The sequence below is a fragment of the Citrobacter sp. H12-3-2 genome, assembly GCF_009649895.1.
Taxonomy (GTDB): domain Bacteria; phylum Pseudomonadota; class Gammaproteobacteria; order Enterobacterales; family Enterobacteriaceae; genus Citrobacter; species Citrobacter portucalensis.
The window spans coordinates 4492079-4607421 of record NZ_CP045837.1 but is presented as its reverse complement, the minus strand read 5'-3'; the positions used below and the strand labels follow the sequence as shown (position 1 = coordinate 4607421).

General features: G+C 53.4%; 105 protein-coding genes (1 of these 105 cut by a window edge). 50 read left to right on the top strand and 55 right to left on the bottom strand.

The annotated features are described in order from the left end of the window. Positions 1-485: the 5' portion of a ketopantoate/pantoate/pantothenate transporter PanS gene (gene panS / locus GHC22_RS21895; protein ID WP_032942083.1), read on the bottom strand. It extends 454 nt beyond the left edge of the window; the window shows 485 of its 939 coding nt (coding positions 1-485); the start codon lies at positions 483-485; the stop codon falls past the left edge of the window. 87 nt (positions 486-572) lie between these two features. Further along, on the bottom strand, positions 573-1922 hold the full coding sequence (lysC, locus tag GHC22_RS21890) for a lysine-sensitive aspartokinase 3 (RefSeq protein WP_032942084.1): 1350 nt from the start codon (positions 1920-1922) through the stop codon (positions 573-575). Between the two features lie 314 nt (positions 1923-2236). Here lysC and pgi point away from each other — a divergent pair, with 314 nt between their 5' ends. From pgi to GHC22_RS21865, 5 genes are all read left to right on the top strand, one after another. Then, entirely contained in the window at positions 2237-3886 is a 1650-nt protein-coding gene (pgi, locus tag GHC22_RS21885) for a glucose-6-phosphate isomerase (protein WP_003826559.1), read from the top strand. Between the two features lie 391 nt (positions 3887-4277). Beyond that, the gene (yjbE, locus tag GHC22_RS21880; RefSeq protein ID WP_003826562.1) at positions 4278-4520 is read left to right on the top strand and encodes an exopolysaccharide production protein YjbE; all 243 of its coding nucleotides are present in this window, start codon (positions 4278-4280) and stop codon (positions 4518-4520) included. 118 nt (positions 4521-4638) lie between these two features. Beyond that, positions 4639-5277, top strand: a complete 639-nt coding sequence (locus GHC22_RS21875) for a YjbF family lipoprotein (protein ID WP_057068678.1) — start codon at positions 4639-4641, stop codon at positions 5275-5277. Then, positions 5274-6011: a capsule biosynthesis GfcC D2 domain-containing protein gene (locus GHC22_RS21870; protein ID WP_057068680.1), complete on the top strand. Its 738-nt coding sequence runs from the start codon at positions 5274-5276 to the stop codon at positions 6009-6011. Before GHC22_RS21875 ends, GHC22_RS21870 begins: the two co-directional genes overlap by 4 nt. Further along, positions 6011-8107, top strand: a complete 2097-nt coding sequence (locus GHC22_RS21865) for a YjbH domain-containing protein (RefSeq protein WP_153753895.1) — start codon at positions 6011-6013, stop codon at positions 8105-8107. Before GHC22_RS21870 ends, GHC22_RS21865 begins: the two co-directional genes overlap by 1 nt. A gap of 97 nt (positions 8108-8204) precedes the next feature. On the opposite strand, the gene GHC22_RS21860 is transcribed toward GHC22_RS21865, so the two are convergent. Continuing rightward, the gene (locus GHC22_RS21860) at positions 8205-8657 is read right to left on the bottom strand and encodes an acyltransferase (RefSeq protein WP_057068684.1); all 453 of its coding nucleotides are present in this window, start codon (positions 8655-8657) and stop codon (positions 8205-8207) included. 138 nt (positions 8658-8795) lie between these two features. Here GHC22_RS21860 and psiE point away from each other — a divergent pair, with 138 nt between their 5' ends. After that, positions 8796-9206 carry a phosphate-starvation-inducible protein PsiE gene (psiE, locus tag GHC22_RS21855; protein ID WP_003031674.1) on the top strand — a complete coding sequence of 137 codons (411 nt, stop codon included), beginning with the start codon at positions 8796-8798 and terminating at the stop codon, positions 9204-9206. A gap of 45 nt (positions 9207-9251) precedes the next feature. Here the strand turns inward: psiE and xylE are convergent, their stop codons facing one another. The 4 genes from xylE to malE all read right to left on the bottom strand — a co-directional run bounded on the left by xylE (position 9252) and on the right by malE (position 14822). After that, positions 9252-10727 carry a D-xylose transporter XylE gene (gene xylE, locus GHC22_RS21850; protein WP_032942091.1) on the bottom strand — a complete coding sequence of 492 codons (1476 nt, stop codon included), beginning with the start codon at positions 10725-10727 and terminating at the stop codon, positions 9252-9254. A 324-nt stretch (positions 10728-11051) separates the two neighbouring features. Next, positions 11052-11942 carry a maltose ABC transporter permease MalG gene (gene malG, locus GHC22_RS21845; RefSeq protein ID WP_003826575.1) on the bottom strand — a complete coding sequence of 297 codons (891 nt, stop codon included), beginning with the start codon at positions 11940-11942 and terminating at the stop codon, positions 11052-11054. 14 nt (positions 11943-11956) lie between these two features. Further along, positions 11957-13501 (bottom strand): maltose ABC transporter permease MalF, encoded by a 1545-nt coding sequence (gene malF, locus GHC22_RS21840; protein WP_003826577.1) that lies wholly within the window; start codon positions 13499-13501, stop codon positions 11957-11959. A gap of 130 nt (positions 13502-13631) precedes the next feature. Then, complete coding sequence (malE, locus tag GHC22_RS21835) at positions 13632-14822, bottom strand: maltose/maltodextrin ABC transporter substrate-binding protein MalE (protein ID WP_153753894.1); 1191 nt, start codon at positions 14820-14822, stop codon at positions 13632-13634. A gap of 360 nt (positions 14823-15182) precedes the next feature. Between malE and malK the strand changes: the two genes are divergently transcribed. From malK to ubiA, 5 genes are all read left to right on the top strand, one after another. Continuing rightward, positions 15183-16292 (top strand): maltose/maltodextrin ABC transporter ATP-binding protein MalK, encoded by a 1110-nt coding sequence (gene malK, locus GHC22_RS21830; protein WP_008786916.1) that lies wholly within the window; start codon positions 15183-15185, stop codon positions 16290-16292. Between the two features lie 91 nt (positions 16293-16383). Next, positions 16384-17724 (top strand): maltoporin, encoded by a 1341-nt coding sequence (locus tag GHC22_RS21825; RefSeq protein ID WP_020996090.1) that lies wholly within the window; start codon positions 16384-16386, stop codon positions 17722-17724. A 113-nt stretch (positions 17725-17837) separates the two neighbouring features. After that, a complete protein-coding gene (gene malM / locus GHC22_RS21820; protein WP_008786918.1) occupies positions 17838-18785 on the top strand; it encodes a maltose operon protein MalM in 948 nt (315 codons plus the stop codon). A 180-nt stretch (positions 18786-18965) separates the two neighbouring features. After that, on the top strand, positions 18966-19463 hold the full coding sequence (gene ubiC / locus GHC22_RS21815; protein ID WP_003826587.1) for a chorismate lyase: 498 nt from the start codon (positions 18966-18968) through the stop codon (positions 19461-19463). A gap of 13 nt (positions 19464-19476) precedes the next feature. Further along, entirely contained in the window at positions 19477-20349 is an 873-nt protein-coding gene (ubiA, locus tag GHC22_RS21810; protein WP_003826589.1) for a 4-hydroxybenzoate octaprenyltransferase, read from the top strand. Positions 20350-20404: 55 nt separating this feature from the next. On the opposite strand, the gene plsB is transcribed toward ubiA, so the two are convergent. Then, positions 20405-22825 (bottom strand): glycerol-3-phosphate 1-O-acyltransferase PlsB, encoded by a 2421-nt coding sequence (gene plsB, locus GHC22_RS21805; RefSeq protein ID WP_008786919.1) that lies wholly within the window; start codon positions 22823-22825, stop codon positions 20405-20407. Between the two features lie 170 nt (positions 22826-22995). Here plsB and GHC22_RS21800 point away from each other — a divergent pair, with 170 nt between their 5' ends. The 4 genes from GHC22_RS21800 to GHC22_RS21785 all read left to right on the top strand — a co-directional run bounded on the left by GHC22_RS21800 (position 22996) and on the right by GHC22_RS21785 (position 25879). Then, the gene (locus GHC22_RS21800; RefSeq protein ID WP_003826594.1) at positions 22996-23364 is read left to right on the top strand and encodes a diacylglycerol kinase; all 369 of its coding nucleotides are present in this window, start codon (positions 22996-22998) and stop codon (positions 23362-23364) included. Between the two features lie 109 nt (positions 23365-23473). Further along, complete coding sequence (lexA, locus tag GHC22_RS21795; RefSeq protein WP_003826596.1) at positions 23474-24082, top strand: transcriptional repressor LexA; 609 nt, start codon at positions 23474-23476, stop codon at positions 24080-24082. Between the two features lie 131 nt (positions 24083-24213). Beyond that, positions 24214-25533 carry an MATE family efflux transporter DinF gene (dinF, locus tag GHC22_RS21790; RefSeq protein ID WP_079935026.1) on the top strand — a complete coding sequence of 440 codons (1320 nt, stop codon included), beginning with the start codon at positions 24214-24216 and terminating at the stop codon, positions 25531-25533. A gap of 136 nt (positions 25534-25669) precedes the next feature. After that, complete coding sequence (locus GHC22_RS21785) at positions 25670-25879, top strand: CsbD family protein (protein WP_003031706.1); 210 nt, start codon at positions 25670-25672, stop codon at positions 25877-25879. Between the two features lie 48 nt (positions 25880-25927). On the opposite strand, the gene zur is transcribed toward GHC22_RS21785, so the two are convergent. Beyond that, complete coding sequence (gene zur, locus GHC22_RS21780; RefSeq protein WP_003031709.1) at positions 25928-26446, bottom strand: zinc uptake transcriptional repressor Zur; 519 nt, start codon at positions 26444-26446, stop codon at positions 25928-25930. Between the two features lie 115 nt (positions 26447-26561). Here zur and GHC22_RS21775 point away from each other — a divergent pair, with 115 nt between their 5' ends. The 3 genes from GHC22_RS21775 (at position 26562) to pspG (ending at position 28532) form a co-directional block, all read left to right on the top strand. Then, a complete protein-coding gene (locus GHC22_RS21775; RefSeq protein WP_003031710.1) occupies positions 26562-27050 on the top strand; it encodes a cupin domain-containing protein in 489 nt (162 codons plus the stop codon). A gap of 107 nt (positions 27051-27157) precedes the next feature. Further along, positions 27158-28156, top strand: coding sequence for a tRNA dihydrouridine(20/20a) synthase DusA (gene dusA, locus GHC22_RS21770; RefSeq protein WP_048236349.1), 999 nt, complete (start codon positions 27158-27160; stop codon positions 28154-28156). 133 nt (positions 28157-28289) lie between these two features. Next, complete coding sequence (pspG, locus tag GHC22_RS21765; protein ID WP_003031713.1) at positions 28290-28532, top strand: envelope stress response protein PspG; 243 nt, start codon at positions 28290-28292, stop codon at positions 28530-28532. Between the two features lie 179 nt (positions 28533-28711). Here pspG and GHC22_RS21760 read toward each other — a convergent pair whose 3' ends face one another. Beyond that, positions 28712-29695, bottom strand: coding sequence for a quinone oxidoreductase (locus GHC22_RS21760; RefSeq protein ID WP_008786924.1), 984 nt, complete (start codon positions 29693-29695; stop codon positions 28712-28714). Positions 29696-29759: 64 nt separating this feature from the next. On the opposite strand from GHC22_RS21760, the gene dnaB reads away from it, so the two are divergent. The 5 genes from dnaB to GHC22_RS21735 all read left to right on the top strand — a co-directional run bounded on the left by dnaB (position 29760) and on the right by GHC22_RS21735 (position 35173). Further along, complete coding sequence (dnaB, locus tag GHC22_RS21755; RefSeq protein ID WP_153753893.1) at positions 29760-31175, top strand: replicative DNA helicase; 1416 nt, start codon at positions 29760-29762, stop codon at positions 31173-31175. Positions 31176-31389: 214 nt separating this feature from the next. Beyond that, complete coding sequence (alr, locus tag GHC22_RS21750) at positions 31390-32469, top strand: alanine racemase (RefSeq protein WP_153753892.1); 1080 nt, start codon at positions 31390-31392, stop codon at positions 32467-32469. A 128-nt stretch (positions 32470-32597) separates the two neighbouring features. Beyond that, complete coding sequence (gene tyrB / locus GHC22_RS21745) at positions 32598-33791, top strand: aromatic amino acid transaminase (RefSeq protein WP_153753891.1); 1194 nt, start codon at positions 32598-32600, stop codon at positions 33789-33791. Between the two features lie 184 nt (positions 33792-33975). Beyond that, positions 33976-34689: an acid phosphatase AphA gene (gene aphA, locus GHC22_RS21740; protein ID WP_003826615.1), complete on the top strand. Its 714-nt coding sequence runs from the start codon at positions 33976-33978 to the stop codon at positions 34687-34689. 127 nt (positions 34690-34816) lie between these two features. Next, on the top strand, positions 34817-35173 hold the full coding sequence (locus tag GHC22_RS21735; protein ID WP_008786927.1) for an MmcQ/YjbR family DNA-binding protein: 357 nt from the start codon (positions 34817-34819) through the stop codon (positions 35171-35173). Positions 35174-35220: 47 nt separating this feature from the next. On the opposite strand, the gene GHC22_RS21730 is transcribed toward GHC22_RS21735, so the two are convergent. Further along, the gene (locus GHC22_RS21730) at positions 35221-35364 is read right to left on the bottom strand and encodes a hypothetical protein (RefSeq protein ID WP_153753890.1); all 144 of its coding nucleotides are present in this window, start codon (positions 35362-35364) and stop codon (positions 35221-35223) included. A 486-nt stretch (positions 35365-35850) separates the two neighbouring features. Beyond that, on the bottom strand, positions 35851-38673 hold the full coding sequence (gene uvrA / locus GHC22_RS21725) for an excinuclease ABC subunit UvrA (RefSeq protein WP_153753889.1): 2823 nt from the start codon (positions 38671-38673) through the stop codon (positions 35851-35853). 251 nt (positions 38674-38924) lie between these two features. Here uvrA and ssb1 point away from each other — a divergent pair, with 251 nt between their 5' ends. Next, positions 38925-39449: a single-stranded DNA-binding protein SSB1 gene (ssb1, locus tag GHC22_RS21720; RefSeq protein ID WP_153753888.1), complete on the top strand. Its 525-nt coding sequence runs from the start codon at positions 38925-38927 to the stop codon at positions 39447-39449. 66 nt (positions 39450-39515) lie between these two features. Here ssb1 and GHC22_RS21715 read toward each other — a convergent pair whose 3' ends face one another. Beyond that, a complete protein-coding gene (locus GHC22_RS21715) occupies positions 39516-39797 on the bottom strand; it encodes a YjcB family protein (RefSeq protein ID WP_003826625.1) in 282 nt (93 codons plus the stop codon). A gap of 551 nt (positions 39798-40348) precedes the next feature. On the opposite strand from GHC22_RS21715, the gene GHC22_RS21710 reads away from it, so the two are divergent. Continuing rightward, the gene (locus GHC22_RS21710) at positions 40349-41935 is read left to right on the top strand and encodes an EAL domain-containing protein (protein ID WP_048236344.1); all 1587 of its coding nucleotides are present in this window, start codon (positions 40349-40351) and stop codon (positions 41933-41935) included. A 2-nt stretch (positions 41936-41937) separates the two neighbouring features. Here GHC22_RS21710 and soxS read toward each other — a convergent pair whose 3' ends face one another. Then, positions 41938-42261 carry a superoxide response transcriptional regulator SoxS gene (soxS, locus tag GHC22_RS21705; protein WP_003031731.1) on the bottom strand — a complete coding sequence of 108 codons (324 nt, stop codon included), beginning with the start codon at positions 42259-42261 and terminating at the stop codon, positions 41938-41940. 86 nt (positions 42262-42347) lie between these two features. Between soxS and soxR the strand changes: the two genes are divergently transcribed. From soxR to GHC22_RS21685, 4 genes are all read left to right on the top strand, one after another. Next, positions 42348-42806, top strand: coding sequence for a redox-sensitive transcriptional activator SoxR (soxR, locus tag GHC22_RS21700; protein WP_153753887.1), 459 nt, complete (start codon positions 42348-42350; stop codon positions 42804-42806). 608 nt (positions 42807-43414) lie between these two features. Then, positions 43415-44764, top strand: a complete 1350-nt coding sequence (gene ghxP / locus GHC22_RS21695; protein WP_003826632.1) for a guanine/hypoxanthine transporter GhxP — start codon at positions 43415-43417, stop codon at positions 44762-44764. Positions 44765-44921: 157 nt separating this feature from the next. Further along, positions 44922-46568, top strand: a complete 1647-nt coding sequence (locus GHC22_RS21690) for a Na+/H+ antiporter (RefSeq protein WP_003826634.1) — start codon at positions 44922-44924, stop codon at positions 46566-46568. A gap of 222 nt (positions 46569-46790) precedes the next feature. Beyond that, the gene (locus tag GHC22_RS21685; RefSeq protein ID WP_111466242.1) at positions 46791-47282 is read left to right on the top strand and encodes a transposase; all 492 of its coding nucleotides are present in this window, start codon (positions 46791-46793) and stop codon (positions 47280-47282) included. 76 nt (positions 47283-47358) lie between these two features. On the opposite strand, the gene GHC22_RS21680 is transcribed toward GHC22_RS21685, so the two are convergent. After that, positions 47359-48249, bottom strand: coding sequence for a LysR family transcriptional regulator (locus GHC22_RS21680; RefSeq protein ID WP_003826636.1), 891 nt, complete (start codon positions 48247-48249; stop codon positions 47359-47361). A gap of 101 nt (positions 48250-48350) precedes the next feature. Between GHC22_RS21680 and GHC22_RS21675 the strand changes: the two genes are divergently transcribed. Further along, entirely contained in the window at positions 48351-48761 is a 411-nt protein-coding gene (locus GHC22_RS21675; RefSeq protein WP_003826638.1) for a CidA/LrgA family protein, read from the top strand. Then, a complete protein-coding gene (locus GHC22_RS21670) occupies positions 48754-49443 on the top strand; it encodes an LrgB family protein (RefSeq protein ID WP_003031745.1) in 690 nt (229 codons plus the stop codon). The genes GHC22_RS21675 and GHC22_RS21670 overlap by 8 nt, the downstream gene beginning before the upstream one ends. 45 nt (positions 49444-49488) lie before the next feature. On the opposite strand, the gene actP is transcribed toward GHC22_RS21670, so the two are convergent. The 3 genes from actP to acs all read right to left on the bottom strand — a co-directional run bounded on the left by actP (position 49489) and on the right by acs (position 53650). Further along, complete coding sequence (gene actP, locus GHC22_RS21665; protein ID WP_008786931.1) at positions 49489-51138, bottom strand: cation/acetate symporter ActP; 1650 nt, start codon at positions 51136-51138, stop codon at positions 49489-49491. Further along, positions 51135-51449, bottom strand: coding sequence for a DUF485 domain-containing protein (locus GHC22_RS21660; RefSeq protein ID WP_003031750.1), 315 nt, complete (start codon positions 51447-51449; stop codon positions 51135-51137). Before GHC22_RS21660 ends, actP begins: the two co-directional genes overlap by 4 nt. 242 nt (positions 51450-51691) lie before the next feature. Next, positions 51692-53650, bottom strand: coding sequence for an acetate--CoA ligase (acs, locus tag GHC22_RS21655; RefSeq protein WP_003826645.1), 1959 nt, complete (start codon positions 53648-53650; stop codon positions 51692-51694). A 434-nt stretch (positions 53651-54084) separates the two neighbouring features. Here acs and nrfA point away from each other — a divergent pair, with 434 nt between their 5' ends. From nrfA to gltP, 7 genes are all read left to right on the top strand, one after another. Next, positions 54085-55521 (top strand): ammonia-forming nitrite reductase cytochrome c552 subunit, encoded by a 1437-nt coding sequence (gene nrfA, locus GHC22_RS21650; protein ID WP_003826647.1) that lies wholly within the window; start codon positions 54085-54087, stop codon positions 55519-55521. Positions 55522-55565: 44 nt separating this feature from the next. Beyond that, entirely contained in the window at positions 55566-56132 is a 567-nt protein-coding gene (gene nrfB / locus GHC22_RS21645) for a cytochrome c nitrite reductase pentaheme subunit (protein ID WP_003826649.1), read from the top strand. Next, complete coding sequence (gene nrfC, locus GHC22_RS21640) at positions 56129-56800, top strand: cytochrome c nitrite reductase Fe-S protein (RefSeq protein ID WP_003031761.1); 672 nt, start codon at positions 56129-56131, stop codon at positions 56798-56800. The genes nrfB and nrfC overlap by 4 nt, the downstream gene beginning before the upstream one ends. Continuing rightward, a complete protein-coding gene (nrfD, locus tag GHC22_RS21635) occupies positions 56797-57753 on the top strand; it encodes a cytochrome c nitrite reductase subunit NrfD (protein WP_032942109.1) in 957 nt (318 codons plus the stop codon). The genes nrfC and nrfD overlap by 4 nt, the downstream gene beginning before the upstream one ends. An 8-nt stretch (positions 57754-57761) precedes the next feature. Further along, the gene (nrfF, locus tag GHC22_RS21630) at positions 57762-59975 is read left to right on the top strand and encodes a heme lyase NrfEFG subunit NrfF (RefSeq protein WP_008786936.1); all 2214 of its coding nucleotides are present in this window, start codon (positions 57762-57764) and stop codon (positions 59973-59975) included. Then, on the top strand, positions 59972-60583 hold the full coding sequence (gene nrfG, locus GHC22_RS21625) for a heme lyase NrfEFG subunit NrfG (protein ID WP_057068918.1): 612 nt from the start codon (positions 59972-59974) through the stop codon (positions 60581-60583). Before nrfF ends, nrfG begins: the two co-directional genes overlap by 4 nt. A gap of 344 nt (positions 60584-60927) precedes the next feature. Then, on the top strand, positions 60928-62238 hold the full coding sequence (gltP, locus tag GHC22_RS21620; RefSeq protein WP_020996087.1) for a glutamate/aspartate:proton symporter GltP: 1311 nt from the start codon (positions 60928-60930) through the stop codon (positions 62236-62238). Between the two features lie 78 nt (positions 62239-62316). Here the strand turns inward: gltP and yjcO are convergent, their stop codons facing one another. Next, entirely contained in the window at positions 62317-63000 is a 684-nt protein-coding gene (yjcO, locus tag GHC22_RS21615) for a Sel1 family TPR-like repeat protein YjcO (RefSeq protein WP_048215118.1), read from the bottom strand. 91 nt (positions 63001-63091) lie between these two features. Continuing rightward, positions 63092-65239 (bottom strand): formate dehydrogenase subunit alpha, encoded by a 2148-nt coding sequence (gene fdhF, locus GHC22_RS21610; protein ID WP_081003612.1) that lies wholly within the window; start codon positions 65237-65239, stop codon positions 63092-63094. Positions 65240-65527: 288 nt separating this feature from the next. On the opposite strand from fdhF, the gene GHC22_RS21605 reads away from it, so the two are divergent. Further along, on the top strand, positions 65528-66259 hold the full coding sequence (locus GHC22_RS21605) for a response regulator (RefSeq protein WP_048236333.1): 732 nt from the start codon (positions 65528-65530) through the stop codon (positions 66257-66259). Between the two features lie 104 nt (positions 66260-66363). On the opposite strand, the gene GHC22_RS21600 is transcribed toward GHC22_RS21605, so the two are convergent. The 6 genes from GHC22_RS21600 to GHC22_RS21575 all read right to left on the bottom strand — a co-directional run bounded on the left by GHC22_RS21600 (position 66364) and on the right by GHC22_RS21575 (position 72584). Beyond that, positions 66364-67368 carry a carbohydrate kinase family protein gene (locus GHC22_RS21600; protein WP_100247236.1) on the bottom strand — a complete coding sequence of 335 codons (1005 nt, stop codon included), beginning with the start codon at positions 67366-67368 and terminating at the stop codon, positions 66364-66366. Next, a complete protein-coding gene (locus tag GHC22_RS21595) occupies positions 67365-68225 on the bottom strand; it encodes a ketose 1,6-bisphosphate aldolase (RefSeq protein WP_153753886.1) in 861 nt (286 codons plus the stop codon). Before GHC22_RS21595 ends, GHC22_RS21600 begins: the two co-directional genes overlap by 4 nt. A 14-nt stretch (positions 68226-68239) precedes the next feature. Further along, entirely contained in the window at positions 68240-68923 is a 684-nt protein-coding gene (locus GHC22_RS21590; RefSeq protein WP_008786945.1) for a D-lyxose/D-mannose family sugar isomerase, read from the bottom strand. A gap of 119 nt (positions 68924-69042) precedes the next feature. Beyond that, a complete protein-coding gene (locus GHC22_RS21585; protein WP_003826688.1) occupies positions 69043-69984 on the bottom strand; it encodes an ABC transporter substrate-binding protein in 942 nt (313 codons plus the stop codon). An 88-nt stretch (positions 69985-70072) separates the two neighbouring features. Then, positions 70073-71068 (bottom strand): ribose ABC transporter permease, encoded by a 996-nt coding sequence (locus GHC22_RS21580; RefSeq protein ID WP_032948335.1) that lies wholly within the window; start codon positions 71066-71068, stop codon positions 70073-70075. After that, positions 71061-72584: a sugar ABC transporter ATP-binding protein gene (locus GHC22_RS21575; RefSeq protein ID WP_153753885.1), complete on the bottom strand. Its 1524-nt coding sequence runs from the start codon at positions 72582-72584 to the stop codon at positions 71061-71063. Before GHC22_RS21575 ends, GHC22_RS21580 begins: the two co-directional genes overlap by 8 nt. Before the next feature lie 114 nt (positions 72585-72698). On the opposite strand from GHC22_RS21575, the gene GHC22_RS21570 reads away from it, so the two are divergent. From GHC22_RS21570 to GHC22_RS21555, 4 genes are all read left to right on the top strand, one after another. Further along, positions 72699-74963 carry a hybrid sensor histidine kinase/response regulator gene (locus GHC22_RS21570; RefSeq protein WP_153753884.1) on the top strand — a complete coding sequence of 755 codons (2265 nt, stop codon included), beginning with the start codon at positions 72699-72701 and terminating at the stop codon, positions 74961-74963. Positions 74964-75032: 69 nt separating this feature from the next. Further along, on the top strand, positions 75033-75362 hold the full coding sequence (yjdP, locus tag GHC22_RS21565) for a DDRRRQL repeat protein YjdP (protein ID WP_153753883.1): 330 nt from the start codon (positions 75033-75035) through the stop codon (positions 75360-75362). A gap of 156 nt (positions 75363-75518) precedes the next feature. Beyond that, positions 75519-75821, top strand: a complete 303-nt coding sequence (locus GHC22_RS21560; RefSeq protein WP_032942116.1) for a type II toxin-antitoxin system RelE/ParE family toxin — start codon at positions 75519-75521, stop codon at positions 75819-75821. A 20-nt stretch (positions 75822-75841) separates the two neighbouring features. After that, positions 75842-76183 (top strand): HigA family addiction module antitoxin, encoded by a 342-nt coding sequence (locus GHC22_RS21555; protein WP_008786950.1) that lies wholly within the window; start codon positions 75842-75844, stop codon positions 76181-76183. Positions 76184-76235: 52 nt separating this feature from the next. On the opposite strand, the gene phnP is transcribed toward GHC22_RS21555, so the two are convergent. The 16 genes from phnP to GHC22_RS21475 all read right to left on the bottom strand — a co-directional run bounded on the left by phnP (position 76236) and on the right by GHC22_RS21475 (position 88172). Beyond that, complete coding sequence (phnP, locus tag GHC22_RS21550; protein WP_153753882.1) at positions 76236-76994, bottom strand: phosphonate metabolism protein PhnP; 759 nt, start codon at positions 76992-76994, stop codon at positions 76236-76238. An 8-nt stretch (positions 76995-77002) separates the two neighbouring features. Further along, positions 77003-77437 carry an aminoalkylphosphonate N-acetyltransferase gene (phnO, locus tag GHC22_RS21545; RefSeq protein WP_008786952.1) on the bottom strand — a complete coding sequence of 145 codons (435 nt, stop codon included), beginning with the start codon at positions 77435-77437 and terminating at the stop codon, positions 77003-77005. Further along, positions 77424-77978, bottom strand: coding sequence for a ribose 1,5-bisphosphokinase (gene phnN / locus GHC22_RS21540; RefSeq protein WP_008786953.1), 555 nt, complete (start codon positions 77976-77978; stop codon positions 77424-77426). The genes phnO and phnN overlap by 14 nt, the downstream gene beginning before the upstream one ends. A 2-nt stretch (positions 77979-77980) precedes the next feature. After that, positions 77981-79117, bottom strand: coding sequence for an alpha-D-ribose 1-methylphosphonate 5-triphosphate diphosphatase (gene phnM / locus GHC22_RS21535; protein WP_103015272.1), 1137 nt, complete (start codon positions 79115-79117; stop codon positions 77981-77983). After that, entirely contained in the window at positions 79114-79800 is a 687-nt protein-coding gene (phnL, locus tag GHC22_RS21530; protein ID WP_003826708.1) for a phosphonate C-P lyase system protein PhnL, read from the bottom strand. Before phnL ends, phnM begins: the two co-directional genes overlap by 4 nt. Positions 79801-79921: 121 nt before the next feature. Continuing rightward, positions 79922-80680 (bottom strand): phosphonate C-P lyase system protein PhnK, encoded by a 759-nt coding sequence (phnK, locus tag GHC22_RS21525; protein ID WP_003844769.1) that lies wholly within the window; start codon positions 80678-80680, stop codon positions 79922-79924. After that, positions 80677-81468, bottom strand: a complete 792-nt coding sequence (gene phnJ, locus GHC22_RS21520; protein WP_049259807.1) for an alpha-D-ribose 1-methylphosphonate 5-phosphate C-P-lyase PhnJ — start codon at positions 81466-81468, stop codon at positions 80677-80679. Before phnJ ends, phnK begins: the two co-directional genes overlap by 4 nt. Before the next feature lie 46 nt (positions 81469-81514). Continuing rightward, positions 81515-82582, bottom strand: a complete 1068-nt coding sequence (locus GHC22_RS21515; protein ID WP_003844770.1) for a carbon-phosphorus lyase complex subunit PhnI — start codon at positions 82580-82582, stop codon at positions 81515-81517. Further along, a complete protein-coding gene (phnH, locus tag GHC22_RS21510) occupies positions 82582-83178 on the bottom strand; it encodes a phosphonate C-P lyase system protein PhnH (RefSeq protein ID WP_008786957.1) in 597 nt (198 codons plus the stop codon). The genes GHC22_RS21515 and phnH overlap by 1 nt, the downstream gene beginning before the upstream one ends. Continuing rightward, positions 83175-83627: a phosphonate C-P lyase system protein PhnG gene (gene phnG, locus GHC22_RS21505; RefSeq protein WP_048227460.1), complete on the bottom strand. Its 453-nt coding sequence runs from the start codon at positions 83625-83627 to the stop codon at positions 83175-83177. Before phnG ends, phnH begins: the two co-directional genes overlap by 4 nt. Continuing rightward, the gene (gene phnF, locus GHC22_RS21500; RefSeq protein WP_020996086.1) at positions 83628-84353 is read right to left on the bottom strand and encodes a phosphonate metabolism transcriptional regulator PhnF; all 726 of its coding nucleotides are present in this window, start codon (positions 84351-84353) and stop codon (positions 83628-83630) included. It lies immediately after the preceding gene. Between the two features lie 20 nt (positions 84354-84373). Then, positions 84374-85153: a phosphonate ABC transporter, permease protein PhnE gene (gene phnE / locus GHC22_RS21495; protein ID WP_016155398.1), complete on the bottom strand. Its 780-nt coding sequence runs from the start codon at positions 85151-85153 to the stop codon at positions 84374-84376. Between the two features lie 133 nt (positions 85154-85286). Next, positions 85287-86303 (bottom strand): phosphonate ABC transporter substrate-binding protein, encoded by a 1017-nt coding sequence (phnD, locus tag GHC22_RS21490; protein ID WP_060683108.1) that lies wholly within the window; start codon positions 86301-86303, stop codon positions 85287-85289. A gap of 23 nt (positions 86304-86326) precedes the next feature. Beyond that, positions 86327-87115: a phosphonate ABC transporter ATP-binding protein gene (phnC, locus tag GHC22_RS21485; protein ID WP_003826726.1), complete on the bottom strand. Its 789-nt coding sequence runs from the start codon at positions 87113-87115 to the stop codon at positions 86327-86329. 132 nt (positions 87116-87247) lie between these two features. After that, entirely contained in the window at positions 87248-87697 is a 450-nt protein-coding gene (yjdN, locus tag GHC22_RS21480) for a VOC family metalloprotein YjdN (protein ID WP_003031832.1), read from the bottom strand. A 139-nt stretch (positions 87698-87836) separates the two neighbouring features. Beyond that, positions 87837-88172, bottom strand: a complete 336-nt coding sequence (locus GHC22_RS21475; RefSeq protein WP_003031835.1) for a zinc ribbon domain-containing protein YjdM — start codon at positions 88170-88172, stop codon at positions 87837-87839. Between the two features lie 541 nt (positions 88173-88713). Here GHC22_RS21475 and crfC point away from each other — a divergent pair. Beyond that, positions 88714-91071 (top strand): clamp-binding protein CrfC, encoded by a 2358-nt coding sequence (gene crfC, locus GHC22_RS21470; RefSeq protein WP_048236322.1) that lies wholly within the window; start codon positions 88714-88716, stop codon positions 91069-91071. Continuing rightward, on the top strand, positions 91068-91961 hold the full coding sequence (locus tag GHC22_RS21465; protein ID WP_153753881.1) for a diguanylate cyclase regulator RdcB family protein: 894 nt from the start codon (positions 91068-91070) through the stop codon (positions 91959-91961). The genes crfC and GHC22_RS21465 overlap by 4 nt, the downstream gene beginning before the upstream one ends. Before the next feature lie 30 nt (positions 91962-91991). Here the strand turns inward: GHC22_RS21465 and kdgT are convergent, their stop codons facing one another. After that, on the bottom strand, positions 91992-92990 hold the full coding sequence (gene kdgT / locus GHC22_RS21460) for a 2-keto-3-deoxygluconate transporter (protein WP_003826735.1): 999 nt from the start codon (positions 92988-92990) through the stop codon (positions 91992-91994). Positions 92991-93689: 699 nt separating this feature from the next. Here kdgT and proP point away from each other — a divergent pair. Continuing rightward, the gene (gene proP, locus GHC22_RS21455; protein WP_003826737.1) at positions 93690-95192 is read left to right on the top strand and encodes a glycine betaine/L-proline transporter ProP; all 1503 of its coding nucleotides are present in this window, start codon (positions 93690-93692) and stop codon (positions 95190-95192) included. A 149-nt stretch (positions 95193-95341) separates the two neighbouring features. Next, a complete protein-coding gene (gene pmrR, locus GHC22_RS21450) occupies positions 95342-95431 on the top strand; it encodes an LpxT activity modulator PmrR (RefSeq protein ID WP_003826741.1) in 90 nt (29 codons plus the stop codon). Here pmrR and pmrB read toward each other — a convergent pair. From pmrB to melR, 7 genes are all read right to left on the bottom strand, one after another. Then, positions 95425-96507 (bottom strand): two-component system sensor histidine kinase PmrB, encoded by a 1083-nt coding sequence (gene pmrB, locus GHC22_RS21445; RefSeq protein WP_153753880.1) that lies wholly within the window; start codon positions 96505-96507, stop codon positions 95425-95427. The two genes, pmrR and pmrB, sit on opposite strands and share 7 nt — an antisense overlap. Further along, complete coding sequence (gene pmrA, locus GHC22_RS21440; RefSeq protein WP_008786966.1) at positions 96508-97176, bottom strand: two-component system response regulator PmrA; 669 nt, start codon at positions 97174-97176, stop codon at positions 96508-96510. Between the two features lie 4 nt (positions 97177-97180). After that, positions 97181-98818 (bottom strand): phosphoethanolamine transferase EptA, encoded by a 1638-nt coding sequence (gene eptA, locus GHC22_RS21435; RefSeq protein WP_153753879.1) that lies wholly within the window; start codon positions 98816-98818, stop codon positions 97181-97183. 146 nt (positions 98819-98964) lie between these two features. Further along, positions 98965-100302 (bottom strand): arginine/agmatine antiporter, encoded by a 1338-nt coding sequence (adiC, locus tag GHC22_RS21430; RefSeq protein WP_003031853.1) that lies wholly within the window; start codon positions 100300-100302, stop codon positions 98965-98967. 127 nt (positions 100303-100429) lie between these two features. After that, the gene (locus GHC22_RS21425; protein ID WP_153753878.1) at positions 100430-101191 is read right to left on the bottom strand and encodes an AraC family transcriptional regulator; all 762 of its coding nucleotides are present in this window, start codon (positions 101189-101191) and stop codon (positions 100430-100432) included. A 314-nt stretch (positions 101192-101505) separates the two neighbouring features. Beyond that, entirely contained in the window at positions 101506-103773 is a 2268-nt protein-coding gene (adiA, locus tag GHC22_RS21420; RefSeq protein ID WP_003826754.1) for an arginine decarboxylase, read from the bottom strand. Between the two features lie 237 nt (positions 103774-104010). Continuing rightward, positions 104011-104943, bottom strand: coding sequence for a transcriptional regulator MelR (gene melR, locus GHC22_RS21415; RefSeq protein ID WP_153753877.1), 933 nt, complete (start codon positions 104941-104943; stop codon positions 104011-104013). Positions 104944-105212: 269 nt separating this feature from the next. Between melR and melA the strand changes: the two genes are divergently transcribed. The 3 genes from melA to GHC22_RS21400 all read left to right on the top strand — a co-directional run bounded on the left by melA (position 105213) and on the right by GHC22_RS21400 (position 108348). Then, positions 105213-106568 (top strand): alpha-galactosidase, encoded by a 1356-nt coding sequence (melA, locus tag GHC22_RS21410; RefSeq protein ID WP_153753876.1) that lies wholly within the window; start codon positions 105213-105215, stop codon positions 106566-106568. Positions 106569-106660: 92 nt separating this feature from the next. After that, entirely contained in the window at positions 106661-108091 is a 1431-nt protein-coding gene (melB, locus tag GHC22_RS21405) for a melibiose:sodium transporter MelB (RefSeq protein ID WP_032942138.1), read from the top strand. A 2-nt stretch (positions 108092-108093) separates the two neighbouring features. Then, a complete protein-coding gene (locus tag GHC22_RS21400; RefSeq protein ID WP_032942140.1) occupies positions 108094-108348 on the top strand; it encodes a SemiSWEET transporter in 255 nt (84 codons plus the stop codon). A gap of 20 nt (positions 108349-108368) precedes the next feature. Here GHC22_RS21400 and GHC22_RS21395 read toward each other — a convergent pair whose 3' ends face one another. The 5 genes from GHC22_RS21395 to GHC22_RS21375 all read right to left on the bottom strand — a co-directional run bounded on the left by GHC22_RS21395 (position 108369) and on the right by GHC22_RS21375 (position 115288). Next, entirely contained in the window at positions 108369-108992 is a 624-nt protein-coding gene (locus tag GHC22_RS21395) for a DUF2238 domain-containing protein (protein ID WP_100271623.1), read from the bottom strand. 147 nt (positions 108993-109139) lie between these two features. Continuing rightward, positions 109140-110786: a class I fumarate hydratase FumA gene (gene fumA, locus GHC22_RS21390; RefSeq protein ID WP_008786974.1), complete on the bottom strand. Its 1647-nt coding sequence runs from the start codon at positions 110784-110786 to the stop codon at positions 109140-109142. A 96-nt stretch (positions 110787-110882) separates the two neighbouring features. Beyond that, positions 110883-112223, bottom strand: a complete 1341-nt coding sequence (gene dcuB / locus GHC22_RS21385; RefSeq protein ID WP_003031873.1) for an anaerobic C4-dicarboxylate transporter DcuB — start codon at positions 112221-112223, stop codon at positions 110883-110885. 717 nt (positions 112224-112940) lie between these two features. Beyond that, positions 112941-113660, bottom strand: coding sequence for a two-component system response regulator DcuR (dcuR, locus tag GHC22_RS21380; protein WP_008786975.1), 720 nt, complete (start codon positions 113658-113660; stop codon positions 112941-112943). Then, positions 113657-115288: a sensor histidine kinase gene (locus GHC22_RS21375; RefSeq protein WP_003826772.1), complete on the bottom strand. Its 1632-nt coding sequence runs from the start codon at positions 115286-115288 to the stop codon at positions 113657-113659. Before GHC22_RS21375 ends, dcuR begins: the two co-directional genes overlap by 4 nt. Between the last annotated feature and the right edge of the window lie 55 nt (positions 115289-115343).

Sequence of the window (115343 nt, the reverse complement as noted above, 5' to 3'; positions counted from 1 at the left end):
TGCAGGATACTCAGCAGCATACCCATCACATCCACCTGGATATGCGCGTCGACATACAGCCGTGTCAGCAGCGGTGTGGCGACAACGCCGACCAACGTTGAAACCGATGAAATAGTCACAGAGAGCGCCACATCGCCTTTTGCCAGATAGATCATTACGTTTGATGCTGTTCCGCTGGCGACGCTACCGACCAGCACCATCCCTGCGGACAATTCCGGCGGCATATTAAATGCCAGCGCTAAAATCCATGCGGCGAGCGGCATCACCAGATAGTGCAGGAAAATACCCGCCGCGACTGGTGCAGGACGTGAGAGTACGCGTTTAAAGTCGTCTACCTTCAGGTGAACGCCCATACCGAACATGATCAGCATCAGTAACGACGGCACGAATGGCCCGACAGGCGTAAAGGTGGTGGGCGTGTAATACGCAACAACAGAGAGCAGCAGTGCCCATAACGGGAACAGCCGCGTGAGAGTAGCGAGCATGTTATATTCCTTGCGATTGAAATGTGTTGTTATAAAAAAGCCGGGTTCGAGCCCGGCTATAGTTATTGTTTATTGCGTGATGAAATTTTATTCAAACAAATTATGATGCAGCTTCTGTACCACCTGTTCGGCTTCAGTACCGGGCACCAGGAAGCACAGGTTATGACTGGACGCGCCGTAGCAAATCATGCGGATGTTGAATGGCTCCAGTACGCCGAACACCTCTTTACCCACTCCACAGGCTTTGGACAGGTCGTTACCAATCAGCGCCACCAGCGCCAGGCCTTCTTCCACTTCAACCCGACACAGGGCAGACAGTTCCATCAGCAGAGACTGTGTTAACAGTGTATCGCCGGTGGAGGTCGAACCGGTGGTATCCAGCGTCAGCGCCACGCTGACTTCGGATGTGGTAATTAAATCGACCGAAATGTTATGGCGTGCGAGGATGCCGAACACTTCCGCCAAAAAGCCGCGAGAGTGCAGCATATTCAGGCTATGCAGCGTCAGCAGCGTTTGCTTACGACGCAGTGCCAGCGCCCGGAACAGCGGTGGATTCGCGGTTTTATTGCATACCAGCGTACCGCCTGCTTTTGGATCCTTACTCGAGCCAACAAACACCGGGATATCGCTACGTACGGCAGGTAACAACGTTGCCGGGTGTAGCACTTTCGCGCCAAAGGTCGCCATTTCTGCGGCCTCTTCAAAGGCGATTTCATCAATACGCTGCGCCGCCGGAACAACGCGCGGATCGGTCGTGTAAATGCCAGGAACATCGGTCCAGATATCGACGCGCGTGGCGTGCAGCGCTTCGGCCAGCAGGGCAGCCGTATAATCGCTCCCGCCGCGCCCCAACGTGGTGGTGCGGCCTTTACCTTCACTGCCGATAAAGCCCTGAGTAATCACCAGACCTTCGCTCAGACGCGGGGCCAACTGGAGCGTTGCCAGTTCGGCCAGCGCCGCGACGTCAGGTTCTGCGCGGCCAAAACGATCGTTGGTGCGCATCACTTTACGTACGTCAAACCACTGCGCCTGCACGTTGCGCTCACGCAGGATCTCGACGAACAGCAAGGTAGACATCAGTTCGCCGTGGCTGACCAGTTCGTCGGTCAGCGCAGTTGAGGTCGCCAGTGACGCCGCTTCAGCCAGCGTGGTGATGTTTTCCAGCAGACGGTCGATCTCTTCACGGATCACGTTTGGATAACGCAGGCGTTCCAGAATATTGAACTGAATTTGACGAATGGCATCGAGTTTTTCGAAGCGCGCGGTTGGCTCCAGCCCTTCAGCCAGTGCGACCAGCAGGTTGGTGATTCCCGCAGAAGCGGAAAGTACCACTACACGGACGTTAGCATCAGAAAGTACTACATCAGCGCTGCGATTCATGGCATCAAAATCCGCCACGCTGGTACCGCCAAATTTGGAGACAACTACATCAGTCATAACTACCTCGTGTCAGGGAATGAATAGAGCGACCATGGCACATAAGGCAGAACAGAAACCGGTGCAGGCGCAAATGCAAATACCGTATTTATAAATAAAATGTGTAGCTTGCACTGTCAACGCTGGGATTATGCGGATTTTTCATGCTGCAACTGCGTTGAGTAACGGTACTAATAACAACGCTAATAACCGCTATACTTTTTAGCCACGTTTGGCGGATGCCCTGGCAATGGCATTAAAACAATCACACTTTTCTGTGACTGGCGTTACAATCGATCTCAGTCACAATTCTCAAAATCAGAAGAGTATTGCTAATGAAAAACATCAATCCAACGCAGACCTCAGCCTGGCAGGCACTACAAAAACACTTTGAAGAAATGAAAGACGTTACTATCGCGGATCTTTTCGCGAAAGATAGCGATCGTTTCACTAAGTTTTCCGCGACGTTTGACGATTTGATGCTGGTGGATTTCTCCAAAAACCGCATCACTGAAGAGACGCTGGCTAAACTGCAGGATCTGGCGAAAGAAACCGATTTGGCGGGTGCCATCAAGTCCATGTTCTCCGGTGAGAAAATCAACCGCACTGAAGACCGTGCCGTGCTGCACGTGGCGCTACGCAACCGTAGCAATACGCCTATCATCGTTGACGGCAAAGATGTCATGCCGGAAGTGAATGCTGTGCTGGAGAAGATGAAATCCTTCTCTGAAGCGATCATCTCCGGAAGCTGGAAAGGCTATACCGGTAAAGCCATCACTGATGTAGTAAACATCGGTATCGGCGGTTCTGACCTCGGCCCGTTCATGGTGACCGAAGCGCTGCGTCCGTACAAAAATCACCTGAACATGCACTTTGTGTCTAACGTCGATGGTACGCACATTGCTGAAGTGCTGAAGAAAGTGAACCCGGAAACCACGCTGTTCCTGGTCGCTTCCAAAACCTTCACCACCCAGGAAACCATGACCAACGCCCACAGCGCGCGCGACTGGTTCCTGGCGACCGCAGGCGACAACAAGCACGTTGCCAAACACTTCGCAGCGCTCTCCACTAACGGTAAAGCGGTTGGCGAGTTTGGTATTGATACTGCCAATATGTTCGAGTTCTGGGACTGGGTTGGCGGTCGTTACTCCCTGTGGTCTGCAATCGGTCTGTCCATCATCCTGTCCGTAGGCTTCGACAACTTTGTTGAGCTGCTCTCCGGCGCGCATGCGATGGACAAACACTTCTCCACCACTCCGGCTGAGAAAAACCTGCCGGTGCTGCTGGCGCTGATCGGTATCTGGTACAACAACTTCTTCGGTGCCGAAACCGAAGCGATTCTGCCGTATGACCAGTATATGCACCGTTTCGCGGCTTACTTCCAGCAGGGCAACATGGAATCCAACGGTAAATACGTTGACCGTAACGGCAATGCGGTGGATTACCAGACTGGCCCAATCATCTGGGGTGAGCCGGGTACTAACGGCCAGCATGCGTTCTACCAGCTGATCCACCAGGGCACCAAAATGGTTCCATGCGATTTCATCGCGCCGGCCATCACCCACAACCCGCTGTCGGATCACCATCCGAAACTGCTGTCTAACTTCTTCGCGCAAACCGAAGCGCTGGCATTCGGTAAATCTCGTGAAGTGGTTGAGCAGGAATACCGCGACCAGGGTAAAGATCCGGCAACGTTGGACCACGTTGTACCGTTCAAAGTGTTCGAAGGTAACCGCCCAACGAACTCCATCCTGCTGCGCGAAATCACGCCGTTCAGCCTGGGTGCGCTGATTGCACTGTACGAACACAAAATCTTCACTCAGGGCGCTATCCTGAACATCTTCACCTTTGACCAGTGGGGCGTTGAGCTGGGCAAACAGCTGGCGAACCGCATTCTGCCAGAGCTGAAAGATGGTTCCGAAGTGAGCAGCCACGACAGTTCTACCAACGGTTTGATTAACCGTTATAAGTCCTGGCGTGCTTGATAGCACACACTTGTAGGCCGGATAAGGCGTTTAGCCGCCTCCGGCATTAATGAAATAAAAAGCCGATATTAATATCGGCTTTTTTATAAGAATGCTCCAGGATATCTACGTTCTAACTTCATACCTTAATTGAGCTTAATCCTAAAATAATTTTATTAATGTTATTCAATTTCTGATGTTTTCGGATTTACCGGATATTGCATTTTAATTTTTATATTTTAATTTATTGATTCATTTGTCTTTGTTGTATTTTTTAATCATTTTTCCTTTCGTTATCTAATTATCCTAAATTCCCGCGTGGCGTAATTTGCACACTTTGGCTTGTGTATACTCGATCTCGCCCGAAATTCTTTTGGGTAAATCTCCATTCATACAATGAAGGGAATTTGTGATGAAAAAAGTTCTGTATGGCCTGTGGGCTATATCTGCGCTTGCGGCGACTTCTGTCTATGCCGCCCCCGTTCAGGTGGGTGAGGCAGCAGGGTCGGCTGCCGCGTCGGTTTCGGCAGGAAGTTCCTCCGCAACCAGCGTGAGCACCGTAAGTTCTGCAGTGGGAGTCGCCCTGGCGGCGACCGGTGGCGGCGATGGTTCTAATACCGGAACTACAACCACCACAACCACCAGTACCCAGTAATAGAGGTACGTTTAATTCTAACCACACTTCGGTGTGGTTATTTTGAATTGCCAAATGTATGTGGGATTTGTAGGCCGGATAAGCGTTGCGCCACCCGGCAATAATGCGGAGAAACGTCGTGAAGCGACCAGCGCTCATAATGGTTTGCCTGTTACTGCAGGCGTGCTCAGCCACCACCGAAGGGTTGGGGCATTCGCTGTGGGATAGCGTGTTTGGTACTCCCGGCGTACAGATGACGGACGATGAAATCCAAAATATGCCCTACGCCAGCCAGTATATGCAGCTAAACGGCGGTCCCCAGTTGTTTGTGGTACTCGCGTTTGCGGAAAACGGACAGCAGAAATGGGTGACTCAGGATCGGGCTATTCTCGTCACGCAGCATGGGCGCATTGTGAAAACGCATCTCGGCGGGGACAACCTAATTGAGGTGAATAATCTGGCGGCAGACCCACTCATCAAACCCAATCAGATAGTCGATGGCGCAACGTGGACCCGCACAATGGGCTGGACTGAACATCAGCAGGTACGCTATGCCACCGCGCGATCGGTTTTCAAATGGGATGGCGCAGACACCATCAAGGTCGGCAGCGATGACACCCCGGTACGGATCCTCGATGAAGAGATAACTACCGATCAAACGCGCTGGCATAACCGCTACTGGATCGACAGTGAAGGGCAGATTCGCCAGTCGGAACAGTATCTTGGCGCGCATTACTTCCCGGTGAAAACCACGCTGATTAAGGCGGCAAAATCATGATCAAACGAGTCGTTATGGCGCTGCTGTTGAGCCTGAGCGCAGCGTCTGTTTTTGCTGCGGGCAGCGTCAAGGTCTTTACCTCCGCCAGCGAAGAGCCAAAAACGCTGACCGGGGCCGAACATCTGCTCGACCTGGTTGGACAGCCGCGGTTGAGTAATAGCTGGTGGCCCGGAGTGGTCATCAGCGAAGAGCGGGCAACGGCGGCGGCAGAACGCCAACAGCAGACATTACTGGCTCGTCTGGCAGCGCTGAGTGCTGAAGAAAGCGGTGACGATGCCGAGGCTATCAACACATTACGCCAGCGGATTCAGGCGCTGAAGGTGACCGGCAGGCAGATGATTAATCTTGACCCGGATGTTGTGCGCGTCAGCGAGCGAGGCAACCCGCCGTTGCAGGGCAATTACACGCTGTGGGTCGGAGCGCAGCCAACGCATATCACGCTGTTTGGCATGCTAAGCCGTCCGGGTAAACAACCGTTTATGCCCGGGCGTGATGTTGCCAGTTATCTCGATGGGCAAAGTCGGCTCAGCGGCGCGGATCGTAGCTTCGCCTGGGTTATCTATCCTGACGGGCGCACGCAAAAAGTACCGGTCGCTTACTGGAACAAACGTCACGTTGAGCCGATGCCCGGCAGCATCATTTATGTCGGACTCTCTGATGCTGTCTGGAGCAGCACCCCGGATGAAATTAATGCCGACATTCTTCGCACCCTGACCCAGCGGATACCCGAATAATGAGAAAAACTTATCTGCTCAGCTTACTGGCGCTGGGCGTAAGCGTTGCCTGCCACGGTGAAACCTGGCCCGCGCCCATTGGACCTTCGCAGTCCGATTTTGGCGGCGTGGGGCTGCTGCAAACCCCAACCGCACGCATGGCGCGCGAGGGCGAAATGAGCCTCAATTACCGCGATAACGATCAGTACCGCTACTACTCTGCGTCGGTGCAGCTCTTCCCGTGGCTGGAAACCACGCTGCGTTATACCGATGTGCGTACCAAAAAATACAGTAGCGTGGAGTCGTTTTCTGGCGATCAGACTTACAAGGATAAAGCTTTTGATCTCAAACTACGGCTATGGGAAGAGAGCTACTGGATGCCGCAGGTGGCGGTTGGCGCGCGAGATATTGGCGGAACTGGCTTGTTCGATGCGGAGTATATTGTGGCGAATAAAGCCTGGGGGCCGTTTGATTTCTCGCTTGGCCTGGGCTGGGGATATCTCGGGACCAGCGGTAACGTCAGCAATCCGTTTTGCTCATACAGCGATAAATTCTGCTATCGCGATAACAGCTACAAGCAGGCCGGTTCTATTGACGGCAGCCAGATGTTCCACGGCCCGGCATCGCTGTTTGGCGGCGTCGAGTATCAGACGCCCTGGCAGCCGTTGCGTCTGAAACTGGAGTATGAGGGAAACAATTACCAGCAGGATTTTGCGGGCAAGTTGGATCAGAAGAGCAAGTTTAACGTCGGCGCTATTTATCGCGTCACCGATTGGGCCGACGTTAACCTCAGCTATGAGCGCGGGAACACCTTTATGTTTGGGGTCACGCTGCGGACTAACTTCAACGATCTGCGGCCAAACTATAACGACAACGCCCGCCCGAAATATCAGCCACAGCCGCAGGATGCCATCCTGCAACACTCGGTGGTGGCGAATCAGCTAACGCTGCTGAAATATAACGCCGGACTGGCCGATCCTAAAATTCAGGTGCAGGGCGATACGCTGTATGTGACCGGTGAACAGGTGAAATACCGTGATTCGCGCGAAGGGATCGAACGTGCCAACCGGATCGTGATGAACGATCTTCCCGATGGGATCCGCACGATCCGTATTACGGAAAATCGTCTTAACTTGCCGCAGGTGACGACCGAAACGGAGGTTTCCAGCCTCAAGCGTCATCTGGAAGGCGAACCGTTGGGCCATGAAACCCAGCTGGCGCAAAAACGCGTTGAGCCCGTGGTGCCGAAAACGACCGAGCAGGGCTGGTATATCGATAAGTCACGCTTCGATTTCCACATCGATCCGGTGCTTAACCAGTCGGTGGGCGGCCCGGAAAACTTCTATATGTATCAGTTGGGCGTGATGGGAACGGCGGATTGGTGGGTTACCGATCACCTGCTGACCACCGGGAGTTTGTTCGCCAACCTCGCCAATAACTATGACAAATTTAACTACACCAACCCGCCGCAGGATTCGCATTTGCCACGAGTGCGTACCCATGTGCGCGAGTATGTGCAAAACGATGTCTACGTGAATAACCTACAGGCCAACTACTTCCAGTCACTCGGAAACGGGTTCTACGGACAGGTTTACGGTGGCTATCTGGAAACCATGTACGGCGGAGCGGGGGCAGAAGTGCTGTATCGTCCGCTGGACAGCAACTGGGCGTTTGGTGTTGATGCCAACTACGTGAAACAGCGTGACTGGCGTAGCGCGCAGGACATGATGAAATTCACCGACTACAGCGTGAAGACCGGGCATTTGACGGCGTACTGGAATCCGTCATTCGCTCAGGATGTACTGGTGAAAGCCAGCATGGGTCAGTATCTGGCGGGAGATAAGGGCGGAACGCTGGAAGTGGCGAAGCGCTTTGACAGTGGCGTTGTGGTAGGCGGCTATGCGACCATCACCGACGCCTCGCCGGATGAGTACGGAGAGGGTGATTTTACCAAAGGGGTGTACGTATCCGTGCCGCTGGATCTGTTCTCGTCAGGCCCGACCCGCAGCCGTGCGGCGATTGGCTGGACGCCGTTAACGCGTGATGGCGGCCAGCAGCTTGGACGTAAGTTTGGTCTGTACGACATGACCAGCGACAGAAGTGAGAACTTCCGGTAATCGAGCCGTTTGCCAGCCGGATGGCGCTACGCTTATCCGGCCTACAAACTGCCTGTACTGCAGGCCGGATAAGGCATTTGCGCCGTCAGCAGGCAAGTTACAGGCGACGCAATAATTTTGCCGGGTTTCCTGCATACACGCCTTTCTCGGTGATCGATTTGGTCACCACGCTCCCCGCACCGATGACCGCGCCATCGCAGATTGTGACCGCCAGAATGGTCGCTCCACTGCCGATTGAGACATCGTTGCCAATCGAAATTCTTCCCCAACTGTTGCGGTCGGCGTTGGGTTTTCCTTCACGAAACATATCGTTGGCGAACATCACGCCATGACCGATAAAACAGCGGGCGCCCAGGGTGACATATTCGCAGATGAAGCTGTGCGACTGAATTTTGCTGCCTGCGCCAATTTGCGTATTACCCTGGATTTCAACAAATGGCCCGACAAAAACGTTGTCACCCAATGTGCAATTGTAGAGATTTGCGGGTTCATAAATTACCACGTTCTCACCGCAGGTAACGTTGCGGACAGCGGATTGTCTTAGCTGCATACTTCATCCTGTGAAATGTGTCGTGACATTCATCATTCCCCGCTGACCTTTCTTGCACAAAACATAAACAAAAAATGTAGATCTCTGTCACATTTTTGCGTTATACATGAACCTCGCCACTGAGTAAGAGGTGCTGTTATGACGTCGCTATCTCGTCCGCGAGTGGAGTTTATCTCCACCATCTTACAGACCGTGTTGAATCTGGGACTGCTGAGTCTGGGCCTGATCCTGGTTGTATTCCTCGGGAAAGAAACGCTGCATCTGGCGGATGTGCTGTTCGCGCCGGAACAAACCAGCAAGTATGAGCTGGTGGAAGGGCTGGTGGTTTACTTCCTCTATTTTGAATTTATCGCGCTGATTGTGAAGTACTTTCAGTCGGGGTTTCACTTTCCGTTGCGCTATTTTGTTTATATCGGGATCACCGCGATTGTGCGGTTGATCATTGTCGATCATAAAGCACCGATGGATGTGCTGATCTATTCCGCGGCGATCCTGCTGCTGGTGATCACCCTGTGGCTGTGTAATTCAAAACGGCTGAAGCGAGAGTAAAAGACAACACGCCGCAATCGGGCTGCGGCGTGTTGCAGGTCAGGATTACTGCGCAGAGGCAGGCTGGGTTTTCTCTGCGGCGGGTTCCCACAGTTCTTCAAGTTCTTCCAGCGTTTTGCCTTTGGTTTCCGGTACAAACTTCCACATAAACAGCGCCGCCAGAATACCCATACAACCGTAAATCCAGTAGGAGAAACCGTTGTGAAAATGGGAAACCAGCCACGAATTTTTGTCCATCATCGGGAAGGTCCAGGAGACGAAATAGTTCGCCAGCCATTGTGCGGCCACCGCAATGGCGAGCGCTTTGCCGCGAATCGCATTGGGGAAGATTTCTGCCAGCAGCACCCAGCAAACCGGTCCCCAGGACATGGCGAATGCGGCGACGTAAAACAGCATCGACAGCAGAGCAACCAGCCCGGAAGCCTGGGTATAAAACGCGGTACCGAGGCTGAACATACCAATGGCCATGCCCAGAGCGCCAATAATCTGCAGCGGTTTGCGACCAAATTTATCCACCGTCATGATCGCCAGCACGGTAAAGCTCAGGTTGATCACGCCAACAATGATGGTCTGTAACAGCGCTACATCGGTGCTGGCTCCCAGCGTTTTAAACACCTCTGGGGCGTAGTAGAGCACGACGTTAATACCGACGAATTGCTGGAAGATAGACAGCATTACGCCGATGACGATAACGCCTGCGCCAAACATCAGCAGGCGACCACCGGTTTTACGACCATGGTCCAGAGACTGATTGATCTCCTGCATGGCCTGGGTGGCGAGGGTGCTGCCCATAATTTTGCGCAGAATACCTTCCGCCTGCTCGTGTCTGCCACGCGCCATCAGCCAGCGCGGGCTTTCTGGTACGGTGTACAGCAGCAGTAAAAACAGCAGGGCGGGAATACTTTCGGACGCAAACATATAGCGCCAGCCATCGGTATTCAACCAGTTAGCGTCGCCAGAACGGGCGATAAAATAGTTAACGCAATACACCAACAATTGACCAAAAATAATGGCGAATTGGTTAAATGACACCAGTTTTCCACGAATATGTGCGGGTGCCAGTTCAGCAATATACATTGGTGAGAGCATTGAGGCTAAACCTACGCCAATACCACCAATGATACGATAAATAACAAATTCGGGAACGTATCCGGCCAAATAAACAGGTACGGAATTATCAGGATTAATCGTCGTAAAGCCTAATTCCGGCCAGGCGGAACCAATACCGGAAATAAAGAACAGCAGAGCCGCGATTTTCAGCGAGTCCCGGCGGCCAAACCGGTTACTGCAATAGCCGCCCAGTGCACCGCCGATGATGCAGCCTATCAACGCACTGGCGACGCAAAAGCCCAACAGCGAGTTGGCGGCGGATTCACTTAAATGTTGTGGCGCGACAAACACGGTATTCAGGGATTCTACCGTTCCGGATATGACCGCAGTGTCGTAGCCGAATAATAGCCCTCCTAACGTTGCCACTAATGTAATCGAAAAAATATAACTGGAATTATATTGAGAGTTCATTCAGACCTGCCTTAGAGGATACAGCTCTTTTGATCAGTGCCGTGATGTTGAATTTAACAGGCAGGGAAGACAATTATCATTTTTTACATTGCAATTACGTTTTGTCTTTTCTGTGATCTTAATTCTGTTTAATTTATCTATATTCAGACGGAAAATAGAATTGCAGTGATGGAGAGCACGAAAGGAAATAATCGTAACAGTGATGCAAAATAACATAAAAAAAGGGCGCTCCGTAGAGCGCCGAATAACAGTCACAGGTTGGGATAACATAAGTTGAGGGTTGCAGTGGCATTGCCCGTTGCCGGGCAGGTACTTCGGTAAAACTTAACCTTTCACACCACCCGCGGTCAGACCGTTGACTAGCCAGCGCTGTGCCAGCAAGAACACCAGAGTGATCGGAATGGCTGAAAGTACAGCCGCGGCGGCAAAGTCGCCCCACAAATAGTTCTGTGGGTTGAGGTACTGCTGCATACCTACCGCAAGGGTATAGCTGTTCACATCACGCAGCAGCAGTGACGCGACCGGTACTTCGGTAATAGCGGCAATGAAAGACAGAATAAACACGACCGCCAGAATCGGAACGGAAAGCGGCAGCAGCACCAGGCGGAATGCCTGCCACGGCGTAGCGCCATCCAGCGCGGCCGCTTCTTCCAGTGAACCGTCGATAGTTTCGAAATAGCCCTTAATCGTCCATACATGCAGCGCAATACCGCCGAGGTAGGCGAAGATCACGCCGCCGTGCGTGTTCAGGCCGATAAACGGAATGTACTGGCCCAGGCGATCAAACAAAGCATACAACGCGACCAGAGACAGCACCGCCGGGAACATCTGGAAAATCAGCATCCCTTTCAGCAGGGTTGCTTTGCCCGGGAAACGCATACGGGCAAAGGCGTAAGCACAGGTAGTGGAAAGCGTCACGATACCGATCGCGGTAATGCTGGCCACTTTCACCGAGTTCCACAGCCATAACAGTACCGGGAACGGCGGTGGTGTCACACGGCCGTCCGCGTGTTCAACGCTAAAGCCCAGCGCCAGTTTCCAGTGTTCCCAGGAGATGTTTTCCGGGATCAGGCTGCCGGTGGCAAAGTTACCTTCGCGCAGCGAGATAGCGATAACCATCAGCAGCGGGAACATGATCGCCGCGATAAAAATCAGCAGCCCTAAGTGCGTTGCGAATAAACGTAACTTTTGTGATTTCGGTTGGACCATAGCCATTGTCGTTATCTCCCTTAATCAAACTTCATACGTGTGGCTTTCAGGTTCACAATCGCCAGCGCACCAACCAGCAGGAAGATCAGCGTGGCAATCGCCGCCGCCAGACCGAAGTCCTGACCACCGCCGCCTTCAAAGGCGATACGGTAGGTGTAGCTTACGAGCAGGTCGGTATAACCGGCTGGTGTGGTGGTACCAAGACGGTCCGGGCCACCGTTGGTCAACAACTGAATCAGCACGAAGTTGTTAAAGTTAAAGGCGAAGCTGGCGATCATCAGCGGCGTCAGCGGCTTAATCAACAGCGGTAGCGTTATCTTAAAGAAGTTCTGGAACGGACCTGCGCCATCCATCGCCGAGGCTTCATACAGGTCGTCAGGAATCGCTTTCAGCAGACCCATGCACAGGATCATCATGTATGGATAACCGAGCCAGGTGTTGACGATAATAATCATCGAACGCGCGGTGGTTGGGTCGCTGAACCAGGCCGGTTTGATGCCAAACAGCGCGCTCAGCATCATGTTGATTTCACCAAAGCTCTGGTTGAATAAGCCCTTGAAAATCAGAATCGAGATAAACGACGGTACGGCATACGGAAGAATCAGCAGGACGCGGTAAATCGCTTTGCCTTTGAGAGACTCCCACTGTACGAGACAGGCCAGCACCATGCCCACGGCAACGGTCAAAATAACGGTCAGTACCGAGAAGACCACCGTCCAGACGAAGATGGCGAAGAACGGTTTCTGGATGCCTTCGTCGGTAAACACGCGGGTGAAGTTATCCCAGCCGATGGCAACGGTGTAGCCCGGGCTGAGTTTTTCGCTACCCCAGCTACCGTCAGCGTTAATCGCCTGATAATAACCAATATCGTTGTTGGCGCGGTATTTTACGCCGCTCTGGCTGTTGGTGAGCGTACCGTCTTCAGCGAGCGTATAGAGTGGCTGCGTGCCGGAAAACTGGCGCAGCGAACTCATGGTAACTTTGCTTTCATCCGGCAGGATGGCGGTCAATTGGGTAAGCGCCTGGCGATTCTGCGTGATGATACGCAGCGTTGCACGTTCGCCTGCCGGCAGCGCCTCGGCTTCTTTCAGTTGCAGTTTCTGCTCGCCGCCAAATTTAAAGGCGTCAGAAAGGTAATTCTTGCCGGTTTCACCGTCGGTGAGGGCCAGTTGCCACTCATCACCCGCCGGATACAGGCCAAAGTTGTAGGTTTTCCCAGCCTGGTACGAACGATCCATCAGGACTTCCTGAGCACGTTCAAATGTCAGCTGGTTGGTACTGCTGTAGTTGGTAAAAGCAATGGCGATTGTACAAATCAGTGGAAACAGGACAAACAGCCCCATACCGGCAACGCCCGGGTAAACATAGCGCCAGGCATAGGCTTTACGGTTAGCGAAAATATACAGGCCAGCAGAGCTTAAAATCAGCGTCATGATGGCAAACAGGTACTCCCCCTGAGCGTACATCAAAACAACAAGGTAACCGACCAGCAGCCCAAGCAGACCCATCACTGACCATTTCAGCGTGTCGCTTTGCCACCAGTGTTTCTTTTTAATGACATCCATGGGGTTCAATCCTCAACAACAATGAAAACCTGTTGGTCAGCGTGCCTGATGGCGCTGCGCTTATCCGGCCTACATACCCTGTAGGCCGGATAAGGCATTTATGCCGCCATCCGGCACGTTCACAACTGCATTACTTGGTGATACGACCCTGCGCGTCTTTCAGTGCGGCATCGACGGTCTGACGGCCGCTGGCTGCGTTGATCACTGCGGTACGAACGGCATACCAGAATGCGGACATCTGTGGGATGTTCGGCATGATTTCGCCTTTCTGGGCGTTATCCATGGTGGCGGCGATACGTGGGTCTTTCGCTAACTGATCCTGGAAGGATTTCAGCGCAACGGCGCCCAGCGGTTTGTCCTTGTTCACTTCATCCAGACCCTGATCGGTCAGCAGGTAGTTTTCGAGGAACTCTTTCGCCAGTTCTTTGTTCGGGCTGGCGGCGTTGATACCGGCGCTCAGAACGCCAACAAACGGTTTAGACGCTTTACCTTTGAAGGTTGGCAGCAGCGTGACGCCGTAGTTGATTTTGCTCTTATCGATGTTGGACCACGCCCACGGACCGTTGATGGTCATCGCGGTATCGCCTTTGTTAAAGGCCGCTTCGGCGATGGAGTAATCGGTATCCGCGTTCATGTGTTTGTTCTTGATCAGATCAACCAGGAAGGTCAGACCCGCTTTCGCGCCAGCGTTATCCACGCCAACATCTTTCACATCGTACTTACCGTTCTCAAACTTGAACGCGTAACCGCCGTCGGCGGCAATCAGCGGCCAGGTGAAGTACGGTTCTTGCAGGTTGAACATCAGCGCGGATTTACCTTTCGCCTTCTGCTCTTTATCCAGTGCAGGAATTTCTTCCCAGGTTTTCGGTGGATTTGGAACGAGGTCTTTGTTGTAAATCAGCGACAGCGCTTCAACCGCGATCGGGTAGGCAATCAGTTTGCCGTTATAGCGTACTGCATCCCAGGTGAACGGATAGAGCTTGTCCTGGAACGCTTTGTCAGGCGTGATTTCAGCCAGCAGGCCAGACTGAGCGTAGCCGCCAAAACGGTCATGTGCCCAGAAGATGATGTCCGGGCCGTCGCCGGTCGCGGCAACCTGCGGGAATTTCTCTTCCAGTTTGTCAGGGTGCTCAATAGTGACTTTGATCCCGGTGTCTTTCTCGAATTTTTTGCCCACTTCAGCGAGGCCGTTATAGCCTTTGTCGCCGTTAATCCAGATAACCAGCTTACCTTCTTCAATCTTGGCGAGAGCCGAGGCGGAAAACATCATCGTCGTTAATGCAGACAATGCGAGGATGCGTGCGCCAGTTTTGATTTTCATAGTTCCCATCCTGTTTGGTGATTTTGCAGAGGTGGCTTAACGGTTACTAGTTTCTTTATACGACAACCTCTTTCCATCCTCCTTACCCCTACGCCCCACCCGCTCTTTATGTGATCTGTGTTACATAAATGTGAGTATTGCGTACTGGCGCACATAAAAACCCACCGATTTTTGCAGGCTGCATCACGAAATTCCTCTGAGGCTGGTGGCCCGGGTCTCAGACGCTGCTCTCTCATCCTCCCGCCTCCTCCCCCATAAAAAAGCCGGGGGGTGGAGGATTCACGCAGTTAAGGGATCGCGCATAGTCAGCCCATCATGAATGTTGCTGTCGATGACAGGTTGTAACGAAGGGAGAAGGGCATGGCGAGCGTACAGCTACGAAATGTAACGAAAGCCTGGGGTGACGTGGTGGTATCGAAAGATATCAATCTCGACATTCACGAAGGGGAATTCGTGGTGTTTGTCGGACCGTCAGGCTGCGGTAAGTCGACCTTGCTGCGTATGATCGCCGGACTTGAAACCATCACCAGTGGTGACCTGTTTATCGGGGAGACCCGGATGAACGACATTCCGCCCGCCGAACGCGGAGTGGGCATGGTCTTTCAGTCCTACGCGTTGTATCCCCATTTGTCTGTCGCGGAGAACATGTCGTTCGGCCTCAAACTGGCCGGAGCGAAAAAAGAGGTGATGAACCAGCGCGTGAATCAGGTTGCGGAAGTTCTGCAACTGGCACACCTGCTGGAGCGTAAACCGAAAGCGCTTTCCGGTGGACAACGTCAGCGTGTGGCGATTGGCCGTACGCTGGTCGCCGAACCGCGCGTATTCCTGCTGGACGAACCACTGTCGAACCTCGACGCCGCTCTGCGCGTGCAGATGCGTATTGAAATCTCCCGCCTGCATAAACGTCTTGGCCGCACGATGATTTACGTCACCCACGATCAGGTCGAAGCGATGACGCTGGCCGACAAAATTGTGGTGCTGGATGCCGGTCGCGTAGCGCAGGTTGGTAAGCCTCTGGAACTGTATCACTACCCGGCTGACCGCTTTGTGGCGGGCTTCATTGGTTCGCCAAAAATGAACTTCCTGCCGGTGAAAGTTACCGCAACGGCGATTGATCAGGTGCAGGTTGAATTACCAAACCGCCAGCAAGTCTGGCTCCCGGTAGACAGCCATGCGGTACAGGTTGGCGCCAACATGTCTTTAGGTATCCGCCCGGAACATCTGCTGCCCAGCGATATCGCCGATGTCACCCTCGAAGGTGAAGTGCAGGTGGTCGAGCAGCTTGGTCACGAAACACAAATTCATATCCAGATCCCCGCCATCCGTCAAAACCTGGTTTACCGCCAGAACGACGTGGTGTTGGTAGAAGAGGGTGCCACATTCGCTATCGGCCTGCCGCCAGAGCGTTGCCATCTGTTCCGTGAGGATGGCACTGCATGTCGTCGGTTGCACCAAGAGCCGGGCGTTTAAGGTCCCCATAAAAAAACGAAACGCAAAACCATTCGCAGTTTTAGAAGGTGGCAGCGTTTAAAGAAAAGCAATGATCTCAGGAGATAGAACGATGATTACTCTGCGCAAACTCCCTCTGGCGGTTGCTGTAGCAGCAGGCATTATGTCTGTTCAGGCAATGGCTGTGGATTTCCATGGTTATGCTCGTTCCGGCATTGGCTGGACAGGTAGCGGCGGTGAACAACAATGTTTCCAGGCAACAGGTGCACAAAGTAAATACCGTCTTGGTAACGAATGTGAAACCTATGCGGAAATTAAATTAGGTCAGGAAGTGTGGAAAGAGGGCGATAAGAGCTTCTACTTCGACACCAACGTCGCTTACTCCGTAGCACAGCAGAATGACTGGGAAGGGACTGACCCAGCCTTCCGTGAAGCCAACGTGCAGGGTAAAAACCTGATTGAATGGCTGCCAGGCTCTACTATCTGGGCCGGTAAGCGCTTCTACCAACGTCATGACGTCCACATGATCGACTTCTACTACTGGGATATTTCAGGTCCTGGTGCTGGTATTGAAAACATCGATCTGGGCTTCGGTAAACTATCTCTGGCAGCAACCCGTTCTCAGGAAGCGGGCGGTTCATACGCGTTCAGCAGCCAGAATATCTATGACCGTACCAAAGACACCGCGAACGATGTATTTGACGTTCGTTTAGCGCAGATGGCTACTAACCCGGATGGTATGTTGGAGCTGGGCGTCGACTACGGTCGTGCTAACACCACCGACGACTACAGCCTGGCAGACGGCGCATCTAAAGACGGTTGGATGTTCACCGCTGAACATACCCAGAGCATGCTGAAGGGCTACAACAAGTTTGTGGTTCAGTACGCGACAGATTCTATGACCACTCAGGGCAAAGGCCTGTCTCAAGGTTCCTACGGCTCATCTAGCATTACTATTGATGGCGTGAACTATGCCAACAATGTTGTGAATAACAACGGTAGCCTGGTGCGCGTACTTGACCACGGTGCTATCTCTCTGGGCGACAAGTGGGACCTGATGTACGTCGGTATGTATCAGAATATCGATATGGATAACGACCTGGGGACCGAATGGTACACCGTCGGTATTCGTCCGATGTACAAATGGACGCCGATCATGAGCACCCTGATGGAAGTCGGCTACGACAACGTCAAATCTCAACAGACTGGCGATCGCAACAGCCAATACAAAATCACCCTGGCGCAACAGTGGCAGGCAGGCGACAGCATCTGGTCTCGTCCGGCAATCCGCGTCTTTGCAACCTATGCAAAATGGGATGAAGAGTGGGGCTACGTTAAAAATGGTAACAACGTATCTAAATACGCAGCTGCAACAAACTCTGGTATCAGCACCACCAGCCGTGGCGACAGCGATGAGTGGTCCTTCGGTGCTCAGATGGAAATCTGGTGGTAATTCAGCACTAACCTGACGTAAAGACCGAAAGAGGGGCGCAAGCCCCTCTTGATTACGGTTTAGCGCGCTATTGCCTGGCCACCGCTGAACCCATGCTATCTGAGGTGATAACAATGAAAATGAAGAAAAGTCTCGTTGCCCTTTGTTTATCTGCAGGGTTATTTGCCAGTGCGCCTGGCATCAGCCTGGCCGATGTAAATATTGTTCCGCAGAACACCACCGCGGCCCCAACAATCCCCACTGCTGCGCTGCAACAGTTAACCTGGACGCCGGTTGATCAATCTAAAACTCAGTCCACACAGCTTGCCAATGCAGGTCAGCGTTTAGATGTTGCTGGTATTACTGGCCCTGTAGCGGCCTATAGCGTACCGGCGAACATTGGCGAACTGACCCTGACGCTGTCCAGTGAAGTCAACAAACAAACCAGCGTATTTGCGCCAAACGTCTTAATTCTTGACCAAAACATGACGCCATCTGCGTTCTTCCCCAGCAGCTATTTCACCTACCAGGAGCCCGGCGTGATGAGTGCCGATCGTCTGGAAGGCGTAATGCGTCTGACGCCAGCGCTGGGCCAGCAAAAACTGTATGTTCTGGTCTTTACCACAGATAAAGATCTCCAGCAGACCACGACCCTGCTCGACCCGGCAAAAGCCTATGCCAAGGGGGTAGGTAACGCTGTTCCTGATATCCCTGACCCGATCGCGCGTCATACCACCGATGGTCTGCTGAAACTGAAAGTTAAAACCAGCTCCTCCTCCAGCGTGCTGGTCGGGCCGCTGTTTGGTTCTTCCGGCCCTGGCCCTGTTACGGTTGGTAATACCGCCGCGCCTGCAGTGGCTTACGCGGCTCCGGCGGCAGCCGTTGCTGCTCCGGCACCACAACCCGTGAAGAAAAGCGAGCCAATGCTGAACGACACGGAAAGCTATTTTAATCAGGCGATTAAGGATGCCGTGGCGAAAGGCGATGTTGATAAAGCGCTGAAGCTGCTTGATGAAGCGGAACGTCTGGGATCCAAATCTGCCCGATCCACCTTTATCAGCAGTGTAAAAGGCAAGGGGTAAACATCTCCCCACATTGTTGATTTTGCAACAACTGGTGCGTCTCCTGGCGCACCTTTTTTTATCCTTCGGTGCTAATTGTTACACTTATGTTGCCCTACCGATCACTTAATCGTGTTTGCTCACCCCGTAATGCCTTTTCTGCGATACAATGCCTTCAGGTTATAAATCGGAGAGTAAGGCATGCCACACCCTGCGTTAACGCAACTGCGTGCGCTGCGTTATTTTGATGCGATCCCGGCGCTGGACGCCCAACTGCTCGACTGGTTGTTATTGGAAGATTCTATGACCAAACGTTTTGAGCAGCAGGGGAAAAAGGTCACCGTAACGTTGATTCGCGAAGAATTCGTTGGGCAAAATGAGGTGGCTGAAGAACTGACGCTGCTGCCTAAAGAGTCTCGTTATTGGTTACGTGAAATCCTGTTATGCGCGGATGGTGAACCCTGGCTTGCCGGACGGACTGTGGTGCCTGAATCAACCTTGTGCGGCCCTGAACTGGCCTTACAGAACCTGGGGAAAACCCCGCTCGGACGCTACCTGTTTACGTCATCGACATTGACCCGAGATTTTATTGAGATTGGCCGCGATGCAGCGCTGTGGGGGCGTCGTTCCCGCCTGCGGCTGAGCGGTAAGCCACTGATGCTTACCGAGCTTTTTCTGCCTGCGTCGCCGTTGTACTGAGAGGAAGATAAAGATGGAGTGGAGTCTGACGCAGAATAAGCTGCTGGCGTTTCACCGCTTGATGCGTACGGATAAGCCAATCGGCGCCTTACTGCTGCTCTGGCCTACGCTGTGGGCTCTGTGGGTGGCGACCCCAGGCATGCCGCAACTGTGGATCCTGGCGGTTTTTGTCGCTGGCGTTTGGTTAATGCGCGCCGCCGGATGCGTGGTGAATGATTATGCCGACAGGAAATTTGACGGGCACGTCAAACGCACCGCGAATCGACCGCTGCCGAGCGGGGCTGTCACCGAGAAAGAAGCCCGAACGCTGTTTGTGGTACTGGTGCTGCTGGCCTTCCTGCTGGTTTTGACCCTCAACACGATGACCATTTTGTTGTCCGTTGCGGCATTAGCATTAGCGTGGGTTTACCCGTTTATGAAGCGCTATACGCATCTGCCGCAGGTGGTGCTGGGGGCGGCGTTTGGCTGGTCGATCCCGATGGCGTTCGCCGCCGTGAGTGAATCCGTACCGCTGAGTTGCTGGCTGATGTTCCTTGCGAATATTCTCTGGGCGGTGGCCTATGATACGCAGTACGCCATGGTTGACCGGGATGATGACCTGAAGATCGGCATTAAATCGACCGCGATCCTGTTCGGTCAGAACGACAAGCTGATTATTGGTATTTTGCAGGTAGGCGTGCTGGTGCTGATGGCGCTGGTGGGCTGGTTAAACGGGTTGGGACTGGGCTATTACTGGTCTCTGTTGGTGGCGGGCGCGCTGTTTGTCTATCAGCAGAAACTGATCGTCAACCGTGAACGTGATGCCTGCTTTAAAGCGTTTATGAACAATAACTACGTCGGTCTGGTGCTGTTCTTAGGTCTGGCAATGAGCTACTGGCATTTTTGATTTTGGCATAGCCTGCAAAATAAAAAACCGGTCATTCCGACCGGTTTTTTTATGCTTACTCGCCCTGAGTGGCGCTCTCGATGGTCAGACGCACATCTGACGTGACCAGTTCGGCCAGCATCTGATAGATCTTCATCGTCTCTTCCGGTTCGGCATCTCCGGTATCGCTGATGAATCCCTCGTCACGCAGCGTCAGCACCAGAGAGCTGAACACGGCTTTATCGAAGAATTCCGGCGCGTTAATGCCGTGCAGCACTGAGAGGCGTTGCGCCACGGTGCGGCTTTCTTTCTCCAGCGTGCCACGGTTGATGGACGGGTTCGCGCTCAGCAACCAGAAGGTAATGGCGTAGCGCTGCAACGTCTCGCGAGCACCTGCCGCCAGCAGCTGTAGCGTGCGGGAGCGGGCTGGATTGATATGCAGTTCGTCATCGGTCAGGGTGATGAGTCCCTGGCGCTGCATTTCGCTGGCCAGTTCGTCAATCACCCCGGCAAGCTCATCACGCTCCCAGCGTAAGAACAGCTCCGCTTTTAACATCGGGTACAGCGCATCAATATGCTGCTGCAACGCGGCGCGTGAAATACGACGATGCTGAGTCACAATGGCTGCCATCAACGAAGGCAGAACCAGCATATGCGCAATGTTATTGCGGTAGTAGGTCATCAATACCGCCTGCTCGCGCGGCAGAATAATGATGTCACCGATAGTGTCTTTCTCGACCTCAAACTTGTTCATCTGCAAGGCGTGGTCGATCAGTTCACTGGCGCTCTGTGCCGGCACCGTCGAATCCGCAGCATACGGCACGTTGCGCAGCAGGCTCAGGTAGCAGTCGAGTTGTTCGGTCAGCTGTTCACGGGTCAGAGAGCGCTGGCGAGATGCCAGTAAAGCAGTACAGCACAGGTTCATGGCGTTGGCCGCGCCTGCGTTGTTAATGCGCACCATCAAATCGGCGGCAATGTTATTCACCGTCGGCGTCAGCCAGGCCGGGCGGATAGACTCGATAGGGTCAATAGATTCACGCCACTCCGGCACATGCTGGTTGAGGTAAGTCATCAATGGCATTGGTTCACCAAAGTTGACGTAGCCCTGACCCAGATTACGCAGCTTGCTTAAGCCACGCAGCATTTGCGGCAGACTTTCTTTCTCTTTCGTCGCGCCACGCAGCTCTTTTGCGTAGGTGCCCACTTCCATTACGTGCTCATAGCCGATGTAGATCGGAACGAGAGTAATCGGACGTGTACCGCCGCGCAGCATCGCCTGAATAGTCATCGACAGCGTGCCGGTTTTCGGGTCGAGCAGACGACCGGTACGTGAACGGCCCCCTTCGACAAAGTACTCAACCGAGTAACCGCGGCTGAACAGCTCGCCCAGGTATTCACGGAATACGGTGGAATAGAGCTTGTTGCCCTTGAAGGTACGACGAATAAAGAACGCGCCCAGACGGCGGAAAATCGGACCCGCGGGCCAGAAGTTCAGGTTGATACCGGCTGCGATGTGCGGCGGCACCAGACCCTGATGGTACAGAACGTACGACAGCAGCATATAGTCCATATGGCTGCGGTGGCACGGAACGTACACGATTTCATGCCCATCGTGCGCCAACTGGCGTACACGTTCAGCATTATGAACGTTAATCCCCTGATACAGACGGTTCCAGGTAAAGCCCAGAATACGGTCCGTCAGACGAATCATTTCGTAGGAGAAGTTGGCGGCAATCTCTTCCATCAGCGCAATGGCATTTTGCTGCGCTTTTTCGTGGGAGATTTTTTTACTGCGCGCTTCATCTTCTACCGCACGAGCGATCGCTTTTGAAGCTAACAGCTTATTAAACAGATCCTGGCGGGCAGGGAGGCGCGGGCCGACAGCGGCCAGGCGCTGGCGAGCAAAGTGCATACGCGCCACGCGTGCCAGCTTCTGAGCGATGATCTTATCCGTACCGTGTTCATCCGCCATACGGCGCAGAGAGACCGACGGGGAGAAGCGGACAAAACTGTCGCGACCCAACCAGGACACCGCAAAGAATTTCTGTACGCCGTTTAGCATACGTAACGGCGGATTGACCTCGCCTTTTTCACGCCCTGGCGCACGGCCAAACATCACCGAAACTGGCACCATCTGCACATCCAGATCCGGATTGCTGCGATGCAAGTCGAGATAGTTGTGGAACAGCTTGATGGACTCTTCTTTCGGCGTGTAATAGGTGAATACACGCGGACCGCCGTGAATAAACACGTAGCGCGGTAACAGCGTTCCGTCTATCTCTAGTGGTTCCAGGGGATCGGGGAGGTCGTGCACCAGACATTGGGCACGCAGCGTCAGCAAGTCTGCTTTCGAATTGTACGGTAGGACGTACATAATGGGACGCGAAGTATCGAGTCCCAATTCCGGAGCAGGTTCTGCTGGAATAGACTTGCTTTTTACCAGGACGCTTAATGGTAAATTCAGTAATTTGTAGTAAATTCGTGGCCAGCCGGACATAAACGATGTAAAGCCTCTGGTTAATAATGCAAATGCGCTGCAAGGATATCAGAAAGTTTAGTGAATTTCTGTGGTATCCGGTCATACTTCGCGCTGCTTTGCCACACCCTGAACAAACGGGGTAACGTTACAATGACATTGACGCTAATAATGTAAAAAGGTTCTTTTTGATGGCCAATAATACCACTGGATTCACCCGAATTATCAAAGCTGCAGGTTATTCCTGGAAAGGTTTTCGCGCCGCATGGATTAATGAGGCGGCATTCCGTCAGGAAAGTGTTGCCGTCCTGCTGGGCGTCGCCATCGCCTGCTGGCTGGATGTTGATGCAATTACCCGCGTGTTGTTGATTGGTTCTGTGATGCTGGTGATGATCGTTGAAATCCTCAACAGTGCGATTGAAGCGGTGGTTGATCGTATTGGTTCTGAGTACCACGAACTTTCCGGTCGGGCGAAAGATATGGGGTCGGCGGCGGTATTGCTGTCTATTTTTGTCGCTCTAATCACCTGGGGCATCCTGTTGTGGTCGCATTTGCGATAAGGCTTCCACAACTGCATAAATCTCCTGTTTTTTGTGCAGTTTGCGGTTCCAAATTCGCCTTTAGCTGTATATACTCACAGCATAACTGTATATACACCCAGGGGGCGGAATGAAAGCGTTAACGGCCAGGCAACAAGAGGTGTTTGATCTCATTAGAGATCACATCAGCCAGACAGGTATGCCACCGACGCGTGCGGAGATCGCGCAGCGTTTGGGGTTCCGTTCCCCAAACGCAGCTGAAGAACACCTGAAAGCGCTGGCGCGTAAAGGTGTGCTGGAAATTGTATCCGGTGCATCGCGCGGTATTCGACTGTTGCAGGAAGAAGAAGAAGGGTTACCGCTTGTTGGTCGCGTGGCAGCCGGTGAGCCACTTCTGGCGCAGCAGCACATTGAAGGCCACTATCAGGTCGATCCTTCACTGTTCAAACCGAACGCCGATTTTCTGCTGCGCGTTAGCGGTATGTCGATGAAAGATATCGGGATTATGGACGGTGACTTACTCGCTGTGCATAAAACCCAGGACGTGCGTAACGGCCAGGTTGTTGTTGCCCGTATTGATGATGAAGTTACGGTTAAGCGTCTGAAAAAGCAGGGAAACAAGGTTGAACTCCTGCCAGAAAACAGCGAATTCAAACCTATCGTTGTCGACCTGCGCGAACAAAACTTCACTATTGAAGGGCTGGCAGTAGGCGTCATCCGTAACGGTGAATGGCTGTAATTTTCTGTTGAATCCCTGTAGGCCGGATAAGACGATGACGTCGCCATCCGGCAACGTGCCCGGTAGCGCTGCGCTTGCCGGGCCTGCATCACATTATCCAGTACGTCTAACTTCTTCTCAGGCCCTCCTGTATGCCTTTCTTTACCTCTTCTGATAAAGCACTCTGGCACCTCGCCTTACCCATGATCTTTTCCAATATCACCGTTCCCCTGCTGGGACTGGTGGATACCGCGGTGATTGGTCATCTGGATAGTCCGGTCTATCTTGGCGGTGTTGCGGTTGGTGCTACGGCAACCAGTTTTCTTTTTATGCTGCTGCTTTTTTTGCGCATGAGCACCACCGGTCTTACCGCCCAGGCATTTGGTGCGAAAAATCCGCAGGCGCTGGCGCGCGCACTGGTGCAGCCGCTCATGCTGGCGCTGGGAGCAGGGTTGCTTATCGCACTTTTTCGTACGCCGATTATCGATCTGGCTCTGCACATTGTTGGCGGAAGTGAAGCGGTACTGGAGCAGGCCCGACGTTTCCTCGAAATTCGCTGGTTAAGCGCACCCGCCTCGCTGGCGAATCTGGTGCTGCTCGGCTGGCTGCTTGGCGTTCAGTATGCGCGTGCGCCGGTTATCTTGTTGATTGTCGGTAATATTCTCAACATTGTGCTCGATATATGGCTGGTGATGGGCCTGCATATGAACGTGCAAGGTGCGGCACTGGCAACGGTGATTGCTGAATATGCCACCTTGCTGATCGGCCTGATGATGGTGCGCAAAGTCCTGCATATGCGCGGAATTTCGCTGGCAATGCTGAAGCAGGCGTGGCGTGGCAACTTCCGCCGTTTGCTGGCGCTTAACCGTGACATCATGTTGCGCTCGCTACTGCTGCAGCTCTGTTTTGGCGCAATCACGGTGCTGGGTGCGCGTCTGGGAGGCGATATCATTGCGGTTAATGCCGTTCTGATGACCCTGTTAACCTTTACCGCCTACGCGCTGGATGGATTTGCCTATGCCGTGGAAGCGCATTCGGGCCAGGCCTATGGGGCGCGAGACGGTAGCCAGTTGCTGGACGTCTGGCGGGCGGCCTGCCGACAGTCCGGTATTGTGGCTATTTTGTTTTCGCTGGTTTATGCCCTGTTTGGCGAGCAGATTGTTGCGCTGCTGACCTCGCTGCCGCAGATCCAACAGCTGGCCGATCGCTATCTTTTCTGGCAGGTGGTGTTACCGCTGGTGGGTGTCTGGTGTTATCTGCTCGACGGAATGTTTATTGGCGCGACGCGCGCGGCAGAAATGCGCAACAGTATGGCCGTTGCTGCCACAGGATTCGCATTAACGCTGCTGACTTTGCCGTGGCTGGGAAACCATGGCTTGTGGTTGGCGTTAACCGTTTTCCTGGCGTTGCGCGGGCTTTCACTGGCCTTTATCTGGCGACGTCACTGGCGTAATGGAACCTGGTTTGCCTGAGCGGGATGGTTAAAAATTCCGAATAGTAAATAAAACCCAGAATCACTGACTACACTTATTCTCACGTCCAGCAAAAACAGCATGTGTCTGGACATGGCACTCTCGCTATTCACAACCTAACGATGAGGACTTGATGATGAATAAAGACGAAGTCGGCGGCAACTGGAAGCAGTTTAAAGGTAAAGTGAAAGAGCAATGGGGCAAACTGACCGATGATGATATGACGGTCATTGAAGGTAAACGTGACCAACTGGTCGGTAAAGTCCAGGAGCGTTACGGTTACGCGAAAGATCAGGCGGAGAAAGAAGTTAACGATTGGGAAAAACGTAATGATTACCGCTGGTAATTAACCCTTCCCTCCTGAGAGTACAAGGATGTACGCTCTCCCGCTTACCTAGCGCCCAACTTTCTTCTTCACCTGAATCGTATGGTCATGCTGGCACTCGCCAGGATGGCGGCAAGATTCAACTTCCACACAGGCCGGGCACAGCCCGTGGGCTTCAATAACGTTATGCCGCAGTGCAAAGCCCATTTTTGCTGCTAGTGTATGCATGATGTCTTCCACGCCTTCCGCACACTCTTCTTTTACCACGCCACAGCGGTCGCAAATGAACATTGCTGAACTGTGGGTTGGCTGATCGAACAGATGACAAAGCACATAGCTGTTGGTGGATTCCACCTTGTGCACGAAACCTTGTTCCAGCAGAAAATCGAGCGCACGATATACGGTAGGTGGTTTAGCCTGTGGCTCAGTTTCCCGCAACAGGTCGAGCAGGTCATAGGCGCTGATCGCACCTTCCTGCAGGCTCATCAGGCGCAGTACTTCGAGGCGTTGTGGCGTAAGCCGCACGTTGCGTTGCGCGCAGAGTTTTTCAGCTTGAGCCAATAACTCTTGCGTAGTGGTTTTGTCCATTTGGCGCCTCGATTTGCGTGGAAGGTTAATCCCTTACTTTAACATGTTCTGCTTAAAACGCCGAGATCCACCGTGGTGTGCTATACCTGACGCATCGCAATACTGGAAAATAACCATGAAAAGACCCGATTGTATTCGCCACTGGCGTGAGGTTGAGGGGGCTGATGACTCCACTTATCCTGACAGCGATGAGCTATTTGCTATTGGCGCGCCGCTTGCCCGCAAGTTGGGGTTAGGACGACTCGGCATTCATCATGAACGCCTGCCGCCGGGTCGGCGCACGTCGTACCCGCACGCCGAAAGCGATGAGGAAGAATTTATCTACGTGCTGGAAGGTTATCCTGAGGCCTGGATTAACGGGTATTTATGGAAGCTGGAACCGGGCGACAGCGTCGGTTTCCCGGCAGGTACAGGCGTGTGCCATACCTTTATCAATAACACCAGTGAAGAGGTGCGCCTGTTAGTCGTGGGTGAGGCGAACAAAAAATACAACCGCATTTATTATCCGCTTAACCCGGTCTATGCCGCTACACGTGAGGATCGCTGGGTCGACCATCCGCCGCAGTTTTTTGGATCTCACGACGGAAAACCGGGGCGTAAATAGCGTTTGTTTAGGGTCAGGGGGAGTGAGCCGTGAGGATGTGGCTCACTATCGTAACGGTCTATGCTATAGTAGCGCCCCTTTTTTAACCGGATGCTTGAATATTCGCCATGCTGCCTGAATCTCAGTCTACCGCTTTTCCCGCTCATCGTTTTTCTATCGCGCCGATGCTCGACTGGACGGACAGACACTGCCGCTACTTTTTGCGCTTACTGTCCAGCCAGACGCTGCTCTATACGGAGATGGTAACCACTGGGGCAATCATTCATGGTAAAGGCGATTATCTGGCGTATAGCGAAGAAGAACATCCGGTCGCATTGCAACTGGGCGGGAGCGATCCTGCGGCGCTGGCGCAGTGCGCAAAGCTCGCTGAACAGCGGGGCTACGACGAAATTAACCTCAACGTGGGTTGTCCTTCCGACCGCGTACAGAATGGTATGTTTGGCGCCTGCCTGATGGGGAATGCGCAACTGGTCGCCGATTGCATCAAAGCAATGCGCGACGTGGTGTCGATTCCGGTAACGGTGAAAACTCGTATCGGCATTGATGACCAGGACAGCTACGAATTCCTCTGCGATTTCATCAACACGGTATCTGGCAAAGGCGAATGTGAGATGTTTATCATTCACGCCCGCAAGGCCTGGCTGTCCGGGTTAAGCCCGAAAGAAAACCGCGAAATTCCACCGCTGGATTATGACCGTGTTTATCAGTTAAAGCGTGATTTTCCGCATCTGACGATGTCGATCAACGGCGGCATTAAATCGTTGGAAGAAGCGAAAATTCATCTGCAACATATGGATGGCGTGATGGTGGGGCGTGAGGCGTATCAAAACCCAGGCATTCTGGCGTCCGTTGACCGCGAGATTTTTGCAGCTACCACCGAAGATACCGATCCAGTCGCCGTGGTGCGTGCCATGTACCCGTATATTGAGCGTGAACTGAGTAAGGGAACCTATTTGGGACATGTGACACGCCATATGTTGGGGCTGTTTCAGGGCATCCCTGGTGCCCGTCAGTGGCGTCGCTATCTGAGCGAGAATGCACATAAAGCCGGGGCAGATATTAACGTTCTGGAGCATGCGCTGAAGCTGGTGGCAGACAAGCGTTAAGTTTTCACCAAAAGTTAGTTAATTTCACCACGCCCTGCGCTTTGTCGCGGGGCGTTTTCTTTATAAATCAACGCATTATTTTTGGCATGTTTCTTGTAAAGCAATGGAGAGAATTTCATTTCGGGAGAGAGCCATGCTGGAACTACTTTTTGTGATTGGATTTTTTATCATGCTGATGGTCACCGGCGTATCTTTGCTGGGCGTTCTGGCCGCATTGGTCGTAGCCACCGCCGTGATGTTTCTGGGCGGACTATTTGCCTTGATGATTAAACTGTTGCCCTGGCTGCTACTGGCTGTTGCTGTGGTGTGGGTGATCAAGGCGATAAAAGCGCCAAAAGTCCCACAGTATCAGCGCAATAACCGCCGGTTTTACTAAGGTATTGAGCGGTACGTCACAACCTGCAACATTGCCTTTAGAACCAAATAGGAATTGATTATCAAATCTGTCACTATTGCCAGGTTAACGAATTCATCGAGCTGTACCCTACATACAGCCGAACTAAAAAAAGAAAGGGCTTCCTGCGGGAAGCCCTAATTCTTTCTTTCCCCGTCATCTTAAGGAATTAGCAAACTCGATCCCTGCGTGGCGCGGCTTTCCAGTACTTCATGAGCACGCTGTGCATCGTGCAGTGCGAACGTTTGACCAGGCGCGACATCCACTTTGATCACTCCGCTGGCAATCAGCGAGAAAAGCTCATTGCTGGCTTCGGTTAATTCGCGGTGATTGGTGATGTAACCCTGTAGAGAAGGACGGGTCACGTATAGCGAACCTTTCTGGTTCAGAATGCCTAAGTTCACGCCAGTAACCGGCCCGGAAGCATTACCAAAGCTGACCATTAATCCCCGGCGCTGTAAACAATCCAGCGAGGCTTCCCAGGTATCTTTCCCCACCGAGTCATACACCACCCGCACTTTTTTACCGCCAGTTACCTCTTTCACTCGCTCAACAATGCTCTCTTCACGATAGTTAATGACCTGCCATGCGCCAGCCTGCAGCGCAATTTGCGCTTTTTGCGCACTGCCGACGGTACCTATCAGCTTCGCACCCAATGCTTTTGCCCACTGGCAGGCAATCATGCCGACGCCGCCCGCAGCCGCATGGAACAAAAACGGCTCATCAGGTTGAATTTCATAGGTTTTACGTAACAGATAAAAAACGGTTAGCCCTTTAAGAAACGAGGCGGCAGCTTGTTCAAACGAGATAGCGTTAGGCAGGATGGCGGCTTTATCGGCCGGAACGTTATGCACTGAGCTGTAGGCGCCAAGAGCAGACTGGGCGTACACCACGCGATCGCCAGCTTTAATGTGTGTCACTTTGCTGCCAACTTTGCTGACTACGCCGGCGGCTTCGGTACCCAGCCCGCTGGGCAGGGAAGGCGGTGGATAAAGACCACTGCGGATGTAGGTGTCGATATAGTTGATCCCAATCGCTTTGTTCTCGACCTGGATTTCGTTTTCCGCCGGGTCTACGGGCGTAAACTCCACCGCCTTGAGTACATCAGGGCCACCATGCTTGTGAAATTCAATACGTGTTGCCATGCTTCCTCCAAAAGAAATGTGGTAATCTTTCGACCCAATCATTATCTCGGTAACTCCATTCACTATGGCAGGAAATAAACCCTTCAACAAACAACAGACTGATGCTCGTGAGAGCGATCCCCAGGTCGCCGGGCTGAAAGTACCGCCGCACTCGATTGAAGCGGAACAGTCGGTGTTGGGCGGTTTAATGCTGGATAACGAACGCTGGGACGATGTCGCCGAGCGTGTGGTGGCGGAAGATTTTTATACCCGTCCGCACCGGCATATCTTCACGGAAATGCATCGCCTGCAGGAGATGGGAAAACCCATCGATCTGATCACACTGGCAGAGTCGCTGGAAGTTCAGGGACAACTGGACAGCGTCGGCGGTTTTGCTTACTTGGCTGAGTTGTCTAAAAACACGCCAAGTGCGGCGAATATTAGCGCTTATGCGGATATCGTCCGCGAACGCGCCGTTGTTCGTGACATGATTTCAGTTGCAAACGAAATCGCGGAAGCCGGTTTTGATCCGCAAGGACGCTCCAGTGAAGATCTGTTGGACCTTGCAGAATCCCGTGTCTTTAAAATCGCGGAAAGCCGCGCTAATAAAGACGAAGGCCCGAAAAATATTACTGACGTGCTCGACGCCACCGTCGCGCGTATCGAGCAGCTGTTCCAGCAACCGCACGACGGCGTCACCGGGGTGAACACCGGTTATGACGACCTCAATAAAAAGACTGCTGGTTTGCAGCCGTCAGACTTAATTATTGTCGCCGCGCGTCCGTCGATGGGTAAAACGACATTTGCAATGAACCTCGTCGAAAACGCGGCGATGTTGCAGGATAAGCCGGTTCTTATCTTTAGTCTTGAAATGCCCTCAGAACAGATCATGATGCGTTCCCTGGCCTCGCTCTCACGCGTAGACCAAACTAAAATCCGTACCGGTCAACTGGATGATGAGGACTGGGCGCGAATTTCCGGAACAATGGGTATTTTGCTGGAGAAACGAAACATCTATATTGATGACTCTTCCGGCCTGACGCCAACGGAAGTGCGTTCGCGTGCCCGTCGTATCGCCCGTGAACACGGCGGTATCGGACTTATCATGATCGACTACCTGCAGCTGATGCGCGTGCCGTCGCTTTCCGACAACCGTACGCTGGAAATTGCTGAAATTTCCCGCTCGCTGAAAGCGTTAGCGAAAGAACTGCATGTACCGGTGGTGGCGCTGTCGCAGCTTAACCGCTCTCTGGAACAACGTGCCGACAAGCGTCCGGTCAACTCGGATCTGCGTGAGTCTGGCTCCATCGAGCAGGATGCCGACTTAATCATGTTTATCTATCGTGATGAGGTTTATCACGAAAACAGCGACCTGAAAGGGATCGCAGAAATCATTATTGGTAAGCAACGTAACGGCCCGATCGGTACGGTGCGCCTGACGTTTAACGGTCAGTGGTCGCGCTTCGATAACTATGCGGGCCCACAATACGACGACGAATAAATCTCCGTCATCCTTCATGCTGCAGATGCGTTGACTACGCCCGTTCACCCCGGTCACTTAGTTTACTAAGCTCCCGGGGATTCTCTGGCTTGTCGCGTGACTCGGACTGCGTCCTCGCCCCTTCGGGGCCAGCGCAGGCGCTGTTCAAAAACGCCAAAGCGTTTTTGTCCTGCAACACGAATGATTTAGGAAATTCTTTTATTAAGGAATACAAATGCAAGCGGCAACTGTAGTCATTAACCGCCGCGCTCTGCGACACAACCTGCAACGTCTGCGTGAACTGGCTCCAGCCAGCAAACTGGTTGCGGTCGTGAAAGCGAACGCCTACGGCCATGGTCTGTTAGAGACCGCGCGAACGCTCCCCGATGCGGACGCTTTTGGTGTCGCTCGTCTTGAAGAAGCCCTGCGCTTGCGAGCGGGAGGGATCACGCAGCCCATCCTGCTGCTGGAGGGATTTTTTGATGCCTCCGATCTGCCGACTATTTCCGCGCAGCGCCTGCATACTGCCGTCCACAACCAGGAGCAGCTCGAAGCCCTGGAAGCCGCTAAACTGGCTGAACCCGTTACCGTCTGGATGAAGCTCGATACCGGTATGCATCGCCTGGGCGTACGCCCTGAGCAGGCCGAGGCGTTTTATCAGCGCTTAACACAGTGTGAAAACGTGCGTCAGCCGGTCAATATCGTCAGCCACTTTGCTCGTGCGGACGAGCCTGAGTGTGGCGCGACCGAAAAACAGCTCGATATCTTCAACAGTTTTTGTGAAGGCAAACCGGGGCAGCGTTCGATTGCCGCGTCGGGTGGTATTTTGCTGTGGCCGCAGTCTCACTTCGACTGGGCGCGTCCGGGGCTGATTCTGTATGGCGTATCGCCACTGGAAAATCACTCCATCGGTACTGATTTTGGCTGCCAGCCGGTAATGTCGCTGACCTCAAGCCTGATTGCGGTGCGTGAGCACAAAGCGGGCGAGCCGGTTGGTTATGGGGGAACCTGGCTGAGTGAGCGTGACACGCGTCTTGGCGTGGTAGCGATGGGCTATGGCGATGGTTACCCGCGCGCAGCGCCTTCGGGGACGCCGGTACTGGTCAATGGCCGTGAAGTGCCGATCGTCGGTCGCGTCGCGATGGATATGATTTGCGTCGATTTAGGCCCCGAAGCGCAGGATAAAGCCGGTGATTCGGTGATTCTGTGGGGCGAGGGCTTGCCCGTTGAACGCATTGCTGAAATGACGAAAGTAAGTGCTTACGAACTTATTACGCGCCTGACCTCAAGGGTAGCGATGAAGTATATCGATTAGCAGCATGATGTGCCGGACAGGTGGTTACGCCGCCTTCCGGCAATATTCCTCTCAACATCCTCTCGATCTTCTCCCACTTCCGGTTTATTGTGTTCGTAACCCCTGCCTGTAAACCCGGAGAACCACACGTGTTTCAAAAAGTTGACGCCTACGCCGGCGACCCGATCTTATCGCTCATGGAGCGCTTCAAAGAAGATTCACGTAGCGACAAAGTGAATCTCAGCATCGGCCTGTATTACAACGAAGACGGCATTATTCCTCAGCTTAAAGCTGTGGCGGAAGCGGAAGCCCGCCTCAATGCCAAACCGCATGGCGCTTCGCTGTATCTGCCGATGGAAGGTCTGAACACGTATCGTCATACTATTGCGCCGCTGCTATTTGGCGCAGAACATCCGGTTCTCCAGCAGCAGCGCGTCGCAACCATTCAGACGCTGGGCGGCTCTGGTGCGTTAAAGGTTGGCGCAGACTTCCTGAAACGTTATTTCCCTGATTCTGGCGTGTGGGTCAGCGATCCGACCTGGGAAAACCATATCGCGATTTTTGAAGGTGCCGGATTCGAAGTAAGCACTTACCCATGGTATGACGACACGACCAACGGTGTGCGTTTCAACGACCTGCTGGCAACGCTGAATACCCTACCGGCGCGCAGCATCGTGCTGCTACATCCGTGCTGCCATAACCCGACAGGGGCGGATTTAACGCCTGCGCAGTGGGATAGCGTTATTGAGATCCTGAAAGCACGCGATCTGATCCCGTTCCTGGATATTGCTTACCAGGGCTTTGGTGGTGGAATGGAAGACGACGCCTATGCGATTCGCGCCATTGCCAGCGCCGGATTGCCCGCTCTGGTCAGTAACTCATTCTCGAAGATTTTCTCCTTATACGGCGAGCGTGTCGGCGGACTGTCAGTGGTATGTGAAGACGCTGAAGCCGCTAGCCGCGTGCTGGGGCAGCTAAAAGCGACGGTGCGTCGAAACTACTCCAGCCCGCCAAACTTTGGTGCGCAGGTAGTTGCCGCGGTACTGGGTGATGACGCGCTGAAAGCCAATTGGCTGGCGGAAGTTGAAGAGATGCGTACCCGCATTCTGGCGATGCGCCAGGAGTTGGTTAACGTATTGAATACGGAGATCCCAGGCCGTAACTTTGACTACCTGCTGCAACAGCGCGGGATGTTCAGCTATACCGGGCTTAGCGCAGCCCAGGTTGATCGTCTGCGCGATGAGTTCGGTGTATACCTGATCGCCAGTGGTCGCATGTGCGTGGCCGGGTTGAATCACGGTAACGTGCAGCGCGTGGCGAAGGCACTTGCCGCCGTCATGTAACCGACTTTGCAGGCCTGATAAGCGTCGCGCCATCAGGCCTGTTTTCCAATGTGATCGTGCTCCTTTTCCAGGACAAAACCAGAGAAAATCCTTCCTTTCCCTCCCCCTAAGGGGTAAGGTCAGATAGTTTTTTGACCAGTTGTTAATAAAAAAATGATAACTAACTGACTACTTAGGGAAAAATATGCGCAAGTTTACGTTGGCACTGAGTGCCGTTTGTTTATTGTTCACGCTTAATCAGCCAGCCCAGGCACTCGTTTCTTCTCCCTCTCAGCTCAATCCAGGCACTAACGTTGCAAAGCTCGCTGAGCAGGCTCCCATTCACTGGGTCTCCGTGGCACAAATTGAAAACAGCCTGACCGGACGTCCGCCGATGGCCGTCGGGTTTGATATCGATGACACTGTCCTCTTTTCCAGCCCAGGCTTCTGGCGCGGTAAAAAAACGTATTCTCCGGACAGTGAGGATTACCTGAAGAATCCGGCCTTCTGGGAAAAAATGAACAATGGCTGGGACGAGTTCAGTATTCCAAAAGAAGTCGCGCGCCAACTGATTGATATGCACGTGCGTCGCGGTGACAGCATCTTTTTCGTGACCGGGCGTAGCCAGACGAAGACTGAAACGGTGTCGAAAACGTTGTCTGATAACTTTCACATCCCAGCTGGAAATATGAATCCGGTCATTTTTGCCGGCGACAAGCCGGGTCAGAACACCAAAACGCAGTGGCTGCAGGATAAAAATATCCGCATGTTCTACGGTGACTCCGATAATGACATTACTGCCGCTCGCGACGTGGGTATTCGCGGTATTCGCATTTTGCGCGCCTCTAACTCCACTTATAAGCCGCTGCCACAGGCCGGTGCGTTTGGTGAAGAGGTGATCGTCAACTCGGAATATTGAGGACGCTGGCTGCGGATTGCTGTTTTTTTAAACAAATTTACATTGCTGGCTTTTACCTTTTGCGGACTTGCTGCACACTGAATAAAAGATGTTCTCATGAGGCAATATGCTGGTAAGGGGAATAAAGATGACGAATTCGGAGTTGCTGCAATACTGCATGGCAAAAACGGGCGCAGAGCAGAGCGTTCACAGTGACTGGAAGGCCACGCAAATCAAAGTCGAAGATGTGCTTTTTGCCATGGTAAAAGAGGTGGAAGAACGCCCGGCGGTGTCTCTGAAAACCAGCCCTGAACTGGCAGAACTATTGCGCCAGCAGCATAGCGATGTTCGGCCCAGCAGGCATCTCAATAAGGCGCACTGGAGTACGGTGTATCTGGACGGCTCGCTGCCGGATTCACAGATTTATTATCTGGTCGACGCCTCTTATCAGCAGGCTGTGAACACGTTGCCGGAAGATAAACGCCGGATACTGACGCAGCCCTGATCCGTTTCGCCGGATGCGGCGCAAGCGCCTTATCCGGCCTACAGGCTTTATGCCTGGTCTGTAGTTTCGTAGGCGCTGATAAGCGCAGCGCCATCAGGCACAACCGTTGCCGGATGCGGTGTAAGCGCCTTATCCGGCCTACAAGCTTTAAACTGGTCTGTAGTTTCGTAGGCCTGATAAGGTAGCGCCATCAGGCACAACCGTAGCCGGATGCGGCGCAAGCGCCTTATCCGGCCTACAGGCTTTATGCCCGGTCTGTAGTTTCGTAGGCCTGATAAGCGTAGCGCCATCAGGCACAACGCTTGCCGGATGCGGCGCAAGCACCTTATCCGGCCTACAGGCTTTATACCTGATCTTTAGTTTCGTAGGACTGATAAGCGCAGCGCCATCAGGCACAACGGTTGCCGGATGCGGCGCAAGCGCCTTATCCGGCCTACAAGCTTTATACCTGGTCTGTAGTTTCGTAGGCCTGATAAGCGTAGCGCCATCAGGCACAACGCTTGCCGGATGCGGCGCAAGCGCCTTATCCGGCCTACAGGCTTTATACCTGATCTGTAGTTTCGTAGGCCTGATAAGCGCAGCGCCATCAGGCACAACGGTTGCCGGATGCGGCGCAAGTGCCTTATCCGCCCTACAGGCTTTATGCGTATTCTGTAGGCCAGACAAGTGTTGCGTAATTACAACAGCGGTTTGAGGAAGCGGGCCGTGTGTGAGGCTTCACACTCAGCGACAGTTTCTGGTGTGCCGGAGACAAGGATTTCGCCGCCGCCGCTACCGCCTTCCGGACCGAGATCGACAATCCAGTCTGCGGTCTTAATCACGTCCAGATTGTGCTCAATCACCACGATGGTGTTGCCCTGATCCCGGAGTTGATGCAGCACGTCCAACAGTTGCTGAATATCCGCAAAATGCAGACCGGTGGTCGGCTCATCGAGAATATACAGCGTTTGCCCGGTACCGCGTTTGGACAGTTCGCGCGCCAGCTTCACGCGCTGTGCTTCACCGCCCGAGAGCGTGGTAGCGGACTGACCCAGTCGAATGTACGTCAGGCCAACGTCCATCAGCGTTTGCAGCTTACGTGCCAGCGCCGGAACGGCATCGAAGAACTCACGTGCTTCTTCAATCGTCATATCCAGCACTTCGTGGATAGTCTTGCCTTTGTACTTAATTTCTAACGTTTCGCGGTTATAGCGCTTGCCTTTGCACTGATCGCACGGCACGTAGATATCCGGCAGGAAGTGCATTTCGACTTTGATCACGCCGTCGCCCTGACAGGCTTCACAGCGTCCGCCACGGACGTTAAAGCTGAAACGCCCCGGCGTGTAACCGCGTGCTCGTGACTCCGGTACACCGGCAAACAGTTCGCGCACGGGCGTAAACACCCCGGTGTAGGTTGCCGGGTTAGAGCGCGGCGTACGGCCAATCGGGCTTTGGTCAATGTCGATCACTTTGTCGAAATGCTCCAGGCCTTGAACGTCGCGATACGGCGCAGGTTCAGCCAGCGTCGCACCGTTTAGCGCCGTCTGTGCAATCGGGAACAGTGTGTCGTTAATCAGCGTCGATTTACCCGAACCGGAAACACCGGTAATGCAGGTAAATAAACCTACCGGCAGCGTCAGGGTGACATCTTTCAGGTTGTTACCGCGTGCGCCGGTGAGCTTCAGCACTTTCTCTGGGTCAGCCGCAACGCGCTGTTTAGGCACTTCAATCTTGCGTTTACCGCTCATGTACTGGCCGGTCAGCGACCCAGGCACTGCCATGATGTCGTCGAGCGTCCCTTCGGCGACGACCTGACCGCCGTGAACACCCGCGCCCGGGCCGATATCGATAACGTGGTCAGCGGCGCGAATCGCATCTTCATCGTGCTCGACCACAATGACGGTATTTCCCAGATTACGCAGGTGGATAAGCGTACCCAGCAGACGCTCGTTATCGCGTTGATGCAAACCGATAGACGGTTCATCCAGTACGTACATTACACCGACCAGACCCGCGCCGATCTGGCTTGCCAGGCGAATACGCTGGGCCTCACCACCGGAGAGTGTTTCTGCTGAACGCGATAGCGTCAGGTAGTTGAGGCCGACGTTGACCAGGAACTTCAGACGATCGCCAATCTCTTTAAGAATTTTCTCGGCAATCTTCGCCCGCTGACCCGCAAGCTTCAGATTGTTGAAGAAATCCATTGCATGACCGATGCTCATGTCAGAAATCGCAGGCAGCGGCGTATTTTCAACAAATACGTGACGGGCTTCCCGGCGTAAACGCGTCCCTTCACAGCTAGCGCAAGGACGGTTACTGATGAACTTGGCTAATTCTTCACGTACTGCGCTGGATTCCGTCTCTTTATAGCGGCGCTCCATATTGTGCAATACGCCTTCGAACGGATGGCGGCGTACGGACGTATCACCGCGATCGTTCATGTATTTAAATTCGATATTCTCTTTACCGGAACCGTACAGTACCACTTTATGCACGGTAGGGTTCAGGCTGGCCCACGGGGCTTCAACGTCGAACTTATAGTGTTCCGCCAGAGACTTAAGCATCTGGAAGTAATAGAAGTTACGGCGATCCCAACCGCGGATAGCACCACCGGCCAGCGACAGTTCCGGGTTTTGGATCACCCGATCAGGATCGAAATATTGCTGCACGCCGAGACCGTCACAGGTTGGACACGCGCCCGCCGGGTTGTTAAACGAGAACAGTCGCGGTTCCAGTTCGCGCATGCTATAGCCGCAGATAGGGCAGGCGAAGTTGGCGGAGAACAGCAGCTCTTCCGCTTTCGGATCGTCCATATCGGCAACGACCGCCGTGCCGCCGGACAGTTCCAGCGCGGTTTCAAAGGATTCCGCCAGTCGTTGGGTGAGATCGTCACGGACTTTAAAGCGGTCAATCACCACTTCAATGGTGTGTTTCTTTTGCAGCTCAAGCTTGGGCGGATCGGAAAGGTCACAGACTTCACCGTCGATACGGGCGCGGATATAGCCCTGGCCTGCCAGGTTTTCCAGCGTTTTGGTGTGCTCGCCTTTACGCTCTTTGATCACCGGCGCCAGCAGCATCAGCCGCTTACCTTCCGGCTGCGACAGGACGTTATCCACCATCTGGCTTACGGTCTGCGCTGCCAGGGGAACGTCGTGATCCGGACAGCGCGGCTCGCCAACGCGGGCAAACAGCAGACGCAGATAGTCGTGAATTTCGGTAATTGTACCTACCGTGGATCGCGGGTTATGGGACGTCGATTTTTGTTCAATTGAGATGGCAGGAGAGAGCCCCTCAATGTGGTCGACGTCCGGTTTTTCCATCAGCGACAGAAATTGACGCGCGTACGCGGAAAGGGATTCAACGTAACGACGCTGCCCTTCGGCATATAAGGTGTCGAAAGCGAGCGAAGATTTGCCTGAGCCCGAAAGCCCGGTGACGACAATCAGCTTGTCGCGCGGGATGACGAGGTTGATGTTTTTGAGATTATGGGTGCGGGCGCCCCGAACTTCGATCTTATCCATTCATCTTTCCCGGATTAAACGCTTTTTTGCCTGGCTGCACGGTGCTACCGGCGATCACAAACGGTTAATTATGACACAACCTGACCTGAATGGATATACAGTATTGGAATGCAAAACGCAGACGTCTGTGCAACAATGTCTGGCTGGAGTTGTTTACTGGAATCAACTTCGCAACGTAGTAAAAGCGCTATTGGAAATGCTACAATCCCGCGCTTACACTTATTCAGTAACGTTTTTCAGGAGACACGATCATGGCCAGCAGAGGCGTAAACAAGGTGATTCTCGTCGGTAATCTGGGCCAGGACCCGGAAGTACGCTATATGCCGAATGGTGGCGCAGTTGCCAACATTACGCTGGCTACTTCCGAATCCTGGCGTGATAAAGCGACCGGTGAAATGAAAGAGCAGACTGAATGGCACCGTGTTGTGCTGTTTGGCAAACTGGCGGAAGTGGCCAGCGAATATCTGCGTAAAGGTTCTCAGGTCTATATCGAAGGTCAGCTGCGTACCCGCAAATGGACCGATCAGTCCGGCGTAGAAAAGTACACCACAGAAGTTGTGGTTAACGTTGGCGGCACCATGCAAATGCTGGGTGGTCGTCAGGGTGGTGGTGCTCCGGCAGGTGGCGGTCAGCAGCAGGGCGGTTGGGGTCAACCTCTGCAGCCGCAGGGTGGCAACCAGTTCAGCGGCGGCGCGCAGTCTCGTCCGCAACAGTCAGCTCCGGCAGCACCGTCTAATGAGCCGCCGATGGATTTCGACGACGATATTCCGTTCTAATCCCACTGCGTTACGCTGAAAATAATGGCTACCTCAAGACTGGGGTAGCCATATGCAATTTTGTTATCAGTTCAACACCATCGGCCAATCTGGCGGTGTGTGGCTCATCACGTCAACCATCACGGTTTCAATGTTCTTCCAGATAGCGGACATATCCACCAGGGTTATGCCGAGCAATCCAGTCGCAAACCAGCAGGCAAAAACCAGCCCCAAACCGCTGCTAATGACGGCCAGGCCAATATAATCTGATTTACGAAAACGGATATTGAGCGTACTGGCTAAAAACATCAGCACCGCGCTGAGTAGTTGCCACCGCAGAAGAACCACGCCAGTTGTTATTGTCGCCATGAAAAACGTCCTCAGAAAGTCTGGATGCCCAGGACAGCGCGGGGGTGTTCACCGAGGGTGTGATACTCTGGCTATCGACGGGCAATAACATGAATGAAACATTGTTTCTGTTACATGATTTTTGTGAACTATATCACATCTGGTCGTTTGTTCACCAGTATTGGCCGTTATTTTTGTAGGCTTATAACCACTATAAATGTGTGGTTTTGTTTAATGAAGGATTGATAATAAATAACCATTTTTAAACATACATTTAATCTACTTGTTATATTTATCTTAAATTAAACGTTAAAAAAATTTAATGAATTTCTTAAACACAGCCAGGATTATGCTCATAAAAAATTACTCCGTGGGGATAATAACGTTATGAAATAAGCATGACTTTAAGTTTGCCTTACGGAAAAATAATATCATCATCAACTATTATCAGACTTTTACATAGAGAAGTCTGTTGCTAATACTGATAGATTCATGCAACTTAATCAGTCGGTGTTTATAGCATCCTGCCTTGATGGGTTCTGGCATATACGAAACAGGGAAATAGGGCTGACATGAATCACAGTGCGCGACGCAAGATGCTGAAGTTCCTGGGAACATTCATGGTGGTATTGTTCCCCGTGGTGCTGGCGATATGGTTTGCGCACATCCGGGCGATGACCGAAACCCATAGCCAACTCCGCTCTTTTGCTCAACTGGTGTTAAATAAAACAGAATTGGTGATCCTACAAGCTGATTTGGCGCGTGATATGGCCCAGTTGTATCAGGGTAAGATGTGTACCCCGGCACATCAGAAAAGTATGCTAAATATTATTCGCGGTCGTTTATATATCAGTGAGCTAATTTATGCGCAGGGCGATCACTTTTTGTGCTCTACGTCGATGGCGCCGCCTGTTACTTATATTATGCCGACAGCCGATTATAAACGTACGCCGGATATCGCCATCTATTACTACCGCGATACCCCTTTTTTCGCTGGCTACAGAATGACGTACATGCAACGCGGAAACTACGTCGCAGTCATCAATCCATTGTCCTACAGCGAAGTCATGTCAGATGATCCGGATCTCTCCTGGGGCGTGTATGACACAGTAACAGATACGTTTTTCTCTGCTAGTGAAGCGGCAAATATTGCGCAATTCGCGCCGCTCATACGCGGTGAAGCATCGACCTTTCAACAAGACGATCGCTTCTACACCATCGTGCATTCAGAAAAACGTCCAATTGCGATTATTGTGTCGACCTCAGACAACCGCGTAAGTCAGATTTTCTATCACGAGGCGGCATTAACCATTCCCTTCGGGATTATCTGCAGCATCCTGATACTGCTAATGTGGTGGCGCACGCGCCAGGAATACTTATCCCCTCGGCGTTTGCTAAAACGCGCGATCAAAAAACGTCAGCTTTGCCTGCATTACCAGCCGATTATTGATATTAAGAATGGGCAATGTGTTGGTGCTGAAGCTCTGCTGCGCTGGCCGGGCTGTAAAGGTGAGGTGATGAGCCCGACGGAGTTTATTCCACTGGCTGAAAAAGAGGGAATGATTGAGCGGATCACGGATTATGTCGTTGAAGAGGTGTTCAACGATTTGGGGTATTTTCTTTCGGCGCATCCTCAGCTTTCTATCTCGATTAACCTTTCCGCTTCTGACTTTCATTCATCCCGATTGATTGCCCTGATTAACGACAAAAATCGTGAGTACTCCGTGGCGGCCCAGCAAATTAAAGTTGAAGTGACCGAGCGTGGGTTCATAGATGTACATAAAATGACCCCCGTAATCCAGGCGTTCCGCAAGGCGGGTTATGAAGTGGCATTTGATGATTTTGGCACGGGATATTCCAATCTGCATAATTTGTCAGCGCTGAATGTCGATATCCTGAAGATCGACAAATCGTTTATTAGCACGTTGTCCACTAACAGCACCAGTCACTTGATTGCCGAACATATTATTGAGATGGCACAAAGCTTACACCTGAAGACGATTGCGGAAGGGGTGGAAACGAAGGAGCAAATCGAATGGCTGCTTGAACGCGGCGTACAGTATTGTCAGGGCTGGTATTTTGCGAAGGCGCTGCCGCCGCAGGAATTCATGCACTGGATACAACGGTCGCCCGCCATACTGACGCAGAGCGGGCAATAATATTACAGACGATGGCGGTAGTCGCTGGGAGTACGATCAAATTCGCGGCGAAACACACGCGAGAAGGTTTGTTGCGACACATAACCAAGATCCATCGCGATATCAAAAATAGGTCGCTCAGTTGTCCGCAGTTCAACGGCGGCCAGCAAAAGCCGACGCTGGCGGATGTAGTCACCCAAGGTCTGGCGCGTCACCGTGCGGAACATTCTTTGTAAATACCACTTCGAGTAACCTGATTTTTTCGCCACCGCCTCAATGTTCAGCGGTTGATCGATATGTTCATCAATCCATTCAATAAGGGTCTGAATAATCTGCTGATGGGACATAGGGCTGCCTCTTTCTCAGTATTCGATTCGTCGTTTTGTCTGTGGGCGAGTATAATTCCTCAAGTTAACTTGAGGTAAAGCGATTTATGGAAAAGAAATTACCCCGGATAAAAGCGCTGCTCACACCAGGTGAAGTCGCCAAACGTAGCGGCGTGGCGGTATCGACCCTGCATTTCTATGAAAGCAAAGGGTTAATCAGTAGCATGCGCAACAGCGGCAATCAGCGCCGATACAAACGTGATGTGTTGCGTTACGTCGCGATAATCAAGATTGCTCAACGCATCGGGATCCCGCTGGCCACGATCGGTGACGCGTTAGGGGTATTACCTGAGGGGCATTCGCTTAGTGCCAAAGAGTGGAAGCAGCTCTCTTCGCAATGGCGTGAAGAACTGGACCGACGCATCCATACTCTGGTGGCGTTACGCGATGAGCTGGATGGGTGTATTGGTTGCGGATGCTTGTCACGTAGCGATTGCCCGTTGCGTAACCCTGGCGATCAGCTTGGTGATCAGGGGACCGGAGCGCGCCTGCTGGAAGATGATTAATTGGTTTAAAATATGTGACGGGTATGAAGGATATAAAACTAAAGCGCCACAGAGGGCGCTTTAGTTTGGTTCCGGTCTTTGTCTTTCACTCTATCCCGCTGGTTCACGGGAGGGTTTCCCCCGACATCAACACCCCTCAGTCGAGCACATTAGGGGAGGTTCCGGCCTGTGTTGATAATGTAAGTGTAAGCCACCTCCCTCCATTTGCCAGCGAATTGGTAATTTTTTAGCCAAAAAATTTTCCGCATCTTCACCTGTTTTCTTGCGCGAGTTGCGCGAAATAAACACGCCGATGTTGTAATAACTCCGCGCAATTTGTTGCCAAATTGCGCATTGACGATAACGTTTGCGCATCGACTGGTTATTTCTTGCGCGTTATAAGAAGAAATGAGTAAAAAGCGGCAAAGTTCAGTTGAAAACCAGCGTATGATCGCTAGATAATCGTTTGCTTTTTTTTACCACCCGTTTTTTATGCGCGGAGCTAAACGTTTGCTTTTTTGCGACACCCCTATTGACGCAAACCTGGCACATGGAGAAAACGTTTAGCAGGCAGTGGATTGTCCAGCACGCATAATGACGAAAAAATAAACTCTCAGGGGATGTTTTCTATGTCTACGCCTTCAGCGCGTACCGGCGGTTCACTCGACGCCTGGTTTAAAATTTCGCTCCGCGGCAGTACCGTTCGTCAGGAAGTCGTTGCCGGATTAACGACCTTCCTGGCCATGGTCTACTCCGTTATCGTGGTTCCGGGGATGCTGGGTAAAGCCGGGTTCCCACCTGCTGCTGTATTTGTGGCGACCTGTCTGGTCGCGGGCGTCGGTTCTATTGTGATGGGCCTGTGGGCAAACCTGCCGCTGGCAATTGGTTGCGCCATTTCTCTGACCGCATTTACCGCATTCAGCCTGGTGCTGGGCCAACATATTAGCGTGCCCGTTGCGCTGGGTGCGGTGTTCCTGATGGGTGTCCTGTTTACCATCATTTCCGCGACCGGTATCCGTAGCTGGATCCTGCGCAATCTGCCGCAGGGCGTTGCGCATGGTACGGGGATTGGTATCGGCCTGTTCCTGCTGCTGATTGCGGCAAACGGTGTCGGTCTGGTAATTAAGAACCCGCTGGACGGCCTGCCGGTTGCACTGGGTGACTTCGATACCTTCCCGGTCATTATGTCGTTAATTGGTCTGGCGGTGATTATTGGCCTCGAAAAACTGAAAGTACCGGGTGGCATTCTGCTGACCATTATCGGTATTTCCGTGGTTGGTCTGATTTTCGACCCGGCCGTGCATTTCTCCGGCATTTTTGCCATGCCGTCTCTGAGTGATGAAAACGGCAACTCGCTGATCGGCAGCCTGGATATCATGGGGGCACTGAACCCGATTGTCCTGCCGAGCGTGCTGGCGCTGGTCATGACCGCTGTCTTCGATGCAACCGGAACCATCCGCGCGGTAGCCGGACAGGCGAATCTGCTGGATAAAGACGGACAGATTATCGACGGTGGCAAAGCGCTGACCACTGACTCCCTGAGCAGCGTGTTCTCTGGTCTGGTGGGTGCAGCTCCGGCGGCGGTTTACATTGAATCTGCAGCGGGTACGGCGGCAGGCGGTAAAACTGGCCTGACAGCGATCACCGTTGGCGTACTGTTCCTGCTGATCCTGTTCCTCTCTCCGCTCTCTTATCTTGTACCTGTGTACGCAACGGCACCTGCGCTGATGTATGTGGGTCTGTTGATGCTGAGCAATGTTGCGAAAATCGATTTCGCTGACTTTGTCGACGCAATGGCAGGACTGGTTACGGCCGTATTTATCGTGCTGACCTGTAACATCGTTACCGGCATCATGATTGGCTTTGCGACCCTGGTAATTGGCCGCATCGTTTCTGGTGAATGGCGCAAACTGAACATCGGCACAGTGGTGATCGCCATCGCGCTGGTGGCCTTCTACGCCGGCGGTTGGGCTATCTGATTCTGATTTCCTGACGATCCTAAAAACGGGTGGCTTTGGCCGCCCGTTTTCATTTTCAGAACACACTCGTTGTCTTTTGCGTTACTCTCAATTAGATAGAATTGAGGCACGACGCCTCTCATTAGCAATCATAAGAAACATCGCAAACAGGGAACGCATGGAAATCTTTTTCACCATACTCATCATGACCCTTGTGGTCTCGCTGTCGGGGGTATTTACTCGCGTATTGCCCTTCCAACTTCCTTTACCCCTTATGCAGATCGCCATCGGCGCCTTGCTGGCGTGGCCGACGTTTGGTTTGCATGTGGAATTCGATCCTGAGCTGTTCCTGGTTCTGTTCATCCCGCCGCTGCTCTTTGCCGATGGCTGGAAGACGCCAACACGTGAGTTTCTCGAGCACGGGCGAGAGATTTTCGGCCTGGCACTGGCGCTGGTGCTGGTCACGGTGGTCGGCATTGGATTTATGATTTACTGGCTGGTGCCAGGGATCCCTCTCATCCCAGCCTTTGCGCTGGCTGCTGTGCTATCGCCAACCGATGCCGTCGCACTTTCCGGCATTGTGGGAGAGGGACGTATACCGAAGAAAATCATGGGTATCCTGCAGGGCGAAGCGTTGATGAACGACGCCTCTGGTCTGGTCTCTCTGAAGTTTGCCGTCGCCGTGGCGATGGGGACAATGGTATTCACCGTTGGTGGCGCAACGCTTGAGTTCTTCAAAGTGGCGATTGGTGGCATCCTGGCTGGTTTTGTCGTCAGTTGGCTGTACGGCCGTTCCCTGCGCTTCCTCAGCCGCTGGGGCGGTGACGAGCCGGCAACGCAAATCGTCCTGCTGTTCCTGCTGCCGTTTGCGTCTTATCTGATTGCGGAACATATCGGCGTTTCCGGTATCCTCGCGGCGGTCGCTGCCGGGATGACGATCACCCGTTCCGGGGTGATGCGCCGCGCGCCGCTGGCGATGCGTTTACGTGCTAACAGTACCTGGGCGATGCTGGAGTTTGTGTTTAACGGCATGGTCTTCTTGCTGTTAGGGCTACAGTTACCGGGGATTCTGGAGTCTTCTTTGGCGGCTGCCGAGGCCGATCCGAATGTTGAAATCTGGATGCTGTTTACCGATGTCGTGCTGATTTACGTGGCGCTAATGCTGGTACGTTTTGGCTGGCTGTGGACCATGAAAAAGTTCAGTCTGCGCTTCCTGAAGAAAAAACCGATGGAGTTTGGATCCTGGACGACGCGTGAAATCATGATCGCCTCTTTTGCCGGTGTACGCGGGGCCATTACCCTCGCCGGTGTGCTCTCCATTCCTCTGTTGTTACCGGACGGTAGCGGCTTCCCGGCGCGATATGAGCTGATCTTCCTTGCCGCAGGCGTGATCCTGTTCTCGTTGTTTGTTGGCGTGGTGATGCTGCCGATTCTGCTACAACATCTGGAAGTGGCAGACCACTCGCAGCAGCAGAAAGAGGAACGTATTGCCCGCGCCGCCACGGCAGAAGTGGCGATTGTCGCTATCCAGAAAATGGAGGAGCGACTGGCCGCGGACACCGAAGAGAACATCGATAACCAGTTGCTCACCGAGGTGAGTTCACGCGTGATTGGTAACCTGCGCCGACGCGCCGACGGCCGCAACGATGTGGAAAGCTCGATGCAGGAAGAAAACCTCGAACGACGTTTCCGCCTGGCAGCGCTGCGTTCAGAACGCGCAGAGCTTTATCACCTGCGCGCCACGCGTGAAATCAGCAATGAAACGCTGCAAAAACTACTGCACGACCTGGATTTGCTGGAAGCGCTGTTGATTGAGAATCAGTAAACGATAGCGCCTGATGCGCTACGCTTATCAGGCCTACAAGACCGGCAACAGCGATGTAGGCCGGATAAGGCGCTAGCCGCATCCAGCGAAGGGTGGGCCAAATGCCGCGCAACTGGCTGCAAGAAATTATTCATCGTGTAATTTGCGAGCGACATTCCTGAACGAATCCATCCCTCTTGTCGATTCCCTCTTTTCTCCATACGGTTGAGGAAAGGGGGAAACATGTCCAACTATCGACGAAATTACATCAATGGGGGAACCTGGTTTTTTACGGTAAATCTGCAGGACCGTCGAAGCCACCTTCTGACAGACAACATTCACGCGCTTCGGTGTGCAATCGCTGCGGTCAAAAAGGTTAGGCCTTTTCGCATCAATGCGTGGGTCGTTTTACCCGAGCATATGCATTGTATATGGACGTTACCTGGCAATGATGCGGATTATTCCTCTCGCTGGCGAGAAATTAAGAAGCATTTCACCCACTCATTGTCTTCCCGACATATCTGGCAATCTCGCTTTTGGGAGCACACCATCCGTGATGAACATGATTATCGCCAGCATGTTGATTATATTTACATTAACCCTGTGAAGCACGGCTGGGTAAAACAGGTACAGGATTGGCCTTTTTCAACATTTCATCGTGATGTGAGGCACGGTTTGTACCCGCAAGATTGGGCAGGTGAAATCATGGATTTTAATGCGGGCGAACGTGCCTGATGGCGCTACGCTTATCAGGCCTACAACACCGGCATACCGATGTAGGCCGGATAAGGCGTTAGTCGCATCCGGCATTTTACGACGCTTGCGGTAGCCAAAACCCTTCACAGCATTTGAGCCACGCCTGGGCGCTGTGCGACAGATACACGCCTTCGCGCCAAATCATGCCCAACTGCCAGCGTAAGTCACTCTCCAGAGGGATCCAGCGCAACGTTTGCTTATCCAGCCGCTGGCAAATCGGCTCCGGTAAAATGGCAATCCCGACTCCGGCTTGTACCATTGCCGCCAGAAAATCCCACTGCCCGCTGCGCACCGCGATGCGGGGTTTGACGTTGTGTTGGCTAAACAGCTCAAGCAATTGGCGGCTCAACGCGAAATCTTCGTTGTAGATAAGCAGCGGATGTTCCGCCAGCGCCTCGGGGGGAATGGATTCGCACGTTGTCCACTGGCCGGAGCGAGGAACCAACACGCAGAGTGGATGGCTAAAAAGCGGTAAGGTTGCCAGACCGCTCTCTTCTTCAACCGGCAGCGCGGTCATCGCGACATCCAGGTCACCGTTCATTACCGCCTGCTGAACGGTTAAGCCGCCAAATTCAGAGACCTTCAGCTCAACGCCGGGATAGCGCTGGCGAAACAGGCCGATCGGCCCGGCCATCAACATCCCCACCATGGGCGGGATACCGAGGCGCAGCACGCCCTTGTTGAGGTGATTTATGTCACTGAGTTCCGCTTCAAGCTGGCGAAACTCGGCAAGGATCGCCAGGCCGCGTTCGAAAACGACCTGCCCGGTATCGGTTAACAGCAGTCGCCGACCGTCGCGGATTAACAGCGTGCAGTTAAGCTCGTCTTCAAGGTTCTTCAACATCTTGCTGATGGTGGGCTGGGTGACAAAAAGCTTCTCCGCTGCGCGGGTAAAGCTCTGCTGACGAACCACCTCAACAAAATATCGCAGCGTTCTGATATCCATGATTATTCCTTAAGACTATGCCTGCAATGAGTTTAATTCATTTCAGTCCTGGACGGGGGCTCTCTATACTGGCGCTCTCTATTTTTTAAGGACATACCCTCATGGCTGTGGCGATAAGCCGCGTGACGCCTGCCGTTATTCATCGACTCCAGATTCCTGTTCAGGTTCTGTTGTACGCAGGTCTTTTTGTATTTGCTCAATATCTTGTCTCCTGGCTGCATCTGCCGCTTCCTGCCAACCTGGTCGGGATGGTGCTGATGCTGGCGTTAATTGTCTGTCGGGTTATCCCGCTGAACTGGATTCGCGCAGGTGCTCGCTGGTTACTGGCTGAAATGCTGCTGTTTTTTGTCCCGGCGGTGGTCGCCGTTGTGAACTACACGCAGCTGTTGCTGGTTGATGGCTGGCGTATATTTGCCGTGATTGCGATCAGTACGCTGATGGTGCTCGGCGCAACGGCGTGGGTGGTGGATAAAGTGTATCGCTATGAAATGCGCAGGCTAAACCGTGAGTAATTTCCAGTTAAGCGTGTTGTGTCTGGTGATTACGCTGGGTATCTACTTTGCCAATAAGCGCCTGTATCGCCGTTTTCGTAAATTACCCCTAATGCCATTAGTTCTCACCCCGGCCCTGCTGGTGCTGATGCTGGTTTTCGGCCATATCTCCTGGCAAAACTATATTGGTGAATCGCACTGGTTGCTGTGGCTGTTAGGCCCGGCGACCATCGCCTTTGCCGTTCCGGTGTATGACAACCTTGCCGTGATTAAGCGTCACTGGATGTCGCTGACGGCGGGCGTGGTAACGGCAACGCTAGTGGCCGTCACCAGTTCCGTATGGCTGGCGCGCCTGTTTATGTTGCCTGATGAGATCCAACGTAGTCTGGCGGTGCGCTCCGTCACCACACCGTTTGCGCTGGCGGCGGCAGAACCGTTGGGGGGGCAGCCGGACCTGGTGGCATTGTTCGTGGTGGTGACTGGCGTATTTGGTATGGCGGTCGGCGATGTGCTGTTTTTACGGCTTTCTATTCGTGAAGGGATGGCGAAAGGCGCAGGATTTGGTGCAGCATCGCACGGTGCGGGCACGGCACGCTCTTATGAACTCGGTCAGCAGGAGGGTGTCGTTGCCAGCCTGGTGATGATGCTTTCCGGCGTGGTGATGGTGCTGGTGGCACCGCTGGTGGCGAGGCTGATGTTCTGAGGAAAGATATATTCCTCCGGCCCGAAAGCCGGAGGAGAAGGGAAGTTAGTGCGCGCGACCTTGTTCTACGCCGTACCCGGTCTGGGAACGGATGAACTGAGCACGGAACTGCTCGCGTTCGCGGTTGCCTTCTTCTGAGTTGTCGGTGGCAGAGAAGAACCAGATCCCGAGGAATGCTACGCTGATGGAGAACAGCGCCGGATACTCATACGGGAAAATGGCTTTTTCGTGACCCAGGATCTGGACCCAAATCGTTGGACCAAGAATCATCAGCACCACTGCCGTCAGCAGGCCTAACCAGCCACCCAACATTGCGCCACGCGTGGTCAGTTTCGACCAGTACATAGAGAGCAGAATGATGGGGAAGTTACAGCTCGCCGCGATGGCGAACGCCAGGCCGACCATGAAGGCGATGTTCTGGTTTTCGAACAGCACGCCGAGCACGATGGCAATCACGCCCAGCACCAGCACGGTGATTTTCGAAACCCGCAGCTCTTCACGTTCGGTGGCGCCTTTGCGGAACACGTTGGCGTACAGGTCGTGAGACACTGCCGATGCGCCCGCCAGCGTCAGACCGGCAACCACCGCCAGAATGGTGGCAAACGCCACGGCTGAGATGAAGCCGAGGAACAGGTTACCGCCCACCGCATTCGCCAGGTGAACCGCCGCCATGTTATTACCGCCAATCAGCGCACCCGCAGCATCTTTGTACGCCGGATTTGCACCTACCAGCATGATTGCGCCAAAGCCGATGATAAAGGTCAGGATGTAGAAATAACCCATAAAACCGGTGGCGTAGAACACACTCTTACGTGCTTCACGGGCATCGCTAACCGTGAAGAAGCGCATCAGGATGTGCGGCAAGCCTGCCGTACCAAACATCAGGCCGAGACCTAACGACAGCGCGGAGATCGGATCTTTCACCAACCCGCCCGGGCTCATAATGGCTGAACCTTTCGGGTGTACCGCCATCGCTTCGGTGAACAGATTATTGAAGCTAAAGCCGACGTGTTTCATCACCATAAAGGCCATGAAGCTGGCACCGAACAGCAACAGTACGGCTTTGATGATCTGTACCCAGGTGGTCGCCAGCATGCCGCCAAACAGCACGTACATCATCATCAGCACGCCAACCAGTACGACAGCGATGTGATAGTTCAGACCAAACAGCAGCTCAATCAGCTTACCTGCACCAACCATCTGGGCGATCAGATACAGCGCAACCACCACCAGGGAACCACAGGCGGACAGAATACGGATTGGCCCTTGCTTCAGACGATAAGACGCAACGTCTGCAAAGGTGTAACGACCCAGGTTACGCAAACGCTCAGCAATCAGGAACAGAATAATTGGCCAGCCGACCAGGAAGCCGAGTGAATAGATCAGCCCGTCATAACCGGAGGTAAAGACCAGCGCGGAAATCCCGAGGAACGATGCCGCCGACATATAGTCGCCCGCAATCGCCAGCCCGTTCTGGAAACCGGTGATGTTACCGCCAGCGGTGTAGTAGTCATTACGCGAACGTACGCGCTTTGACGCCCAGTAGGTAATGCCGAGCGTAAAGATGACGAAAATCAGGAACATAATAATCGCCTGCCAGTTGGTTGGCTGGCGTTGGACTGCACCGCTAATAGCATCCGCCGCGTTTGCGGCGAAGGGCAGCGTGGCGGCAAGCGCCGTCAGGACTCTCTTCATGATGCTTTAACCTCGTGCAAAACCGCATTGTTCAGGCGATCGAATTCACCGTTTGCCCGCCAGATGTAGATCCCGGTCAGGATGAAAGAGATAAGGATCACACCGACCCCAATCGGAATACCGCGGGTGACGCTGGTTCCCGCGTGTAGCGGAGTACCCAGCCAGCCCGGCGCAAAGGCAATCAATAAAATAAAGCTGATATAAACTGCCAGCATGATGATGGACAGAATGGTGGCAAACCGTTGCCGTTTTTCTACTAACTCCCTGAAACGCGCACTGTCTTCTATCCGCTGATAAATTTGGTCATTCATCACAGAGCTCTCCAGAGGTCCCCCTGCGTCTTTCGTGCTACAGGTTCGTTGGCCGCACTCGCCCACCCCAGTCACATAGTGAACTATGCTCTTGGAGATGTGCTCGCTTGCCGCCTTCCTGTAACACGAAATCCTTTGGGGGAGGTTTTTTATATTTCCCTCCCGGTGAAGAGAGGGTAGGGTCAGATTTGTAGGCCGGATAAGACGCTTTCGCGTCGCCATCCGGCATTTTCAGGACTTTGTTATGATGGCATCGCGATGGCCTGCTTCTCTTCGAGCAGTTTCTCCACGACGCCAGGATCGGCGAGGGTCGAGGTATCGCCCAGATTGCTGGTATCGCCCGCCGCGATTTTGCGCAGGATGCGGCGCATGATTTTGCCGGAGCGGGTTTTCGGCAGTGAGTCGGTCCAGTGCAGCACGTCTGGCGTTGCCAGCGGGCCAATTTCTTTACGCACCCAGTTGCGAACCTCGGCGTACAACTCAGGTGACGGCTCTTCACCGTGATTCAGCGTGACGTAGGCGTAGATCGCCTGGCCTTTAATATTATGCGGAATTCCCACCACCGCGGCTTCGGCAATCTTCGGATGCGACACCAGCGCTGATTCGATTTCAGCCGTTCCCAGACGGTGGCCAGAGACGTTCAGCACATCATCCACACGTCCGGTGATCCAGTAATAGCCATCTTCGTCACGGCGCGCGCCGTCGCCGCTGAAGTACATATTCTTGAAGGTAGAGAAGTAGGTTTGCTCAAAGCGTTCGTGATCGCCAAACAGCGTTCTCGCCTGGCCTGGCCATGAGTCGGTAATCACCAGGTTACCTTCCGTCGCGCCTTCCAGTGGATTACCTTCGTTATCGACAATCGCAGGCTGTACGCCAAAGAATGGACGGGTTGCAGAACCAGCTTTCAGCTCGGTAGCGCCCGGCAGTGGGGTGATCATGAATCCCCCGGTTTCGGTCTGCCACCAGGTATCGACGACCGGGCATTTTTCGTTGCCGATCTTCTTCCAGTACCACTCCCACGCTTCCGGGTTGATCGGCTCGCCAACGGAACCCAGGATACGCAGCGACGAACGGTCAGTACCTTCAATCGCTTTGTCGCCTTCTGCCATCAGTGCGCGAATGGCGGTCGGTGCGGTATACAGAATATTGACCTGGTGCTTGTCCACAACCTGCGACATACGCGCAGGCGTTGGCCAGTTTGGTACGCCTTCGAACATCAGCGTGGTTGCACCGCAGGCCAGCGGGCCGTACAGCAGGTAGCTGTGTCCGGTTACCCAACCCACGTCAGCGGTGCACCAATAGATATCGCCCTGATGGTAATCAAACACGTACTTAAAGGTGGTTGCAGCGTAGACCAGATACCCGCCGGTGGTGTGCAGCACGCCTTTCGGCTTGCCGGTTGAACCGGAGGTATACAGGATAAACAGCGGATCTTCCGCGTTCATCTCTTCCGGTTGGTGTTCTGAGCTGGCTTTCTCAATAAGATCGGACCACCACAGGTCACGGCCTTCCTGCCACTCCGTTTTACCACCGGTACGTTTGAGGACGACCACATGTTCAACGGTCTTCACGTTCGGGTTTTTCAGCGCATCATCGACGTTCTTTTTCAACGGGATAGCGCGCCCGGCGCGTACGCCTTCGTCGGCGGTGATCACCAGGCGTGAATTGGAGTCGATAATACGTCCGGCGACGGCTTCCGGTGAGAAACCACCGAAGATGACAGAATGCACTGCCCCTATGCGGGCACAGGCCAGCATTGCAACCGCAGCCTCTGGCACCATCGGCATATAAATGGCCACTACGTCACCTTTTTTAATGCCTAAATCCAGTAGCGTATTGGCGAAACGGCAGACATCGCGATGCAACTCGCGATAGGTAATGTTTTTGCTTTGGGTAGCGTCATCGCCTTCCCAGATAATGGCGGTACGATCGCCGTTTGCCTGCAGATGGCGGTCAAGGCAGTTTGCGGCCAGGTTCAGGGTGCCGTCTTCGTACCATTTAATAGACACGTTGCCTGGTGCGAAGGAGGTGTTCTTCACCTGGCTGTACGGCTTGATCCAATCAAGAATCTTTCCCTGCTCGCCCCAAAATGTGTCGGGTTCGTTAACGGATTGCTGGTATTTCTCTGCGTACTGCTCCGGATTTATCAGGCAACGATCCGCAATGTTTGCGGGAATAGCGTGTTTATGTATTTGGCTCATGGCTTTTGTTCTCCTTGTAGGATGTTAATAATATGTCTCATAAACGTTAAATGTAGGGGCTTTGAGAGTTTTGTTTAGTATTTGCGCGGCAGATCACGCAATAAACGAATTGTGCAAATTAGCGACAAACTGAATTTTGAAGGGAACTAGCAAAAATTGATTAAATCTCGCGATAACATGCAGTTATCTAAAGGATTGTTGAAAAGGTGATCTGTCTCTGAATTAGACAAAAGAATGAGAGATTAGAGGGGTGTTATAACTCTAAAGTGGTATTTTACATACACTTACAATTGATTAAAGACAACATTTTCAGTGTGGTTTCTTGTTACAAATAGGGTGGAGCAATGTCATGACAGTATTCGTGTGGTTGCTGTTGTGGAAAACAATAAAAGAACCGCCATTGCAGATAATGGCGTCATCTGGATGAGACCCCTATGGCAAGGATAAAATCACGCGTACGCCGTTTCTTCAGCCTGTTATTACCTTTATTATTTATTTCTGCTGTTCACGCTGAACAAACTTCTGTACCTGCAAAAACCGTCACCGTTGAAGCGAAGAATGAAACCTTCGCACCTCAGCATCCCGATCAATATCTCTCCTGGAAAGCCACGTCTGAGCAATCAGCCCGTGAAGATGCACTGGCAGAAGATCCGCGTCTGGTGATCCTGTGGGCGGGATACCCATTCTCGCGCGATTACAACAAACCGCGGGGACACGCGTATGCCGTGACCGATGTCCGTGAAACCTTACGTACCGGCGCACCAAAAACGGCAGAAGATGGTCCGTTGCCGATGGCCTGCTGGAGCTGTAAAAGCCCGGACGTAGCGCGTCTTATCCAGAAAGACGGTGAAGATGGCTACTTCCACGGTAAATGGGCGCGCGGCGGTCCGGAAATTGTTAACAACCTCGGTTGTGCGGATTGCCATAATACCGCGTCACCAGACTTCGCCAAAGGCAAGCCAGAACTGACCCTGTCGCGTCCTTATGCAGAACGCGCGATGGAAGCCATCGGTAAACCGTTTGAGAAAGCCGGTCGCTTTGACCAGCAATCCATGGTCTGCGGCCAGTGCCACGTGGAATACTACTTCGACGGTAAAAACAAAGCCGTTAAGTTCCCGTGGGACGACGGCATGAAAGTCGAGAACATGGAGAAATACTACGACAACATTGCTTTCTCTGACTGGACCAACTCCCTGTCTAAAACGCCGATGCTGAAAGCGCAGCACCCGGAGTATGAAACCTGGAGCGCGGGCATTCACGGCAAGAACAACGTGACCTGTATCGACTGTCACATGCCGAAAGTGCAAAACGCGGAAGGCAAGATCTATACCGACCATAAGATTGGTAACCCGTTCGACAACTTCCCTCAGACCTGCGCGAACTGCCACACCCAGGACAAAGCGTCCCTGCAAAAAGTGGTCGCCGAGCGTAAACAGGCTATTCATGACCTGAAAATCAAAGTTGAAGATCAGCTGGTTCGTGCGCACTTCGAAGCGAAAGCCGCATGGGATGCGGGCGCGACTGAAGCGGAAATGAAGCCGATTCTGGAAGATATCCGTCACGCACAATGGCGTTGGGACCTGTCTATCGCCTCACACGGCATTCATATGCACGCCCCGGAAGAAGGTCTGCGGATGCTGGGTAGCGCAATGGATAAAGCCGCCGACGCGCGTACCAAACTGGTCCGTCTGCTGGCGACCAAAGGCATCACGCATGAAATTCCGTTGCCGGATATCTCGACCAAAGAGAAAGCCCAGGCGGCGATTGGTCTGAACATGCAGCAAATCAATGCTGAGAAGCAGGACTTCATCAAAACGGTGATTCCACAGTGGGAAGATCAGGCACGTAAAAACGGTCTGTTAAGCCAATAACCCCATTCCGCCCCGCAAGGGGCGGATAACTCAACGGAGTGAATATGAGCGTATTACGTTCGTTATTAACTGCTGGGGTGCTGGCGTCAGGCTTGTTATGGAGCCTGAGTGGAATCACTGCCACGCCAACGCCGCAGGAGTCGGATCAACGCTGGACGGTTACCCAACAGCGTAATCCGGATGCCGCCTGTCTGGACTGTCACAAGCCGGATACCGAAGGCATGCATGGTAAGCATGCGGAAGTCATCAACCCGAATAACAAACTGCCGGTCACCTGCACCAACTGTCACGGCCAGCCGTCACCGAACCACCGTGAAGGGGTGAAAGATGTGATGCGCTTTAATGAGCCGATGTACAACGTGGAGCAGCAGAACAGCGTCTGTATGTCCTGTCACCTGCCTGAGCAGCTGCAAAAAGCGTTCTGGCCGCACGATGTCCACGTAACCAAAGTGGCGTGTGCCAGCTGTCACTCACTGCATCCGAAGCAAGACACGATGCAAACGCTGAGCGATAAAGGACGGATCAAGATTTGCGTCGATTGCCATAGCGATCAGCGTAACAATCCGAACTTTAACCCGGCGTCGATTCCGTTGCTTAAGGAGCATCCATGAGTTGCTCTCGTCGCCAGTTTATCACCGGCGTCGGCGCGCTGGTGGCAGTGAGCGGGACGGCGGGGCGCGTTGTGGCGAAGACGCTGAACATCAACGGCGTGCGTTACGGTATGGTACATGATGAGTCATTATGCATCGGCTGTACGGCCTGCATGGATGCTTGTCGCGAAGTCAACAACGTGCCGGAAGGCGTATCGCGTCTGACGATTATTCGCAGTGAGCCGCAAGGAACGTTTCCTGATGTGAAGTATCGCTTCTTCCGTCACTCGTGCCAGCACTGCGACCACGCTCCCTGCGTTGACGTCTGCCCGACGGGGGCATCGTATCGTGATGCCGCCAGCGGCATTGTGGATGTGAACCCGGACCTTTGCGTTGGCTGCCAGTACTGCATTGCCGCGTGTCCTTATCGCGTGCGCTTTATCCATCCGGTGAGCAAAACGGCGGATAAATGCGATTTCTGCCGGAAAACCAACCTGAAAGCGGGCAAACAGCCCGCCTGCGTTGAGTCATGTCCGACGAAGGCGCTGACGTTTGGTAATCTGGACGATCCCAACAGCGATATCTCCCGTTTGTTGCAGCAGAAAACGACCTACCGTTACAAGCTTGCGTTGGGTACAAAACCGAAGGTCTACCGCGTTCCCTTTAAATTTGGGGAGGTGAGCCAATGACATCCGCTTCTGCATTTCATTTTGAATCACTGGTGTGGGACTGGCCCATTGCCATCTATCTGTTCCTGATAGGTATCTCTGCCGGACTGGTCACGCTGGCGATTCTGCTGCGTCGCTTCCATCCGGAGGCGGGCGGTTCGGACAGCACGCTGCTGCGCACTACGCTGGTGTTAGGGCCGGGGGCGATTATCCTCGGTCTGTTGATTCTGGTGTTCCACCTGACGCGTCCATGGACCTTCTGGAAACTGATGTTCCACTACAGCTTCACTTCGGTGATGTCGATGGGGGTCATGCTGTTCCAGTTGTACATGGTGGTGTTAGTGCTGTGGCTGGCAAAAATCTTTGAAAAAGAAGTGATTGCCCTGCAACAGCGCTGGCTGCCGCGGTTAGGTATCGTGCAGAAAGTATTGACGCTGATTGCGCCGTTCCATCGTGCGCTTGAGACGTTAATGCTGGTGCTGGCGGTCCTGCTCGGGGCGTACACCGGCTTTCTTCTGTCGGCGCTGAAATCTTACCCGTTCCTGAATAACCCGATCCTGCCGGTGCTGTTCCTGTTCTCTGGGATCTCCTCCGGCGCCGCGGTGGCGCTGATCGCCATGGCGTTACGCCATCGTAGCAACCCGCACAGCACCGAAGCGCACTTTGTGCATCGTATGGAAGTCCCGGTGGTATGGCTGGAGATCTTCCTGCTGGCGGCGTTCTTTGTTGGTCTGGCGCTGGGCGATGACGGCAAAATGCGCGCGCTGGCGGCGGCACTGGGCGGTGGATTCTGGACCTGGTGGTTCTGGCTTGGCGTGGCTGGGCTTGGGCTGATACTGCCGATGCTGCTAAAACCCTGGGCCAACCGCAGTTCGACGTTTCATGGCGTGCTGGCAGTGTGCGGCGCCAGCCTGACCGGCGTACTGCTGCTGCGTTTTTTTATACTCTATGCGGGTCAGCTAACCGTTGCGTAAGGTGATATCTGGACGTTCTCCTTCCTGAAGCCGGTTTTCTGGCGCTGTTATTAAGCCTTGGGGTCAACGTGTTGACCCCGCTTGCCGTGTTGGTGGGTGTCCGCCAGCGCTGGCAAGGGGTGATGCGCCTTGCAACGGTGGGCGTGTGGGCGCAATTTACCCTGCTACTGCTGGCTTTTGCCATTCTGGTATTCTGCTTTTTGACCAGCGACTTTTCGGTGGTCTACGTTGCTCAGCACAGCTACAGTCTACTGCCGTGGGGATTAAAACTGGCGGCGGTGTGGGGCGGTCATGAAGGATCGCTGCTGCTGTGGGTGCTGTTTCTTTCCGGCTGGAGCGCGCTGTTCGCTTTACGCTATCGGCGTGATACCGACGCGCTGTTTCCGCTGACGCTCAGCGTCCTCTCAATGATTACGGCCCTGCTGCTACTGTTTGTGGTGGTATGGTCCGATCCGTTTGTGCGTATCTTCCCGCCAGCCATTGAAGGGCGCGACCTTAACCCGATGCTGCAACATCTCGGGTTAATCCTCCATCCACCTCTGCTGTACCTGGGTTACGGTGGTTTGATGGTGGCGGCAGGCGTGGCGCTGGCCTCGCTGCTACGTGGTGACTTTAATGCGCAGAGCGCCTGGGTGTGCTGGCGCTGGGCGCTGCCCGGCTGGTGCGCGCTGACGCTGGGGATTATCCTCGGCTCCTGGTGGGCCTACTGCGAGCTGGGCTGGGGCGGCTGGTGGTTCTGGGACCCAGTTGAAAATGCCTCCTTATTACCCTGGCTTTCCGCTAGCGCGCTGCTGCATAGCCTGTATATCACGCGCCAGCGCGGAATCTTCCGCCACTGGTCGCTGCTACTGGCGATCGTCACGCTGATTTTATCGCTGCTTGGGACGCTGATTGTACGTTCCGGCATTCTCGTTTCGGTACATGCTTTCGCGTTGGATAACGTCCGCGCCGCGCCCCTGTTTGCGCTGTTTACCGTGTTGAGTCTGGCGTCGCTCGGGCTGTACGCCTGGCGGGGCCAGCAAGTCCGGCAGAATGCGCGTTTTGGCGGTTGGTCACGCGAGATGCTGATTCTGGTTGCGCTGCTGCTCTTTAGTGCGGTGCTGCTGATTGTGTTGATTGGCACGCTCTACCCGATGATTTACGGGCTGTTCGGCTGGGGACGGCTCTCCGTAGGCGCACCGTACTTTAACCGCGCTACGCTGCCCTTTGGCCTGCTGATGCTGCTGGTTATCGTGCTGGCAACGGTCAGAAGCCGCAACGTGTCTTTCCGCATCCAGCTTCCGGCACTGCTGGCGCATGCCGGGGTGCTGGTGTTTGCGGCGGGGATCGTCTTTTCCAGCGGTAGCCGTCAGGAGATAAGCCTGAACCTGAGCCCTGGGCAGCAGGTTGAACTGGCGGGTTACATTTTCCGTTTTGAGCGTCTCGACCTGGAAGCCAAAGGTAACTACACCAGTGAAAAAGCGCAGATCACGCTGTGGCACAATGAGAAACGTATTGGCAGCCTGCAACCCGAAAGGCGCTTCTATGCCGCGCGCCGTCAACAGATGATGGAGCCGGGGATCCGCTGGAATCTGATGCATGACTGGTACGCGGTAATGGGTGAAAAAACCGGACCTGACCGCTATGCCATGCGTTTGTACGTGCAGACCGGCGTGCGCTGGATTTGGGGTGGGGGACTATTAATGGTCTTTGGCGCGCTGCTGAGCGCATGGCGAGGAAGGAAGCATCCAGAGTTATTGCCTGATGGCGCTGCGCTTATCAGGCCTACGAGTGAAAAGCATGGTAGGCCGGATAAGGCGTTCACGCCGCCATCCGGCAAAACGATGTTACTTGTGGCTTTACTGATTTTTCTACCTTTTACCACCCATGCCCAGGTTGTGGATACCTGGCGCTTTGAAAATCCGCAACAGCAGGAACAAGCGCTGTCCATTGCCAGCCAGCTTCGCTGCCCGCAGTGTCAAAACCAAAACTTGCTGGAATCCAATGCGCCGGTAGCGGTCAGTATGCGCCATCAGGTTTATAGCATGGTGGCGGAAGGGAAAAGCGAAGCTGAGATCACGACATGGATGACCGAGCGTTACGGTGACTTCGTTCGTTATAATCCGCCGCTGAATGAGCAAACGCTGCTGCTGTGGGCGTTGCCGTGCCTGCTGTTATTGCTGGTAGGTGTGGTGGTCTGGCGAGTGAGAAGACGTCAGCATACGGAGGAAGGTGAACAATGAACCAGTCCGAACCGCTGTTACGCCCAATGCCTGTGAAGCGGCTGACCGCTGCGGCGGTGCTGATGGTTGTGGCCTGCATTGGAGGCTACTTGTTGACGCCAAAATGGCAGGCGGTTCGTCAGGAGCAGACGAGACTGGCGGACCCTTTACATGCTTTCTCCGATGAGAATGTTCAGGAAAAACAGTTGCTTTTGCTGCAATCGCAGATTCGCGCTAATCCCCAGAACGGCGTGAAATGGGCGCAACTCGGGGAGTACTATCTTTGGCAAAACGCGTATCATAATGCGCTGCTGGCCTACGAGCAGGCGCTGCGTGTCGGCGGTGAAAATGCTGAGATCTATTCCGCGATGGCAACGGTATTGTATTACCAGGCCGGACAACATATGACGCCACCCACTCGCGAGATGATTGATAAGGCTCTGGCGCTGGATCCGGCAGAGGTCACAGCGCTGATGCTGTTAGCCTCAGATGCGTTTATGCAGGCAGACTACGCCCAGGCTATTTCAGTGTGGCAAAAGGTTATGGATTTAAACTCGCCTAGGGTGAACCGGGCACAGCTCGTTGACTCTATTAATATGGCGAAGTTATTGCAGAATCGGCAAAAATAAATTTGTTTTTTTTGTGATTTGTATCATTTGGCCTGTTTAAAAAACAGGCAAACGAACAAATTGGCGAAAAAAACTCACACCATGACTTCTTCATTTTTGAACATATTAAAATTCTTTTATAACAAAAAGTTATTCATCAATACCGCGATAAAATTGCATTTTTATGCATAAAATCAGCCAAAAGCCCTGTTCTTAGAGGGTTGCGCGGAATGCCATGCAGATGATAATGATAATAAGCGTTAAAAAACTCCATAAACGAACGCAACACAATTCATACCCTTTCAGTATGTACTATTCCCACACACCGCATGTGGAATAGCGCTCCATCGAGGAAGTCCGTTGTTATGAAAAATTTGAAAGTCAGCCTGGCATGGCAGATTCTAATCGCCATGGTGCTGGGCATTCTGCTAGGGAGTTACCTGCATTACCATAGTGACAGCCGTGAATGGCTGGTTGTAAACCTGCTGTCACCGGCGGGCGATATCTTTATCCATCTGATCAAAATGATCGTTGTGCCCATTGTCATCTCTACGCTGGTTGTCGGTATTGCCGGAGTCGGTGATGCAAAACAGCTGGGCCGCATTGGCGCCAAAACTATTCTCTATTTCGAAGTGATCACCACCGTGGCGATTATCCTTGGGATCACGCTGGCTAATGTGTTCCAGCCGGGTTCCGGGATTGATATGTCGCAACTGGCGACCGTGGATATTTCGAAATATCAAAGCACGACTGCAGAAGTACAGAGCCACGCGCATGGTTTGATGGGGACAATTTTGTCACTGGTGCCGACCAATATCGTCGCCTCGATGGCAAAAGGCGATATGCTGCCAATTATCTTCTTCTCGGTGCTGTTCGGTTTAGGCTTGTCTTCCCTGCCGGCAACTCACCGCGAACCGCTGGTTACCGTGTTCCGCTCTATTTCCGAAACCATGTTTAAAGTGACCCACATGGTTATGCGCTATGCGCCAGTCGGCGTTTTCGCGCTGATTGCCGTTACCGTCGCAAACTTCGGTTTTGCCTCCCTGTGGCCGCTGGCGAAGCTGGTGCTGTTGGTGCACTTTGCCATCCTGTTCTTCGCGCTGGTGGTGCTGGGGATTGTCGCGCGTATCTGTGGGTTGAGCATCTGGATCCTGATCCGCATTCTGAAAGACGAGTTGATTCTGGCTTACTCTACTGCCAGCTCCGAGAGCGTACTGCCGCGTATTATCGAGAAGATGGAAGCCTACGGCGCACCGGCTTCAATCACCAGCTTTGTGGTGCCGACCGGCTACTCATTCAACCTTGATGGTTCAACGCTGTACCAGAGTATTGCCGCGATCTTTATTGCGCAGCTGTATGGTATCGACCTGTCGCTGTGGCAGGAAATCGTGCTGGTGTTGACGTTGATGGTGACCTCGAAAGGGATTGCGGGCGTGCCGGGCGTATCATTCGTGGTGCTGCTGGCAACGCTGGGCAGCGTGGGGATCCCGCTGGAAGGCCTGGCGTTTATTGCTGGTGTTGACCGTATTCTCGACATGGCGCGTACCGCGCTGAACGTGGTGGGTAACGCACTGGCGGTGCTGGTTATCTCCAAGTGGGAACACAAATTTGACCGCAAAAAAGCGCTGGCCTATGAGCGCGAAGTATTAGGTAAGTTTGATAAGACCGCCTTGTAGGCCGGATAAGGCAACGCCGCCATCAGGCAACCTGCTCCGGGTTGCCTGATGGCGCTACGCTTATCAGGCCTACAACGACTACCCGTTGGTTAACTTTTCAAACTCTTCGCAGCCGGTATCGAATCCTTCCGTACAGCTCAGATTCAGCCAGTGCAGTGCCTTCTGTTTATTCTTCACGATAAAACCCTGCTCACCGTTTAAGAACATCATCCCGGCCCAGTATTCGGAATAACCGGTGCGGGAAATGGCAGAGCTACGTTTGAAATACCACGTCGCTTTCTCATCGTCTGCGGGAATACCCACGCCGTTGGCGTAAATCAGCCCAAGCAGCATTTGCGCGTCGACGGCGGAATCATTTTCCAGGTCCTCGGAGGCGTTTTGCAGCAAGGTAATGGCTTTGGGGTAATCGGTGTGTCCAGCCTGAGTATTGACCAGAATACGCGCCAGCGTAATTTCCCCGGTTTTACTGCCTGCCTGGGTCGCTTTTTCCGCCAGCGTTTTGGCCTGAGGGTAATCCAGACTGACCGGATTGGTAATCTTAATCTGTGCCAGCAATGCGTAAGCATCGGCATCACCATTGTCGGCGGCTTTTTGCGCCCAATATTCCGCTTTACCCAAATCGCCTGAGCTAAACCAGGTATCAGCGAGGAAATATTGTGCACGTCGGTCTCCGGACTCGGCGGCTTTCAAAAACTGACTACCGGGCTCTTCGGCATGGACAAAGCATGTCATTAACACCATCAAGGCGAAAAGTCGTTTCATCTTTTATTTAGATTTAGTGTAGGGAATGAACAGTATAGAGAGATTATGTGCATAAAAAAACGGCCTCCGAATGGAGGCCGTCAGGGGAAGCTTAACCCATCGCGCTTTCGCGCAGGCTGGCTTTCAGCTTGGTGTACTCATCAATGACATACTGCTCGGCAGCGCGCTGATCGGCAATGCGTTCAACGTTTACAGCACAGTACTTGTACTCCGGCGTTTTGGTAATCGGACTTAAGTTCTCGGTTACCAGTTCATTACATGCGCCAATCCACCACTGGTAGGTCATGTAAATCGCGCCTTTGTTTGGACGATCGCTGACTGCCGCACGGGTAATGACCCGGCCTTTACGCGAGTTCACCCACACCAGCTCTTCATCCTGGATGCCCAGGCGTTCTGCGTCGGCGGTGTTGATCTGGGCATAGCCCGGTTCATCCGCCAGCGCGGCCAACGCCGCACAGTTACCGGTCATCGAACGGCAAGAGTAGTGGCCGACTTCACGCACTGTAGACAGTACCATCGGGTACTCCTCAGTGAGTTTGTCGATTGGCGCTACCCAGTCGCAGGTGAAGAACTGCGCCAGGCCGTTCGGGGTGTCGAACTTCTCTTTGAAGAGATAAGACGTACCCTGGTCGGCTTCTGAGGTGTCGCGGCAAGGCCACTGGATATAACCCAGTTCGCCCATTTTCTCGTAAGTGGCACCGTAGAAATCCGGGCACAGATGACGCAACTCGTCCCAGATTTCCTGGGTGTTGTTGTAGTGCATCGGGTAGCCCATACGGGTGGCGATTTCACTGATAATCTGCCAGTCCGTTTTCAGATCCCACTTCGGCTCAACGGCTTTAAAGAAGCGCTGGAAGCCACGGTCAGCTGCGGAGAATACGCCTTCATGCTCACCCCATGACGTAGACGGTAAAATAACGTCTGCGGCAGCGGCAGTTTTGGTCATGAAGATATCCTGCACGATGACCAGTTCCAGATCCTCAAAGCCTTTGCGCACTGCGGAGAGTTCAGCATCGGTTTGTAATGGATCTTCACCCATGATGTACGCCGCGCGTACTTCGCCATGCGCTGCACGGTGCGGCAGTTCGCTGATGCGATAGCCGGTATGAGCAGGCAGACTTTCCACGCCCCAGGCTTTAGCGAACTTCTCGCGGTTAGCCGGATCTTTCACATACTGATAGCCCGGATAGGTATCCGGCAGCGCGCCCATGTCACATGCGCCCTGAACGTTGTTCTGCCCACGAACCGGGTTAACGCCCACGCTCGGCTTACCGAGGTTGCCGGTCAGCATTGCGAGGCTGGTCAGTGAACGCACGGTTTCCACGCCCTGATAGAACTGGGTAACACCCATGCCCCACAGGATGGCCGCGCTTTTCGCCGTGGCATACATACGTGCAGCCTGACGAATATCCTGCGCGCTAACGCCAGTGATATCTTCGACGGACTCCGGCGTGTAGCCTTCGACGATCTTGCTGTACTCTTCGAATCCTTCCGTACGGGAGGCGACGAACGCCTGGTCGTACAGTTTTTCTTCGATGATGACATGACCCATAGCGTTGAGCAGCGCGATGTTCGAGCCGTTTTTCAACGCGATGTGCATGTCGGCAATACGCGCGGTTTCAATTTTGCGCGGATCGCAGACGATGATTTTCGCCCCGTTACGTTTAGCATTAATCACGTGATTCGCCACGATCGGGTGGGAATCCGCCGGGTTGTACCCGAAGATGAACACTAAATCTGTGTTATCAATTTCATTGATAGCATTACTCATTGCGCCGTTACCGACCGATTGGTGCAGACCTGCAACCGATGGGCCGTGTCAGACGCGAGCGCAGCAGTCAACGTTATTGGTACCAATAACGGCGCGCGCGAATTTTTGCATTACATAGTTGGTTTCGTTACCCGTACCGCGAGATGAACCGGTCGTCTGAATAGCGTCCGGGCCATACTTCGCTTTGATGGCGCTCAGACGACTGGCGACGTAATCAAGCGCTTCATCCCAGGAAACGGATTCCAGTTTGCCGCCACGCTGGCGACGGATCATAGGGGTTTTCAGACGAGGGGTCAGGATCTGGGTATCATTGATAAAATCCCAGCCATAGTAGCCCTTCAGACACAGGGTACCCTGGTTGGTTTTCCCCTGCGCCGCTTCAGCCCGGACGATTTTGCCGTTATCGACCACCAGGTTGATTTTGCAACCTGATGCGCAATATGGGCAAACCGTGACGACTTTTTTCATCGGTCTCGCTCCAGTTAATCAAATCGCGCATACGCGCTTGTCGTTTTTGTTATGCATCTTTTATGCCATGTTTTTATCAGGGGCATTAGTCGATATTACGGGCGAATTTTGCGCAAAACCCTGACGAAAAACAGGCTGTCGTCATATTTGACGTGACGAATCTCCAATACGTGACGCCCCGGCAGTGTGACCGAGGTTATGTTTCCCGCACATCCTTGTGCCTTATCGCTGTCACTCTGTGCAGAATCAATCACACTCATTTAAGTTGGCCAGAAATGGGGAAAAACAATGAAGCCAGCCATACTGGTTGTGGATGATGACATCGCTGTCTGCACGCTTTTACAGGATGTGCTGAGCGAACACGTCTTTACGGTGACCGCCTGTCACACCGGGCAGGAGGCACTGCGCTGCATTGAGACTCAGCCGGATATCGCTCTGGTATTACTGGATATGATGTTGCCCGATACTAACGGCCTGATGGTGCTACAACAGGTGCAGAAGTTGAGGCCCGGATTACCGGTGGTGATGCTGACCGGGCTTGGCAGCGAGTCGGATGTGGTTGTCGGGCTGGAAATGGGGGCTGACGACTATATCGGTAAACCGTTCAATGCGCGGGTGCTGGTGGCGCGGGTAAAGGCGGTGCTCAGACGCGTTGGCGTGTTAACGGCAGAAAGCGGCGGCCCACAGACCACGGGGCTTTCTTTCAATGGCTGGCATCTGGATACCGCCGGTTGCCAGCTGCATAATCCCCAGCAGTTGAAGGTGGAGTTGACGCAGGGGGAATACAGCCTGCTGTTGGCGCTGGCCCAAAATGCCCGGCGGGTGCTGAGCCGGGAACAGCTGCTGGAGCTGACGCGCAGCGACAGCGTTGAGGTGTTTGACCGCACTATTGACGTGTTAATCATGCGGCTGCGGCGAAAAATAGAGAACAACCCGCACCAGCCAATGTTGATCAAAACCCTGCGCGGGCTGGGTTATGTGTTTGCCGCCGACGTGCAACATCACGATAAGGCGGCGTGAACGTGTGCAGTTGCCGGATGCGGCGTAAACGCCTTATCCGGCCTACAAAAGCGATAATGACCCCGTAGGCCTGATGCGGTCGTAGGCCTGATAAGCGTAGCGCATCAGGCGTCAGCCATTTCTGCTTTCAACTCTGCCAGCGTCTTCGCGCCGTCTATCGCATTCGCGCACAGCAAGCTTGCCCGCGCACAGGCGTGTGCCAACCTGACGCTGTCCGTCAGCGACCAGCGCTCATGACAGCCATACAAAAATCCAGCGCAAAACGCATCTCCCGCTCCGACGCTGCCAACGATCTCCTCCTGCGCCAGGTACTGCGACGGGATCCAGACGCCCGGCAGATCCGGCGCTTCACCCCAGGCACCTTCCGGACAGTGGATCACCACCCGCTGGCGTACACCTGCATCCAATAATTCGCGTGCGGCGGTGGCGATGTGCGCAATATGCAGTTCGCCGTTGGGCTGGCGGATCTCCAGCCCGCTGAACTCCCCGGCTTCCAGCTCGTTAATCACCAGATAGTCTAGATGGCGCAGGGCTGGCATCACCAGCGGTTGATAGCGCGGGTCGCCCTTGCGTGAGACCAGATCCAGCGACGTTTCAAAGCCGTTGTCGCGCATTTGCGCCAGCAGCCGTGCGCTACGCGTCCCGAACTCCTCATCCGGCATGTCCAGACTGTCGAGCAGCAGCAGATATCCCAGATGGAAGATTTTCATCGAGGTATCCAGTTGCTCAAACGCAGGCAGATCGAGTAGCCGATTGGCACCGGGCGAGTGGAAAAAGGTGCGCTGACCGCTGGGATCGGTCATCACCTGCGACATCGACGTGGGGGCGAATGTGGTGCGCTGCACGTGTTGGCGATTAACGTGATACTGCTCCAGCATCGCCATGATGTAGTCGCCGTCGCTGTCCTGACCGATTAACCCCACCGCCTGCAACGGCAGCCCAGTGTGCATTTTTGCCAGCGTCAGCAGCACATTAAGCGGCGCACCGCCCGTGGCGCGTTCGCTACGGGTGATTTCCGCCAGCCAGCCACGTTCCGGCCACTGCACAATTTGATGCACGTGATCGACCAGCATGTTGCCTGCGGCGATAACGCCTTTGCGTTCCATCAGACCCGTCCCGCGCTGCCAAAAATGCGCATCTGTTCCGAAACGGTATCGGTAATGGCCTCTTCAATGCCGAGCAGCAGTTCGGCGAATTCGTCGTACAGCGGCTGGCGATTCGCCATCCGTGTTTCTACCGCCGACAGCGCCGCCTGCGACATGCCGGTATAGAAGTTGATTTTGTGAATGCCGAGTTCAATCGCGCGCTTGAAATCGTCGTTGCTGATACCGGAGCCGCCATGCAGTACCAGCGGGATTGCCGCCTGCTGGCGAATGGCGTCCAGACGCGGGAAGTCGAGCAGCGGTTCGCCTTTGTATTTGCCGTGGGCATTGCCAATGGCGACCGCCAGCGCGTCAATCCCGGTTCTGTCGACGAAATCACGCGCCATCATTGGGTCGGTAAATAGCGACTCGTCGGCATGACCGTACAGCGCGCCGCCCTCATCACCGCCCACCGCACCCAGTTCGGCTTCCACCGATACGCCGACGGCGTGGCACATCTTTACCACTTCGCGGGTCTGGCGGATATTTTCTTCATACTCCAGCGTGGAGCCATCGAACATCACTGAACTGAACCCTAAGCGTAGTGCCCGAACTACCGACTCAAAGTGCAGGCCGTGGTCAAGGTTTAGCACCACCGGAATGTCATGCCGCGCGGCTTCGAACTTGACCGCTTCGACCAGAGAATCCAGCGAGATATATTTAAAATGTACTTCGGCGATATTGATGATAAACGGCGAACGTTCCTGTTTAGCTGCGGCAAACAGCGCGCGCAGGAAGTGTGAATCCAGAACATTAAATGCCCCTAAGGCATAGTGATGCTCACGGGCATGGGCAAGACCATCAGCGAGAGATATCAACGGCATAATGCGCTCCTTGGTTAGCGGAACAGGCGATATTCGTTACACAGCACCAGCTGCGCCGGCTCGTCTTCTTCAATGTCGTTATAGCGGGCGATCGGTTGCAAAAAGTGATTATCGTGGTCGTCGTCATTAACAGAAGAAACCTCGCCGACCAGCACGTCGCCAAAACCTTCTTCCGCCCAGAAGCTGTGATACAGGCCCGGCGGCAGGCAGATGCTTTCACCCGGCGTCAGGCGTAACTGACTGCCCGCTGCATGGGTTTGCCGACAGCCGTCAATCACTACGCTCACGTCGGTCTCCTCCGTTTGTTCCCGGATCCCCGCATTCCACAGTTCCACAATTAAATTGCCGCCGCCGCGATTGATAATGTCTTCGCGTTTGCGCCAGTGAAAATGCATCGGCGTGACCTGCGCATCGCGAACATGCATGATTTTCTCGGCGTAGCATTTCTCGTAAGGCATTCCTTTCGGCGAGCCATTACGCAGAGTGAACAGCGTTAACCCTTGCGCGGCGAAATTGTTGCCGCCAAATGCGGTGACATCCCAACCGAGCTTAAGGTCGAACACTTCGCTCCAGGCTGTGGCATCAAGCTTGCGCCATTGGGTCGGGGGGAAGCTGGCAAAAGGGGGGAGATGCACGTCGTGCTGAGAGAAAAACTGGCGCGTGTGGCCAAGGATCTCGTTTATTGCGGAGCGTTTCATCGGCTGAATCCTCCTTAATATAATGCCGGATGGGCCGCGCTTATCCGGCCTACAAATTCATAGCGATCTTGTAGGCCGGATAGGGCATTTTCGCCGCCATCCGGCGTTGTTGTGGCGGGCTATTTAACCGTCCAACCCTTATAACTGCCGACGTTGTTTTTATCGATCATCGTCACCGGGATTAGCACGGGTTCTTTCGGGGCGGGTTTCCCCTGCAATATGTCATAGCCGATTTCGACCGCTTTGGCAGCCATCACCTGCGGATCTTGTGCCGGAGTCGCCACAAATAGTGAGTTTTCGCGCTTCAGCGCTTCTTCACCGTCCGGGGATCCATCTACGCCGACAATAAAGAATTCGCTACGCTGCGCCTGTTTTGCCGCCAGATCGGCACCGATCGCCGTCGGATCGTTAATGGCGAATACGCCGTCGATCTTCGGATTCGCCGCCAGCAACGCGGTCATGATCTCCAGCCCGCCTTCGCGACTGCCTTTGGCGTTTTGGTTATGCGACAGCACCTTGATGTCCGGGTGGCGTTTGAACTCAGTCTGGCAGCCTTCCACGCGGTTCTGGACGGCGGAAACCGGCGGCCCGTTGATGATGACGACGTTGCCTTTGCCTTTCAGGCGGTCGGTAATGTATTTACAGGCCATTTCACCTGCCTGGGTGTTATCGGAGGTAATGGTCGCGTCTGCGCCTTCCGCCGCCACGTCAACGGCAACCACCACGATCCCGGCGTCTTTCGCGCGTTTTACCGCCGGGCCGATGCCTTTGGAGTCGGCGGCGTTAAGGATAATCATGTCGACTTTGGCGGCAATAAAGTTGTCGATCTGCGACACCTGTTGCCCCAAATCGTAACCGCTGGAAACCAGCGTTACTTTAACGCTATCACCTGCCAGCTTGCGTGCTTCCAGCTCCGCGCCTTTGGTGATCTGCACGAAGAACGGGTTGGCCAGATCGCCTACCGTAACGCCAATCGATTTCAGTTCTTTTGCCTGCACAAACGGAGCTGCAGCAAGCAGGGCGCCAGCACAGAGCGCGGTTACTAATGGCTTCAAACGCATACTCGTTTCCTCACGTAGGGTATTGTTGTTATACGCCTGATGGCGCTGCGCTTATCAGGCCTACGAATGAGCAGGCCAGTAAGCTTGTCTATGCACTTTGATGGTGTCGGGTACGGTATTTGTCGATCAGCACCGCTATGATGATCACCGCCCCTTTGATCACCAATTGCCAGAAATAGGAGACGCCCATCAGCGTCATGCCGTTATTGAGCGTGGCGATTATCAACGCCCCCACCAGCGTGCCGGTGATGGTGCCGATCCCGCCAACAAAGCTGGTGCCGCCGAGGATCACCGCCGCGATGGCGTCCAGCTCGTAACCCATGCCTAAGTTGCCGTTGGCGCTATACAGCCGCGAGGCGCTCATCACCCCGCCAAGACCTGAGAGCAAACCGCTCATGCCGTAGACGAACAGCAGCACCAGCCACACTTTGATCCCGGTTAAACGTGCGGCCTGCATATTGCCGCCGACCGCGTAGATATGAACGCCGAGCGTGGTGCGGCGCAGAATGAACCAGCACACCACCACCACCGCCAGCGCAATGACCACCAGCCACGGAACCGGGCCGAGATAGTTGTTACCGATCCACTCAAAGCTGATATTGGAGTTAATCACCGTTGTGCCGTCGGCCAGCAGATAGGCCGCACCGCGCAGCGCCGTATAGGTTCCAAGCGTGACGATAAACGGCGGTAGTCCGGCAAAAGCAACCAGCGCGCCGTTAAACAATCCCAGCACCAGGCCGAGCATCAGCGCCGCCGGAATCGACAGCATGGCAAACTCAGGAATAAGAGAAACGACCATGGCTGCGACAGCGGTGGTACCGAGAATCGAGCCAACCGAGAGGTCGATCCCGCCGGTCAAAATAATGAAGGTCATGCCAGCCGCCAGCACGATGTTGATCGAGGCCTGACGGGTAATATTCAGCAGGTTACTTTCGGTAAAAAAGTTAGGCGCGATAAAGCCAAATACCGCCACAATCAGGATGAGAATCGGTAAGATACCGACCGTTTGCATCAGATCGCTCATCAGCATTTTTTTTGCGGAGGCGGATTTCGCCACCTGCTGGGGAGTGGTTGGATTATTCATGGGGCACCGCCTGATGGTGGGAGTCGTTCACGCCGGTTGCCAGCGTCATAATATTTTCCTGGGTAATGCTTTGTCCGTTCAGCTCGCCGGCAATACTGCCTTCCCGCATGACGTACACGCGATCGCTCATACCGACGACTTCCGGCAGCTCGCTGGAGATCATCAGGATCGCTACGCCTTTGCGCGCCATATCGTTCATGATCCGGTAGATCTCGCTTTTGGCACCGACGTCCACGCCGCGCGTGGGTTCATCGAGGATCAAAATACGTGGGCCGATCGCGACCCAGCGTGAAATCAGCAGTTTTTGCTGATTTCCGCCGGACAGCCCGCCCGCGCGTACCTGTGCGTGCGGCACGCGGATGTTGAGCAGCTTGATGGCGTCATCGGAAATAGCCTGCGCCTTTTTGCGATCGAGCATGCCCCAGTTGGCGTCACGCTCCAGCGTTGCCATGGTGATGTTTTCTGCCGCTGCCAGCTCTAAAAATAATCCCTGTTCTTTGCGGTTTTCCGTCAGAAAGCCAATGCCGTGGTCAATCGCTTCGCGCGGGGAGTGGATCACTACTGGTTCACCGTCTACTTCAATCATGCCGCCGATGGCTTTACGCACGCCAAAAATCAGCTGAGCCAGTTCAGAACGCCCGGCACCGACTAGCCCGGCCAGGCCGACGATCTCCCCGGAGCGCACCAGCAAGCTGCACGGCTGGACTTTATGGCCGTCGGTCAGGTGATGAACATTGAGGCGTGCTTTACCTAAGGGAATGTCGCGCTCTTTGTTGAACAGATCGCTCAACGGACGGCCCACCATCATGCGTACCAGCTCCGAGGCGTTGAGCTTGTCGCGGGTCAGGCTGCCAACATATTGCCCATCGCGCAGGACGCTGACGCGGTCCGAGAGTTCGTACACTTCCGCCATGCGGTGGCTGATGTAGATAATCGCCATCCCCTCATCGCGCAGGCGCATGATCAGTTCAAACAGGCGGTGAGTTTCACGTGAGGAGAGGGCGGCGGTGGGTTCATCCATTACCAGAATGCGGCTGTTACGGTGCAGGGCGCGGGCAATTTCCACCTGCTGCTGTTCGGCGATGGTCAATGTCATCACACGGTCGCTGGCCTTAAACTGGGCGCCGAGTCGGTCGATGACTTTCTGCGACTGCATGACCATCTCTTTACGCTGGACCAGCCCGCCGCGCGACAGCTCGCTGCCAAGAAAGATATTTTCCGCTACCGTCAGGTTCGGCGCGAGCTGCATCTCCTGATAAATCAGCGTGATGCCTGCGCTAAGTGCATCTTTAGGACCGCGAATATGGAACGGCAGACCGTCAATCAGGATCTCACCGCTGGTGGCGGTATAGGCGCCTGCGAGGATCTTCATCAGGGTGCTCTTCCCCGCGCCATTCTCGCCCATCAGGGCATGAATCTCGCCCGGCCAGACCGTTAAATCGACCCCTTTCAGCGCGTAAAATTTGCCAAACGCTTTAGCAATGTTGCGCATCTCCAGAACCGGTGTCCTGCTCATGGCGGATCTCCTGTGGGGTGGCCGATATCAGCAGTCCATCACAGGAATGTAAATGCAAAATGTCAGAAGCCGTTCATATTTGTCATATTGCGATTTTTCTTCACGGAGCGTGATATGCCGCAACCGGGACGTCACTTTTTCGCCAGTGCGCGCGGACGATTGCTGTTCTTCAATCTGCTGGTGGTGGCTGTCACGCTGATGGTGAGCGGCGTGGCGGTGCTGGGTTTTCAGCATGCCAGTCAGATTCAGGAGCAGGTGCAGCAGCAAACCGTTGACGACATGACCGGCAGCATGAACCTGGCGCGGGATACGGCGAACGTGGCGACAGCGGCGGTGCGGCTGTCGCAGGTGGTCGGGGCGCTGGAATACAAAGGGGAAGCGGAGCGGCTGCAGGAGACGCAAAGGGCGCTGAAGCAGTCGCTGGAACAACTGGCTACCGCGCCGCTGGCACAGCAAGAGCCGGTGCTGGTCGAGCGTATTATCCAGCGCAGTAATGAACTACAAAGCAGCGTAGAAGGGATGTTGCAGCGCGGGCAGCGGCGACACCTGGAGCGTAACGCGTTGCTCAGTTCGCTGTATCAAAATCAAAGCTATTTACGTCATCTGCAAAAGTTGACCGGCGCGCAGGATGATGCGCTGCTGGGGCAGATGGACCGCTTAATTGTTGCCGCCATCGACACGCCCACGCCGCGTTCGGTGGTGAAACAACTGGATGCGGTGATGCCTGCGCTTCCCTTGCGCCATGCTAGTCCGCTAATTAGCGGTATCCTCAACGACTTCAACCAGGAGCTGCATAAGCTGGAGCCGCTCTCTTCCGCGCTGGAGCAGAGCGATTTGGCCATCAACTGGTATATGTTTCATATCAAAGCGCTGGTGGCGATCCTCAACAGCGATATCAATCAGTATGCCTCGCAGGTGGCGCTGATCTCAGAGCAACGGGTGGCGCAAAGCCATCAGGAACTGCAATCCGGCGCGATGTTTATTTTAGTGTTTGCGCTGCTGGCGGTGGTGATCACCGGTTTTGCCGGGTGGTATATCTACCGTAATCTCGGTTCCAACCTGACGGCCATTTCACGGGCGATGACCCGGCTGGCGCACGGTGAATCAGACGTCAGCGTACCGGCCCTGCAGCGTCGTGATGAGTTAGGCGAGCTGGCCCGCGCCTTTAGCGTCTTTGCCCGGAATACGGCGTCGCTGGAGCACACCACCCGACTGCTAAAAGAAAAAACCAGCCAGATGGAAATCGATCGCACCGAGCGTCAGGGGCTGGAAGAGGCGCTGTTGCACAGCCAAAAGCTGAAGGCGGTGGGGCAATTGACGGGCGGATTAGCACATGATTTCAATAACCTGCTGGCGGTTATTATTGGCAGTCTGGATCTGGTGGATCCGGATTCTTCCGACGCGCCGCGGGTCAATCGGGCGCTAAAAGCCGCCGAGCGTGGGGCGCTGCTTACCCAGCGACTGCTGGCCTTTTCGCGCAAACAGTCGCTGCACCCTCATGCGGTGGAGCTGAAAACGCTGCTGGAAAATCTGGGCGAACTGATGCGCCACTCTCTTCCGGCCACGTTGACGCTGGAGATTGAAGCCCAGTCTCCCGCCTGGCCCGCGTGGATTGACGTCAGCCAACTGGAAAACGCCATTATCAATCTGGTGATGAACGCCCGTGACGCCATGGACGGGCAGGCGGGCACGATTAAAATCCGTACCTGGAATCAGCGGGTCACGCGCAGCGATGGGCGCAAGCAGGATATGGTGATGCTGGAGGTGGCCGACCAGGGTAGCGGGATGTCGCAGGAGGTGAAAGCCCAGGTCTTCGAGCCGTTTTTCACCACCAAACAGACCGGTAGCGGCAGCGGACTGGGGCTGTCGATGGTTTACGGTTTTGTGCGCCAGTCCGGAGGTCGGGTGGAGATTGAAAGCGCTCCCGGGCAGGGAACGACGGTCAGGCTACAACTGCCTCGTGCCGTTGTGCCGGTGCAGGCTCAGGCAGAACCGGTGGCGGTACATGCGGCGAACAGCGGTGAAAAACTGGTGTTGGTGCTTGAGGATGAAGACGATGTACGCCAGACGTTGTGCGAGCAATTACACCTGCTGGGCTACCTGACGTTAGAGGCCGCAAACGGGGAACAGGCGATGCATATGCTGGCGGCTTCATCCGAGATTGATATTTTTATCAGCGACTTAATGCTGCCAGGTGGTTTAAGCGGCGTGGATGTGGTTAACCATGCCCAGGCACATTATCCGCAGTTGTCCATCCTGCTGATAAGCGGTCAGGATTTACGCCCGGCGCATAACCCTGCGTTGCCGGATGTGGCGCTATTGCGTAAGCCTTTTACTCGGGGAGAACTGGCGCAGGCGCTGCGGCATTCGCGTAATTGAGATTCCTCCGCTACCCGCGCAAATACGCTTTGATTACCGTGGGGCGAGTTTCTTGATGAGGCTGGTTTTATGCAACGCTCCGCGACATTCCTTCTTTTTAGTTTGCTAATGCTGACCACCGTATCGGCACAGGCGGATATTATCGATGACGCCATTGGTAATATTCAGCAGGCGATTAACGACGCATACAAACCGGACAACGGGCGGGATTATGATGATTCGCGTGACGAAAGCTGGCAGCGCCAGATGAGTGACGACCGGCGCAGGCAATATGACAATCGCCGCCGCCAGTTTGAAGATCGACGTCGCCAACTGGATGACCGTCAGCTCCAGCTCGATCAAGAACGGCGTCAGTTAGAAGACGAAGAGCGCAGAATGGAAGAAGATTACGATCGTTAGCGGTAACGATTTAAATTTATGGGTATTTTATCTTTCTGGCAGGGATTTACCTGCTCGCCCAACAGCTCACCATTTTATGTTAATGAATGCACTTGAGCACAGTGCATGTATGCACTACAATCTCTCTATGCTTATGGAAAAGGTGCTGGCAATGGAATGTCTAAATCATTAAATATCAGAAATTTTCGGGATACATGGCTTGAAGATTTTTTTGAACGGGCGACATCGCACAGAAAAATACCTGCGGATATTCACACTGCATTAGCCAGAAAGCTGGATATCATTAATGCGGCTGTTTCGCATCGGGATTTGCGCTCGCCACCCGGTAACAGATATGAAGAGTTAACCGGAAAATTACAGGAATATTCTTCAATCAGAGTAAACAAGCAGTACCGATTAATATTTAAATGGATTAATGGTAAGGCCGAAGATGTGTACTTAGATCCACACATCTATTAGAGAAAACGTAAGGTAACGATATGAAACAGGCATCCAGAAAACCAACGACTGTGGGTGATATCCTGCAATATGAATACCTGGAACCGCTTGATCTGAAAATCAACGATCTGGCTGAAATTCTGCATGTTCACCGCAATACAGTGAGCGCACTGGTCAACAATAATCGCAAATTAACAACGGATATGGCGTTTCGTTTGGCAAAAGCGTTCGATACCTCCGTTGATTTCTGGCGTAACCTACAGGCGGCGGTTGACCTGTGGGAAGTTGAAAATGACATGCGGGCGCAAGAAGAACTGAACCGGATTGTTTCAGTTAAAGATTTTATTGCGCAGCGAGATGTCGGCGCAAAAAAAGTCGCTTAATCATCTGTTTGTAGGCCGGATAAGATGTTTTCATCGCATCCGGCAAATTTCCTTACTCCAGCACAATCTCCATTCCGTCATATCCTGCCTCAAACCCTACTGGTAGCGGATGTTCCATCATCCACAGATCAAACTGATGGCTGATATGCGTCAGGATCATCCGTGGGCAGCGGATGACGTCGTTCAATGCGATAACGGTGTTTAAATCACAATGATTGCGCGGTGGCTCGGCGCGCGGGGCATGGCTGCAGTCAATGATAATCACCTGAGGCTGGTTATTGTGGAGAAACTTCAACGTCTTGTCGGGAAGTCCGGCGGTATCGGAGAGCCACGCCACGCGGCTATGTGCGGTCTCCAGCAGATAACCAAACGTCAGCTTTGAATGGTTGAGCGGTAGCGGCGTTACCTGCAATCCTTGCAGGTCGAACACCACGAACGGTGCCACGGTATGGCTAAAATCGAGGATGCCGGGATGCTTAAACAGATCGTCGCAACCCTGTTCATCCGGCGGACTGTACACCGGGATGGTCGCCCCGACACCCCAGCGCAACGGAAACAGCCCTTGCACATGATCCATATGATAGTGGGTCAGCAAAAACTGCTGGAAGCTGCCCGCCGGCCAGTCGTCCATCAGATGCGGGATCCCCGCGTCCAGCAGCGTCACCGCATTATTGAACCTGACCACCCCGCTACAAGGGCGTCGACGGTATTGCGCCTGTAAGTGTGCTCGTTGGCAGGCCGCACAGTCGCAGCCAAATGTCGGCACCAGCTGCGCGCCGCCCGTTCCCGTCAGCGTAATGGTCAGACTCATGGCTCCCCCTACAACGGTTTAGTGAAGCGAAAATGGCTCTGGGTATAGCCTTCGCGCTGATAAAAACGGTGAGCGTTAAGGCGTTGAGTGCTGGTGGAAAGCTCGGTCATCTCTGCACCCGCTTCGCGCGCGGTGGCTTCGGCCCAGGCCAGTAACTGACTGCCCACCGTTAATCCTCGCGCCTGCGGCATCACTACCAGTTCCTGTATTTCGCCAATCCAGTTAGCGTGGTGCAGATGAAACTGCAGGTGCAGACCGATCAAGCCGACGACCTGTCCGTCGAGCTGCGCCAGTTGGTAGTGCATATTGGGATCTTGCAGATTTGCGGCGTATCCGGCACTAAAGGCCTGCAGGTCGAATTGACCCTGTTTCAACTCACAGATGAGCGCATAAACCGCATCGGTATCGTATAGCGTTGCGCGGCGTAATTCACAGACAGACATGTTTCTTCTCCTTGCGTCCCATCAGTGTGAGTAGTGTATCGACAGACTGTAGTAAACTTCCATCGTTGTTCAGGACGTGGCAGTCATACGGGGCGTAGCGGGCTGCGCGCTCAAGACGGGCGGCGATTTCCGTTTCGCTCTCCCGTCCACGAGCCTGCAAGCGCTGGCGTAAAATCGCCGGAGAAACCTGTAAGCAAATGGGGAGTAAAGATGTGCCGTAACGGGCCTGCGCCTGGGGCAGATGCGCCCGTGAGCCGTTGACCACCACATCAAAACCGGCGTGTAGCCAGAGGTCAATCTCCACGCCAACGCCGTAGTAGAAGCCATTGGCGTGCCAGCTCAGCGCCAGCAGGTTCTGCCCGGCGCGGGTAAAAAACTCTTGTTCGCTCAGCGCAATATGATTTTCATTCCCGGCGTTGGCGGCGCGGGTGATGTAACGGTGCGCCACCAGCAGTTGCGCCGGTTCCTGCTGGCGGAGTTCGGCCAGCAGACTGTCCTTACCGGAGCCGGATGGCCCCATCAGCCAGATCAGTTTACCCATAGTCAGAATACCCTTTTGCCCTGACGCCAGACGTGGTCGATATGGATGTTGCCGCCTTTGCGGTGTGCCAGCACCAGATCCGCGCGTTTGCCTTCGGCTACAACGCCACGATCGTCGAGATTTAATGCCCGCGCCGGATTGCGGGTCACCATGTGAATGGCCTGCGGCAGGGTAAAGCGGTTGGCGTCGTCATCCGCCACGCGAAATGCCGCGTCGAGCAGGCTGGCGGGGTAGTAATCGGAAGAAAGAATATCCAGTAGCCCCAGCTCAGCCAGCTTATGCGCCGCCACATTGCCGGAATGAGATCCTCCGCGCACGATGTTCGGCGCGCCCATCAGCACGTTCATACCATGCTGGCGCGAGGCTTCAGCCGCTTCGAAGGTGGTGGGAAATTCGGCGATCACGCTGCCAAGCTGGTGCGATTCCAGCACATGATCATGGGTGGCATCATCATGGCTCGCCAGCGCAATCTGGCGCTCACGACACATCTGGGCAATCGCCGCGCGATTGGGCTGTGACCAACGCGCCGCCAGCGCTAACTGTTCTTCTTCATAGCGGGCCATCTGCTCGTCGGTGAGCGAATACTTGCCTTGATAATACTCGCGGTACTTCTCGCGATTGGCGAACTGACGCTGGCCTGGCGAGTGATCCATCAGCGACACCAGCGTTACCGGCTCGCGGCTGACCAGTTTTTCAAACAGCGGCAGGGTAGTGTGATGCGGCAGCTCACAGCGCAGGTGCAGGCGATGCTCGGCGCGATTGACCCCGCGCTTTTGCGTCTCTTCGACTGCATTGATCATCTTCTCCAGATTTTCCAGACGGTCGCCGCCGTCGCGTACATCGCCAATTGCCACCGCGTCCAGCACGGTGGTAATGCCGCTGGCGACCATTAGCGCGTCGTGACTGCTCATCGCCGAGTGGGCAGGCCAGTCTACCTTCGGGCGCGGGGTGAAAAATTTGTCGAGATTATCGGTATGCAGCTCGATAAGCCCTGGTAGCAGCCAGCCGCCTTCGCCGTCCAGCGCCTCAGGTAGGCTGCTCGGACTTTCTGCAAAGGTGCGAATGACCCCGCCCTCGATTTCCAGCGATCCTTGCACCACTTCATCTTCCAGTACCAGCTTTACATTATTGATAATCATGCTGTTGTTCCCATCAGATGCAGACGATCCGCTACGCGGTCGCGCACGGTTTGATCGTGAAAAATGCCGACAATGGCTGCGCCGCGGGCTTTCGCTTCTTCAATCAATGCAACGACGGCGGCGCTGTTTTTGGCGTCCAGCGAGGCGGTAGGCTCATCGAGCAGCAGAATTGGGTAATCGACGATAAACCCGCGGGCGATGTTGACGCGCTGCTGTTCGCCGCCGGAAAAGGTCGACGGCGCCAGGTGCCACAACCGCTCCGGCACGTTCAGGCGGGTAAGCAGGTTAGCTGCTTTGGCTGCACACTCCTCACGGGAGACCCCCAGATCCAGCAGCGGTTGCATCACCACGTCCAGCGCGGAAATCCTCGGGATCACGCGCAGGAACTGGCTCACCCAGCCGATGGTTGAACGGCGAACCTCCAGTACTTTGCGCGCCGGGGCCTGCACCAGATCGACCCATTCATCGCTGTGGCGGATGTGGATGTGTCCTTCATCCGGCAGGTAGTTGGCGTACAGCGAACGCAGCAATGTGGATTTGCCGCTGCCCGAGTGACCGTGCAGCACCACGCATTCGCCGCTTTTAACGTCCAGAGTGGCGTTTTGCAGCACCGGCAGACGCACGCCGTTTTGCTGATGCAGGACAAAGGTTTTACTGACATTTTCAACGCGGATCGCGTTCATTTTTAGCCTCTTTAGACATTTTTGCGTTCAATTGCCTGATGGCGCTTCGCTTATCAGGCCTACAACCAATGCCGCTCCGTAGGCCGGATAAGGCGTAGCCGCCATCCGGCACAACAAAAAATCAGTTCTGCAACACCGACGACACCAGCAGCTGGGTATACGGATGATGCGGATCGTCGAGCACGCGGTCGGTTAACCCACTTTCCACCACCTGACCTTGCTTCATCACCAGTAAACGGTCGGCCAGCAGGCGCGCGACGCCCAAATCGTGGGTGACAATCACTACCGCCAGATCCAGTTCCACCACCAGGCCGCGCAGCAGGTCCAGCAGTTTGGCCTGTACGGAAACGTCCAACCCGCCGGTAGGTTCGTCCATAAACACCAGTTTGGGATGGGTGACGAGGTTGCGGGCAATCTGCAGGCGCTGCTGCATGCCGCCAGAAAAGGTGGTGGGCAGATCGTCGATACGCGAGGCAGGGATCTCTACCTCCTCCAGCCAGCGCTGCGCGGTGGCGCGGATGTCGCCGTAGTGACGTGCGCCGGTGGCCATCAGACGTTCGCCGATATTGCCGCCTGCGGAGACCTGACGGCGAAGGCCATCCAGCGGATGCTGATGCACCACGCCCCATTCGGTGCGCAGCAGACGGCGACGGTCGGCCTCATTCATGCCGTACAGCGAACGGTTCTGATACAAAATCTCACCGCTCTGCGGCGTCAGCCGTGAAGAGATCGATTTCAGCAGCGTGGTTTTGCCGGAACCGGACTCGCCGACGATGCCCAGCACTTCGCCTGGCCACAGGTCAAAAGAGACATCGCTGAAGCCTTTGCCCGGCGCGTAGAGATGGGTCAGGTTGTTGACTGAAAGCAGCGGTTGCGTCATTTGCTGAGGGCCTCGCTCTGTTGGCGGCAGTAGTCGGTGTCGGAGCAGACAAACATGCGTTTGCCGGTGTCATCGAGCACCACTTCATCGAGATAGCTGTGGGTTGAGCCGCAGATGGCGCAAGGCTCATCCCAGCTCTGCACGGTAAACGGGTGATCGTCGAAATCGAGGCTCTCCACGCGGGTGTAAGGTGGAACGGCATAGATACGCTTTTCGCGGCCAGCGCCAAACAGTTGCAGGGCCGGCATCATGTCCATCTTTGGATTGTCGAATTTCGGGATGGGCGACGGGTCCATGACGTAGCGGTCATTGACCTTCACCGGATAGGCGTAAGTGGTGGCGATATGGCCGAAGCGGGCGATATCTTCATACAGTTTTACCTGCATGATGCCGTACTCTTCCAGCGCGTGCATGGTGCGAGTTTCCGTTTCACGCGGTTCGATAAAGCGCAGCGGCTCAGGGATCGGTACCTGGAAGATGATTATCTGATCTTCCACCAGCGGCGTTTCCGGGATGCGGTGGCGGGTCTGGATCAGCGTCGCATCTTCCGTACGCTCAGTGGTATTCACCCCGGTTACGCGTTTGAAGAAGTTGCGAATCGACACGGCGTTGGTGGTGTCATCCGCGCCCTGGTCAATCACCTTCAATACGTCCGGCTCGCCAATCACGCTGGCGGTGAGCTGGATGCCGCCGGTTCCCCAGCCGTAGGGCATCGGCATTTCACGTCCGCCAAACGGGACCTGGTAACCCGGGATTGCCACCGCTTTCAGAATGGCGCGGCGGATCATGCGTTTGGTCTGCTCATCAAGATAGGCAAAGTTGTAGCCGGAGAGGTTAGTGGTCACGGGTGGCCTCCTGTTGCAGGCGTTTGAGCAGTTCCAGTTCGGCCTGGAAATCGACGTAATGGGGAAGTTTGAGGTGCGAAACAAAACCCGCCGCCTCGACGTTATCCGCATGCGCCAGCACGAACTCTTCGTCCTGCGCCGGTCCTGTGACCGTTTCATCGTATTCGGCTGCCTGTAGGGCGCGGTCCACCAGCGCCATCGCCATCGCTTTACGTTCGCTCATACCGAACACCAGCCCGTAGCCGCGGGTAAAATGGGGAGATTCGTTTTCTGGTGCGACAAACCCGTTCACCATTTCGCATTCGGTCATCAGCAGTTCGCCGACGTTCACCGCAAATCCCAGCTCTTCCGGCACCGTTTCCAGTGCCACATAGCCGCTGCGGATTTCGGCGGCAAACGGGTGGTTGCGCCCGTAGCCGCGCTGGGTGGAGTAGGCCAGCGCCAGCAGATAGCCCTCATCACCGCGCATCAGCTGTTGCAGACGTGAAGCACGTGAGCAGGGGTAAACCGGCGGCGTGCGGGTGATGTCGTCGGGTGTCGCGCCATCATCCTCTTCACGCTTTGCCAGCCCCTGGTTGGCCAGCAGGGAAAAAACGTGCGGGGAGGCATCCTGCGCGCCGTCTGCGCTACGCAGAGGCGGCGTTTCGCCATTGGCCAGCAGGGTAAAATCCAGCAGGCGATGGGTGTAGTCATAGGTTGGACCCAACAGTTGCCCGCCGGGAATATCTTTGTAGACCGCCGAGATTCGGCGCTCAAGGCGCATTTCTGCGCTGTTAACCGGTTCACTGACCGCCACTTTTGCCAGCGTAGTGCGGTAGGCGCGGAGCAAAAAGATGGCTTCGACGTTATCGCCGCTGGCCTGCTTCAGCGCCAGTGCCGCCAGTTCACGGTCGGCAATACCGCCTTCGGTCATCACCCGGTCAACGGCCAGGTTCATCTGCTGTTCGATTTGTGCCACGCTCAGTTCAGCAATGGTTTCATCGCCCCGGCGTCGGTTTTCCTGTAGGGCGTGGGCGTTGGCTATCGCCTTTTCGCCCCCTTTGACGGCGACGTACATCAGCACACCTCCACATGGGTGGTTCGCGGAATAGCCAGCAGGCGTTCGCCGCAGGTGAGGATCAAATCGACCCCCAGTGGGAACGGGTGCGGGCGTTCGGTGAGTTCGTGAATCAGACATTCCGGCAGCTGTGGCGCGATCATGCGCTCTTCGGCGATGCCCGCGCCGGTCAGACGCAGCATGCGTCCGCCGCTTAAGCCAGAGACCTGCACAATCAGCGTGGCGCTGGTCTCTGGCGCAACGGCTGAACCGGCGGAGAGGGCGTTAAGCTGTTCGCTGCTGATGCGCTCGTCGGCGACGGCAAAGGCCGCCAGCTGCGGTTGATCCACCAGCGGCGCGTTGGTATGAAAACGCAGGTTCTGGCGGGCAATATCGTTATCCATCGACGGCGCCAGCCAGACCGGCGTGTCGCCATCGACCAGGGTCAGCAGCACGCTGGTGGTCGCCAGACCCAGCGGCTGCCAGCCGTGTTTCAGTTGATGCAGGGCGACGATTACGCCCGGTTCGCTCATGGCTTTCAGCAGGCGACGAAAGCTCTGCTGAGCATCCTGAACGGGTAAATTAAAAGCGGTCAGAAGTGCTGTAGATCGTGTCATGCGTTATCTCCGCGTACCAGCGTGAAGAAGTCGACCCGGCTGGCGTTGACTTCGGCACGGCGTGCGTTAATCAGCGCATCGCGTTCCGCTTCCAGCGGGGCAATTAAGGTTTCCATTAGGTTCTGGAAATGCGTTTGTTCCTGCAGCAGTGCGTCAATCACCGCGCACTGCTCGGCATGTTGTTTATTGCGTCCCAGCAGGTAGCTGTAACCCAGCGTGCCGCTCTGCAGGCGTACCACTGCGCGGGTAAGCGTGGTGTCGCCGGCAAAGAAGCGGTTGCCGGTACCGCCCATACGGGCCTGGATCTGCATCAGTCCGCTTTCCGGGGCGCGGATAAGTTCATAGTCCGGCGTTAGTTTGAGCGCGGTGATGCGGGCGTTCAGGGCATCGGCATTGCTGTAAGCCAGCGCGCGCATCCAGCGCTGGCGGGTGGCGGTATCGAAATGCATTCAGTGCTCCATAGTGAATTCGATCATGTCGGCGCGGGTCAGGCTGACGGAGTATTCCGCCGCGTGTTCTTCGCCTTCACGGTGGTTCAGGGTGCGCACGCACAGCAGCGGCGCCATATTGGGGATTTCCAGTACCTTGCTCTCTTTGGCCTGCGCGCGGCGGGCGCTGATGCGCGTTTGCGTGCGTAGCAGCGTCAGACCGGACTGTTCGCGCAGGTAGTCATGCAGCGAACCGCTGTTGAAGCCTTGCAGCAGCGGCCACAGCGAGAGGTCGGAAAAATAGTGGTCGATCTGGCACAGTGCGATGCCGTTAACCCGGCGCAGGGTGCGCAGGTGAATCACGTTATCGCCCTCGTTTATGCTGAGCGCATCGGCAATGTGGCTGGAGGCCGGACGCAGCACCGCCAGCAGTTTTTCGCTGGTGGGGTGGCTGCCCTGGTCCAGCAGGTTCTGACTAAAGCGCGCCTGGGCATTCAGCGGGTAATCGAACGGGCGCATCAGCACCAGCACGCCGACGCCCTGGCGACGTTGCACCCAACCGCGCTCAACCAACTGGTCAATGGCGCGGCGCAGGGTATGTCGATTTACCTCGTAGCGCGCGGCAAGCTGATGCTCAGCGGGCAGATAGTCACCGCAGCGATAATGTTGACGAAGCTCCTGCTCAAGTCTCGCGGCAATTTCCTGATAACGCGTTGGATAACTGGTCGGATGTGTAGACAAGTGCATAGCAATCAAGGCCTCGCTAGTCAGATAAAGTGCTTACGCAAACGCTGGGAAAGGAAATCCAGCAGGCTGACGGTGACGATGATTAACACCATCAGGGCGCAGGTTTGCTGGAACTGAAAGCCGCGAATCGCTTCCCATAAGGTCACGCCAATACCGCCTGCACCCACCATTCCGACCACCGTGGCCGAGCGAACGTTGGATTCAAAGCGATACAGCGAGTAAGAGATAAGCAGCGGCATGACCTGTGGCAGAACGCCGTACAGAATCTCTTCAATTTTGTTGGCACCGGTGGCGCGAATGCCTTCTACCGGACCTGGCTCAATAGCTTCTACCGCTTCGGAAAGCAGCTTGGAGAGCACCCCGGTAGTGTGGATAAACAGCGCCATCACCCCGGCGAATGGGCCTAACCCGACGGCGACCACGAACAGCATGGCGAAGACCATTTCATTGATGGCGCGGCAGGCGTCCATCAGGCGACGCATTGGCTGGTAAATCCACCACGGCACGAGGTTATCGGCGCACATCAGGCCGAAGGGAATCGACAGCACAACGGCGAGGGCAGTCCCCCAGACGGCAATTTGCAGGGTGACGGCCATTTCACCGAGATAGTCCTGCCACTGGCTGAAGTCCGGCGGGAAGAAGTCGGCGGCGAAGGTCGCCATATTGCCGGAATCCTGGATCAGCGTGAGCGGGGCCATTTCGGCACCTTTCCACGAGACCACCAGCACGGCGAGAAGAATGGCCCAGCTCAGCAGCGAGAACCAGCTACGTTTGGGCGGGGCGACGGTGATGGTTTGCATGTTTAGCTCCTGGGTGTCGATGTTTCGGGTCTGTTGTAGGCCGGATAAGGTGCTGGCACCGCCATCCGGCATGGAATCCCTTGCATTGCCTGATGGCGCTGCGCTTATCAGGCCTACAATTTGGTCACCAGGTTTACTGCACCGCTTTGGTGACGCTGGTCATAGCGCCCAGTGCGGCGGTCAGACGGTCAAGGTCATCGAGCTGCGCTTTCAATGCCGAGGTTTTGCTGGTTTTCTCTTCCTCGTTCAGCCCTTTGTTGTCCTTCACACCCTGCATCTCTTTAAACAGTGCCAGCTGGCGAATCGGCACCAGTTGCAGATCGCTGGAGGCGCGGAACGGTGCCCATCCCAGGCGTTCCAGTACGGTTTTCTGTTCCGGCGTTTTGCCGTAATTCATAAAGAAGTCGTACACCTTGTCCTTGGTGGTTTCGGAGAGGTTTTTACGCCAGACGATCGGATCGCCCGGGATCAGCGGCGACTTCCAGATCACCTTCAGTTCTTTCAGTTTTTCCGGCGCGGAAGTTTTCAGCTTGTCGAGGTTTTCGGTGTTGTTGGTGGCGACATCGACCTGCTTGTTGGCGACGGCCAGCGCGTTGGTTTCGTGTCCGGCGTTAACGGTGCGTTTGAAGTCGCTGGCGGAGATGTTGTTTTTGGCGAAGACGTAGTAACCGGGGACGAGGAAGCCTGACGTTGAGTTGGGATCGCCGTTGCCGAAGGTCAGATCCTTACGTTTGGCGATCAGATCGTTCAGGTTATTGATCGGACTGTCTTTGTTAACGATCAACACGCTCCAGTAACCTGGGGATCCGTCGGCGGCGACGGTCTGGGCAAACACTTGCCCGTTAGCGCGATCCACCGCTTCCATTGCCGAGAGGTTGCCGTACCAGGCGATATCAACTTTGTTAAAGCGCATTCCCTGGATGATCCCGGCGTAGTCCGGGGCGAAGAAGGCGTTCACTTTCACGCCCAGTGATTTTTCCATGTCCTTCAGGAACGGTTCCCACTGCGGCTTCAGATTTTGCTGTGATTCGGTCGAAATAATGCCAAAGTTCAGCGCTTTTTCCTGCTCTTCGGCATGGGCCGGGGTGAGCAGTGTGCTGAGACTAAACATGCTGGTGAAAGCCAGCGCGGCAATTGTTCTATAACTCATTTCCATTCCTCATTGTGGGGATGTCAGGCAGCCTGCGCGTTCTGTTCGACGCGGTTCATGCTGCGGTAGAGATGGTCAAAACGATCGTTATCAAAATGCTGGCTGCTGCCATCAAAGAAGACGTTGCCCTGGCGCAGCGCGACGATGCGTTCGCAGTAGCGCAGGGCGTAATCCACCTGATGCAGCGTGACGACCACGGTGATACCGTCGGTCTGGTTAATATCGCGCAGGGTATCCATCACGATGCGCGCGGATTCGGGGTCCAGCGAGGCTATCGGCTCGTCGGCCAGGATCACTTTGGCCTGCTGCATCAGCGCGCGGGCGATTGCAACGCGCTGCTGTTGCCCACCCGAAAGTGTGGAAACGCGCTGGTATGCAAAGTGCGCCATGCCCACACGGGTCAGCGCCTGTAATGCACGCTGTTTTTGTTCCTGGCTAAACCAGCTAAAACAGGTACGCCAGAACGGCGTGCTGCCGAGCGCGCCAATCAGGACGTTCTCCAGCACCGTCAGGCGGTTCACCAGATTGAACTGCTGGAAGATGTAGCCGGTGTGGGCACGGCTTTTGCGGATATCGCGCGCCAGGCGGCCTTCATGTTGAACGGTGCGGCCCAGCAGCTCGACGCGGCTACCGGGGGATTTATCACCGGTGATCAAACCGCTTAAATGACGTAAAAGGGTGGATTTGCCGGAGCCAGACGGCCCAAGCAGAGCCACCATCTCACCGGAACAGATGTTCAGATCAACCGCATTGAGCGCCTGATGTTGATTGAAGGACTTGGAGAGTTTCTCGACGCGAATAATCGTTTGCATGATGCGGCCTCCCTAAAAAAGTGGCCCCATCGTGGCGGATTAATGTGACGTTTTCGTTAAGGGATGGTTACTCGACGATGAAGAGTTGAGGGCTGTTTGATGACAGTACGGGAGGGCTGGCCTCCCGTTGGATTACTCTGTAGGGGGTTGCTGTTGTTTGACGACGTTGATCATCCACGGCACACCATACTGGTCGCTCACTTTACCGAAACCGTGGGCCCAGAAGGTTTCCTGCCAGTCCATTTCGATTTTTCCGTTTGCTGCCAGGTTATCAAACCAGCGTTTGCCTTCATCGACGTTTTGCGTGTCGAGCACCAGCGTGAAGCCAGAGTAGTGAGCATTTCCGTCCGGGGCGCTATCGCTCATCATGATGTCACTGCCCGCAACGCGCAGGTTGGCGTGGGCGATGGCGGTGTCGGGGAATTTCATGCCTGAAGGGCAACCATCTTCGCTATCCTGCGCCGATTTGGGCATTTCACCGAAGTTGATTTTGTAGAGTAGCTCAGCGCCTAACGTTTTTTGATAGTAGGCGATAGCGTCAGCGCAGTTGCCTGCAAAGGAGATATAGGGACTTAACGGCATAATCTTTACCTCAGGTAAAAGAAGCCAATTAAGTGTAGTTAGCGTCTGCAAAAATAAACCAGGCGGGAAGTATGAGCTTCCCGCCTGGCAGATGAGCTGGTGTTGACCTGATTAGCGTCGCGCTATCAGGCAATTTGCATCAGTTCTTTTTCACAAACTCAGATTTCAGCTTCATTGGGCCAAAGCCATCGATTTTGCAATCGATGTTGTGGTCACCTTCAACCAGACGAATGTTTTTCACTTTGGTACCAATCTTCAGCATGGAAGAGCTACCTTTTACCTTCAGGTCTTTCACGACGGTAACGCTGTCGCCGTCAGCCAGCAGGTTGCCGTTGGCATCTTTAACGATCAGTTCGTCGCTGTCCTGCGCCGGTTCAGCATCGTTCCATTCGTGAGCGCATTCCGGGCAGATGAACATGCCGTTATCTTCGTAAGTGTATTCGGAGTTGCATTGCGGGCAGTGTGGTAATGACATGTGGATTTCCTCAAAAGTCAGCAGGGGCAAATGCGCCCAAAAAATGGCAGATTGCCGAAAAAGGCCGCAATTATACATAAAATCCCTGCATTTGTCGGGACTACTGCGCGATTACGCAAAATGATCTGCTGTAAAGACCCTCTGCTTTCACCTCAATGAAAGTATGGCGGAATATTTTTTAAGGGAAATTGCTACGCTTAGATATTTAAGATAAGGTGAGGCGAAATATCTGATATTCATAGGTAACATTGCTTAGAAATGCCTAAGTCATTGTGATTGAACATCATTGAACCCCTTAAATTTAGTAGGGGGATTCCGCTGGCATTTTTTAAAACTGAACTACGCTGTCTATCTTTCTTACTTATTTTCATAAGTGAGAGGCATCAGGCCAGCGGTTGTACACCAAATTTATTTTAATAATATCAATTGGTTGTTTTGATTTTAATTATTTCTATACGTAATTATAAAAGCCAAAAAATCTATAAATAAAACGATTGGGCTAAATAAAAGCAATGCCATTTGCGTTAAGGAAAAATTTTCCATGCACACACAGACAATATATGAATTAAGTCAGGAAGCGGAACGCTTGCTGATGCTCTCGCTTGAACATCTCAGGCAATTGCAAAAATTGCCTATGACGTCGTTGGATGATGTCGCGCTAAAACAAGGAGAGCATAGCAGTCAGGTTGTTCAGCCCCTGCATTTCAGCGCGCGTGGCATGGATGTCCAGCAAGCAACGCTCAATAATGAGCTGCGCAAGATTACGCGTCTGGAAATGGTGCTGGCGATTGTTGGCACGATGAAAGCGGGAAAATCGACGACGATTAACGCGATTGTGGGGACAGAGGTGTTACCTAATCGTAATCGCCCCATGACGGCGTTACCAACGCTAATACGCCATACGCCGGGGCAGAAAGAGCCGGTGCTGCATTTTTCACATGTCGCGCCGATCGATGCCTTAATGAAGGTTTTGCAGCAGCGCGTGCGCGAGTGCGATCGCCTGCGTCTTACGCAGACCCTGGAAATTGACAAGGATATGAATGTCCTGCTGCAACATATTGAAAATGGTGTGGCATTTGAACGGTATTATCTTGGCGCACAGCCTATTTTCCATTGCCTTAAAAGCCTGAACGACCTGGTGCGCCTGTCAAAAGCATTGGACGTTGATTTTCCTTTTGCCGCCTATGCCGCGATTGAGCATATTCCGGTTATTGAAGTTGAGTTTGTCCATTTGGCCGGACAGGCAAGCTACCCAGGGCAATTAACGCTGCTGGATACGCCGGGGCCGAACGAGGCAGGACAACCGCACTTACAAAAAATGCTCAATGAACAGCTGGTGCGGGCCTCTGCGGTGCTGGCGGTGTTGGATTACACCCAACTGAAATCGATTTCCGATGAGGAAGTGCGTCAGGCGATTATGGCGGTCGGCAAGTCAGTACCGCTGTATGCGCTGGTGAACAAGTTCGATCAGAAAGACCGCAACAGTGATGATGAAGAACAGGTGCGGGCGTTGATTTCCGGCACGTTGATGCAAGGCGGAATTGCCCCTGAAAGAATTTATCCGGTCTCCTCAATGTGGGGCTATCTGGCGAACAGGGCACGTCATGAGCTGACGACGCGCGGGCGACTGCCGGATCATCAGGAGCAACGTTGGGTGCAGGATTTTGCCGAAGCGGCGCTTGGCAGACGCTGGCGCACCACCGATCTTGACGATACGGAACACATCCGCCATGCCGCCGACCTGTTGTGGGAAGACTCGCTGTTTGAACAGCCAATTCAGAAAGTGATCCACGCCGCTTATGCTAATGCTTCGTTGTATGCGCTTCGCTCAGCGTCACATAAGTTATTGAACTATGCACAAAGCGTGCACGAATATCTGGAATTTCGCGCCCACGGGTTAACGGTCGCCTATGACAAACTGCGGCTGAACATCACGCATATTGAAGAGGATATGCAGCAGTTAGAAGTGAGCCAGGGGCGGGTGAGCGATGAAGTCAGCCATGAAGTAGAACTGGCGCTGGAGGCTGCCGCTGCCTATCTCAGTGAGCAACAGACTGAGATTCTTTGCGGTATCAACACGTTCTTTGTCAAAGAAAACGTCCTGATGATGTCACAACACGGTCTGGGGAATGCTGTGAATACGGCAGAAATGGCCGGAGAGATGTTGGTGTTGCATGATGAAGGGCAGGCGAAAATTGTGTTAGATAAAATTCGCTCGTCCTGTGAGGGGGTATTGCTGGCGGCGCAGGAAAGCATCAGCCGGGACTTAGCCCTGCGTTTTGAACAGCTTGAGTCGACGCTCTCCCGGGCGCTAAATGACGCGATGCGGCCAATTGAGCAAAGGGTGAAAGAGGAGCTAAATCACGCCGGTTTTCGTGCGCGGATCCGTTTTCCAGCGTTCCATACGGCGATGTTTAATTTCAATACCCGCCAATTGTTTAACGAGGCCATTGAGCAGGATATTCCGGCAGAAAATGCGCCGTCTACTGGCGGTGTGGTGCGTGACACTTTCTCTCGTTGGCTAAATCAACCCAACTGGGGATGGAATGATTACGTCGAAACAAAAACGCGTTATCTCATTGATATGGGCGCATTGCATAAAAACCTTGTGCAGTACGTCTCCCAGTTTTGCCAACAAATTCGTAAAGCTTTAGCTGCTCAGGTCGATATCTCCGTTACGGCTGGCATGGCCACATTTTTTGCTGATTTCTCTCTGTGCCTGGCGCAATTGCAGGCGAGTCTGAGTGAGAGTCTGACGCTACGCCAACAAAATGAATCCGCGGTGAATGCAATGAATGAGCAATTGCAGCAGCGCATTACGATTGCGGCATGGCTTTATGAAGATTCCCGATTGCTGCGTGACGATATCAATACCCTTTTTGCAACCGAGCACACATGACTAACGTTTTACTGGAAGGCCCCGGGAGGACGCTGGAGTATGTCTACCCGAAGTTTATGGTCGATCTGGTTCAGGGAGATGAAACCAAACGTTCCGGCGGTTTTCTGCAACAGCAGCAGCGGCTGCGTGCGCGTCTGACGCAGGAAGTGTTATCCCAGACGCAACTGCGTGCGTGGGTGATGGCGGGAGTGTCCAGCGAGCATCTGGTGATGCGCCTTAAGCTGGTGGAGAAGCTGGCAGGCATGATTGACCCGGGTCATCTGGCGCTGGTACGGATCGCCGAAGGGCTGATGTTTTTGCAACAAACAGAACACCCGCGTGGGCTTTCAACCCCCGGTCTTTTACAGCAAATAAATTCACTGACTGACTGGTTTACCCAACGCGCGGCGTATAAAGAGAAGGCGCTGACCCAGCGCGGCCTGACGGTTCAGGCGGGCGAGCATAGCGAACAAATTTTTACCCGCTGGCGGGCTGGCGCGTATGACGGCTGGTCGTTACCAGGACGCTGTTTTGTCGCGCTGGAGGAGCTACGTTGGGGAGCTTTTGGTGATGCCTGCCGGTTAGCGAATGCCGATGTGGTGTTAATGCTAAAAGACAACCTGCGAACCATGGCGGCTCAGGCGTTGGCGGATAGCGTGAATGCAGCGCCTGCTACGCGTCATTACTATCATCATTGGCTCAGCACGCCAGCTGTCGGCGGATCGGGCGAGTATAACGATATGCTGAGCTGGCTGGGGAGCTGGTGCGATGCGCAACGTCATCCGGTAAGCTGGTCGGTGACGCAGCGTTGGCAAAATGTGGCGCTGGGAATGCCGCGATTGTGTTCGGCAAAGCGGCTGGTCGATGCGATGGTTGAGGAGATTTTTGCACCGACCCTGCTCGTCAATTGAGCAGGGCTGGTGAGTAGGATAAAGGCAGGTTTAGTGGTGCAGAGAGTCTGCCGGGGTGGCCACCGCTTCGTTGGCGACCAGGTTTTTATTAAAACGTTTGGCGTACAGCGCGGTGATAATCGGCACCAGAATGGCGGTGACAATTACGCTGGCGGCAACCAGCGCCGTAGCGGATGCGGCAACCGGTTCGAACGCCGGGTTAATCTGGGCGATAATCACCGGGTTTGCTACCGCAGCACCTGCTGCTGAAGAGGCTGCGACGCCTGCCGTACCGTTCCCGCCACCAATAACACGGTCAGCAATAATCAGCGGGATACCGGTGATGACGATAACCGCGACACCCAGCAGGATACCCAGCAGACCGGTATCAACGATCACGCTCAGGTTAATAGTGTTACCCAACGCGAAGCCGAAGAACGGGATCAGCACCGGTGTGGCTTTGCTGAAGAAAGAACGCAGGTCGTGATCCAGGTTGCCCAACGTAAAGCCAATCAGGAATGGTAATACCGCGCCGATGAAATGGTGTGGCTCGAAGGAGGCCAGACCCGCGGAGCCGAGGATCACCATGGTCATTAACGGACCGGATTCCAGAGACATCAACACAAATGCGCCGGACTCTTCTTTGGTGCCGTACTGGTTCATCAGGCTGGCGTACAAACCACCGTTGGTCATGTCCATTGCGGAGACAATTGCCAAAACTGAGAGGCCTGCAAAGAACCCGGTTTGAATACCGGTATCAGGAATAAATGAAGCAGCAATCATTGCCACTACCCAAGCCACGGCTATTTTGGTTATTACCAGCGTACCGGACTTGCGTAATACCGTACCGGTTGCCCGCAAATCGATAGATGCGCCGATACAAAAAAACCACACTGCCAGAATCGGTACCGTTCCGCTGATCATTCCTTTGGTAAACGAACCGAAATACGCACCGGTATCCGGAGCTAACGTATTTAACACTGCGCCTAATAACAGAGGAATCAACATCATTCCGCCGGGGATGCGTTCAATCGTGGCTTTAATTTTCATAAACGTCCTCATGTCTTGTCGCTGCTAAAACTCGCGCAAGAGGGTAAAAATTAATAAATTCAAATGGTTACTGGTATTTCTTAACAAAGAAAATCGCTATCTCTTTGTTTTATAAAATCTAACGCGGCATACGTTGAGCGTGTTGCTGCTCCCAGGGATATTGCGTCTGGAATTAGTTTGCATTCATGGGAACATTGATTCAATCAAAATAAAACGATGTTTTAGTTATCTTCATCACATATTCCGAGCAAAAGTTCCAGGTCGGTCTGATTATTAAAAAAGCTGTGATCTTTTTGTGAAGGGATTAGGTGGTTTTTTTGCTAGCAGAATAATAGTGACCGCTGTGATTGTTGGTGCAATAAAGCGATTTATTCTTGTATTTAATTGTCAGTAAATCGCAAGCATTACATGTAAAAAAGCTGACTAAGAATGACCTAATTTACGCATGTTGACGAAATGAAAAACTATATGTGAAGTTGATCACAAATTTAAACGCTGTTAGGGTAAAGAGGTCATTAACCGCCCAATCAGGCGTCAACAGGTTCGGTTGTACTGTGCGTTTCTCGTCAGTGTAAGTAAACCTGCTACGCTTGTTACAGGGAATGCGCCTGTGCATTCCCCGCTCGGTGATGACCCTGACGCATGGGCGTTAGGGGACTCGAACTGGAGCGTGACAGGGCTAAGTCTATGAGGACGAGTATGCTAAAAAGGAAAAAAATAAAACCGATAACGCTGCGCGACGTTACCATCATTGATGACGGTAAATTGCGAAAAGCCATTACCGCAGCGTCGTTAGGTAATGCGATGGAGTGGTTCGATTTTGGTGTTTATGGATTTGTTGCTTACGCATTAGGTAAAGTGTTCTTCCCGGGGGCTGACCCCAGCGTGCAGATGGTTGCTGCACTCGCCACCTTCTCTGTTCCCTTTCTGATTCGACCGCTTGGCGGATTGTTCTTCGGTATGCTCGGCGATAAATACGGTCGTCAGAAGATACTCGCTATCACCATCGTGATCATGTCGATCAGTACATTCTGTATCGGTCTTATTCCCTCTTATGCCTCAATTGGTATCTGGGCACCGATTCTGCTGTTGCTGTGTAAGATGGCGCAGGGGTTCTCGGTCGGCGGAGAGTATACCGGGGCATCGATTTTTGTCGCAGAGTACTCGCCAGACCGTAAGCGCGGATTTATGGGCAGTTGGCTGGACTTCGGCTCGATTGCCGGGTTTGTGCTGGGCGCGGGCGTGGTGGTCCTGATCTCAACTATCGTCGGCGAGGATAACTTCCTTGAGTGGGGCTGGCGTATTCCGTTCTTCCTGGCGCTACCGTTAGGGCTGATTGGTCTGTACCTGCGCCATGCGCTGGAAGAGACGCCGGCGTTCCAGCAGCACGTGGATAAACTGGAGCAGGGCGATCGTCAGGGTCTGCAGGAAGGTCCTAAGGTCTCGTTTAAAGAGATTGCGACTAAGCACTGGCGCAGCCTGTTAGCATGTGTTGGTCTGGTGATTGCCACCAACGTCACCTACTACATGCTGCTCACCTATATGCCGAGCTATCTGTCGCATAACCTGCATTACTCTGAAGACCACGGCGTGTTGATTATTATCGCCATCATGATTGGTATGCTGTTTGTGCAGCCGATTATGGGGTTGCTCAGCGACCGTTTCGGGCGTCGTCCGTTTGTGATAATGGGCAGTATTGCGCTGTTTGTGCTGGCGATTCCGGCATTTATTCTGATTAACAGTAATGTTATCGGCCTGATTTTCGCCGGGTTGCTGATGTTGGCGGTGATCCTCAACTGCTTTACCGGGGTGATGGCGTCAACGTTACCGGCGATGTTCCCGACGCATATTCGCTACAGTGCGCTGGCCGCCGCGTTTAATATCTCGGTATTGATCGCCGGTCTGACTCCGACATTGGCCGCATGGCTGGTGGAAAGCTCGCAGAATCTGATGATGCCTGCTTATTATCTGATGGTGATTGCGGTAGTAGGTTTAATTACCGGCGTGACCATGAAAGAGACGGCTAATCAGCCGCTGAAAGGCGCGACACCTGCTGCTTCGGATATTCAGGAAGCGAAAGAGATCCTCGGCGAACACTACGATAACATTGAACAGAAAATCGAAGATATCGATCAGGAAATTGCTGAGCTACAGGTTAAGCGCACGCGTCTGGTGCAGCAGCATCCGCGTATTGAAGAGTAACGGTGTTATTGCCTGATGGCACTACGTTTATCAGGCCTACGGGCAGCATTGTACTCAGTAGGCCGGATAAGGTGTCTTATGATATCAACTTAAGGTTGGCTTAATCTGTGTCAGGCAAACTCTCCTCCATAGTTTCGGAGGAGAGTGTCATGAAAACCCGTATTTATGAAAGTTTGACCACCGTGTGCAGCGTGCTGATCGTCAGCAGCTTTTTGTATGTGTGGGTGAGCTCTTACTGATTTTTCGCCAATTCCACCCATGCGCGAGTGCCGCTGGCTCCCTGGCGATTTTGCAGATAGAAATGCCCCTGATGTAACTGGGTGATACGACTGACAATGCTCAGCCCCAGCCCAATCCCACCAAAACGGCTGTCCATTCGGACGAATGCTTTACTTAACTCCCCGCATTTACTTTCATCAATGCCCGGCCCTTCATCTTCGACGGCCAGGACGGCATCATGCTCAGTGTTCAGGCTAATCGTAATATGGGTGCCTTCCGGGCTATAACGATGCGCGTTTTCCACCAGATTTCGTAGCAGCATCCGCAACAGCGTAGCATCGCCACGCACGACAACGTCCGCCGCGCTTTGTGGCAGGAGCAGCGTCTGTTTACGTTGGTCCAGCATGGTGCTGAGTTCATCGTAGGAGGGCAGAATAACGTCCTCCAGCAGTTTGACATGCTGGTAGTTCCCGGCCGAAAACGACTGTCCGACGCGGGCGAGTTGCAGCAGCTGCGATACGCTGTCCATCATTTGGTCAAGGCGGGCAATCAACGGCGTAACGTCGACCTTATGGGTTTTGGATAATAATTCCAGATGCAGGCGAACGCCTGACAGCGGTGTGCGCAGTTCGTGGGCGACATCGGCGGTAAATAAACGTTCGTTTTCAATAGTGCTGGTCAGCCGCGTTACCAGGTCATTGAGCGCTGAGACAACGGCCTGGATCTCAACGGTTGAGCTGTGAATTTCAATGGGGGCCAGGTTATCGGCTGCTCGCGCTTCTAACTCTTTTTGCAGATCGGCAAGGGGACGGGTAATACGTCGCACCGCCTGGTAGCAAATTAGCAGCGTCAGGCTGACCATAAAGATGCCGGGGACGATCAGGCTGGCGATTGCCTCGCGGATCTCATGCATGATGTGGCGATCGTTGTTACGGTTATCGCGCAGCGCCTGTTCGAATAACTGTATTTGCTCGGTACTTTCGTGCCACAACCAGAAGGTGCTAATCAACTGAAAGACCAGCAGAATTAGACCGATCGTCAGTATTAACCGTTGGCGAAGAGGGAGAGGTCGTTTTAGATATTGCAGCAGCTTCACTTAGCTTTCCTCAGTGGCGACCAGCATATAGCCAAATCCCCTGACCGTGCGGATACGTGATTTCCCCACTTTATCGCGCAGATTGTGAATGTGCACTTCCAGCGTGTTGGTAGACGGTTCGTTATCCCAGCTGTAGATGTCGTTATACAAAATTTCCCGGTGTACCGGGCTGCCCGCTTTGAGCATCAGGCGTGACAGGAGCGCGTATTCTTTCGGCGTTAAGATAACCTCTTGTCCGTCCATCCACACCTGGCGACGACCGATATTCAGCGTCAGATTGCTGACAATTAATTCACTTTCACCCTGATTGTTGTGGCGACGCAGAAGTGCCCGGATGCGGGCGTGCAGTTCTTCCAGTGCGAACGGTTTGACCAGATAGTCATCGGCACCCACATCCAGCCCGCTGACCCGGTCTTTGAGCGTGTCACGGGCGGTGAGGATCAGCACGGGGAGAGAGTATTTCTTCTGTCTGATGCGGGTCAGGAAGTGCAAACCGTCTTCATCCGGCAAGCCCAGGTCCAGAACAACCAGACTGTAATGTCCGGTCTCCAGACACTGCTCGGCTGCACGGGCGGTTGACACGCCATCACAGGCGTAGCCTTCTGTTTGCGCAGCGAGTATCAGTCCCTGTAATAACAACGTATCGTCTTCAACAATCAGGATTTTCATTCGTTTAGCCTCCCCGGCAGGGTTGCAGAATATCATCTGCCGCCTGATATTTCTGTGTTTGCACGCCCGTTAATCCCAGCAGAGTTGAGAAGAGATTATCCTGCGAGAAGTCTTCTGAGCTTGCCCGTTTTTGCAAACATGTCTGAGAGACCTGATAGCGTTGCTGATAATCCTCGGAGAGCCACAGCAGCATCGGCACATGTTTTTGCGTATCTGGTGCAATCGAATACGGCAGGCCGTGCAAATAGACGCCATTTTCCCCTAAGGATTCGCCGTGATCGGAAAGATACACCAGGCTGGTGGTGAAATTATCCTGATGCTCTTTCAGTATATTGATCGCTTTATCAACAATATAGTCAACGTGAAGAATGGTGTTGTCGTAAGTATTGACCAACTGTTGCTGCGAACAGGTCTGGATTTCGTTGGTATCGCAGGTTGGCGTAAATTTCTTAAACTGCGCAGGATAGCGGTTGTAATAGGTCGGACCGTGGCTGCCGATGGTATGCAGCACAATCACGCCGTCGCCTTGCAGGTTATTAATGTACTCTTCCAGCCCGTGGAACAGGACTTCATCGTAGCATTCACCGTCAATACACTGCCCTGGCAGGTTCAGCTTAGTCATATTCTGGTGTGGAACCCGATCACAGGCTCCTTTGCAGCCGCCGTCGTTATCGTTCCACAGAACGTTAATTCCCGCCCGCTGAATGATGTCGAGTACGCCTTCCTGATGCTGTGCCAGTTCTTCGTCGTAGTGCGCGCGTGGCATATCCGAGAACATGCAGGGTACTGATACTGCCGTTGCCGTTCCGCAGGATGTGGTGCGGGGGAAATAGACCACATCATCTTTTTCCAGCAGCGGGTTGGTCTGGCGCGAGTAGCCTGACAGGGTGAAGTTATCGCCGCGCGAGGTCTCGCCGAGAACCACAATCGTCAGGTTCTTACGCTTTTCTTTCACCATCAACGGATTGCGATGTGCATCCTCGCCAATGCGCACCAGCGGCAGGTGGGCCAGTCGCTGGTGTGAATACCAGGATGACGTCGCCACAATGCTGTTGGATGGACTGAGGGATTTCACCAGTTCTTTGTTGTTGCGAAACAGTGAGGCGTAATCTTTATAGAAGAACGCAGCGACCAGCACGATCAGCAGCGCGGAGATCAGAATGTTCGCGCCACGAAACAGTATGCTGCGCATGACTGGCGTGATCGGTTTGATTTTTACCCAGCAGGCAATGAGCGCGGCCAGAATGCCGCTCACCCCGAGAGTGATGAGCATTTGCGGCGTCAGCAAAGCAAAGGTTTCGGCGGGCGTAGTGTCCATCATATTGGCGATCATCGAGCGGTCGATGATGATGCCGTAGGTCATGATGAAATATTGGGCCGATGCGCCCACCAGAATGAAAATGCACGCCACCAGGCGATTAAGCCACAGGAATGAGGCCAGCGTCAGCACAATGTTCATGACGCTGAACGCGACCACCGGCATTGATAAAAACACCAGCACGTTACGCACAGAGTCCAGAGGCAGGTCTTGCAGCACTTGTTTGTAGAACGCAATGTTCAGGAAAGTCGCAAGATAAAATGAGATCAGCAGAAGCCAGCTGATTAGCCCGAGAGTGGGCCTTTTAAACAAGAGCTTTAACATTAAGGGGGTTCCATCGACTATGTGGCGCAAATCCTCTCAAAGTAAAATTAAGCCAACCTTAAGTTCTTAATGTTGATTTTTCGAAGAGCGGTAGGAGAACGTTGACCCGATGAACTTACGCCATCGGGCCACGACGATTGTTGGCGTTAGTTATTGTTTACCGGGGCATCCAGTGGATACGGGTTTTTATGGATCCGGTTGTAGTTCAGTGCGTACAGCGCGGTAATGATCATCAGCGTGACGAACGACCACATCACTTCTTTGGCGCCGGAACCGACAACCGCCCAGATGCAGTAGACAAAGGCGATAAAGGTCACCAGTAAGTACATCGGGCGTGCTTTACCAAAGTGGCCATGGCCGAGCAGCAGCAGCGCGGCGCAGGTGTACAGATACGGCACCAGGGTGAAGATAACGGAAACCGAAGAGACCAGACCAAACTCTTTTGCTGCGTTCGGCGACATGCTGCTGAACTGGAAGATGGTCATCAGGATGCCGACGATAATTAACCCGGCCACTGGCGTACCGGCTTTGTTCACGCGGGCAAAAATTGGTGGGAACAGGCCGTCATCGGCTGCGGCTTTGGCGGTTTGCCCGGCAAGCAGCGTCCAGCCGCCCAGAGAACCAAGACACCCGGCAGCAGCACAGAAGGAAACTATCGCCCCAGCGGTGTCACCCAGCGCCATACGTGCGGCATCACCGAACGGAGAGGCTGATACACGCAGCGCCGCGTTAGGGATCATACCCATGATTGCGGTGGTGGAGAGCACGTAACAAACAGCGGCAATCAGCACGCCGCCCATGGTGGCGATAGGTACGTTACGTTTGGGATTTTTAACCACGCCAGCCGCAACGGAGGCGCTTTCCACCCCGATAAATGACCACAAGGTGACGTTCAGGGTGCTTTGAATCGCGCCGAAGGTGTTCATGCCGCTGACGTTCCAGGCCGCCATATAGGTTTCACCGCGGAACCAGAACCAGCCGAAGACGGCAATCCCGACAATTGGCACCAGTGCCAGTACCGTTGCGACGGCCTGCACGCGGGTGATCATTTTCGGTCCGACAATGTTCAGTAATACGAAGATCCACAGCACTACGACGCAGGTCAGCGTCAGGACCAGCGGATCTTTTAAGATGGGGAAGAAGTAGCTCAGGTAACCGACGCCAATGACCACCATGGCGATGTTACCAATCCAGCAGGCCAGCCAGTACAGCACGTTGGTCTGGTAGCCCAAAAAAGGACCGAAGCAGCGGCGGGCGTAAGCATAAGAACCACCGGGACTGGAGTCTAAGGACGACATTTTGGCGTACACCATCGACAGTGCCAGAGCACCGATAATCGTGACCAACCATCCGTAGATTGCAATCCCGCCAGTTGACGCAAGGTTTGCGGGTAGCAGGAATACACCGGAACCCATAATATTCCCCGACACCATAAGGGTGACGGGGATTAAGCCCACTTTGTGAGCATCAGCATCCGTCGACATATTTTTTAACTCCTGATAAGGATAAATGACGCCTTATCATACCTCGTCAAAAGTCTATTTAATGATGACGGAGCTGGGGTATCGCTAATGCTGATATTATTATGGCTTATCGCTAACTGATTAAAAATCAGGCGGCGGATGGCTCCCTATGTTGGCTAACATAATGCAGAGGCGTCATCCCATAGAACTCTTTGAATACGGAGATAAAGTATGAGGTACTGTTATATCCACACAGTTGAGAGACCTGAGAAATGTTTTTGCCGTCCATCAGTAATTGATTGACGGCATATCGCATGCGACATGTGGTAATTATTTGGCTGTAACTTGTATTTTCACTTTTGAGCTTTTTCTTTAACAAGCTGGGACTCAGGCATAAGCAACTGGCAACCATGCTTAAATTCCAGTCTTTATGTATATCGCTCTCAATAATGTGATAAACGCTATCGCTGATACAGTTGCGCAGCATATACATGAGCAAAGAAATAAACTTTTTACTGTCGAGAAAGCGTGATAACACCGTGAACAGTAGCGAGCGCGTACGCTCTCTTTCAGTTTCGTTCACTGCGTCCATTACGCTGTGTTGGGCAGCCACCCTGAAGACATCCGGCGTCAGACACGCGGCGGTCATCACTGGGCTGGCACTGCGTTGCCAGAGTGGGATCTGTGAAAGGTCTTTATTTAAAAAGCGCAGATAATCTTTAATGATATCGCGGCTGATATGTACGACCAATGCGTTATTAAGTGATGAGAAATCGATAATATTATTATCGCATGCCACCAGCGCCATATGATTAGTTTTTAAACTGATGGCTTCTTTACCGTTAATCCTTAACCAAACATCCTTCTCCGTTAATACAACAACACAAGCTTCTTTGCTGCAAAGCCTCATACCCAACTCCAGGAATATGAACATAAAACACCGTAGCTCAACATCAGATGAGCCAAATCGGCTAAATTGAAATTGTATGATGAAACCAGGACTGCAATAAAATAACGTGTCTGAAATTAATTACAATGTTTGGCGGGATTTTTCTTATGTACACATTTTTGTACGCAAGTGGAAAGGCGCTATTTGCGTATAAAAAAAGCGCGGGGTGGTCCCGCGCAAAAAGGTATGACAATGTTATTGTTTTGCAGCAATACTCAGGAATTACTCAAGCATGACATGTCTACCTTAAACATCGGACTATCTATAAAACGACATTATGCTTTCACGCACATAACGTGGTACACACCGTCAATAATTTCCGTTCCTTCGGTTTCATGTTCAAATCCAGGGAAGTGGTGGTCCCAGGACTGCAACGAACGTAGATAACTAATCTGCGGGCTATTGGCGTCACCAAAGTTTTCCCCGGACAGCAGCATCGGAATTCCTGGTGGGTAAGGAATAACGGAATTCGCGGCTATACGACCCGGCAGATTTTCAATGGCCACCATCTCAACGTTATCGCTGACTATCGCGTTATAGGCTTCACGCGGGGTGATTTCAGCAACAGGCAGGCCGGAGTAGGCCGCGTTAAGACGTGCGCCAGGGTTGTTCTCTTTCAGCCAGGCGAACATGGTGTCGCCCAGATCGTGAATGCCCATGTTGGCGTAAGTGTCTGGATGTTCCTCAACCAGTTCTGGCATTACCTGTGCCAGCGGGGTATTGGCATCGTAATGGTGTTTGAAAGAGCACAACGTGTTGATCAGTGTGCCCCATTTCCCGCGGGTAATCCCCATGGAGAACAGGAACATAATCTGGAAATCGGTGGTACGGGTCGGCACGATGCCGTGACGGCCAAGCCAGGCGGTGACCAGTGCAGCCGGTACGCCGTTCTCTTCCAGTTCACCATCGTCGCCCATCCCCGGAGCCAGAATGCTGACTTTGATCGGGTCCAGCATGCTCCAGTTATCCGGCAGGTCTTTAAATCCGTGCCAGGATTCACCCGGGCGCATTACCCAGCAGTTCTGGTCGGTGGTCAGGAGTTGGGTTGGCGCATCGGCAAAGTCATAGGTTTTGCCGGTCTGCGGATCGGTCACAATCTCTTTGTTCCACGGTTTGAAGAACCAGTCGCCTTCGGCGGTGAATTCTTTGTACAACCGTGCCATGGCCTGACGGAAATCGACCGCTTCGTCGATCACTTCCTGGGTGAGCGACAGGCCGCTGTTACCGTCCATCATGGAGACCGCCACGTCGTTTGAGGCGCAGATGGCATACAGCGGAGAGGTAGTGGCGTGCATCATGTACGCCTGGTTAAAGCGGGAAAAGTTCACGGCCCCACGACCTTCACGAACGTGAATGTAAGATGCCTGAGAAAGCGCATTCAGCAGTTTGTGGGTCGAGTGGGTGGCAAAAACGGTAGGACCGTTATGATCGCCCGGCGCGCCACGCATGGCGTAGTGATCGGCGTAAATTGGGTTGAAGCGAGCATAGCCGTACCAGGCCTCATCGAAGTGGATGCGATCGCTGGTTTGCGCGAGCAGGTCCTGGGCCTCTTTGGCGTTGTAGCAAACACCGTCGTAGGTACAGTTGGTCACAACGCTGTAAGACGGTTTTTGCCCGGCTTTACCTTTGGTCAGCGGGCTTTCGCTGATCTTTTTCTGCAATGTTTCAGGCTGCATTTCCTGCGGGTAGATAGGCCCGATAATGCCGTACCGGTTGCGGCTTGGCACCATGTACACCGGTTTTGCCCCGGTGAGGATAAGCCCCTGCTCGATGGATTTATGGCAGTTACGATCCAGCACCACGACGTCGTTGTCGGTCATACAAGCCTGCATGATGGTGCGGTTAGAGCCGGAAGTCCCGACCACCACGGACCAGGAGCGGTCAGCGCCAAACACGCGGGCGGCATATTTTTCGCTCTCGCCAAACGCGCCGGTATGATCCAGCAGCGAGCCGAGCGATGCACGTTCAATACCCATATCGCTACGGAATAAGTTTTCACCGTAGTAATCATGATAGAAACGACCGGCTGGCGTTTTGGTGAATCCGACGCCGCCCTGGTGACCCGGTGCTGCCCAGGAGTATTCATGGATGTCGCCGTACTTCATCAGCGCGCTGAACAGCGGTGGCAGAAGTTGTTGGCGGTAGCGGGTCATCGCCGCAACGGCGCGACCGGCGATAAAGTCTGCGGTATCTTCCAGAATCCAGGCGAATTCATCGACAAGCTCCAGCAGGTCGCGATCCAGCGATGCGGTGGCTTTTTCGCGATCGCCCAGCAGGAAAACAGGTACGTTTTGCTGGCGCTCGTGGAGCTTGCCGATCAATTGCCTGACGTTGAGGTGCTCGTCTTGTTGTTCCATTTGATAGCTGAACATCAGACAATCAATGGCTTCATTGGCGGCGAGGATTGCGTAACCATCGTCGAATGAGGTGGACTTAATGACGGTAACATTTTGGCGGCTTAATGCGTCAGCCAGACGTTCGACAGCGCTACCGACCCAGGTGTCCTGATGCAGAAACTCACTTTCAACAATTAATACTTTCATCATCTTTTACCCGGTTGTGGAAAGGTTGCAATCTATGAATTGCAGACACACCGTATGAATGTGACGCAGGCAAGTATTATCCTGTCAAAATGGGCTGTAAAGCGGGTGAAAAATAGTCTGATTTGTGTTTAATTTGTTTTTAAACAGTAGGTTATGTTTTCTTGTTGGCGGTTTTTCACCGCCGTTTATCGACAGGGGGAATATTTTTTTGGCTGATACTGATATTGCCGAATGATATCAACCAGCGATTGTTTGCCGATGCTGCTGGCTTAGTTTGCGGTACTGCTGCGGCGACATGCCGACAAACTTGCTGAAGGTGTCATAAAAACGGCTGCTGGATCGGAATCCGGCGGTCAACGCAACGTCGAGAATGGTTTTATCGGTATCGCTAAGCAATGCGCGGACGTGATTGATCCGCATTGCCGTGATGTACTGCTTCAAGGTGAGTTGCATTACGCGTTGGAAAATCCCCATCGCGTAGTTGGCGTTGAGCTTCACGTGTTCCGCGACGTCGTTGATGGTGAGCGCCTGATCGTAGTTGTCGGCAATAAAGCTCAGCATTTGGCTGACGTAAAACTGGGCGTGCCGCGACACGCTGTTTTTGTGGGTCCGCGAGGTTTTATTGACCAGGATAGGCTGCCAGCCGGAAAGGCTAAACCGTTTGAGCATCAGACCAATTTCATCAATGGCGACCTGGCGAATTTGTTCGTTCGGGTTGCTCAGTTCCTGTTGCCAGCGCTGAACCTCAAAGGTGCTCAACTGCTGCGACGCCAGCGATTTGATGACCATTCCATGGGTAACATGGTTGATCAGCTCGCGATCCAGCGGCCAGGAGAGGAAAAGGTGCATCGGTAAATTGAAGATAGCCATACTTTGGCAACTGCCCGGACGCGTGAGCTGATGCGGTGTACAGGCCCAGAATAGCGTGATGTGTCCCTGTTTTATCTGCACGACTTCGTTGTTGATAAGGTATTCGACGTCACCATCAAACGGAACATTGATCTCCACCTGCCCATGCCAGTGGCTGGCAGGCATAGCATGCGGTGAGCGCAACTCGATATCCATCCGTTGATATTCTGAGTACAGCGATAGCGGGCTGCGGGTTTGTTCTTCATCGCTACTGCACATGTGCGGATCGGGAGGGAGAGGCGATGTCGGTAATGTACTCATGGTTGCTCCATTTCCTGAATTATCAGAATCATGTCATTTAACACGTATTAAGGCTGAGAATCAGGACACAAATTGGACCGTTACCATTGAGCATAGCGACATTTTGCGGCCGCATACTCTGCTTTTTGGGTAATTTTGTCCCATAAACTCAGATCCAATAGGGCGCAGAGTGATGATCTGAGTTTATGGGAATGCTCAGCAGGGAAGTCGGAGGTTTTCATCTATGCGCTGTGCCACCATGACTGTGTTCACTAATGTTCTGGAGAGTCATGATGTCTGCACCCAAAATTACCTTTATCGGCGCCGGTTCCACGATTTTCGTCAAAAATATTCTTGGGGACGTCTTTCACCGCGATGCGCTTAAATCTGCGCATATCGCCTTGATGGATCTCGATCCTACGCGTCTGGAAGAATCACACGTTGTTGTGCGCAAGTTGATGGATTCTGCGGGCGCGTCTGGACGAATCACCTGCTATACCGATCAAAAAGCAGCATTACAGGATGCTGATTTTGTGGTGGTCGCTTTCCAGATTGGCGGCTATGAACCTTGTACCGTCACCGATTTTACGGTGTGTAAACGCCATGGTCTGGAGCAGACGATTGCCGACACGCTGGGGCCGGGCGGCATTATGCGCGCGCTGCGCACCATCCCGCATTTATGGCAGATTTGTGAGGATATGACCGAAGTCTGTCCGCAGGCCACAATGCTTAACTACGTTAACCCGATGGCAATGAACACCTGGGCAATGTATGCGCGCTATCCGCATATTAAGCAGGTTGGGTTGTGTCATTCGGTGCAGGGGACGGCGGAGGTGTTGGCCCGCGATCTGAACATCGACCCTGCTTCTTTGCGCTATCGCAGTGCCGGGATCAACCATATGGCGTTTTATCTGGAGCTGGAGCGCAAAACGGCGGACGGTGCCTATGTGAATCTCTACCCGGAGCTGCTGGCGGCCTATGAATCCGGTCAGGCGCCGAAACCAAATATTCACGGAAATACCCGTTGCCAGAACATTGTGCGTTATGAAATGTTCAAAAAATTGGGGTATTTCGTCACCGAATCGTCGGAGCACTTCGCTGAATATACGCCGTGGTTTATCAAACCGGGGCGTGAAGATCTGATTGAGCGCTATAAGGTGCCATTGGATGAATATCCGAAACGTTGTGTGGAACAGTTGGCGAACTGGAAAAAAGAGCTGGAAGAGTACAAAACGGCTGAGCGGATCGACATTAAACCGTCGCGCGAATATGCCAGCACTATCATGAACGCTATCTGGACCGGTGAACCGAGCGTCGTGTATGGCAACGTTCGCAATGACAATCTGATCGATAACCTGCCGCAAGGCTGCTGCGTTGAAGTCGCTTGTCTGGTCGATGCAAATGGTATTCAGCCAACGAAAGTCGGGACTCTCCCGTCACATTTGGCGGCCATGATGCAAACCAATATCAATGTTCAGACCCTGCTAACGGAAGCCATCCTGACGGAGAATCGCGATCGCGTTTATCACGCGGCGATGATGGATCCGCATACCGCCGCGGTACTGGGGATTGAAGAGATTTATGCGCTGGTGGACGACCTGATCGCGTCTCACGGCGACTGGCTGCCGGCCTGGCTGCACCGTTAATACACAATCACGCCGGGCATTGTATCCGGCGTTTAACCTCTGACGTTTCCTCTTACAGAAGGCGGGCGCTGGTAACAGCGACCCGATACCCTATGAGCATATCTCTGACAACAAAACTCAGTTATGGATTTGGAGCGTTTGGTAAGGATTTCGCCATCGGTATTGTGTACATGTACCTGATGTATTACTACACCGACGTAGTGGGATTATCGGTGGGGCTGGTCGGAACGTTGTTCCTGGCGGCAAGGATCTGGGATGCGGTAAACGATCCCATCATGGGCTGGATTGTGAACGCCACCCGATCGCGCTGGGGAAAATTTAAACCCTGGATCTTACTCGGTACGCTGGCGAACTCATTGGTGCTGTTTTTGCTTTTTAGCGCACATCTTTTTGAGGGTACTGCGCAGGTCGTATTTGTTTGCGTGACGTATATATTATGGGGAATGACCTACACCATTATGGATATTCCATTCTGGTCACTGGTGCCAACCATTACGCTGGATAAACGCGAGCGTGAACAACTGGTGCCGTACCCCCGTTTCTTCGCCAGCCTTTCTGGGTTTGTTACCGCAGGCGTGACGCTGCCTTTTGTGAGCTATGTTGGCGGAGCCGATCGTGGTTTTGGTTTTCAGATGTTTACGCTAATTCTCATCGCGTTCTTTATCGTTTCCACCGTTGTGACGCTACGGAATGTGCATGAGGTTTATTCGTCAGACAGTGAGGCCACGGCAGACAGCAGTCGTCTTGGGTTGAAAGCGATCGTTGGGCTTATCTATAAAAATGACCAGCTATCCTGCCTGTTAGGTATGGCACTGGCTTACAATATTGCATCCAATATCATTGCTGGCTTTGCCATTTACTATTTTACCTACGTGATTGGTGATGCAAGTCTCTTCCCGTACTACATGTCTTACGCAGGTGCGGCAAACCTGTTGACGCTGATTTTCTTTCCTCGGCTGGTAAACGCGTTGTCACGACGGATCTTGTGGGCTGGGGCATCGGTGTTGCCGGTTCTTAGCTGTAGCGTACTACTGGTGATGGCGCTGGCAGATTTCCATAATATCTTACTGATTGTTATAGCGGGTGTTTTACTGAATATTGGTTCGGCGCTTTTCTGGGTGTTGCAGGTCATTATGGTGGCAGATACCGTTGATTACGGCGAATACAAACTTAATGTTCGTTGTGAAAGTATCGCCTATTCGGTGCAGACAATGGTGGTAAAAGGTGGGTCAGCATTTGCCGCTTTCTTTATCGCGTTAATACTCGGGGTGATTAATTACGCGCCAAATGTCGCGCAGTCTGCCGAAACTATCGTTGGCATGCAGTTTATTATGATAGCGCTACCCGCACTCTTTTTTGTGGTGACCTTAGTCCTGTATTTCCGCTTTTATCGACTGAATGGCGACACCCTGCGCAGGATCCAGATCCATTTACTGGATAAGTATCGCAAGGTGCCGCAGCACCATGAGCAACCGGATATCCCGGCTATTGCGGTAGTGGCTCCAGGCGATGTAAAGGCGTAGCGATGGAATGGCATTCGTTGATTGGGTATTTGGCGGCCAGCCTGACAACGCTCTCTTTCTTGCCGCAAGCCATTAAGGTTATTACCACTCGCAACACGCAAGGCATCTCCGGTTTGATGTATGTGATGTTTGTGTGCGGGCTGGTTTTGTGGCTGATTTACGGATTATTGATTGAAGATACTGCCGTCAGCATGGCGAACTTTCTGACACTGTTGTTCGCCTTGCCGATTCTGGTTATCAAGTATCGCAGTAGGTAATGTAGATTGCTGGAGAAGCGTTAGCGCTCTCCGGCCGTTTTCAACTGCCGATTGTGCCAGCCCGCCAGTGCGAGGACCGTTGTTAACGCACCGAGCAGGGCGCAGAACATGTCCGACTGGGTATCCCATGGGTCACCCTGCGTGCCAAGGAAGTCATCCGCACCTTGTCCCATTGCCAGCGCCGCCCACCATTCGATGAGTTCATACATTGCGCTAATCGCCAGTGCTACGCAGCAGACCAAAAATGCCAGCATCTTATGACCACGGACAATATTGCCGCGCACTAAAATCTCTCTTGCCGTCAGGGCTGGTACCAGCCCCTGGAAGAAGTGGCCCAGCTTGTCATAGGGGTTTCGACTGAGATCCAGCCATTCCTGAACCTGAAAACCGACGGGGACTTTGGCGTAGGTATACATCCCGCCTACCATCAGAATGATGGCGTGCAAGAAAATCAACGTATAAAGCAGCGGCGTCAATGGGTACTGCTTCATGGTAGCCAGCAACAGCGGGACGACAATAATGACTGGCGTGACTTCCATCAGCCAGGTGATTTTCTCAGAGGCAGAGATACCGGTGTAGATAAGAATCAGCGCCAGGATCAATGCGCCGGTGCGCAAGATTGTGGGGTTCAGAGTGCGGAGCATTGCGAATTCACACGTAATGGAAAAGGTCACTATTCCCTGTGAACGGCAAAAATTCAATACCAGTAAATGGGGGGATAAAGTTGGCCCGGGGGGATCGCTGGACTGACGCCAAAAATTTAGTGCCAGTCCAGTGCCGGGCCGAATGGGTTACTTCGCGCAGTTAGCGCATTGTTTGCTGACGATTTGCTGGAAGAAATCGTTGCCTTTGTCATCGACCAGAATGAAAGCCGGGAAATCTTCTACTTCGATTTTCCAGATAGCTTCCATACCCAGCTCCGGGTATTCCACGCATTCCAGATGCTTAATGCTCTGCTGCGCCAGTACCGCTGCCGGTCCACCGATGCTGCCTAAGTAGAAGCCGCCATGTTTGTGGCAGGCGTCAGTCACCTGCTGGCTACGGTTACCTTTTGCCAGCATGATCATGCTGCCGCCGTGAGACTGCAACAGGTCAACGTAGGAGTCCATACGACCCGCGGTGGTTGGACCTAAAGAACCGGACGGGTAGCCTGCAGGGGTTTTGGCCGGACCCGCGTAGTAGATCGGATGATCTTTCACGTACTGCGGCAGACCTTCGCCGGACTCAATACGTTCTTTTAACTTCGCGTGGGCAATGTCACGACCAACAATGATAGTACCGCTCAGTGACAGACGAGTAGAAACCGGGTACTGAGAGAGCTGGGCGAGGATCTCTTTCATTGGGCGGTTAAGGTCAACTTTAACCACTTCGCCTTCGCCCGCCTGGCGCAGAGATTCCGGAATGTACTGACCTGGGTTATGTTCCAGTTTTTCAATCCAGATCCCTTCGCGGTTGATCTTGGCCTTAATGTTACGGTCTGCGGAGCAAGAAACACCCATACCAACCGGGCAGGACGCGCCGTGGCGAGGCAGGCGGATCACGCGGATATCATGTGCGAAGTATTTCCCGCCGAACTGAGCACCAAGGCCGAGTTTCTGCGCTTCTTCCAGCAGTTCTTGTTCCAGTTGCAGATCGCGGAATGCCTGGCCGTGAGCATTGCCTTCAGTCGGCAGCGCGTCATAGTAGTGTGTGCTGGCCAGCTTCACCGTTTTGAGGGTGCTTTCCGCTGACGTACCGCCAATAACGAATGCGATGTGATACGGAGGGCAAGCTGCGGTACCCAGCGTGCGCATTTTCTCAACCAGGAAGTTTTTCAGTTTGCCGGGAGTCAGCAGCGCTTTGGTTTCCTGATACAGATAGGTTTTGTTGGCTGAGCCGCCGCCTTTGGCCACGCACAGGAATTTGTATTCGTCACCGTCCACGCTGTACAGATCGATCTGTGCGGGCAGGTTGGTGCCGGTATTTACTTCTTTGTACATATCCAGCGCCGCGTTTTGCGAGTAGCGCAGGTTATCTTCGATATAGGTATTAAATACGCCTTTGGAGAGCGCCGCTTCATCGCCGCCGCCGGTCCAAACACGCTGACCTTTTTTACCCATGATGATTGCCGTACCGGTGTCCTGGCAGGTTGGCAACACGCCTTTGGCGGCGATTTCGGAGTTTCTCAGGAACTGCAGCGCCACGTACTTATCGTTTTCGCTGGCTTCGGGATCATGGAGAATTGAGGCGACTTGCTGTTGGTGTTCTGGGCGGAGCATGAAGGAGGCATCGTGGAAGGCTTGCTGGGCCAGTAGCGTAAGTGCTTCAGGGGCTACTTTCAGGATTGTTTCGCCTTCAAACTCGCCGACGCTGACGTGATCGGATGTCAGCAGGTAGTACTCAGTTTTGTCTTCCCCCAGTGGGAAAGCCGCCTGGTAAGTGAATTCAACTTTTGACATTTGCTTCCAGCCTTTTCATTTTTCTCAGGAATTTTAAAATTCTCTGTGTCTTCATGGTGGCGTGCCGTACCAACGTGGACGGCACGCGAACTGTGATTACAGGAAACCGTACATTGCGGCGAAGATCCAACCAAAGACACAGGATACGCTTACGCCGATCAAGCCAGGCAGAATGAAGCTGTGGTTGATAACGAAGCGGCCGATGTGGGTGGTGCCGGAACGGTCAAACTGGATAGCAGCCAGATCGCTCGGGTAGGTCGGCAGAATGTAGTAACCGTAACATGCCGGAGCAGAAGCCACGATGTACGCGGGATCAACCCCGATTGCCAGAGCGACCGGAACAATCGCTGCCAGCGCCGCTGCCTGGGAGTTTACAAATTTGGATACCAGCAGCAGAACAATTGCGTAGGCCCACGGATACTCTTTCACCATATTGCCCAGCACACCTTCGATTTCTGTCATGTGCGCGCCGAACATTGTTTCGGCCATCCAGGCAATACCGTACACCGCCACAATCGCGATCATACCGGAACGGAAGACTTCGTTTTTAGATATTGAAGCGGGATTGGTCTTCGTCAAGATAATAATCAGCGCACCGGTCAGCAGCATGAACATCTGGATAACCAGCACCATTGACAGCGGTTTGCCGCTAAAGGTAGGACGCAACTCAGAGAACGCGCCAAGCACGGCAACCACGGCAATAGCGGCCAGGAAGATCCACATGGCCAGCCAGTTGCTTTTCGGCAGCTTTTTGTCTAACAGCGTGGCGGTATCGCCATACACATAGTTATGGTTTTCAGGTACGGAAATGAACTTCTGGAACTCTTCATCTTTATCCAGATCCTTACCACGGAACCAGCTGAAGATACCGATCGCCAGGATACCCAACAGGGTAGACGGGATGGTGATGCTGAGCAGGTCGAGGAATTCGAGATGCTTGCCTTCAAACGTTACGTTACCCAGCATTGCCACCAGTGACACAACGGCTACAGAAACCGGGCTGGCGATAATCCCCATCTGTGCGCCGATAGAACTCGCCGCCATCGGACGTTCAGGGCGAATATTGTTCTTAATGGCAACGTCATAAATGATTGGCAGGATGGTGTATACCACGTGCCCTGTACCGCAGAGAATCGTCAGGGTGCAGGTAACGAAAGGTGCGACGATGGAAACGTATTTTGGGTTACGGCGCAGCAGCTTTTCAGCGATTTGCAGCATAACGTCAAGGCCGCCGGAGGCTTGCAAGGTTGCCGATGCGGCCACCACGGCAATAATAACCAGCATTACATCTACAGGTGGTTTACCCGGCTGGAGATGGAAAACGAAAACCAGAATGACCAGGCCGATACCGCCTAATAAACCCAGCGCGATACCGCCCTTTCTGGCACCATAAAACAAACATATTAATATTATGAGAAGTTGTATACTAAATAACATTTTATTTACCCTCGCGAAAAACCCAGTCAATTTTTTGAAAAATGGATCTGTGCCACATTCTTTTTTGCCAGAATAAGCATCAAAAAATGGTCAGTATTCGATATGTCCGTATTTGCGATTAATGTTCAAATGTCTTGCTAGAATGTTTTTTCAAATTTATGGAAATATTTAGCTTTTTTCTGTGGCTTTGATCAGAGGAGAAAATCCTCAGGCGATGGGAAGCAGAGCTGGGCATGGAAAGCTGCGGTTGACGCTGTAATTTATCTGTTTTGCGTTTTCCGCTATTACGTGAACCACCGACAGAATGGGTGAGTAGATTATTTATGTGATCACGGTCACGCCATCTCATAATGTGATGAGGTCGGCGTGCGGATACTTTTATTTGCTCACAAAAATGTACGGTGTCCATGGTACGTAGCATGGTCTCCATTGCTACCAGTCTAGATTTTTTATGTCTGGTTAATTTCAGACTAATCCTTTATGGGTAAAAATACACACTCTGCGAGTTAGATAATACTTAATTAACTTTTGTTAGCGATTTTGAAATTAAAAACAGTGTGATGGTTGTCAATATTAAAATAATACATTTAACATGCCGGATACAAATATATTTGATCTAACGCAAATTTATAATTTTACAGTGCCAGCTGGTGAAATTGGGATTTTTCATTATTTTAATAATTGTTACTTTCAAATAACAAATAATCCCAAGTGTATTTATTGGCAATATTGTTTAAGCAATGAGTAGTGTTCAGCCTGCACACGATAACGATAAACAGGTCTGCCGGTCACGCCATAATGGATGCTGGTAAATAAGATGTGACAATTGACGAGCCAGATAAGGTATTTACGGCAAGAGACGCGCGAGATATTGACCTCGTTGGCCAGCTCATCCGTGGAGAACTCCTGATCCTGGTGCTCATCAATCCACTGACACAGCGTGCGTAACGTTTGTGGCGTTAACCCTTTAGGTAAGCGCCGTGCTTCCTGTTCATTGGAAGAGCTGCCGTGAATCAGCTGGTCAAGCTCAGACTGTTCATAGTACTGATGCTTGTCCATCTCATTTTTCTTGTGCAGCCAGCCGGTGAGCGCCTCTTCAAACCGGGAAGCCTGGAAAGGTTTGATCAGGTAGTCAACAACACCGTAGTGAAGTGAATCTTTGATGGTGGTGGCATCAGCGGCGGAAGAGATGACGATGACATCACACTTGCAACCTTCGCTGTGCAGAACCGGTAGCAGGTCCAGACCGTTTTCTTTTTGCATATAAATATCTAGCAAAATCAGATCGATATGATGACCGCTATGAAAGATTATCTCTTTTGCTTTCTCCAGCGTGGAGGCTGTGCCGCAGCAGTGAAAACCTGAGAGTTGCGCGACATAACGGCGGTTTAATTCCGCTACCATTGCATCGTCATCGACAATTAAGACATTGATCATCTGCTGGCCCTCTCACCATTCCACGGTAACTGTACAAAAAATTGGGTGAAGATCCCTGGTTCAGACTCGACGGAAATATTACCGCCAACGTTTTCAACCTGTTGTTTAACAAGCGCTAAACCAACGCCCCGTTCGGTTCCTTTTGACGAAACGCCCTTCTCAAAGATGTGCTCAATGTTTTCGGGGGCAATCCCCGGACCATCGTCATTCACTTCGCAATGCAACCAGCCGTGTCGATAATGCAAGGATACGCTGATCTCACCACCAGGTTCTTGACCTAGCGCCTCCAGGGCGTTTTCAATCAGATTCCCCAGAACGGTAATCAGTACCGCCACCTGATCTTCGTTGCTATTTTCCGGTAACTGGCTTTCATTGCTAATGACCAGACTATGGCCTAAATCAGATGTGCGATTAATCTTACTGAGTAAAAATCCTGCGATCACCGGTGATTTTATTTTTCCTAACAGTGAGCCAATTTCTTCCTGATAATTGTTTGCGGTCTTCAGGATGTAATTTTCAAGCTGCTTATAACTTTTCAGATGCAATAATCCCAGAATCACGTGCAATTTATTCATGAATTCGTGGGATCGTTCACGAAGTGCGTCGGCATAGTTGACCATACCATCCAGACGTTGCATTAGTTTTCGGACTTCAGTCTTATCTCTGAAGGTTGAAATGGCACCGATGATTTTACCGTTGCTGAGTACCGGGACCGTGTTAATTAAGAGTAGCCGATCCTTCACCATGATCTCTTCATCGCGGCGCGGCGTTCCGTCATGTAGTACCTGTGAAAAATCGACCACCTGTGACCACGCATGGCTGAGTGTGGAGAGCTGGGCATCATCTTGTGATTTGTGATAATCCAGCAGCTCCTGCGCCGCCTGGTTAATCAGGGTCACTTCACCGCATTCGTCAACGGCAATAACACCTTCCTTTATAGAGTGCAGCATCGCCTGGCGTTGTTCGAACAGATTGGAGATTTCATAAGGCTCCAGGCCAAACAGAATGCGCTTGAGGACTTTGACAAATACCCATGTGCCGAGCAGTCCAACCAGCACGCCAAATAAGATTGACCAGATGATGCTGCCGCGGCTGTTATTGATCTGCTCAGTCACCCGGCTGAGCTCAAGGCCGATCGACACGACGCCAATCTGCCGATGATGTTCGTCATAGATAGGAGTAAATACACGTAGAGCTTTAGCCAGGAATCCGCGATTAATGGCGACATTCTCTTTACCCTGCAGGGCCAGCAATATGTCATCACCTTTAAATGGCTGACCGATTCGCTGCGCTTCGGGATGGGAGTAACGAATGCTTTGCATATCAGTGACGACGATAAACAAAAAGTCGTTGCTCTTATTCACCGCCTGGGCAATCGCCTGAATGCCGCTTTCCTCGGGCTTTTTCATTAGTCCCTGGCGGATCTCCGGAGAGTTGGCTAGCGTTCGCGCGACCGCAAGAGCTTTACTCGCTAATGCATCGCGCGTCATGTTGCTGATCTGCGAGAAATAAATCAGATGAACGACAAGCAGCACGGAGAAGAGTACTGCACTAACCATGAGGATCACGGTGGTGCCAAGCTTCATCGGGCGTTTACGTATAGCAGTACGTTGCAGGGAGTATCTCATCACGGTCCTGAAATCACGGTTTGTGCGGGTATTATTGCCTGATGGGGTGCGTAAT

Bases quoted from the DNA above. Each gene is read 5' to 3' on its own strand.
- pmrA (WP_008786966.1), bottom strand. From the start codon at position 97,176: ATGAAAATCCTGATTGTTGAAGACGATACGTTGTTATTACAGGGACTG.
- plsB (WP_008786919.1), bottom strand. From the start codon at position 22,825: ATGTCCGGCTGGCCACGAATTTACTACAAATTACTGAATTTACCATTA.
- soxR (WP_153753887.1), top strand. From the start codon at position 42,348: ATGGAAAAGAAATTACCCCGGATAAAAGCGCTGCTCACACCAGGTGAA.
- GHC22_RS21515 (WP_003844770.1), bottom strand. From the start codon at position 82,582: ATGTACGTCGCCGTCAAAGGGGGCGAAAAGGCGATAGCCAACGCCCAC.
- lysC (WP_032942084.1), bottom strand. From the start codon at position 1,922: ATGACTGATGTAGTTGTCTCCAAATTTGGCGGTACCAGCGTGGCGGAT.
- GHC22_RS21800 (WP_003826594.1), top strand. From the start codon at position 22,996: ATGGCCAATAATACCACTGGATTCACCCGAATTATCAAAGCTGCAGGT.
- pmrR (WP_003826741.1), top strand. From the start codon at position 95,342: ATGAAAACCCGTATTTATGAAAGTTTGACCACCGTGTGCAGCGTGCTG.
- ghxP (WP_003826632.1), top strand. From the start codon at position 43,415: ATGTCTACGCCTTCAGCGCGTACCGGCGGTTCACTCGACGCCTGGTTT.
- yjdP (WP_153753883.1), top strand. From the start codon at position 75,033: ATGCAACGCTCCGCGACATTCCTTCTTTTTAGTTTGCTAATGCTGACC.
- phnD (WP_060683108.1), bottom strand. From the start codon at position 86,303: ATGAGTTATAGAACAATTGCCGCGCTGGCTTTCACCAGCATGTTTAGT.
- GHC22_RS21605 (WP_048236333.1), top strand. From the start codon at position 65,528: ATGAAGCCAGCCATACTGGTTGTGGATGATGACATCGCTGTCTGCACG.
- GHC22_RS21660 (WP_003031750.1), bottom strand. From the start codon at position 51,449: ATGAATGACCAAATTTATCAGCGGATAGAAGACAGTGCGCGTTTCAGG.
- proP (WP_003826737.1), top strand. From the start codon at position 93,690: ATGCTAAAAAGGAAAAAAATAAAACCGATAACGCTGCGCGACGTTACC.
- GHC22_RS21560 (WP_032942116.1), top strand. From the start codon at position 75,519: ATGTCTAAATCATTAAATATCAGAAATTTTCGGGATACATGGCTTGAA.
- actP (WP_008786931.1), bottom strand. From the start codon at position 51,138: ATGAAGAGAGTCCTGACGGCGCTTGCCGCCACGCTGCCCTTCGCCGCA.
- phnM (WP_103015272.1), bottom strand. From the start codon at position 79,117: ATGATTATCAATAATGTAAAGCTGGTACTGGAAGATGAAGTGGTGCAA.
- gltP (WP_020996087.1), top strand. From the start codon at position 60,928: ATGAAAAATTTGAAAGTCAGCCTGGCATGGCAGATTCTAATCGCCATG.
- GHC22_RS21395 (WP_100271623.1), bottom strand. From the start codon at position 108,992: ATGCTCCGCACTCTGAACCCCACAATCTTGCGCACCGGCGCATTGATC.
- GHC22_RS21825 (WP_020996090.1), top strand. From the start codon at position 16,384: ATGATTACTCTGCGCAAACTCCCTCTGGCGGTTGCTGTAGCAGCAGGC.
- GHC22_RS21730 (WP_153753890.1), bottom strand. From the start codon at position 35,364: ATGGCGCTACCTTATCAGGCCTACGAAACTACAGACCAGTTTAAAGCT.
- ssb1 (WP_153753888.1), top strand. From the start codon at position 38,925: ATGGCCAGCAGAGGCGTAAACAAGGTGATTCTCGTCGGTAATCTGGGC.
- lexA (WP_003826596.1), top strand. From the start codon at position 23,474: ATGAAAGCGTTAACGGCCAGGCAACAAGAGGTGTTTGATCTCATTAGA.
- GHC22_RS21760 (WP_008786924.1), bottom strand. From the start codon at position 29,695: ATGGCAACACGTATTGAATTTCACAAGCATGGTGGCCCTGATGTACTC.
- GHC22_RS21585 (WP_003826688.1), bottom strand. From the start codon at position 69,984: ATGCGTTTGAAGCCATTAGTAACCGCGCTCTGTGCTGGCGCCCTGCTT.
- dcuR (WP_008786975.1), bottom strand. From the start codon at position 113,660: ATGATCAATGTCTTAATTGTCGATGACGATGCAATGGTAGCGGAATTA.
- dinF (WP_079935026.1), top strand. From the start codon at position 24,214: ATGCCTTTCTTTACCTCTTCTGATAAAGCACTCTGGCACCTCGCCTTA.
- phnH (WP_008786957.1), bottom strand. From the start codon at position 83,178: ATGACACGATCTACAGCACTTCTGACCGCTTTTAATTTACCCGTTCAG.
- nrfG (WP_057068918.1), top strand. From the start codon at position 59,972: ATGAACCAGTCCGAACCGCTGTTACGCCCAATGCCTGTGAAGCGGCTG.
- uvrA (WP_153753889.1), bottom strand. From the start codon at position 38,673: ATGGATAAGATCGAAGTTCGGGGCGCCCGCACCCATAATCTCAAAAAC.
- ubiA (WP_003826589.1), top strand. From the start codon at position 19,477: ATGGAGTGGAGTCTGACGCAGAATAAGCTGCTGGCGTTTCACCGCTTG.
- phnN (WP_008786953.1), bottom strand. From the start codon at position 77,978: ATGGGTAAACTGATCTGGCTGATGGGGCCATCCGGCTCCGGTAAGGAC.
- adiC (WP_003031853.1), bottom strand. From the start codon at position 100,302: ATGTCGACGGATGCTGATGCTCACAAAGTGGGCTTAATCCCCGTCACC.
- nrfB (WP_003826649.1), top strand. From the start codon at position 55,566: ATGAGCGTATTACGTTCGTTATTAACTGCTGGGGTGCTGGCGTCAGGC.
- dusA (WP_048236349.1), top strand. From the start codon at position 27,158: ATGCTGCCTGAATCTCAGTCTACCGCTTTTCCCGCTCATCGTTTTTCT.
- GHC22_RS21590 (WP_008786945.1), bottom strand. From the start codon at position 68,923: ATGAAACGCTCCGCAATAAACGAGATCCTTGGCCACACGCGCCAGTTT.
- dnaB (WP_153753893.1), top strand. From the start codon at position 29,760: ATGGCAGGAAATAAACCCTTCAACAAACAACAGACTGATGCTCGTGAG.
- phnE (WP_016155398.1), bottom strand. From the start codon at position 85,153: ATGCAAACCATCACCGTCGCCCCGCCCAAACGTAGCTGGTTCTCGCTG.
- malM (WP_008786918.1), top strand. From the start codon at position 17,838: ATGAAAATGAAGAAAAGTCTCGTTGCCCTTTGTTTATCTGCAGGGTTA.
- melB (WP_032942138.1), top strand. From the start codon at position 106,661: ATGAGCATATCTCTGACAACAAAACTCAGTTATGGATTTGGAGCGTTT.
- melA (WP_153753876.1), top strand. From the start codon at position 105,213: ATGATGTCTGCACCCAAAATTACCTTTATCGGCGCCGGTTCCACGATT.
- nrfC (WP_003031761.1), top strand. From the start codon at position 56,129: ATGAGTTGCTCTCGTCGCCAGTTTATCACCGGCGTCGGCGCGCTGGTG.
- phnL (WP_003826708.1), bottom strand. From the start codon at position 79,800: ATGAACGCGATCCGCGTTGAAAATGTCAGTAAAACCTTTGTCCTGCAT.
- phnG (WP_048227460.1), bottom strand. From the start codon at position 83,627: ATGCATTTCGATACCGCCACCCGCCAGCGCTGGATGCGCGCGCTGGCT.
- malK (WP_008786916.1), top strand. From the start codon at position 15,183: ATGGCGAGCGTACAGCTACGAAATGTAACGAAAGCCTGGGGTGACGTG.
- dcuB (WP_003031873.1), bottom strand. From the start codon at position 112,223: ATGTTATTTAGTATACAACTTCTCATAATATTAATATGTTTGTTTTAT.
- melR (WP_153753877.1), bottom strand. From the start codon at position 104,943: ATGAGTACATTACCGACATCGCCTCTCCCTCCCGATCCGCACATGTGC.
- GHC22_RS21715 (WP_003826625.1), bottom strand. From the start codon at position 39,797: ATGGCGACAATAACAACTGGCGTGGTTCTTCTGCGGTGGCAACTACTC.
- pgi (WP_003826559.1), top strand. From the start codon at position 2,237: ATGAAAAACATCAATCCAACGCAGACCTCAGCCTGGCAGGCACTACAA.
- GHC22_RS21690 (WP_003826634.1), top strand. From the start codon at position 44,922: ATGGAAATCTTTTTCACCATACTCATCATGACCCTTGTGGTCTCGCTG.
- phnO (WP_008786952.1), bottom strand. From the start codon at position 77,437: ATGTCTGTCTGTGAATTACGCCGCGCAACGCTATACGATACCGATGCG.
- kdgT (WP_003826735.1), bottom strand. From the start codon at position 92,990: ATGAAAATTAAAGCCACGATTGAACGCATCCCCGGCGGAATGATGTTG.
- yjdN (WP_003031832.1), bottom strand. From the start codon at position 87,697: ATGCCGTTAAGTCCCTATATCTCCTTTGCAGGCAACTGCGCTGACGCT.
- phnP (WP_153753882.1), bottom strand. From the start codon at position 76,994: ATGAGTCTGACCATTACGCTGACGGGAACGGGCGGCGCGCAGCTGGTG.
- malF (WP_003826577.1), bottom strand. From the start codon at position 13,501: ATGGATGTCATTAAAAAGAAACACTGGTGGCAAAGCGACACGCTGAAA.
- soxS (WP_003031731.1), bottom strand. From the start codon at position 42,261: ATGTCCCATCAGCAGATTATTCAGACCCTTATTGAATGGATTGATGAA.
- phnK (WP_003844769.1), bottom strand. From the start codon at position 80,680: ATGACGCAACCGCTGCTTTCAGTCAACAACCTGACCCATCTCTACGCG.
- GHC22_RS21595 (WP_153753886.1), bottom strand. From the start codon at position 68,225: ATGCCGTTGATATCTCTCGCTGATGGTCTTGCCCATGCCCGTGAGCAT.
- GHC22_RS21425 (WP_153753878.1), bottom strand. From the start codon at position 101,191: ATGAGGCTTTGCAGCAAAGAAGCTTGTGTTGTTGTATTAACGGAGAAG.
- GHC22_RS21785 (WP_003031706.1), top strand. From the start codon at position 25,670: ATGAATAAAGACGAAGTCGGCGGCAACTGGAAGCAGTTTAAAGGTAAA.
- GHC22_RS21710 (WP_048236344.1), top strand. From the start codon at position 40,349: ATGAATCACAGTGCGCGACGCAAGATGCTGAAGTTCCTGGGAACATTC.
- aphA (WP_003826615.1), top strand. From the start codon at position 33,976: ATGCGCAAGTTTACGTTGGCACTGAGTGCCGTTTGTTTATTGTTCACG.
- GHC22_RS21580 (WP_032948335.1), bottom strand. From the start codon at position 71,068: ATGAATAATCCAACCACTCCCCAGCAGGTGGCGAAATCCGCCTCCGCA.
- alr (WP_153753892.1), top strand. From the start codon at position 31,390: ATGCAAGCGGCAACTGTAGTCATTAACCGCCGCGCTCTGCGACACAAC.
- nrfD (WP_032942109.1), top strand. From the start codon at position 56,797: ATGACATCCGCTTCTGCATTTCATTTTGAATCACTGGTGTGGGACTGG.
- nrfA (WP_003826647.1), top strand. From the start codon at position 54,085: ATGGCAAGGATAAAATCACGCGTACGCCGTTTCTTCAGCCTGTTATTA.
- GHC22_RS21555 (WP_008786950.1), top strand. From the start codon at position 75,842: ATGAAACAGGCATCCAGAAAACCAACGACTGTGGGTGATATCCTGCAA.
- crfC (WP_048236322.1), top strand. From the start codon at position 88,714: ATGCACACACAGACAATATATGAATTAAGTCAGGAAGCGGAACGCTTG.
- GHC22_RS21865 (WP_153753895.1), top strand. From the start codon at position 6,011: ATGAGAAAAACTTATCTGCTCAGCTTACTGGCGCTGGGCGTAAGCGTT.
- phnC (WP_003826726.1), bottom strand. From the start codon at position 87,115: ATGCAAACGATTATTCGCGTCGAGAAACTCTCCAAGTCCTTCAATCAA.
- GHC22_RS21860 (WP_057068684.1), bottom strand. From the start codon at position 8,657: ATGCAGCTAAGACAATCCGCTGTCCGCAACGTTACCTGCGGTGAGAAC.
- malG (WP_003826575.1), bottom strand. From the start codon at position 11,942: ATGGCTATGGTCCAACCGAAATCACAAAAGTTACGTTTATTCGCAACG.
- GHC22_RS21575 (WP_153753885.1), bottom strand. From the start codon at position 72,584: ATGAGCAGGACACCGGTTCTGGAGATGCGCAACATTGCTAAAGCGTTT.
- yjcO (WP_048215118.1), bottom strand. From the start codon at position 63,000: ATGAAACGACTTTTCGCCTTGATGGTGTTAATGACATGCTTTGTCCAT.
- GHC22_RS21675 (WP_003826638.1), top strand. From the start codon at position 48,351: ATGGCTGTGGCGATAAGCCGCGTGACGCCTGCCGTTATTCATCGACTC.
- GHC22_RS21735 (WP_008786927.1), top strand. From the start codon at position 34,817: ATGACGAATTCGGAGTTGCTGCAATACTGCATGGCAAAAACGGGCGCA.
- GHC22_RS21475 (WP_003031835.1), bottom strand. From the start codon at position 88,172: ATGTCATTACCACACTGCCCGCAATGCAACTCCGAATACACTTACGAA.
- fumA (WP_008786974.1), bottom strand. From the start codon at position 110,786: ATGTCAAAAGTTGAATTCACTTACCAGGCGGCTTTCCCACTGGGGGAA.
- GHC22_RS21375 (WP_003826772.1), bottom strand. From the start codon at position 115,288: ATGAGATACTCCCTGCAACGTACTGCTATACGTAAACGCCCGATGAAG.
- GHC22_RS21870 (WP_057068680.1), top strand. From the start codon at position 5,274: ATGATCAAACGAGTCGTTATGGCGCTGCTGTTGAGCCTGAGCGCAGCG.
- GHC22_RS21400 (WP_032942140.1), top strand. From the start codon at position 108,094: ATGGAATGGCATTCGTTGATTGGGTATTTGGCGGCCAGCCTGACAACG.
- phnF (WP_020996086.1), bottom strand. From the start codon at position 84,353: ATGCACTTGTCTACACATCCGACCAGTTATCCAACGCGTTATCAGGAA.
- phnJ (WP_049259807.1), bottom strand. From the start codon at position 81,468: ATGATCCGCCGCGCCATTCTGAAAGCGGTGGCAATCCCGGGTTACCAG.
- adiA (WP_003826754.1), bottom strand. From the start codon at position 103,773: ATGAAAGTATTAATTGTTGAAAGTGAGTTTCTGCATCAGGACACCTGG.
- psiE (WP_003031674.1), top strand. From the start codon at position 8,796: ATGACGTCGCTATCTCGTCCGCGAGTGGAGTTTATCTCCACCATCTTA.
- xylE (WP_032942091.1), bottom strand. From the start codon at position 10,727: ATGAACTCTCAATATAATTCCAGTTATATTTTTTCGATTACATTAGTG.
- malE (WP_153753894.1), bottom strand. From the start codon at position 14,822: ATGAAAATCAAAACTGGCGCACGCATCCTCGCATTGTCTGCATTAACG.
- pspG (WP_003031713.1), top strand. From the start codon at position 28,290: ATGCTGGAACTACTTTTTGTGATTGGATTTTTTATCATGCTGATGGTC.
- ubiC (WP_003826587.1), top strand. From the start codon at position 18,966: ATGCCACACCCTGCGTTAACGCAACTGCGTGCGCTGCGTTATTTTGAT.
- acs (WP_003826645.1), bottom strand. From the start codon at position 53,650: ATGAGCCAAATACATAAACACGCTATTCCCGCAAACATTGCGGATCGT.
- zur (WP_003031709.1), bottom strand. From the start codon at position 26,446: ATGGACAAAACCACTACGCAAGAGTTATTGGCTCAAGCTGAAAAACTC.
- GHC22_RS21680 (WP_003826636.1), bottom strand. From the start codon at position 48,249: ATGGATATCAGAACGCTGCGATATTTTGTTGAGGTGGTTCGTCAGCAG.
- eptA (WP_153753879.1), bottom strand. From the start codon at position 98,818: ATGTTAAAGCTCTTGTTTAAAAGGCCCACTCTCGGGCTAATCAGCTGG.
- yjbE (WP_003826562.1), top strand. From the start codon at position 4,278: ATGAAAAAAGTTCTGTATGGCCTGTGGGCTATATCTGCGCTTGCGGCG.
- GHC22_RS21775 (WP_003031710.1), top strand. From the start codon at position 26,562: ATGAAAAGACCCGATTGTATTCGCCACTGGCGTGAGGTTGAGGGGGCT.
- GHC22_RS21570 (WP_153753884.1), top strand. From the start codon at position 72,699: ATGCCGCAACCGGGACGTCACTTTTTCGCCAGTGCGCGCGGACGATTG.
- GHC22_RS21465 (WP_153753881.1), top strand. From the start codon at position 91,068: ATGACTAACGTTTTACTGGAAGGCCCCGGGAGGACGCTGGAGTATGTC.
- GHC22_RS21685 (WP_111466242.1), top strand. From the start codon at position 46,791: ATGTCCAACTATCGACGAAATTACATCAATGGGGGAACCTGGTTTTTT.